The organism is Streptomyces chengmaiensis, assembly GCF_029846775.1.
Classification (GTDB): Bacteria; Actinomycetota; Actinomycetes; order Streptomycetales; family Streptomycetaceae; genus Streptomyces; species Streptomyces chengmaiensis.
In genome coordinates, this window is record NZ_JARWBG010000031.1 from 1 (window position 1) to 91,070 (window position 91,070).

Sequence of the window (91,070 nt, forward strand, 5' to 3'; positions counted from 1 at the left end):
GGCGCGCCGGCGCTGCCGGAGCGTCGGGGGTCTGGCCGGCCGAGCCCTCGCCCGCGGTGCGGGTGCGGCGCGGCGGCCGTTCGCCCGCGGCACGCGCGGCACGTGCAGGGCGCGCCGGGGCCGGGGGAAGCTGTCCCTTGAGGGGGCCCCACTCGTTCGGGTCGGGCACGCCAGGCGGCAGCATCTGACGGCGCTTCGGCCCCCCGTGCGCTGCGCCCGCCGCCGGCTCCCCCGGCTCCTTGGCCCCAGGCCATGCCTTCGCCACACGCGCCGCCAGCACGAAGTCCTTGCGCAGCGGATGTCCCTCAAAGCCTTCGGGGAGCAGCAGCGGCACCAGATGCGGATGGCCGGTGAACTCGACGCCGAACATCTCGTGCGTCTCCCGCTCGTGCCATTCCGCGCCCGCGTAGACGCCGACCGCCGTCGGCAGCTCGGGCGACTCGTGGGGCACGGTCGTCCGCACCAGGAGGCGGCGTACCGCCCCGCCCTCGACGGCGGCGACATGGGCGCAGATCCGGAAGCCGACGCCCGGCTCGTCGACGGCGCTCAGCCAGTCGAAGTAGGTGCAGCCCAGCTCGTCACGGGCGGTCCGGAGGGCGGAGATCCAGGAGCCGGCGGGGACATCGACGGTCAGCAGGTCGTAGGCGTGCTCGGCCGCAGCCTCCTCGCCGAAGATCTCGGCGGCGGCGTCGGGGAGCCGGTCGTAGCCATTCACCGCGTCTCCTCCTCCGAGGTCGCGGCTTCGGGGTCGGCGTCGGCGGACTGCGCCGGCGCGGGCGGCGCTACAAGGCCGCTGCGCAGCTCGCCCACCGAGGCCCGCCCGTCGGCGCCATGGCCGTACCGCTCGCCGAGCGACTCACGGGCGATCTTCTCCTGGAGCTTGAGGATGCCCTGGAGGAGCGCCTCGGGGCGGGGCGGGCAGCCGGGCACATACACGTCGACCGGGATGATCTGGTCGACGCCCTTGGTGACGGAGTACGAGTCCCAGTAGGGGCCGCCGCAGTTCGAGCAGGCGCCGAAGGAGATGACGTACTTCGGCTCGGGCATCTGCTCGTACAGCCGCTTCACGGCCGGGGCCATCTTGTCCGTCACCGTGCCGGAGACGACCATCAGGTCGGCCTGGCGCGGCCCGGGCGCGAAGGGGATCACGCCGAGGCGGATGAAGTCATGGCGGGCCATCGACGCCGCGATGAACTCGATGGCGCAGCAGGCGAGGCCGAAGTTGAACACCCACAGGCTGTAGCGGCGGCCCCAGTTGAGGACCACCTTCATCGGTTCCGGGGCCAGCCGGGCGAGCGCGCCGAGCCGTCCCCTGCCTGCGGCGGGGGCGCGCCCGGGGTCGGGCAGGTCGACGGGGGTAGGGGTCACGTCCATGTCAGGACCCCCTTCTTGTACGCGTAGAGCAGTCCCACGGCCAGGAAGCCGAGGAAGATGAACATCTCAACCAGCGTCGTCGCACCGTATCCGGCAGCGGCGAAGACGGTCGACCAGGGGAAGAGGAAGATCGAGTCGACAGCGAAGATCACATACAGAAACGAGTAGACGTAGTAGCGGACCTGGGTGTGGGCCCAGCCCTCCCCCACCGGGTCGACGCCGCACTCGTACGTCAGCAGCTTCTCCTGCGTGGGCACGACGGGCCGCAGCAGCCGCCCCGCGCCGAAGGCCACGGCGACGAACAGCACGCCGATGAGCACGAGCAGCCCGACGACCGAGTAGCTCTGGAAGTACTCCGCCGCGAGCACGGTCGACACGGTCGGTTCCGGCACGTCAGCCCCTCGCTTCCTGTCCTCGTTGGCACTCTGTTCGACGATCTGTACGCACGGGAGTCTAGGCCCTGCTAAAGAGACCGTAAGCAGGCGTCTCACGCATCGGTGGGGTTATCCCCACCCGCCCCCACCCCATGTACCCCATGGTGCGCCCCGGATACGGCCGTGGATGCTGTCGGGTATGACCGTGAACACCTCCGTTCCCGACCACGACCGGCTGCCGCCCGCCCGCCTCGCCTACGACGGCCGCACCTGGCGGGAAATCGCGCATCAGCTGGCGAATCTGCCGATGGCGCTCATCGGATTCGTCTACGTGGCGTTCATGATTTTCACCGGCGTCGGGCTGTCGGTGACGGTGGTCGGACTGCCGTGGCTGGCGCTCGGCCTCGCCGGGGCGCGGCTGGCCGGCAGAGCGGAGCGCGCCCGGGCGCGGGCGCTGCTGGAGGTGCGGGTCGACGAGCCGAGCGGTCTCGGCGCGCTGCCGCGCAAGGGCGGACTCCTCCCCTGGATGTGGCTGCGGCTGAAGGATCCGGTGGGCTGGCGGAGCGTCCTCTACTGCCTCGTCCGGCTGCCGTGGGGGGTGCTGACGTTCGGCGTCACGCTGACGGGGCTGTTCGTGCTGTGGCCGGTGCTGCCGTTCCTGGTGCGCGGGATGGCCAACCTCGACCGGGCGATGGTGCGCGGGCTGCTCGGCCCCTCCGACGAGCTGGAACGGCGGATCGCGNCGAACGCGACCTCCACGACGGCGCACAGGCCCGCCTCGTGGCCCTCGCCATGGACCTCGGCCTGGCCAAGGAGAAGCTCCTCGACGACCCGGACGCCGCAGCGGCGATGGTGGACGAGGCCCACGGCGAGGTGAAGCTGGCACTCCAGGAACTCCGCGACCTCGCCCGCGGCATCCACCCCGCCGTCCTGACCGACCGCGGCCTGGACGCCGCCCTGTCCGCGGTGGCGTCGCGGTGTACGGCCGCGGTGCGGGTGACGGTCGATCTGGAGCAGCGGCCGGCGGAGGCGATCGAAGGCATCGCCTACTTCACCGTCTCCGAGCTGCTGCAGAACGTCAGCAAGCACGCGCAGGCCTCCCGCGCCTCCGTCGACGTCTGGCGCGCCGGCGACCGCCTGATGCTCCAGATCCAGGACGACGGCCGGGGCGGGGCGCGGATCGACGGCGGCACGGGGATGGCGGGGCTCGCGGAGCGGCTGGACGCGGTCGACGGGCTGNAGGCCTCCCGCGCCTCCGTCGACGTCTGGCGCGCCGGCGACCGCCTGATGCTCCAGATCCAGGACGACGGCCGGGGCGGGGCGCGGATCGACGGCGGCACGGGGATGGCGGGGCTCGCGGAGCGGCTGGACGCGGTCGACGGGCTGTTCGTCCTGGACTCGCCGGAGGGCGGGCCGACGGTGGTGACGGCGGAGCTGCCGTGGCGCTCACGCGGGGCGGGTGGGTGACGCCGAGCCCCTGGGGCTCCGCCCCGGACCCCGGTCTCCAGGGGCTCCGCCCCTGGAAACCGGGCCTCGAACTCCCCGGCCTTCGTCCGGGGAGTGCCCCGAGAGGTACCCCCGGAGGCGCGTGGGGCACCCCCCCGGGGCCCCACGGAGGTGACCCAGGCGGGGCTTGATTCGGGCGACGCGCTGCCCGGGCTACGCTCCTCGATCTCCCTCAGCTGCCTCCTCGGGACTCCGTCCGGGGGCACCCGTAGAGGCCCCGCCTGGGGCACCCCCGTGGGGGTGCCCCAGGCGGGGCCGGAAATTCCAGCCCCGTCCGGGGCTGCCCAGGGGCGTCTTTCGGACGAAGTCCGGGGAGATTGAGGACACGGCCGAAGGCCGCACCGGGGGTCTGGGGGCGAGGCCCCCCGGTCACGGGAAGGGGGGTGGGGTGGGGAAAACCCCCGCCCAAGACGGAGAGCCCCCTCATGGTGTCCATGGCCTGAGCCCCGCAGGCTGGTGGACATGAGGAGAGCCGAGCCGACGACCCCGTATTCCACCGCCCCCGACGCGCCCCGCGCTCACGCGCTGCCGCCCGCCGTCCGCGCACCGCTGGAGGGGCGGACGTGGCGGGAGTTCGGGTATCTGCTGGTGGGCCTGCCGGTGAGTGTCGTGTTCTTCGTGTTCGCGGTGACGGCGGTGTCCCTGGGCGCCGGACTGCTGATCACGTTTCTCGGGGTCCCGATCCTCGCCGCGGGGCTCGCCGGATGCCGGGCGCTCGGGGCGGTGGAGCGGGCCCGGGCGCGGGCGCTGCTGCGGGCCGAGGTCGCAGATCCGGCACCGCTGCGGCCGGCCCGGAACAGCCTCATGGCATGGGTGGGCGCTGTCCTCAAGAGCGGAGCGTCCTGGCGGCATCTGCTCTACGCCCTGCTGCACTTCCCCTGGGCGGTGTTCGCGTTCTGCGTCTCCGTGACGTTCTGGCTCTACGGCTGGGCGGCGCTGGCATACCCGCTGTGGCAGTGGGTGTTCCCGCGCTATCTGGACCAGCCCGGCATCGCGCTCTACGGCGATTCGAGCGGGCGGCAGCTCTACGCCGACACTCCGTTCGAGATCGGCGCCGTCTCCGCCGTCGGGCTGCTGCTCGTCCTGGTCACCCCCTGGATCATCCGGGGGCTCACGACGGTGGACCGGCTCCTGGTGACCGGGCTGCTCGGCCCCTCGCGTCTGGACAGCCGGGTCGTCGAGCTGGAGTCGGACCGGGGAGTCGTCGTCGACACCGCCGCGGCCGACCTGCGGCGCATCGAACGCGACCTCCACGACGGCGCACAGGCCCGCCTCGTGGCCCTCGCCATGGACCTCGGCCTGGCCAAGGAGAAGCTCCTCGACGACCCGGACGCCGCAGCGGCGATGGNGAGCTGGAGTCGGACCGGGGAGTCGTCGTCGACACCGCCGCGGCCGACCTGCGGCGCATCGAACGCGACCTCCACGACGGCGCACAGGCCCGCCTCGTGGCCCTCGCCATGGACCTCGGCCTGGCCAAGGAGAAGCTCCTCGACGACCCGGACGCCGCAGCGGCGATGGTGGACGAGGCCCACGGCGAGGTGAAGCTGGCACTCCAGGAACTGCGCGACCTCGCCCGCGGCATCCACCCCGCCGTCCTGACCGACCGCGGCCTGGACGCCGCCCTGTCCGCGGTCGCCTCCCGCTGCACCGTGCCGGTGACCGTGGAAGTAGATCTGCCGGCCAGGCCCGTACCCGCGATCGAAGGCATCGCCTACTTCACCGTCTCCGAGCTGCTGCAGAACGTCAGCAAGCACGCGCAGGCCTCCCGCGCCTCCGTCGACGTCTGGCGCGCCGGCGACCGCCTGATGCTCCAGATCCAGGACGACGGCCAGGGCGGGGCCGCGGTGGGGCGGGGCGGGGAGAGCAGCGGGCTGGCGGGACTCGCGGAGCGGCTGGACGCGGTCGACGGGGTCCTGGTCGTGGACTCTCCCCCGGGCGGCCCGACCGCCGTCACCGCCGAGCTCCCGTGGCGCGGCCGGGCTGCCGGTCGCCCGCGCGGCTGACCGCGGCACCCGGCCGGGCCGGAGGGCCGACCAGTCCGCCCCCACATCAGCCGACCGGTCCGCACGCCGGCCCACCTGCCCGTCTGCCAGCCGACCCGGTCCGCCCACCTGCCCCTCTGCCTGCCGGCCCGGTCCGCCCACCTGCCGGCTGGCCGGCTTGTGCTTACGCCGACCGCCGACCCGTCGTCTGCACCCCCGGCACGTCCGTCGGCCGACGGACCGCCGACCGGTCCGCACGCCGACCCACCTGCCCGTCTGCCTGCCCCTACTGCCGGCCGGCCCAGTCCGCCCACCTGCCCCTCTGCCAGCCGGCCCGGTCCGCCCACCTGCCGGCCGGCCGGCTTGTGCTTACGCCGACCGCCGACCCGTCGTCTGCAGTCCCGGCACGTCCGTCGGCCGACGGACCGCCCGCCGGTCTGCACCCCGGCCCGCCCGCCCGGCCATGGGACGGCCCGCCCGCAGCGCACCGGCGAGCGGAACGTCCCCTACCGCCGCCCCGCCCCGCAAAGACGCCCGCTCCCGCCCCCGACCTGGGATGCTTGTCAGGCAGACACGGCAGACACGGCGGAGAAGCAGACACGCCGGGGAACAAGCACACAGCGAGTACACAGGGGGCAGCGCGTCGTGGAGGACCGGGACAGGGTGAGCGTGGTCATCGCCGAGGATTCCGTGCTGCTCCGGGAGGGGCTCACCCGGCTGCTGACCGACCGCGGGCATGACGTCGTCGCCGGCGTCGGCGACGCGGACGCGCTGATCAAGATCGTGGGCGACCTCGCCGCCCGGGACGCGCTGCCGGACGTCGTCGTGGCCGACGTGCGGATGCCGCCCACGCACACCGACGAGGGAGTCCGCGCCGCGGTGCGGCTACGCCGGGAGCACCCCGGCATCGGGGTGCTGGTGCTGTCCCAGTACGTCGAGGAGGAGTACGCCACCGAGCTGATCGCCGGCAACAGCCGCGGCGTCGGCTATCTCCTCAAGGACCGGGTCGCCGAGGTCCGCGAGTTCGTGGACGCCGTCGTACGGGTCGCGGGCGGCGGCACGGCCCTCGACCCCGAGGTGGTGGCCCAGCTGCTCGGCCGCAGCCGCAAACAGGACGTGCTGGCCGGTCTCACACCCCGCGAGCGCGAGGTCCTCGGTCTGATGGCCGAGGGCCGGACGAACTCCGCGGTCGCCAGGCAGCTCGTCGTCAGCGACGGCGCGGTGGAGAAGCACGTCAGCAATATCTTCCTCAAGCTCGGGCTCTCCCCGAGTGACGGGGATCACCGGCGTGTACTGGCCGTGCTGACCTACTTGAACTCCTAACCGGCTGACATCCTGTCAGGTGTTGAGTCAGTCACAAGCCAATTGGCAGTCCTACAACCGAAGAATGAGCAGGGAGCGTCTTTCCAGCAGGGCCGCAGCAACCCGGGGGAGGCGGGTCAACCGTGACAAACCAGGGCGACACGACGTCTCAAAAGGACGTCCATCATATGGGCGGTCCAAGGAAGGCCACCCTTGCCGACGTAGGGTTGGCCCCGGCACGGCCGATGGGCCGGCCGGGCCCGAGCAGCCGCCTCGAGGGAGGTCCAGTTCAGTGACCAGCCAGGTCAGTAGCCCAGTGGAGCAGACCGACGACCCGGAGAAGAGGGCCGACGACGCCCAAAAGGCGCGGTCCCGTCCGGATGGCGAGACGGTCATGGCCGGGCAGCCTTCGCCCGGTGAGGGTGGCGAGAAGGAGGTCCGCCGACTGGACCGGGTGATCATCCGGTTCGCCGGCGACTCCGGCGACGGCATGCAGCTCACCGGGGACAGGTTCACCTCGGAGACCGCTTCCTTCGGAAACGATCTCTCCACGCTGCCGAACTTCCCGGCCGAGATCCGCGCCCCCGCCGGCACGCTGCCCGGCGTGTCGTCGTTCCAGCTCCACTTCGCCGACCACGACATCCTCACCCCCGGCGACGCGCCGAACGTGCTCGTGGCGATGAACCCGGCCGCGCTCAAGGCGAACATCGGCGATGTGCCGCGCGGCGGCGAGGTGATCGTCAACACGGACGAGTTCGCCAAGCGGGCGATGGCGAAGGTCGGCTATGAGACCTCCCCCCTCGAGGACGGCTCGCTGGACGGCTACCAAGTGCATCCGGTGCCGCTGACGACGCTGACCATCGAGGCGCTGAAGGAGTTCGGGCTCTCCCGCAAGGAGGCCGAGCGGAGCAAGAACATGTTCGCGCTCGGGCTGCTGTCGTGGATGTACCACCGGCCGACGGAGGGCACGGAGTCCTTCCTGCGGTCGAAGTTCGCCAAGAAGCCGCAGATCGCGGAGGCGAACATCGCCGCGTTCCGCGCCGGCTGGAACTTCGGCGAGACGACCGAGGACTTCGCCGTCTCCTATGAGGTCGCCCCGGCGGGTTCGGCCTTCCCCACGGGCACATACCGCAACATCTCCGGGAACCTGGCCCTGTCCTACGGGCTGATCACCGCGTCCCGCCAGGCGGACCTGCCGCTCTTCCTCGGCTCGTACCCGATCACCCCGGCCTCCGACATCCTGCACGAGCTGAGCAAGCACAAGAACTTCGGCGTGCGCACCTTCCAGGCCGAGGACGAGATCGCCGGCATCGGCGCCGCACTCGGCGCGGCCTTCGGCGGTTCGCTGGCGGTGACGACCACCTCCGGGCCGGGAGTGGCGCTGAAGTCCGAGACGATCGGGCTCGCGGTCTCGCTGGAGCTGCCGCTGCTGATCGTGGACATCCAGCGCGGCGGCCCCTCGACCGGCCTGCCGACCAAGACGGAGCAGGCGGACCTGCTGCAGGCGATGTACGGGCGCAACGGCGAGGCCCCGGTCCCGGTGGTCGCGCCCCGCACCCCGGCCGACTGCTTCGACGCGGCGCTCGAGGCCGCCCGGATCGCCCTGGCCTACCGGACTCCGGTGTTCCTGCTCTCCGACGGCTACCTCGCCAACGGCTCCGAGCCCTGGCGCATCCCCGACCTCGACGAGCTGCCCGACCTGCGGGTTCAGTTCGCCACCGCCCCCAACCACACCACCGAGGACGGCAGCGAGGTCTTCTGGCCGTACAAGCGCGACCCGAAGACGCTGGCGCGCCCCTGGGCGGTGCCCGGCACTCCCGGCCTGGAGCACCGCATCGGCGGGATCGAGAAGCAGGACGGCACCGGCAACATCTCGTACGACCCCGCCAACCACGACTTCATGGTGCGCACCCGCCAGGCCAAGGTCGACGGCGTCGAGGTGCCCGACCTCGCCGTCGACGACCCGGACGGGGCGCAGACGCTGGTGCTCGGCTGGGGGTCCACATACGGCCCGATCACCGCGGCGGTGCGCAGGCTCCGCAAGGAGGGCCTGCCGATCGCGCAGGCCCATCTGCGCCATGTCAACCCGTTCCCGAGGAATCTCGGGGAGGTGCTCGGGCGCTACCGCAAGGTGGTCGTCCCCGAGATGAACCTCGGCCAGCTCGCCACCCTCATCCGGGCGAGGTATCTGGTCGACGCCCACAGCTACAACCAGGTCAACGGCATGCCGTTCAAGGCCGAGCAGCTCGCTTCGGCGCTCAAGGAGGCCATCAATGACTGAGACAGCGTCTTCTCTGCTGTCCCTGGTGCCCAAGGCCGAGGCCAGGCAGTCCATGAAGGACTTCAAGTCGGACCAGGAGGTCCGCTGGTGCCCCGGCTGCGGCGACTATGCGATCCTCGCCGCCGTACAGGGCTTCATGCCCGAACTCGGCCTGGCGAAGGAGAACATCGTCTTCGTCTCCGGAATCGGCTGCTCGTCCCGCTTCCCGTACTACATGAACACCTACGGGATGCACTCCATCCACGGCCGCGCCCCCTCGATCGCGACCGGACTCGCGGCCTCGCGCCGCGATCTGTCCGTCTGGGTCGTCACCGGTGACGGCGACGCGCTCTCCATCGGCGGCAACCATCTGATCCACGCGCTGCGGCGGAACGTCAACCTCAAGATCCTGCTGTTCAACAACCGGATCTACGGGCTGACGAAGGGGCAGTACAGCCCCACCTCCGAGCTGGGCAAGGTCACCAAGTCGACGCCGATGGGGTCGCTGGACGCCCCCTTCAACCCCGTCTCGCTGGCGCTCGGAGCCGAAGCCTCCTTCGTCGCCCGCACCGTCGACTCCGACCGCAAGCACCTCACCGAGGTGCTGCGCCAGGCGGCCGACCACCCGGGCACCGCGCTGGTGGAGATCTACCAGAACTGCAATATCTTCAACGACGGCGCGTTCGAGGTCCTCAAGGACAAGCAGCAGGCCCAGGAGGCGGTCATCCGCCTGGAGCACGGGCAGCCGATCCGCTTCGGCACGGACGGCGAGAAGGGCGTCGTCCGGGACCCGGAGACCGGCGATCTGGCCATCGTCGCCGTCACCCCGGAGAACGAGTCGCGCATCCTCGTCCATGACGCGCACGCCGCCAGCCCCACCACGGCCTTCGCGCTCTCCCGCCTCGCCGACCCCGACACGCTGCACCACACGCCCATCGGCGTGCTGCGCAGCGTGCAGCGGCCGGTGTACGACACGCTGATGGCCGATCAGCTCGACTCGGCCATCGAGCAGAACGGCAAGGGCGATCTGGCCGCACTGCTCGCCGGAGGCGACACCTGGACGGTCGTCGGCTGACGCCCGTGCGGAGGCCACGCCCAACAAGGAGAGCACGCCGAACAAGGGGTGCGGGACCCGGTCCCGCACCCCTTGGCGTCTTCCGCTGCAGGTCCGGCTTGGCGTCTTCCGCGGCAGGTCCGGCACCCGGACGGCGACCGCCGCACGAACGTCATGACCGTATGCCGATACGGGCATGACTTCTGCCCGTGCGACGCGTACCTTCATCCAGGGTTGGCGCACGCAGGGCGGGAGGTCCAGTGACATCGCAGAGTGAGCAGCGGGCGGGTCTGCTGTACGGGATCGGGGCCTATGGGATGTGGGGCCTGGTCCCGCTCTTCTGGCCGCTGCTGAAGCCGTCCGGGGCGCTGGAGATCCTCGCCCACCGCATGGTCTGGTCGCTTGTGTTCGTGGCCCTGGCGCTGCTGGCGCTGCGACGCTGGGGCTGGGCGCGCGAGCTGATACGCGCCCCGCGCAAGCTGGGGCTCCTCACCCTCGCCGCAACCGTGATCACGGTCAACTGGGGGGTGTACATCTGGGCGGTCAACTCCGGCCAGGTCGTCGAGGCGTCGCTCGGCTACTTCATCAACCCGTTGGTCACCATCGCCATGGGCGTGCTGCTGCTGAAGGAGCGGCTGCGTCCGGCGCAGTGGGCGGCCGTCGCCGTCGGCTTCGCGGCGGTGCTGGTGCTGGCGGTCGGATACGGCCGGCCGCCGTGGATCTCCCTGATCCTCGCGTTCTCCTTCGCCTTCTACGGACTGATCAAGAAGCGGGTGAACATCGGCGGGCTTGAATCGCTGGCCGCCGAGACGGCCGTCCAGTTCCTTCCGGCGCTCGGCTTTCTGCTCTGGCTCGGAGCGGACGGCTCGCTGTCGTTCGGCGCACACGGCGCGGTGCACGCCTCGCTGCTCGCCGCGACCGGCCTGGTGACGGCGCTGCCGCTGATCTGCTTCGGCGCAGCGGCGATCCGGGTGCCGCTCTCCACCCTGGGGCTGCTCCAGTATCTGGCTCCGGTCTTCCAGTTCCTGCTGGGCGTCTGGTACTTCCACGAGGCGATGCCGCCGGAGCGGTGGGCGGGCTTCGCCCTCGTCTGGCTGGCGCTCACGGTGCTGACCTGGGACGCCCTGCGCACGGCCCGTCGTAACCGCGCGGAGGCCGAGCGACTGGCGGCGGCGCACACCGAGCAGGCGGACACCGAGCATGCCCGCGTCGAGCCGAAGGGGGCGAAGGGGGCGAAGGAGGAAGGGCCTTACGCCCCGGCGTCGACGCCCAGCGCCTGAACCACCTCGGCCATGACGCGCTTGTAGTGCGCACGCCGCCGTTCCCGCTCGGCGGCGTCCGCCAGGTGCTCCTGGTGGAATCGGAGCACGCTCCGCCCGCCCGGGGCCGCGGAAACGGCGACCTGCACCGTGGTCGGGCCGCAGGTCAGCCGGATGCGGTCGCCGGGGCGGAAGCCGCGCACCTCGCCGCGGTACCCGTCCCGGGTCTCGTACGACTCCCCTTTCTCACACGGCAGCGCACCGCCGCGCAGCTCGCCGAGCCAGAGGGCGACGCCCGCGGGGCTCGCGATGAAGTCCCACACCTCGGACGGCGGCAGGGACAGGGTCCTGGAGACCCCGATCTCCCAGCCGGCGTCCCGGGTGAGCCCGACGGGTGCGGCGCTGCGTGTCGGCGTCCCTCGTGCCGGCGTCCCTCGCGTCATGACGCTGCTCCTTCCGTGCCCTCGATGCCGTCTGTGCCTGCCGTGCCGTCCACGTCTTCCGCGCTCTGCCCGGCTTCCCTGCGTTCGGGGTCTTCGGCCTGCCGGGCACGGTGTGCCCGGACCTTGCTGCGGTTGCCGCAGTTCTCCATCGCGCACCAGCGACGGCGGCCCGGCCGTGAGGTGTCGACGAAGAGCAGATAGCAGTCGTGCGCGCCGCACTGGCGGATGCGGTGCGCATACGGCCCGGTCAGCAACTCGATCGCATCACGCGCCACGGCGGACAGAAGCTGTGCGCCGCCGGCCCCCGGCGCCCAGCCGCGTACGCCCCCGGTCGTGATCAGCGGGACGGGCGGGGGGACGGCGGCCGCGGCGTTGACCCTCCCCAGATCGAGGGAGGCCGGCGGACTGCCCTGCACCCGCCCCTCGACCAGCCGCCACAGCGCATTGCGCAGGTCGCGCGCCGCCGTGACCTCCTCCGGCGACACGACCGGGGCCAGCCCGTCGGGCAGCCTGCTCTCCTCCGCCCAGCGCACCAGGTCGGCGGGTTCGTGCAGCGACTCGTACCGCGCATAGGCCCCGGGGCCGCCCGTGGGCAGCAGCTCAAGGCAGAGCGCCCCCGGGTCGAAGCGATAGGGACGGCCTTCCGGAGTGTTCAGGGTCAGCCCTCTTGCCACCTCACTCATGAAACCAGTATAACCGGTTACATGACCGCAGTGCACTGGAAACTCGTGATCGACACCGCCGACCCGCACGCCCAGGCCGACTTCTGGGCCGCGGCCCTCGACTATGCGCGGGAGGACCACAGCGTGCTCATCGAGCAGCTGCGCGGCTCGGGCCGCCTGCCCGAAGGGGCGACAGTCGCATCGCACGGCCGTCCGGCCTGGCGGGATTACGCCGCCGTCCGCCATCCGGACGATCCGTATGACGAGGTGACCGGCGTCGGCCTGGGCCGCAGGCTCCTCTTCCAACGCGTCCCGGAGCCCAGGCCGGAGACCAAGAACCGGCTCCACCTCGATCTGCATGTCGGCCAGGAGCGGCGAGAGGCCGAGGTCGCACGACTGGAGGGACTGGGGGCGCGGGTGCTGTACCGGATCGACGAGCCGATGGGGGCCTGGGCGACGATGGCCGATCCGGAAGGCAATGAATTCTGCGTGGAATGAACCTGCCGCGAACCCGTCCGCTATATGAACATTGCTGACCGGTTTCCGCCCTTGACGGTGAGTCAGTCCCTCCCTGACCATTCAGCACACGCTGCGCACCAATAGCCGGGCCATGAGTCGGCCATTGTCTGCGCGCGCTCTGCGCGTCTTTTGCTCCAGCGCCCTGGGACACCGCCGTCCTCGGGCGTCACGCACGTTCCGTCCTGTCCCCGTACGGAATATCGGAGCCCCCACATGAGTCTCTCCGTCCCCAGACGCACCGCCGCCGTTGCGGTTCTGGCCCTCGCCGGACTGCTGGGCGCCGCCGCGCCCGCGACGGCGGCCGCGCCGTCCGCGGCCGCCGTCGGTCCGCTTGCCGCCCCCGACATACCCGTGGCGAATGTCAAGGCGCATCTGACGCAGTTCCAGTCGATCGCCTCCGCCAACGGCGGCAACCGTGCGCACGGCCGCCCCGGTTACCGGGCGTCCCTCGACTACGCGAAAGCGAAACTGGACGCCGCCGGATACACCACGACCGTGCAGCAGTTCAGCTCCAACGGCGCGACCGGCTACAACCTGGTCGCCGACTGGCCGGGCGGCGACCCCGACGACGTCCTGATGGCGGGCGCGCACCTCGACTCGGTCTCCTCGGGCCCCGGCATCAACGACAACGGCTCCGGCTCCGCAGGCGTGCTGGAGACCGCGCTCGCCGTCTCCCGGGCCCAGCTGGAGCCGACGAAGCATCTGCGGTTCGCCTGGTGGGGCGCGGAGGAGCTGGGGCTGGTCGGCTCCCGGCACTATGTCAACACCATGCCGTCCGCGGAGCGTTCGAAGATCTCCGGCTATCTCAACTTCGACATGATCGGGTCCCCGAACCCCGGGTACTTCGTCTACGACGACGACCCCGTGCTCGAAGCCACGCTCAAGGACTACTTCGCCGGGATCGGCGTCCCCACCGAGATCGAGACCGAGGGCGACGGCCGCTCCGACCACGCCAACTTCAAGAACGCCGGCATCCCGGTCGGCGGGCTGTTCACCGGAGCCGGCCGCTACAAGTCCAGTGCCCAGGCGGCGAAGTGGGGCGGCACGGCGGGCCAGGCCTTCGACCGCTGCTACCACCGCTCCTGCGACACCACCTCGAACATCGACGACACCGCGCTGGACCGCAACAGCGACGCCATCGCGCACGCCGTGTGGACGCTCGGCGCCGAGCCGACCACCCCGCCCGACGGCGACGTCTACGAGAACACCGCCGACGTCTCCATCCCCGACTACGGAGCCGCCGTCACCTCCTCCGTCACCGTCACCGGCCGCGCCGGCAACGCGCCCTCCGCGCTCCGGGTGGGCGTGGACATCAAGCACACCTGGCGCGGGGATCTGGTCATCGATCTCGTGGCTCCGGACGGGAGCGCCTACCGGCTGAAGAACGCGAGCGGCGGCGACTCGGCGGACAACGTGATCGAGACGTACACGGTGAACGCCTCCGACGAGACCGCGAACGGCACCTGGCAGCTTCGCGTCCAGGACGTGGCCCGTTGGGACACCGGCTATGTCGACAGCTTCCGGCTGACCTTCTGAGCCCGTCCGGGGCCGTCCCGGTCCGGGGTGAGCCCCGGCGGGGGCCGCAGACCGCCACCCCCCACAGGAGACTGCATGCGCGTGCCCTGCGGCGCGCGCATGCAGTCGTCCGTCAGCCGCCGCAGACGGTCACTTCGCTTCGTCAGCCGCCTTCACCAGCGCGTCCTTGGTGACCGCGCCGACATAGACCGTCCCGTCGTCCGTCATCAGGGCGTTGACCAGCCGGGTGGAGAAGAAGGTGCCCGAGCCGAACTTGCCCTCGACCTTGTCGCCGAAGGAGTCCAGCAGCCCGCGGGCCTCGGCCGGCAGGTCCTCGCTGTCCTTCATCTCGGACAGCGGCGCACCGCCCGGGACCTCGACCCTGGCGATGGACGTCCAGCCCTCGCCGATGACGTTCAGGCCCTCGAAGTCCTCCAGGCCTTCCAGTTCCTCCAGTTCCTCCGCGTGCTTGCCGCCCTTGCCCGGCTCGGCGATCCCCGCGTGCTGCCGCTCAAGCTCGTCGGCCTCGGTCACCTTCGTCCCCTTCGGCGGGGTGAAGTCAAAGACGGAGCCGTCCGGCCTGGAGAAGTCGACCTTGGTGAATCCGGCGTCGATCGCGGCCTTGCCGCCGCTGCTCGGGATCAGCGTGAACTTCAGCGGCACGCCGTTCTGCGCGTCCACCGCTATCTTGACCGAGCCGATCGTCGAGCCCTGCTGCTTGGGCTTGATCACCAACTGGTAGGCGTCGCGCCCGGCGACGTGCGCTGTGCCGCCGACGGTCACCGAGGTGGTCTCGTCCGCCGCCTTGAGCACCTGGTCGGCCAGTTCCTTGGGTGTGGCGGGGAGGTCGTCCGGGAGGGGCTCCGCCGGCTCGTCCGCGCCCGCCCCGGACTTCTTCTCCGTGCCGTGCACGGCCTCCTCGGCGGCGCTGTCGTATGCCCAGAACTCCTCGCCGTCGTGGATCAGGCTGTACTCGCCCGCACCCTCGACGATCGTCAGCCGCTGCCGGTCGGGGCCGTCTGCGGCGACCCGCAGTGTGTGCGTGCCCGTGGCGAGCTCCATCAGCTTCGCGTCGGGCGAGGCGGCGGAGCCGGGGCCCGAGCCGTTCCCGCCCGCCGTGCCGGCCAGGCCGCCGAGGTCCGAGAGCCCGGCCAGCGCCGGGAGCCCCAGATCCGTGCGGATCTTCACGGTCCCGGAGAACTGCTCGGCGTCCGACGCGGCCATCTTCTCGATCAGCTCCTGAGCGCTGATCTTCGGCAGGTCCGGGTCACCGGCCGCCGCGAGCGCCGGGACGAGCCCGATGGTCGCCGCGGCGGCCCCGGCCACCGCGACCGGGACGAGATAGCGGGCGGCCTTGCGGCGTCCCGCAGTGAGGTCCTCGGCCTCTTCGGTGGTCTGTGCGCTGTCGTTCGGTGCCATGGTGTGCCCTCACCCGATTCGGTCTGAGTGGTCCAGCAGTGGTGTATTCATCTGACCAAATCGGTTCTGCGAAAGCGTCAGACCGCGGAAGCAAGTTGACGTACTGCTGCGGTATGACAGCGGACCCCGACATCTCCCCCATCCAGTAGGGGTCATGGCGCGCACAGCAGAAGACCCGCGCCCGAAGGACGCGGGTCGCACCTTGTGCCTTCCGCTCACATCAGCGGCTTCGGGGCGTCAGCCGGCGCGGTGCACCACCGCGTCGCAGAGCTCCGCGAGCGCCGCCTTGGCATACCCGTCGGGCAGCGGGGCGAGCATCGCCCGCGCCTCCTCCGCGTACCGCACGGTGTCCCGCCGAGCCTGCTCCAGCGCCGGGTGCGCGCGCAGCAGCCGGAGCGCCTCCGCGTGCCGGGCGTCGTCCGTGAGATCCCCTTCGAGCATCTCGACCAGCGCCAGGTCCTCTTCCCGTCCGTGCGCCGCGGCCTGGGCGCGCAGATGGAGCACCGGCAGGGTGGCGATCCCCTCGCGCAGATCGGTGCCGGGCGTCTTGCCCGACTCATGCGAGTCGCTGGCGATGTCCAGCACGTCGTCGGCGAGCTGGAAGGCCGCGCCGAGCCGCTCCCCGTACTGGGTCAGCACATCCACGACGCTCTCGTCCGCGCCCGACATCATCGCGCCGAAGCGGCCGGAGACGGCGATCAGCGAACCGGTCTTGCCGCCGATGACGTCCAGGTAGTGCCCGACCGGGTCGCGGCCGTCGCGCGGTCCGGCGGTCTCCAGGATCTGGCCCGTCACCAGCCGCTCGAAGGCCTCGGCCTGGATGCGCACGGCCTCCGGGCCGAGATCCGCCAGTATGTGTGAGGCGCGCGCGAAGAGAAAGTCACCCGTGAGGACGGCCACCGAGTTGCCCCAGCGGGCATTGGCGCTGGGCACTCCGCGGCGGACCTCGGCCTCGTCCATCACGTCGTCGTGGTAGAGCGTGGCGAGGTGGGTCAGCTCGACCACGACCGCCGAGGGCACCACGCCGGGCGCGTAGGGGTCGCCGAACTGGGCGGCGAGCATCACCAGCAGCGGGCGGAACCGCTTGCCCCCGGCGCGCACCAGATGCTGGGCGGCCTCCGTGATGAAGGGCACGTCGCTCTTGCAGGCATCGAGCAGCCCCGCCTCGACAGCCGCCAATCCGGTCTGGACATCGGCTTCAAGAGCCTGGTCCCGCACGCTCAGCCCGAACGGCCCGACGACGGTCACGAGGGGGTCTCCTGTCTGCCGATGATCACACGGATTGTCGATGTGTCACTGGATTCACTCAAGTCAGCGTATCCGGTCGCGTTTCGATCACCATGGGCGGCCGCCCGCCGCCGCCGGTATGTTCGGGAACAGGAGATACACCACCTATTCATCTCTTTCGAGCTCTTTCGAATTTTTGTCCGGAGCTTGTTCGACAGCCCCATCCGCAGGTCATGGCAGGGCGAAGGCAGGTCATACCATGCGCCGCATCCGCACCGACTTCCCCTACGAGACCCTCCACGAGGATGTCCGCATCCCGCTGCGGGACGGGGTGAGACTGTACGCGCGGGTGTGGCGGCCGCTGACCGACGAGCCCGTCCCCGCCCTGCTCGAGTACGTCCCCTACCGGCTCACCGACTGGACGGCGCCGCGCGACTGGCAGCGCCACCCCTGGTACGCGGGCCACGGCTACGCCTCCGTTCGCGTCGACGTACGCGGCCACGGCAACAGCGAGGGGACGCCCGGCGACGAGTACACGCCTGCCGAGACGTCCGACGGCATCGAGGTGATCGACTGGCTGGCCGGGCAGCCCTGGTGCAGCGGACGGGTCGGGATGTTCGGGATCTCCTGGGGCGGCTATACCGCCCTGCGGATCGCCGCGCTCACCCCCGAGCCGCTTGCGGCGGTGGTGGCCGTGTGCACCGGAGACGACCGGTACGACAACGATGTGCACTATCTGGGCGGCTCCCTGCTCGCCGAGGGCATGCACGCCCGCTCCGCCGCGCTGCTCGCCCTCGCCGCCCGGCCGCCGGACCCCGTGTACGCCGGGGACGGCTGGCGCGAACTGTGGCTGCGACGCCTCGACACGCTGGAACCGCTCATCCACACCTGGCTGGCCCACCAGACCCGTGACGCCTACTGGACCGAGAGCAGCGTCCGCGAGGACTGCGCCAAGATCGAAGCCGCGGTGCTCGCCGTCGGCGGCTGGCACGACCCCTGCCGGGACGCGGTGCTGAGGCTGGCGGAACTGCTGCCGCCCGACCGGGTGCGCGGCATCATCGGCCCCTGGTGCCACCAGTACCCCGACCGGGGCAGACCGCCGGGACCGTCGATCGGCTTCCTCCAGGAGACGCTCCGCTGGTGGGACCGCCACCTCAAGGGCGCGGACAACGACGTGCTGTCCGAGCCGCTGCTGCGCTGCTGGATCAGCCGCTCCCACCCGCCCGCGACGGTCTACCCCGAGCTGCCGGGCCGCTGGGTCGGCGAGCCCTCCTGGCCGTCCCCGCACCTCGCTCCCGTGACATACGGGCTGACGGGCGCGCCCGTGCCCGTACGCTCGCCGGAGCACACCGGCCTGGACGCCGGACGGCACCTCCCGCTCGGCAATGACGCGGATCTGCCGCCCGACCAGCGGGCCGAGGACGCGCGCTGCGCCTGCTTCGAGTTCCCGGTGGCCGAGGCGGACGGCCCGGTCGAGATCCTCGGCTGCCCGCGCGTGACCCTGCGGCTGCGGTTGGACGTCCCCTACGGGCAGGTGGCGGCCCGGCTCTGCGACGTCGCGCCCGACGGCGCGTCCACCCTGGTCACACGGGGCGTCCTCAATCTCGCCGCACGCCATGGCCACGACCGGGCCGACGCCTGGCCGCCCGGCGCGAGTGAGAGCGTCACCTTCGAGCTGAGCGCCATCGGCCACACCTTTCCGCCCGGCCATCGCATCCGGCTGGCCGTCTCCTCCGCGTACTGGCCCTGGATCTGGCCGCAGAGCCCCGGCGCGCACGAGGACCCCGGCTTCACCCTGGAACCTTCCGGGTCCCATCTGGAGCTGCCCGTACGCACCCCCACCGAGGACGCCATCGCCTTCGAGGAGCCGGAGCAGTCCGAGCCGCTGGGCGTCAGCTCGCCCGCCACGCTCGACGAGCAGCGGCCGGAGCGCCTGGTGATCCGGGATGTCGCCAAGGGGGAATGGCGGCTGGAGCTCGTCCCCCGCTACGGCGGCACCCGGATCCACCCCGACGGGCTCGAATACACCGAGGACACCCTGGACGCCTACACCATCCAGGAGGACGACCCGCTCTCGGCCCACGCGCGGTCCGACTGGACGATCCGGCTGCACCGCCCCGACCTGCCGTGGGACGTGCGCCTGGAATCCCGCTCCGAACTGGGCTGCGACGAAGCGGACTTCCTCCTCTCCAACGAGCTGGTCTGCCGCGACGGCAAGGAGATCGTCTTCCACCGGACCTGGGAGAAGCACATCCCGCGCCGGGAGAACTGATCGCAGAAGCCCCCTACGTGCCGCGCGGCCGCCCGACGTAACGTGACCCTCACACCCGTGGAAAGCGAGGCAAGCACCGATGCCCGAGCAGAGCCCGCTCGATCTCCCCGAGGGCGATCCCTTCGGCCCGCACAACCTCCCGTACGGCGTCTTCACCACGGCCGGCGAACCCGAGCACCGCAGGCTCGGCGTCCGCATCGGCGGCCACGCGCTCGACCTCGGGGCCGCGGCCCACGCCCTCGGCTCCCCGTACGCCGCCCTGCTGGCGCAGCCGAGCCTCAACCCTCTGCTGGCCGCCGGGCGGACCGTATGGCAGGACGTGCGGCGGGCGATCACCGCCTGGGTCACCGTGCCCGCGCACCGGCCGCAGATCGAGCCGCTGCTGCACCCGCTGGACTCGCTCACCGTGCACCTCCCCTACGAGGTCGCGGACTACGTCGACTTCTACGCCAGCGAAAACCACGCGGCCAACGTGGGCCGGATGTTCCGCCCGGACGGTGAGCCGCTCACCCCCAACTGGAAGCATCTGCCCATCGGTTACCACGGCCGCTCCGGAACGGTCGTCGTCTCCGGCACCGATGTGGTGCGGCCCTCCGGCCAGCGCAAGACCCCGGCCGACGCCGCGCCCGTCTTCGGCCCGTCCGTGAAGCTCGACATCGAGGCGGAGGTCGGCTTCCTGGTCGGAACGCCCTCCGAACCGGGCCGCCCGGTGGGGCTCGGAGACTTCAGGGACCATGTCTTCGGCCTGTTTCTGCTGAACGACTGGTCCGCCCGTGACATCCAGGCCTGGGAGTATGTGCCGCTCGGGCCGTTCCTCGGCAAGTCCTTCGCCACCTCCGTCTCCGCATGGGTCACCCCGCTTCTGGCGCTGGAGGAGGCCAGGGTCGCCCCGCCCGCCCGCGACGTCGAACTGCTGCCGTATCTGGACGACTCGGCGCAGGACGAGCCCGGCGGCTACGACCTGCGGATCACAGTCGCGCTCAACGGCCATGTGATCGCGGAGCCGCCGTTCGCCACGATGTACTGGACGGCCGCCCAGCAGCTCGCCCATATGACGGTCAACGGCGCGTCGCTGCGCACCGGCGACCTCTTCGGCTCCGGCACGGTCAGCGGCCCCGAGGTCCACCAGCGGGGCTCGCTGCTGGAACTGACCTGGAACGGCCGCGACGTCCTCGACCTTCCCGAAGGGAAGCGCACGTTCCTGGAAGACGGCGACGAGGTCACGATGACGGCATGGGCGCCGGGGCCGGACGGCACACGCGTGGGGCTGGGCGAGGTCACGGGGCGGGTGCGGCCGACGCGCTGAACCGCGGTCGGCCTTGACCCGGGGCCCCCACCCGAACTCCCGCGCCTCAATCGCCGGCGAGGCTCACAAGAGCCCGTCCGGCGATTGAGGACACGGCCTTCAGGCCGCAGGGCACGGCTACCGCACGAATCCGCTCGCCTGGCCCGCCAGGTCCAGGAAGTACTGCGGGGCCACCCCCAGCGCCAGCGTCACCGCGACGCCGACCGCGATCGTGGTCATCGTCAGCGGCGAGGGGACGGCGACCGTGGGGCCCTCCGGCTTGGGCTCGCTGAAGAACATCAGCACGATCACCCGGATGTAGAAGAACGCGGCGATGGCCGACGCGATCACGCCGATCACCACCAGCGCCCCCGCACCGCCCTCCGCCGCCGCCTTGAAGACGGCGAACTTGCCGGCGAAGCCGCTGGTCAGCGGAATGCCGGCGAAAGCGAGCAGAAACACCGCGAAGACCGCGGCGGCCAGCGGCGACCGCCGGCCCAGCCCCGCCCACTTGGACAGGTGCGTCGCCTCGCCGCCCGCGTCCCGCACCAGCGTCACCACGGCGAACGCGCCGATCGTCACAAAGGAGTACGCGGCCAGGTAGAAGAGGACGGACGAGATCCCATCGGGCGTCAGCGCGATCACACCGGCCAGGATGAAGCCCGCGTGTGCGATGGACGAGTAGGCCAGCAGCCGCTTGATGTCGGTCTGGGTGATCGCCACGATCGCGCCGCCGAGCATGGTCACGATCGCCACGCCCCACAGCACCGGCCGCCAGTCCCAGTTCAGGCCCGGCAGCACCACGTACAGCAGGCGGAGCAGAGCGCCGAACGCGGCGACCTTGGTGGCAGCGGCCATAAAGCCGGTCACCGGGGTCGGCGCACCCTGGTAGACGTCCGGGGTCCACATATGGAACGGCACGGCGCCCACCTTGAACAGCAGGCCCATCAGCAGCATCGCACCGCCGATCAGCAGCAGTGCGTCATTGCCCATGGTCTGGGCGAGCGCCGGGTCGATCGCGCGGACGCTGCCGTCGACGACCTCCGCGATCCGGGCGTACGACACCGAGCCCGCGTAGCCGTACAGCAGCGCGATCCCGAACAGCAGGAAGGCTGAGGAGAACGCGCCCAGCAGGAAGTACTTGACCGCGGCCTCCTGCGACATCAGCCGCTTGCGGCGGGCCAGTGCGCACAGCAGATAGAGCGGAAGGGAGAAGACCTCCAAGGCGATGAAGAGCGTCAGCAGGTCGTTGGCCGCCGGGAAGACCAGCATGCCGGTGACCGCGAACAGCATCAGCGGGTACACCTCGGTGGTGGTGAACCCGGCCCGCACCGCGGCCTGCTCGCCCTCGCCGCCGGGCACCGAACCGGCCTGCGCGACGAAGGAGTCGACATGCTTGCCGTGCGCCCGCGGGTCGAGCCGCCGCTCGGCGAAGGTGAACACCGCTGCCAGGGAGGCCAGCAGGATCGTGCCCTGCAGGAACAGCGCGGGCCCGTCCACCGCGATCGCGCCCATCGCCGCGATCTGCACCTTGGTCGTGCCGTGGCCGGTGGCCGCCAGGCCGACGACCGCCGCGAAGGCGGCGGCCAGCGCCGTGACCGAGAGGAACAGCTGCGAGTGGTAGCGGGCCTTGCGGGGGACGACCACCTCCACCAGCACCCCGAGGACCGCCGCGCCCACGACGATCAGCATGGGGGAGAGCTGGGAGTACTCGATATGCGGTGCCGGGATCGAGTCGACCGGCTGCTGTGCCGCCGTCGTCCACAGGCTGTGGACAGCTGAAGCGCTCACTTGGCTGCCTCCACATCGGGCCGGGGGTCCTGCTGCTGAACATCGGACATGGTGTGCTCCACGGCCGGATTGACGATCTCGGTGACCGGCTTCGGATAGACGCCCAGGAAGATCAGCAGCGCGATCAGCGGGGCGACCACCGCCAGCTCACGCACCCGGAGGTCAGGCATGGACCGCACCTCCTCCTTGACCGGGCCGGTCATGGTGCGCTGATAGAGCACCAGGACGTAGAGCGCCGCCAGCACGATGCCGAAGGTGGCGACGATCCCGGCGGCCGGATAGCGGGTGAACGTGCCGACCAGGACCAGGAACTCACTGACGAAGGGCGCGAGTCCGGGCAGTGACAGCGTCGCCAGGCCGCCCACCAGGAATGTGCCCGCGAGCACCGGCGCCACCTTCTGCACCCCGCCGTAGTCGGCGATGAGACGCGAGCCGCGCCGCGAGATCAGGAACCCGGCCACCAGCATCAGCGCGGCCGTCGAGATGCCGTGGTTGACCATGTAGAGCGTCGCGCCGGACTGGCCCTGGCTGGTCATCGCGAAGATGCCGAGGATGATGAAGCCGAAGTGGGAGATCGAGGCGTAGGCGATCAGCCGCTTGATGTCGCGCTGGCCGACCGCGAGCAGCGCGCCGTAGACGATGCTGATCAGCGACAGCACGATGATCACCGGGGTGGCCCACTTCGACGCCTCGGGGAAGAGCTGGAGGCAGAAGCGGAGCATCGCGAAGGTGCCGACCTTGTCGACGACCGCCGTGATCAGCACGGCGACGGGAGCGGTCGCCTCGCCCATCGCGTTGGGCAGCCAGGTGTGCAGCGGCCACAGCGGGGCCTTGATCGCGAAGGCGAAGAAGAAGCCGAGGAAGAGCAGCCGCTCCGTGTTGGTCGCCATCTCCAGCTCGCCGCTCGCCCGCGCCGCGGCGATCTCGCCCAGCGAGAAGCTCCCGGCGACGACATAGAGCCCGATGACGGCGGCCAGCATGATCAGCCCGCCGACCAGGTTGTAGAGCAGGAACTTCACGGCCGCGTACGACCGCTGGGTGGCGGCCGCCTCCTCGCCCTGCGCATGGGCGCGGTCTCCGAAGCCGCCGATGAGGAAGTACATCGGGATGAGCATGGCCTCGAAGAGGATGTAGAAGAGGAAGACGTCGGTGGCCTCGAAGGAGAGGATCACCATCGCCTCGACCATCAGGATCAGCGCGAAGAAGCCCTGGGTCGGCCGCCATCGATAGTGCTTCGTCTCGGCCGGCGCCTCTCCGCCGGAGTCGGGGGAGGGGTCGGCGTCGTGCCAGCCGGCTGCGATGACGAAGGGAACCAGCAGGGCGGTGAGCGCCAGCAGCGTCACCCCGATGCCGTCCACACCCAGCTCGTAGCGGACTCCGAAGTCGGCGATCCAGGCATGGGATTCGGTGAGCTGATAGCGCGCGCCGCCCGGCTCGAACCGTACGAGCACGGTCACGGCCAGCGCCAGCGTGCCGAGCGAGAAGAGCAGTGCGAGCCATTTGGCCGCGGTGCGGCGGGCGGCGGGGACGGCGGCGACAGCGACCGCCCCGACCGCGGGAAGCGCCGCCGTCGCCGTCAGCAGGGGAAAGGACATGGTCAGACCGCCCTCATCAGCAGGGTCGCGGCGATCAGCACCGCTGCACCTCCGAACATCGAGACCGCATAGGTGCGGGCGTAGCCGTTCTGCAGCTTGCGCAGCCGGCCGGAGAGGCCGCCGAAGCCGGCGGCCGTGCCGTTGACCACCCCGTCGACCAGGGTGTGGTCGACATAGACGAGCGAGCGGGTCAGATGCTCGCCCCCGCGGACCAGGACCACATGGTTGAAGTCGTCCTGGAGGAGGTCGCGGCGGGCGGCCCGGGTGAGCAGCGAGCCGCGCGGGGCGGTGACGGGCACCGGTCGGGTGCCGTACATCGCATACGCGAGGGCCGCGCCGACCAGCAGCACCGCGATGGTGGACGCGGTGATGACCGGCACGCTGATCACCGGGTGGGGGTGCTCGAATTCGGTGACGGGGGCGAGCCAGTTGACGAACCGGTCGCCGATGCTGAAGAACGCTCCGGCCCCGACCGAGCCGACCGCGAGCAGGATCATCGGGATCGTCATGGTGCGCGGCGCCTCGTGCGGATGCGGCTGTTCGCCCTCGGCGTCCGGCTGCCAGCGCTGCTTGCCGAAGAAGGTCATCAGCATCACGCGGGTCATATAGAAGGCGGTGATGCCGGCGCCCAGCAGCGCGATGCCCCCGAAGATCCAGGCCCGGGCGCCCTCCTGGGCGAAGGCCGCCTCAATGATCTTGTCCTTGGAGAAGAATCCGGAGAACGGCGGCACGCCGATGATGGCGAGATAGCCGAGCCCGAACGTCACAAAGGTGATCGGCAGATACTTCCTCAGGCCGCCGTACTTCCTCATGTCGACTTCGTCGTTCATGCCGTGCATGACCGATCCGGCGCCGAGGAACAGTCCGGCCTTGAAGAAGCCGTGCGTCACCAGGTGCATGATGGCGAAGGCGTAGCCGATCGGGCCGAGCCCGGCCGCCAGGACCATATAGCCGATCTGCGACATGGTGGATCCGGCCAGCGCCTTCTTGATGTCGTCCTTGGCGCAACCGATGATCGCACCGAAGAGGAGCGTGACCGCGCCGACGACCACGACCGCGAGCTGTGCGTCCGGCGCGGCGTTGAAGATCGCGCCGGAGCGGACGATCAGATAGACGCCGGCAGTCACCATGGTGGCCGCGTGGATCAGGGCGGAGACGGGCGTGGGGCCCTCCATCGCGTCCCCGAGCCAGGACTGCAGCGGCACCTGGGCGGACTTGCCGCAGGCGGCCAGCAGCAGCAGCAGTCCGATGGCCGTCAGCATGGCCTCGCTGGTCTCTCCGGTCGACTCCAGCACCGGAGTGAAGGCGAAGGTGCCGAAGGTGGTGAACATCAGCATCACCGCGATCGACAGGCCCATGTCGCCGACCCGGTTGACCAGGAACGCCTTCTTGGCGGCCGTCGCCGCGCTCGGCTTGTGCTGCCAGAAGCCGATGAGCAGATACGAGGCGAGGCCGACGCCCTCCCAGCCGACGTACAGCAGCAGATAGTTGTCGGCGAGGACCAGCAGCAGCATGGCCGCGAGGAAGAGGTTCAGATAGCCGAAGAAACGGCGGCGGCGCTCGTCGTGCTCCATGTATCCGACGGAGTACAGATGGATGAGCGAGCCGACACCGGTGATCAGCAGGACGAATGTCATCGACAGCTGGTCCAGCTGGAAGGCGACGTCCGCCTGGAAGCCCTCGACGGGAATCCAGCTGAACAGCTGCTGGTGCAGGGTCCGGTCGTCCGCGGCCTTGCCCAGCATGTCGGCGAAGAGCACCGTGCCGAAGAGGAAGGACACAAAGGCGAGCACGGTGGCGACCCAGTGCCCGGCGCCGTCGAGCCGCCGTCCGCCGCACAGCAGCAGCGCCGCTCCGAGCAGTGGCGCCGCGATCAGCAGCGCAATCAGATTGTCCACGGTCAGCGTCCCCTTACAGCTTCATCAGGCTGGCGTCGTCGACCGAGGCCGAGTGACGGGAGCGGAACAGCGACACGATGATCGCGAGACCGACCACGACCTCCGCGGCGGCGACGACCATCGTGAAGAAGGCGACGATCTGGCCGTCGAGGTTGCCGTGCATCCGGGAGAAGGTGACGAGCGACAGATTGCAGGCGTTGAGCATCAGCTCCACGCTCATGAACACCACGATCGCGTTCCGCCGGATCAGCACGCCCGCCGCGCCGATGGTGAACAGCAGCGCCGCGAGATAGAGATAGTTGACGGGGTTCACTTGACCGCCTCCTCGTCCCGGCCGAGCCGCTCCTCGGAGCGCTGCTCCAGTGCCTTGAGGTCGTTCAGCGCCTCGCTCGACACATCGCGGACCTGGTCCCGCTCCCGCAGGGTCTTGCTGACGGTCAGCTCGGACGGGGTGCCGTCGGGCAGCAGCCCGGCGATGTCCACCGCGTTGTGCCGGGCGTAGACGCCGGGTGCGGGCAGCGGGGGCAGCTGCTTGCCTTCCCTGACGCGCTGCTCGGCCAGTTCGCGCTGGGTCCTGGCCCGCTCCGTGCGCTCCCGGTGGGTCAGCACCATGGCTCCCACCGTGGCGGTGATCAGCAGTGCGCCGGTGATCTCGAAGGCGAACACATAGCGGGTGAAGAGCAGCCGGGCGAGCCCCTCGACATTGCCGCCGTGGGCGGTGTTGGCCGCGCCCAGGCCGTTGAACGTCGACAGCGAGGCATTGCCGATGCCGGCGATCAGCAGGATGCCGAAGCCGAGACCGCAGCCCGCAGCGAGCCAGCGCTGTCCCTTGAGGGTCTCCTTCAGAGAGTCCGCCGCGGTCACGCCGACGAGCATGACGACGAACAGGAACAGCATCATGATCGCGCCGGTGTAGACGATGATCTGTACGACGCCCAGGAAGTAGGCGCCGTTGGCGAGGTAGAACACCGCCAGCACGATCATGGTCCCGGCCAGGCAGAGCGCACTGTGCACGGCCTTCTTCATCAGGATGGTGCACAGCGCCCCGACGACGGCGACGGTGCCGAGGATCCAGAACTGGACGGCCTCGCCGGTGGAGGTCAGGGTGGCGGCGAGGGTGGTGTTCATGCGTCCGCCACCTCCTCCTGCCGCTTCTCCTTCTCGTCGTCCTCCTGGGACCCGGGCTGCTGCCGGACGGTGCCGGGTGCGGCCTCGGTCACCAGCCCCCGGTAGTAGTCCTGCTCGTCCATCCCGGGATAGATGGCGTGCGGGCTGTCGACCATGCCCTCCTCCAGACCGGCGAGGAGCTGGTCCTTGGTGAAGATGAGGTTGGCCCGGCTGCTGTCGGCCAGCTCGAACTCGTTGGTCATCGTCAGCGCGCGCGTCGGACAGGCCTCGATGCACAGCCCGCAGAAGATGCAGCGGGCGTAGTTGATCTGGTAGACGCGGCCGTAGCGCTCGCCCGGGGAGTAGCGCTCCTCGTCCGTGTTGTCCGCGCCTTCGACGTAGATGGCGTCGGCGGGGCAGGCCCAGGCGCACAGCTCGCAGCCGACGCACTTCTCCAGGCCGTCGGGATGGCGGTTGAGCTGGTGCCGGCCGTGGAAGCGCGGTGCTGTGACCTTCCGCTGTTCCGGGTACTGCTCGGTCAGCCGCTTCCTGAACATGGCCTTGAAGGTCACGCCGAAGCCGGCCACGGGATTGTGGAACGCGGACGCCTGCGCGGATGTGGATGTGGTCTCGTTCTCCTCAGACACCGTCAGCCTCCTTTCCGTCACTGTCCCCGGGGGTTCGGGGGTGTCCCCCGCCGCTGTCACTGCCGGGTCCACCACTGGCAATCAGCTCGCGCTCGCGGCGCGGCCTGCGGCGCGGCACGGGCGGCAGGGTCTGTCCGGGCAGCGGCGGCACGGGGAATCCGCCGGCCATCGGGTCAAACTCGGCGGGCTCCCGCTTGACCGCCGCCTCCTCCTCCGCCTTCTCCTGCCGGCCCCGGAAGAGGTCCGCGACGAAGGACAGCAGCAGGACGGCGAGGACCGCGCCGCCGACGTACAGCACGATCTGCTGGAAGTCGTAGTTCTCGTTCCGCAGTGCCCGCACGGTGGCGACCAGCATCAGCCAGACCACCGAGACGGGGATGAGCACCTTCCAGCCGAGCTTCATCAGCTGGTCGTAGCGGACCCGCGGGAGCGTGCCGCGCAGCCAGATGAAGAAGAACAGCAGCAGTTGCAGCTTGAGCGTGAACCAGAGCAGCGGCCACCAGCCGTGGTTCGCGCCCTCCCAGACGGCGGACACCGGGTACGGGACCCGCCAGCCGCCCAGGAAGAGGGTCACCGACACCGCCGCGACCGTGACCATGTTGATGTACTCGGCCAGCATGAACATCGCGAACTTGATGGAGCTGTACTCGGTGTTGAAGCCGCCGACCAGGTCGCCTTCGGACTCCGGCATGTCGAAGGGTGCGCGGTTGACCTCGCCGACCATCGTCACCACATAGATCAGGAACGACACCGGCAGCAGCACCACGTACCAGCGGTCCGCCTGCGCTTCCACAATCGCTGAGGTCGACATCGACCCGGAGTAGAGGAAGACGGAGGCGAAGGCCGCGCCCATCGCGATCTCGTACGAGATCATCTGCGCACAGGCCCGCAGTCCGCCGAGCAGCGGGTAGGTCGATCCGGAGGACCAGCCGGCCAACACGATGCCGTAGATGCCGACCGAGGCGACCGCGAGGATGTACAGCATCGCGATCGGCAGATCGGTGAGCTGCATCGTGGTGCGCTGGCCGAAGATCGAGACCTCGTTGCCCGCCGGTCCGAAGGGGATCACGGCGAATGCCATGAAGGCGGGGATCGCGGCCACGACCGGCGCGAGGACATAGACCGCCTTGTCGGCCCGCCGGACGACCAGGTCTTCCTTCAGCATCAGCTTGACGCCGTCGGCGAGCGACTGCAGCAGCCCCCAGGGGCCGTGCCGGTTGGGGCCGATGCGCCGCTGCATCCAGGCCACCACCTTGCGCTCCCACACGATGGAGAAGAGCACGGTGACCATCAGGAAGGCGAAGCAGAACACCGCCTTGACGACGATGAGCCACCAGGGGTCCCGCCCGAACATGGACAGGTCTTCAAGGGCCAGGTGCTCAAGAGCCAGAGCCGGGTTCGCCGTCATGCCTCCACCTCACTCTCAGCCGTCTCCGGCGCTCCCGGAGCCGCCGTGATGCGCACCAGTTCACCGGGGCGGGCGCCGGTGTCCGCCAGGACGCCGCCGCCCGCGGAGTTCAGCGGCAGCCACACCACCCGGTCGGGCATCTCGCTCACCTGAAGCGGCAGCCGCACCGCGCCCGCCGGTCCGGACACCTGGAGCATGTCGCCGTCCTTGACGCCGGTCTCGGCGGCGGTGGTCGCCGAGAGCCGGGCCACGGCCGCGTGCCGGGTGGCGGCCAGCGCCGGGTCGCCCTCCTGGAGAACGCCCTGGTCGAGCAGCATCCGATGGCCGCCCAGGACCGCTTCTCCGGGGCCGGGGTGCGGCAGCGACCGCGCCGGCGCCACGGATTCGCCGGCCCGCGGCCCGTCCCAGCGGCCGAGCCGGTCCATCTCCCGCCGCACGGACCGCAGGTCGGGCAGGGCGAGGTCGTGGTCGAGCGCGTCGGCGAGCATATGCAGCACACGTGCGTCCGCCGGGGCGGGCGTACGGGTCAGCTGGTCCGGCTTGAGAGCGGCCTCGAACATCCGCACCCGGCCTTCCCAGTTGAGGAAGGCGCCGGGCTTCTCTGCGACGGCCGCAACCGGAAGAACGACATCGGCATGTGCCGTGACGTCGCCGGGCCGCAGCTCAAGCGAGACGGTGAACGCCTGGGCGAGCGCCTCACGCGCGCGTGCCGGGTCGGGCAGGTCGGCCACCTCGACCCCGCCGACCAGCAGCGCTGCCAGCTCGCCGGTGGCGGCGGCCTCCACGATCTGGCCGGTGTCGCGGCCGTAGCGGTGCGGAAGCTCCCGTACGCGCCATACGGCCGCGGTCTCCTCACGAGCGCGCGGATCGGTGGCGGGGCGGCCGCCCGGCAGCAGCGAGGGGATCGCGCCCGCCTCGACCGCGCCGCGCTCGCCCGCCCGGCGCGGAATCCACACCAGCCGCGCCCCGGTGGCCGTCGCGGCGCGCACGGCGGCGGTCAGCGCGCCGGGCACGCCCGCGAGCCGCTCGCCGACGATCAGCACCGCGCCCTCGGTCCGCAGCGCCCGGGCGGCCGCCTCGCCGTCGCCGTCCAGGCCGACGCCCGCGGCGAGGGCGTCCAGCCACTCGGTCTCGGTGCCGGGCGCGGCGGGCAGCAGGGTCCCACCGGCCTTGACCAGGCCTCGCGTGGCGTGCGTGGCGAGCGCGAAGCTGCGCTGGCCGTGTTTCCGGTTCGCCTTGCGCAGCCGCAGGAAGACGCCGGGCGCCTCCTCCTCGGACTCGAACCCGGCCAGCAGCACGACCGGGGCCTTCTCCAGCGCCGTGTAGGTCACACCGGTGGAGTCCAGGTCGCGGCCGCGGCCGGCGATCCTGGCGGCAAGGAAGTCGGCCTCCTCGCTGCTGTGCACGCGCGCGCGGAAGTCGACGTCGTTGGTGTCGAGGACGACGCGCGCGAACTTGGCGTAGGCGTAGGCGTCTTCGACGGTCAGCCGGCCGCCCGCCAGCACCCCGGCCCGGCCGCGTGCGGCGGCCAGTCCTTCGGCGGCCGCGGCCAGCGCCTCCGGCCAGCCGGCGGGCTCCAGCTCACCGGTGTCCCGGTTGCGCACCAGCGGTCCGGTGAGCCGGTCGCGCTGCTGGGCGTAGCGGAAGGCGAACCGGCCCTTGTCGCACAGCCACTCCTCGTTGACCTCCGGATCGTCGGCGGCGAGCCGCCGCATGACCTTGCCGCGCCGGTGGTCGGTGCGGGTGGCGCAGCCGCCCGCACAGTGCTCGCACACGCTGGGCGAGGACACCAGGTCGAAGGGGCGGGAGCGGAAGCGGTACGCGGCCGAGGTGAGCGCGCCCACCGGGCAGATCTGGATGGTGTTGCCGGAGAAGTACGACTCGAAGGGGTCGCCCACGCCGGTGCCGACCTGCTGGAGCGCGCCCCGCTCCAGCATTTCGATCATCGGGTCGCCCGCGATCTGGTTGGAGAAGCGGGTGCAGCGTGCGCACAGGACGCAGCGCTCGCGGTCGAGCAGCACCTGAGGGGAGATCGGCACGGGCTTCTCGAAGGTGCGCTTCCTGCCCTCGAACCGGGATTCGGCGTCGCCGTGCGACATGGCCTGGTTCTGCAGCGGGCACTCGCCGCCCTTGTCGCAGACCGGGCAGTCCAGCGGATGGTTGATCAGCAGCAGTTCCATCACGCCGCGCTGGGCCTTCTCGGCGACCGGGGAGCTGAGCTGGGTCTTGACGACCATGCCGTCGGTGCAGGTGATGGTGCAGGACGCCATCGGCTTGCGCTGGCCCTCGACCTCGACGATGCACTGGCGGCAGGCGCCTGCCGGGTCGAGGAGCGGGTGGTCGCAGAAGCGGGGGATCTCGATGCCGAGCTGCTCGGCGGCCCGGATCACCAGCGTCCCCTTGGGCACGGAGATCTCGACGCCGTCGATGGTGAGGGCGACCAGGTCCTCGGCGGGCACGGCGCCCCCTCCCGCGCTGTTGGACGTGGTGACGGTCATGACCGCGCCTCCAGGTGCTTGTCGGCCCATGCCGTGGACTTCGCGGGGTCGAAGGGACAGCCGCCTTGGGTGATGTGCTGCTCGTACTCCTCGCGGAAGTACTTCAGCGAGGAGAAGATCGGCGAGGCTGCGCCGTCGCCGAGGGCGCAGAACGACTTGCCGTTGATGTTGTCGGCGATGTCGTTCAGCTTGTCGAGGTCGCTCATCACGCCCTTGCCCTCCTCGATGTCGCGCAGCAGCTGGACGAGCCAGTAGGTGCCCTCCCGGCAGGGGGTGCACTTGCCGCAGGACTCATGGGCGTAGAACTCGGTCCAGCGGGTGACGGCGCGCACCACGCAGGTGGTCTCGTCGAAGCACTGGAGCGCCTTGGTGCCGAGCATGGACCCGGCCGCGCCCACGGCCTCGTAGTCCAGTGGGACGTCGAGGTGTTCGTCGGTGAGCAGCGGGGTGGAGGAGCCTCCGGGGGTCCAGAACTTCAGCCGGTGGCCGGGGCGCATCCCGCCGCTCATGTCGAGGAGCTGGCGCAGCGTGATGCCGAGCGGTCCCTCGTACTGGCCGGGGCTGGCGACATGGCCGCTGAGCGAGTAGAGCGTGAAGCCGGGGGACTTCTCGCTGCCCATCGACCGGAACCACTCCTTGCCGCGGTTGACGATCGCGGGAACCGATGCGATGGACTCGACGTTGTTCACCACGGTGGGGCACGCGTACAGACCGGCGACCGCGGGGAAGGGGGGCCGCAGCCGGGGCTGGCCGCGCCGCCCTTCCAGGGAGTCCAGCAGCGCGGTCTCCTCGCCGCAGATGTACGCGCCCGCGCCCGCGTGCACGGTGATGTCGAGGTCGAGTCCGCTGCCGAGGATGTTCGCGCCGAGGTAGCCGGCCTCGTACGCCTCGCGGACCGCCAGGTGGAGCCGCCGCAGCACGGGGACCACTTCGCCGCGCAGATAGATGAAGGCGCGGCTGGAGCGGATCGCGTAGCAGGCGATGATCATTCCCTCGATGAGGGAGTGCGGATTGGCGAACAGCAGGGGGATGTCCTTGCAGGTGCCGGGCTCCGACTCGTCCGCGTTCACGACGAGGTAGTGCGGCTTGCCGTCGCCCTGCGGAATGAACTGCCACTTCATTCCGGTGGGGAAGCCGGCGCCGCCGCGGCCGCGGAGCCCGGAGTCCTTGATGTACGCGATGAGGTCGTCGGGCGCCATGGCGAGCGCCTTGCGCAGCCCTTCGTAGCCCTCGTGGCGCCGGTAGGTCTGAAGGGTCCAGGACTTCTCCTCGTCCCAGAAGGCGGAGAGCACGGGCGCGAGGAGCTTCTCCGGGCTTGCGCCTCCCCCGGCCTCCGGCTGGGACGCGCCCCCGTATTCGGTGGACACGGTCATCACTCCCCCTCCTCTGTCGTGGGACCGGCGGGGTGTGCCGGGTCGGAGTCGGAGGTCTGCTGCGGCTCGTCATGTGAGCTGGGGTGCTCGGTGGGCGAGGGCTCGTGCACCGGGGGCTCCTGCACGGTCTCGGCGCGCTGGGAGACCACCCGTGCCGCGGGCTTCTCCCCCTTGGCCAGGCGCAGCCCGGTGAGGGAGGCGGGCCCCGCGCCGCCGGTGGCCTCGACCGCGCCGGGGCGCTCGTCGGGGAAGCCGGCGAGGATGCGGGCGGTCTCCTTGAAGGTGCACAGCGGGGCGCCGCGGGTGGGCTGGACGGGGCGGCCCGCCCGCAGGTCGTCGACGAGCCGCCGGGCGCTCTGGGGCGTCTGGTTGTCGAAGAACTCCCAGTTGACCATCACCACCGGCGCGAAGTCGCAGGCGGCGTTGCACTCGATGTGCTCCAGAGTGACCCTGCCGTCCTCAGTGGTCTCGCCGTTGCCGACGCCGAGGTGCTCCTGGAGCTCGGCGAAGATGGCGTCGCCGCCCATGACCGCGCACAGGGTGTTGGTGCAGACGCCGACCTGGTAGTCGCCGGACGGCTTGCGCCGGTACATGGTGTAGAAGGTGGCGACGGCGGTGACCTCGGCGGTGGTCAGGTCCAGCATCTCCGCGCAGAACCGCATGCCGGTGCGGGAGACATGGCCTTCCTCGGACTGCACCAGGTGCAGCAGCGGCAGCAGCGCGGAGCGGCTGTGCGGATAGCGGGAGATGATCTCCTTGGCGTCGGCCTCCAGCCTGGCCCGTACGTCGGCCGGGTAGGCGGGGGCGGGCAGCTGGGGCATCCCCAGAGATACGTCCGTCATTACCGGTCGACGCCTCCCATCACGGGGTCGATGGACGCCACGGCCACGATGACGTCGGCGACCTGGCCGCCTTCGCACATCGCCGCCACGGCCTGGAGATTGGTGAAGGACGGGTCGCGGAAGTGCACCCGGTAGGGGCGGGTGCCGCCGTCGGAGACGACATGGGCGCCCAGCTCGCCGCGGGGTGACTCGACGGCCGCGTACGTCTGCCCGGGCGGGACCCGGAAGCCTTCGGTGACCAGCTTGAAGTGGTGGATCAGGGCCTCCATGGAGGTGCCCATGATCTTCTTGATGTGGTCCAGGGAGTTGCCGAGCCCGTCGGGGCCGAGCGCCAGCTGCGCGGGCCAGGCGATCTTCTTGTCGGCGACCATCACCGGGCCCGGCTCCAGCCGGTCCAGGCACTGTTCGACGATGCGCATCGACTGCCGCATCTCCTCCAGGCGGATCAGGAAGCGGCCGTAGGAGTCGCAGGTGTCGGCGGTCGGGATGTCGAAGTCGTAGGTCTCGTAGCCGCAGTAGGGGTTGGTCTTGCGCAGGTCGTGCGCGAGTCCGGTGGAGCGCAGTATCGGGCCGGTCACGCCGAGGGCCATACAGCCGGCGAGGTCGAGGTAGCCGATGCCCTGCATCCGGCCCTTGAAGACGGGGTTGCCGGTGGCGAGCTTGTCGTACTCCGGCAGGTTCTTCTTCATGGTCTTGAGGAACTCGCGCAGCTGGTCGATGGCGCCGGGCGGCAGGTCCTGGGCGAGTCCGCCGGGGCGGATGAAGGCGTGGTTCATCCGCAGCCCGGTGATCAGCTCGAAGACGTCGAGGATCATCTCCCGGTCGCGGAAGCCGTAGATCATGATCGTGGTGGCGCCGAGCTCCATGCCGCCGGTGGCGATGGCCACCAGATGCGAGGAGATCCGGTTGAGCTCCATCAGCAGCACCCGGATGACCTGGGCGCGCTCCGGGATCTGGTCCTCGATGCCGAGCAGCCGCTCCACACCCATGCAGTACGCCTGCTCGTTGAAGAACGGCGTCAGATAGTCCGCGCGCGTGACGAAGGTGGTGCCCTGCGTCCAGGTGCGGAATTCGAGGTTCTTCTCGATGCCGGTGTGGAGGTAGCCGATGCCGCAGCGGGCCTCGGTGACGGTCTCGCCGTCGATCTCCAGGATGAGGCGGAGGACGCCGTGGGTGGAGGGGTGCTGGGGTCCCATGTTGACGACGATGCGTTCGTCGTCGGCCTTGGCCGTGGACCGGACGAATTCGTCCCAGTCGCCGCCGCTGACCGTGTAGACGGGCCCCTCGGTGGTCTCGCGCGCCGAAGCAGATGGCGTTGTCATGAGTACGACCTCCGCTGGTCCGGAGCCGGGATCTGGGCGCCTTTGTACTCGACGGCGATGCCGCCGAGGGGGTAGTCCTTGCGCTGCGGGAAGCCCTGCCAGTCGTCCGGCATCATGATCCGGGTGAGGGCCGGATGTCCGTCGAAGACGAGCCCGAAGAAGTCGTAGGTCTCGCGCTCGTGCCAGTCGTTGGTCGGATAGACCGACACCAGGGACGGGATGTGGGGATCGGCGTCCGGGGCCGAGACCTCCAGGCGGAGCAGCCGGCCGTGTGTGAGCGAGCGCAGATGGTAGAGGGCGTGCAGCTCGCGGCCGGTGTCCTGCGGGTAGTGGACCCCGCTGACGCCGGTGCACAGCTCGAAGCGGAGCGCGGGGTCGTCGCGCAGGGTGCGGGCGACGAGCGCCAGATGCTCGCGGGCGATGTGGAAGGTGAGCTCGCCGCGGTCGACGACCGTCTTCTCGATGGCGTTCTCGGGGACGAGCCCCTGCTCCTCCAGCGCGCCTTCGAGCTCGTCGGCGACCTCGTCGAACTCACCGTATGCGGCTTCGCCGCCCGGGCCCCCGTACGGGCGGGTGGCCGGGCCCGGCAGCCGTACGGAGCGGACGAGTCCGCCGTAGCCGGAGGTGTCGCCGCCGTTGTCGGCGCCGAACATGCCGCGCTGGACGCGGATCTCCTCGCCGTGCTCGCCCCGCTGGCCCGGCAGGTTCTGCTGGCTGAGCTCCTTCTCGGGGTTCGGCTCGGTGGGCTCGCTCATCGCAGCAGCCCCTTCATCTCGATGGTGGGGAGCGCGGTGAGGGCCGCCTCCTCCGCCTCGCGGGCCGCTTCCTCCGCATTGACGCCGAGTTTGGACGTCCGGATCTTCTCGTGGAGCTTGAGGATCGAGTCCATCAGCATCTCCGGGCGGGGCGGGCAGCCTGGCAGATAGATGTCGACGGGGACAACATGATCAACGCCCTGCACAATCGCGTAATTGTTGAACATTCCACCCGATGAAGCGCAAACCCCCATGGAAATCACCCACTTGGGGTTGGCCATCTGGTCATAGACCTGCCGCAGGACAGGCGCCATCTTCTGGCTGACCCGCCCCGCGACGATCATCAGATCGGCCTGGCGCGGCGAGCCGCGGAAGACCTCCATGCCGAAGCGGGCCAGGTCGTACCGGCCGGCGCCGGTCGTCATCATCTCGATGGCGCAGCAGGCCAGCCCGAAGGTCGCCGGGAAGACGGATGACTTGCGCACCCAGCCCGCGGCCTGTTCGACGGTGGTCAGCAGAAAGCCGCTCGGCAGCTTCTCTTCGAGTCCCATTGGTGTGCTCCTGACGCCGCTTGAGTAGTCCTGGCCCTCTGGTCGCTCAGTCCCATTCCAGGCCGCCGCGCCGCCATACGTAGGCGTAGGCGACGAAGACGGTCAGAACGAAGAGCACCATCTCCACAAGCCCGAAAAGCCCCAGCGCGTCGAAGGTGACGGCCCAGGGGTAGAGGAAGACGATTTCGATGTCGAAGACGATGAAGAGCATCGCCGTCAGGTAGTACTTGATCGGGAAGCGGCCGCCGCCGGCCGGCGTGGGCGTGGGCTCGATGCCGCACTCGTACGCCTCGAGCTTCGCCCGGTTGTAGCGCTTGGGGCCGATGAGCGTGGCCATGACCACGGAGAAGATCGCAAACCCTGCCCCGAGGGCGCCGAGCACAAGGATGGGCGCGTAGACATTCACCCTCCTCGCTCCTTCCAGTCGTCCTTGACCGTTGGACCGCACCGGGCTTTCCCATCGCCGCCTCGCGAAGATCGTGCATATGTGAGGCAGTTCACAAGCCCGACTGCCACGCATCCTATGCCTGCCGGTCTGTGATCTGCGACACGGGGTACGGCAGGGAGTTTGTGATCTCTGACACCTGACGAACGATCATGAAGCCGGATGAGAAGTGATCTTCATACGCGAAGCATCCGAGTGGTTGCGATACGTGACATCCAAGCTCGTTTCCGCTGGTCGAAGCATGTTTGCCATATCAAATGATGGGAGCTACATGCAAATTCGCAACGGACCGTTCCGGGTGATATTGGACCCGTAGTCACTCACGCGGGGGCCTCATCGGAGCGAAGTGGACGGCCGCCGCCGGGTCGCGCACTCGTTCACACATTCACGAGCAATCGAGACGCCGCCAAGCGGTGACCTTTCTGTGACCTGCACCACTCGCCCCGAGGGTCGCCGAAAGCGGGCTTGGCCAACGGACCGCGGGAGTGGTAGGCCCCCGGCAATTCGGGCGTTTCACAGAAAGCCCGTGATCACAGCCGTGATCACGCATGCCCGTTTTGACCGTTACGGCGTCAATAAAGGCCCGCGGGAAGCGGATTCAAGGGTTCCGCGCGCAACTGTGGCGCAACACACGTTTCTTGAACGGAACCGTGCCGGCTTGATAGCGGTTGTTCTCATGTCCCAGACCGCTCACATACCCAGCCACCGGAAGCCCCGCCGCAGCGCCTCGAAGCTCTCGCTGCGCGCCGGAGTTGCCGGTGGCGTCCTCAGCACCTTTGCGGTGGCCGGTGCGGCCGGTCCGGCGAACGCCGACCCGGTGACCGAGACCATCGAGATGCCCACGATCACCGCCGACCTCTCGGTCGCCGCGGCGCAGGCCGCCGCGGCCACCCAGCAGGTCGCCGTCGACCTCGAACTCCAGGCGCAGCAGAACGAACTGCGCGCCCAGGAGGACGCCGCCGCGGAGAAGGCCGCAAAGGCCGCCAAGAAGGCCAAGGAAGAGGCGGACCGCAAGGCTGAGGCCACAGCGAAGGAGGAGGCCAGGAAGCGCGCCGAGGCCGAGGCCGAGGAGCGTGCCTCCCGCACCGCCGAGCGGACCTCCCTGTCCTCGTACAGCGCCTCCTCCGGCTCCTCCGCGAGCGCCGGCTCCTCCGGCAGCAGCTCGCAGCAGGCCACGGGCAGCGTGGCGACCGTCATCAGCTTCCTGAAGGCACAGCTCGGCGACGCCTACATCATGGGCGCCACCGGCCCCAACGCCTGGGACTGCTCCAGCCTGGTCCAGGCCGCGTTCCGCCAGGTCGGCGTCGAGCTGCCGCGCGTCTCGCAGGCCCAGTCGACCGCGGGCACCCAGGTGAGCCTGTCGAACCTCCAGGTCGGCGACATCCTCTACTGGGGCGCCGCGGGCTCCGCGTACCACACGGGCGTCTACATCGGGAACGGCCAGTACCTCGACGCCGCCAACCCCGGCAAGGGCGTGGTGATCCAGGACCTTTCGGGCTACCCGGCGACGGGCGCGGTCCGCGTGCTGTGACCGCGGCGCCCACGCCGTGAGGGCCGCCGCTCCCCCGTCCGGGAGCGGCGGCCCTCACGTTGCAGGCCTTCGTTTCAGACTTCGGTTCAGGCCTTCAGTTCAGGCCGTCGGTTCAAGCCGTCGGTTTCAGGCCTTCGGCGCCGCTTTCGACAGGCCGTTGATGATGCGGTCCATCGCATCGCCGCCCGTCGGGTCGGTCAGGTTCGCCAGCATCTTCAGCGTGAACTTCATCAGCACCGGATGCGTCAGTCCGCGCTGGGCGGCGATCTTCATGACCTTCGGATTGCCGATGAGCTTCACAAACGCCCGGCCGAGCGTGTAGTAGCCGCCGTAGGTGTCCTTGAGGACCTTGGGGTAGTGGAGCAGGGCGGCCTCGCGCTGGGCCGGGGTGCGCCGCGCGTGGGCCTGCACGATGACGTCCGCGGCGATCTGGCCGGACTCCATGGCGTACGCGATGCCCTCGCCGTTGAACGGGTTGACCAGGCCGCCCGCGTCGCCGACCAGCAGCAGGCCGCGGGTGTAGTGCGGCTGCCGGTTGAAGGCCATGGGCAGCGCCGCGCCGCGGATCGGGCCGGTCATGTTCTCGGGGACGTACCCCCAGTCCTCCGGCATGGAGGCGCACCATGTCTTGAGCACCTCGCGCCAGTCCAGCTCCCGGAAGGAGGCGGTGGTGTTCAGCACGCCGAGGCCGACGTTGGAGGTGCCGTCGCCCATGCCGAAGATCCAGCCATAGCCGGGCAGCAGCCGGTCCTCGCCGGGCCCGCGACGATCCCACAGCTCCAGCCAGGACTCCAGATAGTCGTCGTCGTGGCGGGGCGAGGTGAAGTAGGTGCGCACGGCCACCCCCATGGGGCGGTCCTCGCGGCGGTGCAGGCCCATCGCCAGCGAGATCCGGGAGGAGTTGCCGTCGGCGGCGACGACGAGCGGGGCGCGGAAGACCACGTCCCGCTTCTCCTCGCCCAGCTTGGCGTGCACGCCCGTGATGCGGCCGGTGCGGTCGTCGAGGACCGGGGCGCCGACGTTGCAGCGCTCGTACAGCCGCGCACCCGCCTTCTGCGCCTGCCGGGCGAGCTGCTCGTCGAAGTCGTCGCGCTTGCGGACGAGTCCGTAGTCCGGGTACGAGGCCAGATCCGGCCAGTCGAGCTGGAGCCGCACCCCTCCGCCGATGATCCGCAGGCCCTTGTTGCGCAGCCAGCCGGCTTCCTCGGAGATGTCGACGCCCATCGCCACCAGCTGCTTGACGGCGCGGGGCGTGAGGCCGTCGCCGCAGACCTTCTCGCGCGGGAAGGCGGTCTTCTCCAGCAGCAGGACGTCCAGCCCGGACTTGGCCAGGTGGTAGGCGGTTGTGGAGCCGGCCGGGCCTGCCCCGACGACGATCACATCGGCGGTGTGTTCGGAGAGGGGCTCGGTCACGGCGGGGGCTCCCGATTGCTCGTTATTGCGTACCGAAGGCACAGGACGTGTGCAGTCTATGGGGGCGCGCCGATCACCGGCCGACGGGCTTGAACCCCCGGTGCAGGGCCACGATCCCGCCGGTCAGATTGCGCCAGGCGACCTTCGACCAGCCGGCCCGCTGGAGCATGCGCGCCAGCTCGGCCTGCTCGGGCCACGACTGGATCGACTCGGCGAGATAGACGTACGCGTCGGGGCTGGACGACACGGCCCGCGCCACCGGCGGCAGCGCCCGCATCAGGTACTCCTCGTACACCGTCCGGAACGGCGCCCAGACAGGATGCGAGAACTCGCAGATCACCACCCGCCCGCCGGGCTTGGTCACTCGGAGCATCTCGCGCAGCGCCGCCCCGGTGTCCTGGACGTTGCGCAGTCCGAAGGAGATCGTCACCGCGTCGAAGACGTCGTCCCTGAACGGCAGTCTCATCGCGTCGCCCGCGGTCAGCGGCAGCCACGGGTGGCGCTTCTTGCCCTGGCGCAGCATCCCGAGCGAGAAGTCGCAGGGCACGACGTACGCTCCGCTCTCGGTGAACGGCATCGACGACGTCCCGGTCCCGGCCGCCAGATCCAGCACCTTCTGCGCGGGCCGCGCGTCCACCGCCCTGGCGACCTCCCGCCGCCAGCGCCGGTCCTGGCCGAGCGAGAGCACGTCGTTGGTGAGGTCGTAGTTGGCCGCCACGTCGTCGAACATGGAGGCGACTTCATGCGGCTGCTTGTCCAGCGAGGCTCGGGTCACGCGCCCCATTGTGCCGGTCGGGCGGACCCGGCGGCCGAGCGGGGCACTCGGGTCGCGGCCCCCGGAGCCCGGGCTCCGGCCACGTCCCGCGGACTCCGACGCCGCGCCTACTGCACCCCGGGCGTCAGCTCGATGCGCACATCGTCGGCCTCCCGCAGCCCATGGACATGGTCGGTCCTCGCCCGCCAGCCGATGGGCACGGTGCAGCAGCGCCCGTCGCGCGCCGCGATGAGCCGCAGACCCGAGTACCGGTGGCGGAAGTGCACGTCCTCGCCGAGGTCCTCGAAGCGGAGTTCCGCAGAGCGCGAGGTGAGGCCGAGCAGCCGGGAGACCGGCGGGGCGGCTCAGCGCCGCCGGTACACCAGCCGTCCCGCGAGCACGGTCGCGACGCAGGCGCCCGCGCCCTGTTCGACGAGCGCGGCCTCGTCGGGGACGTCGAAGGCCGCCAGGTCCGCGCGGGCCCCCTGCCGCAGGGGAGCGTGGACCGAAGCCGCGAGGCCGGCGGCCCCGGCGAGGGGGTCGAGGCGCGGGGCCCGGCCGGCGGGGGCCGTGAGCGCGGGGAGGACTGCCAGACCGGAGCGGGCGACCGCGGGCCGCGCCCACTGTGGGATGGGCCCCGCCAGGGCGGTGACGCCGTGCGCGAGCATGCGCTGGAGGCCCCGCCGTACGCTGCCCGCCCAGCGGGTCTCGTCCAGATGCAGCCGCTCCAGCGCCTCGCCGGTGATCGGCTCGACGCCGAGCCGGTCCGCCTCGCGCGGGTCCGGATGGTAGGCGCGGGTGAGCAGCTGTCCGGCGTGCGGCTGGCACAGGCCGGGGGTGAGGATGCCCGGCCAGCGGCGTACGCGTGCGGCGGGGTGCGCGGCGGCGAGTTCCCCGTACCGGCCGAGTGCGGCGATCCGGTCACCGTCGACGAGGACCGCGCCGTCGGCCGCGGGCGGCGCGCCGACCGGCAGCAGCAGCGGCGCCGTGTGCAGCGTCAGCAACGCCGCCTCAGCTGGACGCGAGGAGCTTCAGCTCCGGGTGGGCCGTGCCCCCTGCGATGGCCGTGGAGGAGATATGGGAGGCCACCCGCTCGTCGGCCGGGTCGTTCGCCGGGTCGTCGTGGACGACGAGGTGCTCGTACGTCGTCGCGCGCTGCGCCGGGACGCGGCCCGCCCGGCGGATCAGGTCGATGATCTCCTGGCGGTTCGAGCGGTGCTTCGCGCCCGCCGAGGAGACGACGTTCTCCTCCAGCATGATCGAGCCCAGGTCGTCCGCGCCGTAGTGCAGCGACAGTTGGCCGATCTCCTTGCCGGTGGTCAGCCAGGAACCCTGGATATGGGGGATGTTGTCCATGAAGAGCCGGGCGGTCGCGATCATCCGCAGATACTCGAAGATCGTGGCCTGGGTGCGGCCCTTCAGATGGTTGTTCTCCGGCTGGTACGTGTACGGGATGAAGGCCCTGAAGCCGCCCGTCCGGTCCTGAACGTCACGGATCATCCGCAGATGCTCGATCCGCTCGGCGTTGGTCTCGCCCGTTCCCATCAGCATGGTCGACGTGGACTCGACGCCCAGGCCGTGGGCGATCTCCATGATCTCCAGCCAGCGCTCGCCGCTCTCCTTGAGCGGGGCGATGGCCTTGCGGGGGCGCTCCGGGAGCAGCTCCGCGCCCGCGCCTGCGAAGGAGTCGAGTCCGGCGGCGTGGATGCGGGAGATCGCCTCCTCGACCGAGACGCCCGAGATGCGGGCCATGTGCTCGACCTCGGAGGCGCCCAGCGAGTGGATCACCAGCTGGGGGAACTCCTTCTTGATCGCTGCGAAGTGCTTCTCGTAGTACTCGACGCCGTAGTCCGGGTGGTGCCCGCCCTGGAACATGATCTGCGTGCCGCCCAGTTCCACGGTCTCCGCGCAGCGCCGCAGGATGTCGTCCAGATCGCGCGTCCAGCCCTTGGCGGTGTCCTTCGGCGGCGCGTAGAAGGCGCAGAACTTGCACGCCGTCACACAGACGTTGGTGTAGTTGATGTTCCGCTCGATGATGTACGTGGCGATGTGCTCGGCGCCCGCGTACCGCCTCCGCCGCACCTCGTCGGCCGCCGCGCCCAGCGCGTGCAGCGGCGCGCGGCGGTACAGCTCGAGGGCTTCCTCGGGGGTGATCCGCCCACCTGCGGCGGCGCGGTCGAGGATGGGCTGAAGGTCGGCCTTCTCGATCACCGGGCGTCCCTTTCGAAGGGTTCTGGACGGACCGGACCAGCCTACGCCAGCGGTTTCGCTCGGTTTTCGCCCCCTCAGCCGCTCGGCTCGCCGCTCTTGGCAAGGGTGCCGGACGGTTTGCCCGCGGCCTCCTCATCCGACCGGTAGCGCAGGGTGCCGTCGCCGCCGAGTGTGAACGTCAGCTCCGCGCGGCCTCCGGTGCACTTGCCCTCGCCCGCGCCCGGGCGGTCCGGGTCGGGGCGCTCCTCGATGCGGACCTCGCGGGCGGTCGCGGACACCAGCCTGCCGATGCCATGGCAGGTGATCTCCACGCCCAGCAGGGAGATGGAGTTGGTGGTGCGCAGGACGTCCTCACCCTTCGCGCCCGCCTGGAACTCCGCCGTCACCTGGCCGTGCGGCAGCCCGGTCCGTTCCACCGCGGGGCCGCTCCAGGTCCCGACGAACGCCTTGGGCAGCGTGCCGTACGCGCCGTCGGCGTCCTGCGTCGTCGACGGCTGCGGGCTTGGGGATGTGGCGGGCGGACGTGCCGCGACGTCGTCCTCGCCGTTCCGGCCGCCCGGGCCGCCGTCGGGCCACAGGCCCAGGAGATGCGTGCCGCCGAACGTGACGGCCGCCAACGCCCCCGCGACGGTCAGCGCCACTGTGCAGCTGACCCTTCGTCCGTGTGTGCGGCGTGCCGGCGGCCGGTCCCCTGCGGACGGCGGCATCGGCTCGGCCGGGGGACCGAACACACCGATCGCCGGCCTGGAGAAGTCGAGGGGGCCGGAGACAGGACCGGATATGGGATAGGAGGCCGGCCCGGAGGCGGGACCGGAGGCCGGTCCGGAGACAAGGCCGGACGCGGGACCGGAGGCCGGTCCGGAGACAAGGCCGGACGCGGGACCGCCGCCCGGCCCGGAGGCGGGACCGGAGCCCGGCCCGGAGGCGGGACCGGAGCCCGGCCCGGAGGCCTGCTCCGGCTCCGCCGCCTCCAGATTCAGCAGGCTGACTGCCGACCGGCTCACCTGCTCCACCAGCGGCCCCGGCAGCCACCCCTGCCCGAGCAGCGCGGCGACCCCTTCCGGCGCGAGGGTGCGTGCGACGTCCTGCGGAGCGGGCCGCGCGGACGGGTCCTTGGCCAGGCAGGCGGCGACAAGCTCCCGCAGCTCGCCCTGGAGCGCGCCCAGTTCCGGCTCCTCGTGCACCACCTTGTACAGCAGCGCGGCGGACGAGTCGCCGGGGAAGGGCGCCCGGCCGGTCGCCGCGTACGCCAGCACCGCACCCAGCGAGAAGACGTCCGCCGCGCCGCTGACGCCCTTGCCGAGGATCTGCTCGGGCGACATATAGCCGGGCGAGCCGACGGACACGCCGGTCGACGTCAGAGAGGCCGTCCCGTCCGTCGCCCGCGCGATCCCGAAGTCGATCAGCCGCGGGCCCTCCGGCGTGAGCAGCACGTTGGACGGCTTCACATCGCGGTGTACCAGGTCCAGTGCGTGCACGGCCCGGAGCGCCTCGGCGAGCCCCGCGCCCAGGGCCCGTACGGAGTGCCCCGGCAGCGGGCCGTGTTCGGGGACTGCGGAGGAGAGCGGAGGACCGGCCACATAGCCGGTGGCGATCCAGGGCACGGAGGCGTCCGGGTCGGCGTCGAGCACGGGGGCCGTCCAGCGGCCGCCGACGCGGCGCGCCGCGTCCGCCTCACGCCGGAAGCGAGCGCGGAACTCCTCGTCAAGCGCGAAGTGGGGGTGGACCACTTTCACGGCGACGGTACGGCCGCCCGCGCTGCGGCCGAGGTAGACCCGCCCCATGCCGCCCGCGCCGAGCCGGCCGAGCAGCCGGTACGGGCCGACGGTCGCCGGCTCCCCCGGTTCCAGCGGCTGTATCCGCACTTCGCGTCACTCCCCCGGATCTCCCGCAGACCTCACGCGGACCTCACGCGGATCCCCCGCGGCGCGTTGCCGCGGGGGCAAGCCTAGGCGGCCCGCGTGGGCCGCCTCACGGGGGTTGTCCCCGCACACAGCCAACCGAATGATGCGGCCCGGCGGCCACGGCTACCCGGCGAACTACTGGACGGGCACGGGCCTGAAGCTCCAGGAGAACGCCAGCCGGTGGTCGAGGGACGGCGGGAGTCTGCCGTTCATCGTGGTGATGCCGGTGCTCAACCCGGACTCCGACCACTACTGCGACGGCAGCGACATCCTGCGCGAACCGAAGACGGGCACATTGACGACCGAGGACGTGCCCCACTTCCTCAGGGCGATTTCCGCACCTTCGAATCCCGTGACGGCGGGGCGTTCATGCGGTCGCCCTCCGGCGGGTTCGTTCGGGCTGAAGTCGGTGCTGGAACATCCGGACGAATTCAAGGCGGTGATCGCCTCGGACCCCGACACCGTGCCCGACTCCCCGCTCTGGTCCGGACACGAGAAGGAACGCCAGGCGAACACCCCGGAAAAGTTCGCGAAAACTCTGTCCAGGCGGCCTGACACCAAGGAAAGCGAGGCGTTTCTGGCCCTTCCAGATCGACTCAGGCGGAGCCGAGCAGCTCGACCCGCACATCCGCGGGAAAGCCGGTCGTCGGGCCGGTCCGGCGGGCGAATTCCCTTACTCCGGCCAGCTGTTCGACGCCGAAACGGAAGTCGAGCGTGGTGAAGTAGCGTTCCAGCAGCTCCGCGTCGAAGGCCTCCCAGCGGGCGGCCTGCTCGGCGACCTTCCCGACCTCCTCCAGGGACAGATCGCGCGAGGCGAGAAAGGCCTCGTGCACCGACCGGACTACACCGGGCTCGCGCTCCAGATACTCCCTGCGTGTCGCCCACACCGCGAAGACGAACGGCAGGCCGGTCCACTCCTTCCACATCTGCCCCAGGTCGTGGACCTGGAGGCCGAGCCGCGGGGCATCGTGCAGCGAGGCGCGCAGTGCGGCGTCCCCGATCAGCACGGCCGCCTCCGCCTCCTGCATCATCACGCCCAGGTCGGGAGGGCAGGTGTAGTAGTCGGGGGCGACCCGGTACCGCTCCGCAAGCAGGAGCTGCGCCAGGCGTACGGACGTGCGCGAGGTGGAGCCGAGCGCCACTCGGGCGCCGTCCAGCTTCTCCAGCGGGAGCTGGGACACGATCACGCAGGACATGACGGGGCCGTCGCATCCCACCGCGAGATCGGGGAAGGCGATCAGCCGGTCCGCGTTGCGCAGGAATTCCACGAGGGTGATCGGGGCGATGTCGAGGTCGCCCTGCACCAGGCGCTCGCTGAGCTTCTCCGGGGTGTCCTTGGTCAGCTCGAGATCAAGCAGCGTTCCGGTCCGCGCCAGCCCCCAGTAGAGCGGCAGACAGTTCAGGAACTGGATGTGGCCGACACGCGGCCGGCTCCGCAGAGATTTGTCCACATCGTGAGGCTAGACCCAGGCCGCGCGGCCCGGCGTCGCCGGGTCCGCCGTCAGCGCGTCGACACCCTCTGTCAAACATCCGGGTGACGTGATCTTTCCCTCTACCGCAACGAACACCCTGCGTGCTAGGCTCAACGCAAGTTGCAGTTTGGTTTCCCTTGCAGTACAGAGCCTGCGGAGCATGTAACCCGCAGGCTTTTGTAGTTTTCAGACTTCTTGCAGGTTCTGGAGCAGGGCAACCCTTTGGCCCAAGGAGGGCTTATGGCTACCGGAACCGTCAAGTGGTTCAACGCTGAAAAGGGCTTCGGCTTCATCGCCCAGGACGGCGGCGGCCCGGATGTCTTCGTTCACTACTCCGCGATCAACGCCTCTGGCTTCCGCTCCCTCGAGGAGAACCAGCAGGTGAACTTCGACGTCACGCAGGGCCCGAAGGGCCCGCAGGCGGAGAACGTCACCCCGGTCTAAGCGACCCGGGCGGCTGTCGCGTCCTACTCAGCAGTACCCAAGGAGCCCTGTTCCGTACTCCCGTACGGAACAGGGCTCCTGCCCTTTCCTCGTCCAGCACGCAGAGGGGCGCGGACGTGCGGTGGCGCATGATCCGGGTCGGCGAGCACGTCAGCGGCATGATCACGGAGTCGGGGCGGGCGGGCGACTGGCTGGCTGGCTGGCTGGCTGGCTGGCTGGCCGAGCGTTTCGCGGGCAAGCGGGCGGCCGGCGGCGGCTGGCCGCACCGTCCCGGAAACAGCGGGGCGGCCCGGCACGCTCTGGCCGGGATTCGCCGCTTCCGGCGGCGGATCCCGGCCATCCGGCACGCCGGGCTCGTACGCTGGATGCATGACGGAGCGGAAGCCACCCGGTGTCAGCTTTGAGTCATGGGTCGACCGGCAGATCCGTGAGGCGACGGAGCGCGGCGACTTCAAGGACCTGCCCGGCATCGGCATGCCCCTGCCGGAGAGCGGCGCGGCCTACGACGACCTGTGGTGGGTCAAGGGCAAGATGCAGCGCGAGGGCCTGTCCGTGCTGCCGCCGACGCTCGCCCTCCGCAAGGAGGCGGAGGACGCGATGGCGTCCGCGGCCCGGGCGCCCTCGGAGACGGCGGTGCGCCGCATCGTGACCGAGGTCAACGAGAAGATCGCCCAGGCGATCCGCCGCCCGCCGGAGGGTCCCCCGCTGGGGCTCAGGCCGTACGACGTCGAGGAGGTCGTCGGGGAGTGGCGTCGGCGGCGCGCGGACGCCTGAGCGTCAGCGGGACGGAGACCACCGTCGGCCCTCCATGAGGTTGCCGAGGCCCATCCAGGCGAAGTTCATCAGGGTGCCCGCCGCCTCCTTGGCGGTGACGGCCCCGGTCTCGTTCGCCCAGCCCGCGAGGGACTCGGCCGCTCCCACCAGAGCCTGCGCCAGCCCGGCGACATCGCGGTCGGCCAGCTCCGGACCGCGGTGCGCCTCACGGGCGGCGGCCCCTATCAGCGTCGTCACAAAGGCCACCAGTTCGTCCCGCATCGCCGTGACGACCGCGGCGAACGGCTCGCCGTGCGTACGCGCCTGACGGTGCAGCACCGCCCAGCCGTCCGGATGCTGCGCGGTGTGCGTGAAGAACGCCGCAAGCCCCGTCCACAGCTGCCGGTCGGCGGGGAGCCCCGGCTCGACGCCGGCGCGCACGGCCTCGATCAGCGCCTGCGCCTCACGTCGGATGCAGGCGGTGAACAGCTCCTCCTTGGAGTTGAGATAGAGATAGACGAGGGGTTTTGAGACCCCCGCCAGCTCGGCGATCTCGTCCATCGAAGCCGCGCGGTAGCCGCGCTGTCCGAAGGTCCGCACCGCGGCGTCCATCATCTGGCGCTCGCGCACGGCACGCGGCATGCGTTTACCCTTCGCGCTCTTCACGGCACCCATGTTGAGAACATCCTCCCGCCCCACACACCACACCTGTTTCCCCTGCTCCCCCTACTGCGCGGTAAGCCTAAGGCCCGCCGGCGGCCCTGAACCGTCCCTCGCGACCGGGTGGCCGACGAGTAACTGAACCTTTCTCACGTTCCCTACGTATTGCGGCCATAGGAACGCTCAGCGACGCCCGGCGGCGTGCCGCGGGAGACACCGGACGTCGCCTCCGGGCCACGGCGGCGCCGGGCGTCGCGAGCTGACAGCCGAGGCCCTCCTGCCCGGGGGGGCAGGAGGGCCTCGAAGCGAGCCGGGGGATCGCCGGGCGACCGGCAGGGCCTCACCGGAACCCCGGGGAACCGGATGGCCGCCACGGCGTGCCCGGCACGCTCGACGGCCGGTCGCGGCACTTCTCCCGGAGCGCTCAGGCGGCGGCCACCGGGACGGCCGGCTTCTGCCCGGCGTCGCGGGCGTCGGCATCCGTGATCGGGGACGAAGTGGCCGAGTTGTACGCGTCGTGGTCGAGGATCTTCTCGCGGGCCGCGACGACGACCGGGACCAGCGCCTGGCCGGCGACGTTCGTGGCCGTGCGCATCATGTCCAGGACCGGGTCGATGGCCAGCAGCAGACCCACGCCCTCCAGCGGGAGGCCCAGCGTGGAGAGGGTCAGGGTGAGCATGACCGTCGCGCCGGTCAGGCCCGCCGTGGCGGCGGATCCGACGACCGATACGAAGACGATGAGCAGGTACTCCTGGATGCCGAGCTGGACCCCGAAGATCTCCGCGATGAAGATCGCGGCGATGGCCGGGTAGATCGCGGCGCAGCCGTCCATCTTGGTCGTCGCGCCGAACGGCACGGCGAAGGAGGCGTACTCCTTCGGGACGCCGAGGCGCTCGGTGACCCGCTGGGTGACCGGCATGGTGCCGACGGAGGAGCGGGAGACGAAGGCCAGCTGGATGGCGGGCCAGGCGCCGCGGAAGAACTGCAGCGGGCTGATCCTGGCGACCGTGGCGAGCAGCAGCGGGTAGACGCCGAACAGCACCAGCGCGCAGCCGATGTAGATGTCCGCGGTGAAGGTGGCGTACTGGCCGATCAGCTCCCAGCCGTAGTCGGCGATCGCATAGCCGATGAGGCCGACGGTTCCGAGCGGCGCCAGGCGGATGACCCACCACAGGGCCTTCTGCAGCAGCTCCAGCACGGACTCGCTGAGCGCGAGGACCGGCTTGGCGCGCTCGCCGAGCTTGAGGGCGGCGATGCCGGCGACGGCGCCCATGAAGACGATCTGCAGGACGTTCAGCTCGGTGAAGGGCGTGATGACGTCGGTCGGGATGATCCCGGTCAGGAAGTCGATCCAGCTGCCCTCGTGCTTGGGCGCGGCCCCGTCGCGGGGCGTGAGACCGGTGCCTGAGCCGGGGTTTGTGAGCAGGCCGATGGCCAGGCCGATGGCGACCGCGATCAGCGACGTGATCATGAACCAGAGCAGGGTGCGGGTGGCCAGCCGAGCGGCGTTGTTGACCTTCCGCAGATTGGTGATCGACACCAGGATCGCGAAGAAGACGAGCGGCGCGACGGCCAGCTTCAGCAGCTGGACGAAGATCGAGCCGATCTGGTCGAGGGTGTCCTTGAGCCAGGAGAGGTCCTGGCTGCGTGCGAGCCAGCCGAGCAGGACGCCCAGGGTGAGGCCGGCTGCGATCTGGGCCCAGAACGGGACCTTCGGCAGCCGGAGGCCGGAGGCGGGGGACGGGGAGGGGGACGCGGATGGGGTGTTCGCGGTGTTCGCGGACACGGGCACACTCCAGTGACGTATCAGAGCTTCGAGCCGTACGGACAGAAGGTGCGGCGCCCACGCGCGAGTGCGCGGCGCCGCTGCATGATGCCGGGTCAGACCGAGCGGCAACAGACCGCGGACATACAGCGGCAGAGATCGACATGCAGGCGCGCCACGAGCGGGCTGCCCGCGGCGTCGTGGCGGTGGCGCACTGCTGTCGTCATGCCGAACACGCTAACACTTGAACTTTGAGAACCTCAAAGCACTTCTTTGGGCTGATTCGAAGGAGAACAGGGCCCATGACAACGGAGTCCCAGGCAGAGAGCGGGTGCTCCCTTGCCTGGGACTCCGGAAGGCCTATGGGCGGATGTGAGGAACGTTACGCGCCGTCCTCCTGGGTGCGGTTCGCCTCCAGGCGCGCTTTCGCCCGGTCCACCTTCTGCACGATCTGCTCGGACATCGCCTCCCGCTGCTTGCGCAGCAGCACAAAACTGAGCGGCGCGGAGACGACGACCGCCAGCAGGACGACCCAGACGAAGTTGGAGTCGCCGAGCCCCTTGGGCAGGATGCCGAACTGGACGAGTCCGGCGACGACGACGAACGAGCCGACGAAGACGGCAAGACGCAGGAGCGTGTACCGGATCGCGGCGTTCGGCTTTGCTGCGGACACGGCGGGCCTTCTCTCTTCGTACAACAGGCGATGCCTGTCCAGTGAAGCACGCCCGCCGGCCCACCCGTCCCACAGGGTCCGGCCGCGCCCCCGCGCGGCCGGAGCCTCGTCCGGATCAGGCATGATCCGGACGGAACGGCCCAGTGCCGGGAGGGGCACTAGTGGCCGCTGTGCTCCTTGACCACCCGCCGGGCCTGTGCAAAGAGCATGCCCACGTTCAGGGACTTGCGGCAGACCACGACGGCCACGATGTCCTCGTTCTGGGTGTTGCGGATGAACAGGTGCGTGAGGTTGTCGCTGTTGACCAGGATCTCCTGGAAGTAGTGCTGCGCGGTGCTGACCCCCCGGCGCTCCTTGAAGAGGTCCTCGATCATCACCACGGTGCGCCCCTGGAAGAGGTCGAGCGTGGCCCCGGCCAGCAGATCGAGGACTTCGGTGGGGTGCGTGTCGACGGTGTCGACGGACAGCAGCATGCCGGTCGCCATATCGACCACTCCGGCCGCCAGGCAGTCGGGCACCTCGTTTCGCAAGTTCTTGACCAGCGCGGTCACTTGATCCGACATCGTACGGTGTCCGCGGTTTCCTGCCGTGCTCATCATGCTCCTCGTGTTCGGCCTGTCTTGTTCGCGACGCGTCTGCCGCGCCTGCGGCTCACCTGTCCGCCCTCGAAGCGCCCGGAAGGCTCAGCACCCCCTTGATGCGCTCCACTGCCTTGAGCGACTCCGCCTCCAGTCGGCCCAGGTTGAGTCCCTCGTCCCCGAGGACCACCATCAGCGCGGTGTCTCCCACGGCGTACATGGCCGCGCAGCCTGCGGTGCCGTGCGTGACGCTCTGCTGGAACGTGCCCCTGCCGCAGGTCGCGGTGGTGCGGCGAGCCAGTCCCAGGCCGGCGGCGGCGAGCGCGGCGAGTGCGTCGGGGTCGATGCCGTCCTCCGTGTCGGCGGCGATCAGCAGCCCGTCCACGGCGACGACGGCGGCGTCGGTGACGCCCGTCACCTGCTCCCTCAGCGTGCGCATTTCCGCTACCAGCCCGTCATGGTTCATCAGGGCACATCCCTTTCGGTCGGGGGTTCTCGAATCTCAGGCGTCGTGGGAGTCGGAGCCGCGCAGGAGCCCGCGCCTCCCTTGACGCAGCCAGGCGAAGTCCGTCCAGCCGGTCGGCCGGACGGCGGGAAGGATCTCGTTGATGCCGCTGGCGCCTGGGCTGCGGCGGGGCAGCGGCTCCCGCGACGGGGCGGCCGGCGCGGCAGACGGGGCGGCCGTCGGTGCACCCCGCGGCGGGGCCGCCCCCGGGCCCCGGGAGCCGCTCGCGGAACGCGGCTCGGGTCCGCCGCCGACGACCTCGATCAGCCCCTCGGCCAGCATGCGTGACATGTCCACCGTCACGGTGTAGACGCCGCGGCCGATGACGAACGCGATGTCCCGCGCGCTGCGCCGGCCGTTGGCGGACCGGAGGATCCGGAGGCGTTCCCGGCTCACCGGTCCACGCTCCCGCTCCATGTCCACCCCCGGCGCGGGGACGAAGCGTTCCCGGTCCGGGCCCACGGGGATGGGGAGCGCGGCGAGCGCATCGCGCCGCCACACCGCCTCTCGCAGCAGGTCACGCGGGTCGGCGTCGGGCAGCACCGCGTCGGGAAGGGCCGCGTCGGCGTCCAGTCGGCAGCCCCAGACCGGGCCGGCGGCCATCGCGAACACCGCGTCCCGGGCGGCCATCCGCGCCAGCACCTTGAGCTCGGCCGCGCCGAGGCAGCCGTGCGCGACGAGCGCGGGGACGGCGTCCCGAGGCGTCGTGCCCGTGCCCAGGACGGCCAGCCATGCGTCCTCGCGGATCCGGCCGGACCGCAGCAGCAGCGTGCACACGGCGGGGGAGCCCGGACTCTCGACCGCGATCACGGCGCCCCGTCTCATATGCATCGTCCCGCCGGGCGCTCCCGCCACATGCAGCGTGCCGGTGGCCCGGTCGGCGACACAGCGATCGAGCGAAACCGTGAGCAGGTCGCAGGCGTCCTGTTTCAGCGAATCGCTGCTGCTCGCCATCGCTCCCTCATCGCCGCGCCGCGTCGTGTCCTGTCGTGGAAGGCGCGCGCCTTCCACGGAAGTGCCCGACGCGCCGGTTCACGGGGATTTTTAGCAGGCGTGGATGCGACTTATACGCCCATCGGACAAGATGATCAGAGGCGAGAGTTTGAACGACTTTCGCTGTCAGAAGCGCCTTTTCAATGGACAGGACCTGTCACGTCCGTCCCCTGTCGGAACGGAGCCGTCGACTGACGCGGCCGCCGGCCGGAGAACGCGAAAAGCCCCCGGCCGATCGGCAGGCCGGGGGCTTCGCCCGTGGGCGGGGCGGGGGCGGACGGGTCAGACCCGCATCGGCTGGGGGGACTCCCGGCGGTCCGGGTCGGGCCCCGGGTACTCCCGGATCACCTCGTACCGCGTGTTCCGCTCCACCGGGCGGAAGCCCGCGTCGCGGATCAGGTCCAGCAGATCGTCCCGCGTCAGCTTGTTCGGCGTGCCGTAGTTGTCCGCGTCATGCGTGATCTTGTACTCGACCACGGAGCCGTCCATGTCGTCCGCACCGTGCTGCAGCGCGAGCTGGGCGGTCTGCACGCCGTGCATCACCCAGAAGACCTTTACATGCCGGATGTTGTCGAACAGCAGCCGGGAGACGGCGAACGTCTTCAGCGCCTCCGCGCCCGTCGCCATCGTGGTCCGCGCCTGGAGCGTGTTGCGGACCTTGCCGTCCTTCACATCGACGAAGTCATGCTGGTAGCGCAGCGGGATGAAGACCTGGAAGCCGCCGGTCTGGTCCTGGAGCTCCCGCAGCCGCAGGACGTGGTCGACCCGGTGCCGCGGCTCCTCGATGTGGCCGTACAGCATCGTGCACGGCGTCTTGAGGCCCTTCTCGTGCGCCAGGCGGTGGATGCGCGACCAGTCCTCCCAGTGGGTGCGGTGGTCGACGATGTGCTGCCGCACCTCCCAGTCGAAGATCTCGGCGCCGCCGCCGGTCAGCGACTCCAGACCCGCCTCGATCAGCTCGTCGAGGATCTCCGACGCCGAGAGCCCCGAGATGGTCTCGAAGTGGTGGATCTCGGTCGCCGTGAACGCCTTCAGCGAGACGTTCGGCAGCGCCTTCTTCAACTCGCTCAGGGAGCGCGGGTAGTAGCGCCACGGCAGATTGGGGTGGAGCCCGTTGACGATGTGCAGCTCGGTGAGGTTCTCGCTCTCCATCGTCTTGGCGAGGCGGACGGCCTCCTCGATGCGCATGGTGTAGGCGTCCTTCTCCCCCGGCTTGCGCTGGAAGGAGCAGTACGCACAGGACGCCGTGCACACGTTCGTCATGTTCAGATGGCGGTTGACGTTGAAGTGCACGACGTCGCCGTTCTTGCGGGTGCGCACCTCGTGGGCGAGTCCGCCGAGCCAGGCCAGGTCGTCCGACTCGTACAGCGCGATGCCGTCCTCGCGGGTCAGCCGCTCGCCGGAGCGGACCTTCTCCTCCAGCTCGCGCTTGAGTCCAGCGTCCATGCGCCCGCCTCCCATACGTCAACCAATCGGGCCCCACCCAGACTACGGCTAGGCCTCTTCGGGCAGGTCCCCGACCCGGTTCTCCCACTTCGTGGACAGCACGATCGTCGTACGCGTACGGGACACGCCGCGCGTCCCCGACAGCCGGCGGATCGTCTTCTCCAGGCCGTCGACGTCGCTCGCGCGCACCTTGAGCATGTACGAGTCGTCGCCCGCGATGAACCAGCAGTCCTCGATCTCGGCGAGGTCCTTCAGCCGGCGCGCCACGTCCTCGTGGTCGGCGGCGTCGGAGAGCGAGATGCCGATCAGCGCGGTGACGCCGAGGCCGAGCGAGGGCGCGTCGACCGTGGCGCGGTAGCCGGTGATGACGCCCGCGGCCTCGAGGCGGTTGATCCGGTCGGTGACGGAGGGCCCGGAGAGCCCCACCAGCCGGCCGAGCTCCGCGTATGAGGCCCTGCCGTTCTCCCTGAGGGCCTGGATGAGCTGCCTGTCCACGGCGTCCATAAGCCTGAGCCTTCCATTGTTCAGCAATACCGCGAGTTTACGTGTAGAATCTAAGGCATACAGGGTCGACGCCCTGTGAATCTTTCAGACGATCAACGACGATCCTTCAGGAGATGAAACCCACCGTGTACACGATCGAGATGGCCTACGCCCAGATGCGACAGCTTCAGGAGCTGGCCGACCGCTCGCGTGCCCACCAGCCCTCGGCCGCCCGGCGGACCGACAGGACCCGTACCCCGCGCCGTTCCAAGAAGCGCTAACCGGTACGAGAGCCGCCCAGCTCTCCCTCCCAACGGCGGTACAGCCGGTGCGGCACGCCTGCCGCGTCCAGCACCCGCCCCGCGACGAAGTCCACCAGATCCTGGATGTGCGTCGCCCCCGCATAGAACGCCGGAGAGGCGGGCAGCACCACGGCGCCCGCCTCGTCCAGCGCCACCAGAGCCTTCAGCGTCTGCCCGCTGAGCGGAGTCTCCCGCACCGCCACCACCAACGGCCGCCGCTCCTTCAGCGTCACGCTCGCCGCCCGCTGGAGCAGATCCTTCGAAAGCCCCAGCGCCACACCGGCCACACAGGCCGTCGACGCGGGCACGATCAGCATCCCCTTGACGGGATACGACCCCGAGGACGGCCCGGCGGCCAGATCCCCCGCGGCCCAGTGCCGTACGTCCGACACGTCGACGGCGTCGCCGCCGAACGCGTCGGGCTTGCCGTCGGCGCCGCGCGCCAGCCACTCGGCCAGATCCTCCCGCCAGCGCGCGTCCCGGAAGGAGATGCCCGTCTCGTCGAGCAGCGTCAGCCGCGCCGCCCGGCTCACCACCAGATCCACGCTCTCGCCCGCCGCGAGCAGACCCCGCAGCACGGCGGCCGCATAAGGGGTCCCCGACGCGCCCGAGACCCCGACGACCCAGGGGCGACGCTGTTCTTGTACCGGCTCCACGCCAATGAGCCTATCCGCCGGGACGGGCCCGGAACTGTGCAAGGTCTCCCGGACGTTTCGGGGGGAGGAAGCGCCGACACCGGGAGGGTCTGTCAATGGCGACCGCAGAACCGACCGGATGGAGCGCCGGCGCCCGCGCCCGGGCCGCGGCCAAGCTGATGCTGGGCTGGGTGGCGCTGCTGTGGACGCTGGAGGCCCTCGACCTGGCGACCGGCGGCGGACTTCACACGTACGGGATCACACCGCGCGAGCCCGGCGAACTGCGGGACATCATCCCCGCGGCCTTTCTGCACCACGGCTTCGAGCATGTCGCGGCCAACACCGTGCCACTGCTGATCCTGGGCTTTCTGGCCGCGCTCTCCGGCGTACGCCGCTTCCTCGCGGTGGTGGCGACCGTCATCGTGGTCTCCGGCTTCGGCATCTGGCTGACCTCCCCCGACAACAGCATCACTGCAGGCGCGTCCGGAGTCGTCTTCGGCCTCTTCGGCTATCTGCTGGTCCGCGGCTTCGTGAACCGCAAACCGCTGGAGGTCGTCGTCGGCGTGCTGGTCGCCGCGCTGTACGGCTCCCTCATCTGGGGAGTCCTCCCCACGGACGCGGGCATCAGCTGGCAGGGCCATCTGTTCGGGCTGCTGGGCGGTGCGGGGGCGGCGTTCCTCTTCCGCGACCCGCCGCGGGCTCCGGCCGCCGCGGGCCCGGGCCACGGCATATAGGGCGGCCCCCCTTCCGGGGAGCCGCCCTGGCCGGCGTGCGCGTGCGCCTGCCGCGTGCGGCTACGACCGGAGGACCAGACGACCGTCCGCGTACGGGAGGGTCCGGGCACGAGGGAGCTGAAGCAGGAAATCCCGCGTGCCGGGAATGCCGTCCTCCCGCGGCACCTTGGCCTTGAGGGACTGGCCAGCCAGCTCGACGTCGAGAACCCGCTGCGGGCCGTGATCGCGGACGCCCCTCAGCCGGACCGGGAAGGTGTTGGGGCCGGCCTCGGTGACCACCTTCACATACTCGGGCCGGATGCCCGCCTGGACGCCTTCGGCGTGTCCGGGCACGTCCCAGGCCATCGCCAGAGGGCGGCCGCCCAGCGTGCAGGCCCCCCGGCCATGCTCCACGGTCACGAAGTTCATGGCGGGCGAGCCGATGAAGTAGCCGACGTACGTCGAGGCGGGGGCCTCGAAGAGCTGCTCGGGCGTGCCTTGCTGCACGGCTCTGCCGTCCTTCATGACCAGCACCTCCTGCGCGATGCTCATCGCCTCGTACTGGTCGTGCGTCACATAGATCACCGTGGGCCGGAACTCCTCGGTGATCTCACGGATCTTGCGCCGCAGGGAGTGTTTGAGCTGCGGATCGATGACGGTCAGCGGCTCGTCCATCAGGACGCCCGCAACATCGTCGCGGACCAGGCCGCGGCCGAGCGAGATCAGCTGCTTGTCATCGGCGGTGAGCCCCCGTGCGGGCTGCCTGAGCCGGTCCGTCAGGTCGAGGGCCTCGGCGACCCGGCGGACGGTGGCGTCGATGCGGCTCCTGTCCCAGCGGCGGCACTCCAGCGGGAACGCCAGGTTCTGGTAGACCGTCATCGACCGGTAGACAACCGGGAACTGGAACACCTGCGCGATATTGCGGTCCCTGGTGGGGCGCCCCGTGACGTCGACGCCGTCGAAGAGCACCCGGCCGTGCGATGGTCTGACCAGTCCGGAAAGGATGTTCAGCAGCGTGGTCTTGCCGCAGCCCGAAGGTCCCACCAGCGCATAGGTCCGACCGGCCTCGAAGGTCAGCCGCAGCGGCTTGAGAGCCCACTCCTCCTGGTCGGCCGCCGGCACATAGCTGTGCCCGACGTCGACGATGTCCAGCTGAGCCATGTCAGTGCCCTTCCGTGCTCGCGGGTTCGCAGCTGGGCGGCCGCACCAGGACGCCTTGCGCGTCGAAGGCGAACAGCCGTTCCGGGCGCAGCCGCAGCCGCACCGGGTCCTTGATGCCGATGTTGTAGATGCCCTCGATCTGGACGACGAAGGGCGTCTCGCCGACCGCGACATGGACGAAGGTCTCGGACCCCGAGATCTCGACGAATGTCACCTCGCCTTCGACTCCGGCGGCGGCCAGGCCGACGTCCGTCGCCCGCAGCCCGAAGCGGTAGGCGCCGTCGGCCAGTCCGGCGAGGTGCGCGGACGCGTGTGTGGCCTGGAAGCCGGCCACGGTCACCTGCCCGCCCTCGATCCGGCCGGGGAAGAGGTTCATCGGCGGGTCGTTGACGATGGACGCCACAGTGGTCGTCGCCGGACGCTCGAAGACCTCCTGAGGGGTGCCGGTCTGGAGGATGCGGCCCTCGTCCATGACGGTCACCTCGTCGCCGAGCATCATCGCCTCGGCGGGCTCGGTGGTGGTGTAGATCACCACAGTGTCGCCCTGGTCGGAGAAGAGGGTCTTGAACTCCTCCCGCAGCTGCTCCCGCAGCTTGTAGTCCAGATTGGCCAGCGGCTCGTCCAGCAGCAGTACGCCGGCCCGCCTGGCGAGGGCGCGTGCCACGGCGACCCGCTGCTGCTGGCCGCCGGAGAGCTGCGCGGGTCTGCGCCGCTCGAAGCCGGTGAGGCTGACGGCGGCCAGGCTGTCCCGCACGCGGTCGCGTATCTCCTCCCGCGGCAGTCCCGCACGCTTCAGCGGGAAGGCAACATTGTCGAAGACATTGAGATGGGGGTAGTTGATGAACTGCTGGTAGACCATGGCGGTGTCGCGCTGCCAGACCGGTGTCCGCAGGAAGTCGACGCCGGATCGGGTCAGGGTGCCGGAGTCGACCTTCTGCAGGCCGGCCAGCACCCGCAGCAGGGTGGTCTTGCCGGCCATCGTCCGGCCGATGACGGCATGGAGGCGGCCCGGCCGGAAGGTCGCGCTGACGTCCCGGAGATGGTCGACGCCGTCGACGGTCAGGTTCAGCTCGGAGGCGCACAGGTTCATCGGATCGCTCCCGACAGGTTTCCTTTGGACAGGTAGCGCTCCACCCACAGCGCGAGGAGGACCAGCGGGGCGACGCCGAACAGCGCGGCCGCGGACAGGGTCCACCAGGGCGGGACGGACGAGTTGAGCGCGACGACCGCCTGCGGCAGGGTCTGGACCTCGGTGAACGTCAGCCGGAAGGCGAAGAAGAAGTCGTTCCAGCCGAACACCGCGCAGAACATGGCCGCCACCGTCAGCCCGGGCAGGGAGTTCGGCAGAATCGCCCGCGCGAACGCCTGGAAGGGGCCGCAGCCGTCGAGCATGGCCATCTCGTCGATCTCACGCGGGATGCCGTTGAAGAAGCCGACCATCACCCATACGGCGATCGGCAGCAGCAGCGCCACCGTCACGATGACCAGGCCCGTGATGCTGTCCAGCAGCCCGGCCCACTGCAGGAGGTAGAAGAAGGGGATCACCAGCACGACGGGGGGCATGATCCGCTGCGACACGAAGAAGAAGACGATGTCGCTGTTCTTGATGAAGCCGAGCCTGAACCGGTAGCGGGAGAGCCCGTAGGCGGCGAGCGACCCGAGCGCGAGGCTGACGGCCGAGGCGGCGACGGTGATCACCAGACTGTTGAGGAACGGGCCCATGACGTCGATGCCGCCGGCTCCGCCGAAGATGTTCCGCCAGCCCGCGGTGGTCGGCTCGTACTGCAGCCACGGCAGATAGGTGACGCCCCGCTGGACCGCGCCCACGTCCTTGAAGCTGGTCGTGGCGGCCCAGAGGAAGGGCCCGGCGACGAAACCGGCCCACAGCGCTATGAGGGTGTACTTGAATACGGCGAAGAGGCGCGGCCTCATGAGTCCTCCTTCAGCTTGAAGGCCCTGGTGAGCAGGGCGGCGACCACCGTGAGCGTGACGATCATGAGAACCAGGTAGGTCAGGGACAGCGCCCCGCTGTAACCGGTCTGCTGGTCCCTGAGCCCCTGGATGTAGAGGTAGTAGCCCGGGCTCTCCGTGGCGGATCCCGGCCCTCCCGAGGTGAGCACATAGACGCTGTCCGACAGCTTCGACGCCTCGATCATCCGGATGATGAGCGCCGCGACCGACACCGGCGCCATCAGCGGGAACGTCACCTTCCAGAAGGTGCGCCAGGTGGAGGCGCCGTCGATCGCCGCGGCCATGAACGGCTCCTTGGGCAGGCTCAGCAGGCCCGCCAGCAGCAGCAGGAACATAAAGGGCGTCCACTGCCAGACCTCGACGGTCATCAGCGCCACGAGCGCCGGCCCGGACTCGGTCAGCCAGGCCGCCTTGGGCAGCCCCACCAGCCCGAGCAGGTCGTTCACCGGCCCCAGCGACTCATGGAAGATGGTCTGCCAGATGGCGGCCATCACCACGGGGGTGGTCATCATGGGCACCAGGAACAGCACCCGCCACAGCCGGCGGCCTCGCGCCTCACGCCAGACCAGCAGGGCCATCGCGAACCCGATGACGTACTGGATGAGCACGGTGCCGCCCGCCAGCACGATCAGACGCAGGATCGAGGCCCAGAAACGGCCGTCGTCCAGCATCGCCGTGTAGTTGGCCCCGCCGATGAAGTCCATCTCGGGGCTGCTGACGTTCCAGCCGGAGAAGCTGACGCGGATGGTGAAAAGAAGCGGGAAGATGATGATCAGGACGAGCGTGAGCAGCCCGGGGAGCAGAAACATACTCTTGTGCCGACGCAGAGCGTCCATGGCTCTCCTTGCGGAAGTGGCAGGCGCCCCCGGGTGGGCCCCAGGCCGGGCAAGCCCACCCGGGGGACGTCCTGCGATCGGTCAGGAGTGGTCGCGGTCCTCGAGGGACACGACATTGCGATAGGCCGCGCGGACCTTTTCCTCGCCGATCTGGTCGGTGATCCTGGCCCATTCCCTGGCGACGTCGTCCAGCGCCTGCTGCGGGTCCTTCTGTCCCGCGATGGCGGCGGCGACGCCGCTGGCCAAGGCCGACATATAGCCGCTGACGCCGGGCACGCGCAGGTCGAAGAGACGGTTGTCGCTCTTCTCCATGTCCGCGAGCGTCCTGACGTAGGAGGCGGCGACCTCCTTGTCCCAGCCCTGCTTCTCCCAGAAGGCCGCGTCGAAGTGCGACTCGCGGTACGGGTTGACCCCGAAGCGCCCGATGGTCAGATCAAGGGCGGTGTTGGCTTCGTTGCTGAAGAAGCACAGGTAGTCGAAGGCCATCTGCTTGTTCGGCGCGGCCTTGGCCACCGCCGAGGTCCAGCCCCAGGTGAAGTAGGGCGCCTGGTTGGGCATCGTGTCCCACTTCCGCGTGGTGCGGTTGTAGACCTCGTCGGAGCCCGGCAGCGGCGCCGCCTCGACCTTGTTGCGGATCTCGTTGTCGGCCTGCTGCGCCTGGATGAACGCGTCGTCCCACGAGTAGGACATCAGCGCCTGGCCGCCGCCGAACGAGAAGATCTCGTCGCCCAGGCCGAAGTTGGCGCCGCCGGGCGCCCAGGTGGACTTGGCCTTCACCATGTCCTCGAGCGCGCGGACAAAGCCGGGTGTGTTGATCAGCGGCTTCATCGTCTCAAGGTCGAAGAACACACCGCCCTTGACGTCGGGGTGCTTGACGTACGGCGCCGCGCGGCTGATGAACGCCGAGAACGTCAGGTCGTCGCGCTTGGTCACCTCGGCGCTGCCGAAGTTGGGTTCGCCGTCCCCGTCGGCGTCCTTGCCGCTGAAGAACCCGGCGACCCGCTGGTACTCCTCCCAGGTCCTGGGGACGCGCAGTTCCTCGCCCGTGGCCTGCTCGTACGCGGCCCGCTGCTTCGGGTCCTCGAAGACGTCCGAGCGGACCTTGAGGTAGTGGCGGTCCCCGTCCACCGGGTACTGCACCACCTTCCCGTCCCAGGTCGCGACGTCCATATAGGCCCGGGTGACGTCTTTCATGCCCGGGGTGTCCAGGTACTCCTGCGGCACGGGTTCCAGATAGGGGGCCAGGTCGCCGATCCACAGGGACGGGTAGAACATCACGTCGTACGCCCGCTGGCCCGCCTGGAGGGGTGTGAGGATCTTCTGATGCAGCTCACCGAAGGGGACGTTGACCACCTCGACATTCGCCCCGGTGATCTCCTCGAACTGCTTGGCATGCAGATACGTGGGCTCGCCGATGACGGGAACAGCATGGCTGATGATCTTCAGGCTCTGGCCGGAGTAGTCCCTGCGGCTTATCGACTCATAGCTGCAGGGGCCGGGGACGTCCTTGACGGTGGTCTGCGGGTAGTCCTCGCCGTACTTGGCGTAGCTGACGTCCGAACCCGGCTTGAACAGCGGGGGCTTGTCGGGCTTGTTCTCGGCCTGCCCCTGGGATGTGCAGGCGGTGGCGGTGAGGGCGGCGACCGCGGTGGCGGCGATCAGGCCCCGGTATCCGTAGCGCATGGGTGATGGCTCCTTCGGCGTCAGGGGATCAAGATCGCTCGACCGCGGACCGCTCCGGCCTCAAGGTCCTCCAGCGCCTGCCGGAAGGACGTCAGGGGGTACTGCTGGGTGTGCAGGCTGACCTTGCCCCGGGCGGCCAGCACCATCAGCTCGGAGAGGTCGTTATAGGACCCGACGAGATTGCCGATGAAGTTGATCTCCGTGGAGATCACATCGATCGTCGGCACATCGATCCGGCCGCCGTAGCCGATCACGTAGTAGTTGCCGTTGCGGCGCAGGCAGGCCACACCGGTCTCGACCGCGCCGCCCTCGCCGACGAAGTCCAGGACGGCCTCCGCCCCGCGCCCCCCGGTGAGGTCCAGAATTCGCTCGGCCTCGGTCCCGTCCGCCAGGAACGTGTGGTCGGCGCCCAGACCGTCGGCGAGCGCGAGCGCCTCCGCGCTCCGGTCGATGACGATCATCTCGGCCGGGGAGAGGGCCCGGAGCACCTGGATGCCGATATGCCCGAGACCGCCCGCGCCGATGACCACGGCCCGGTCCCCCGGCCGCAGGGCGCGGGCCGCCTTCGCGGCGGCGTGGTACGCGGTGAGTCCCGCGTCGGCCAGCGCCGCCACCGAGGCCGGCTCCAGAGACGGGTCGAGCGGCACGACCGAGCGGGCGGTCGTCTTCACATACTCCGCATAGCCCCCGTCAGCGTCGATGCCGGGGAAGGCCGAGTCCATGCAGTGCACGTCGTCGCCTGCCCGGCACGCGCGGCACAGTCCGCAGGTGATCAGCGGGTGGAGGATGACCGGGTCGCCGACCCGGACGTTCGTGACGGCCTGTCCCACCGCCTCGACCCAGCCGGCGTTCTCATGGCCGATGGTGTAGGGGAGGGCGACCCCGCTCTTCTCCTTCCACTGCCCTTCGAGGATGTGCAGGTCGGTGCGGCAGACGCCGGCTCCTCCGACCCGCACGACCACATCCAGCGGACCGGTGGCCTCCGGATCCTTCACATCCACCAGCACGGGTGGCTTGTCGTACTCGATGACCTGTACGGCCTTCATGGCGGCTCCCTGCGAGTCGGCGGGGGGGGCAATCGTGCGGCGATTACACAGCCGGCCGAGCGCGGGGCGGTGTCTCAGAATCAGTTCACGGTTGTCTCAATATGAGACAACCCGTAGGCGAACCGTCATCAGGCTGTTCCAATGGCTCCACCCCGGGGGGAGTGTGATGTACGCCATGCGAAAGTGAGGTGCTGGGAGTGCACCGTCGTCCACCCGGCAGCTCGCTGACGGCCGTCCGGGACCTCTACCGGGAGGTCGCCCGGGGAGCGACAGCCCGGCCTCTCGTCGCGGCGTCCTGGCAGCGCTCGATCGAACACGACGTCAAGCCGGGCCGCCTGGAGGCCCCTTACACGGAGAACCTCAATCTGGACAGCCCGCTCACCCGGGCGGCGCTGCCCGTCCTGAACGCGCTGCACGAGCAGCTCGCCGACGATCCCGTGTCCACGATGATCACGGACCGCAACGGCGTGGTGCTGACCCGGAGGGTGTCCCACGATGGACTCACCACCCGGCTGAACTCGGTGCAGCTCGCCCCCGGCCATGTGTTCTCCGAGCGCTATGTGGGCACCAACGGCATCGGCACCGCGCTGGCCAGCGGCCACTCGGTCACCATCGCCGGCGCCGAGCACTACGCCGAGGCGCTGCGGGCCTTCCACTGCGCGGCCGTGCCGATCCTGCACCCCATACGGCGGACCCTGCTGGGCGCCTTCAACCTCACGACGACCCGCCAGGAGAGCGGCGGCATGCTCATGGCCCTGGCCCGCTCGGTGGCCGGCCAGATCGAGGCGGAGATCGCGGCGCTGGCCTCACGGCGGGAACGGGCCTTGTTCCAGGACTACATGGAGGCGTGCTCCTCGGTGCGCCCGGGCGCCGTCCTCGCCCTCAACCGCGATGTGGTCATGATGAACGAACAGCTCAGCGCGGCCGTGACCGGGCCGGACCTCTACACGCTCCTCGACTGTGCACGGGAGGTCGCGGACGACCTCCGGTTCGAGGGCACGCGCACCCTCGCCCTTCCCTCCGGCCGGGTCGCCGAGCTGCGGGTCAGCCGCAGCCGGCGCGAGGAAAGCGACGCGGGCGCCGTCTTCCGGGTGCGGCTGGCAGGGCGCCCCCAGCGGGAACCCGCACCCGCCGCGGGCGGCACACGGCCGGGCCTGGGGCTGGTGGGCACGTCCGAGCCGTGGCGGCGGTCGGTCGGCGACGCCGAGGCAGCGCTTCTCTCCGGGGCCTGGCTGCATCTGGCCGGCGAGGCCGGCGTCGGAAAGGGCACCCTCGTCAAGGCCCTGCACCGGCGACACGCGGCCGGGGCCCCGCTGGCGACGCTGGAGCCGCCGCCGTCGGAGGCGCCATCCGCCGTCGAGCCCTGGCTGCGTGACCTCGGCGACCTGCTGGACAGACCGTCTGATGTGATCGTCCTGCGTGATGTGCACCTGCTGAGCGACCGGCTGCGCCGACGGCTGAGAGATGCCCTGGCCAGTCGGGACCGGTCCGCCACCGGCCAACTGATCATGACGAGCCAGCCGTCGATGGTGGCTCCCGACGATCCGCTCGAAGACCTCTGCGATGTGTCCGTGGAAGTGCCGCCGCTGCGCCGCCGCCCCGGCGACATCGAGCAGCTCGTGCGATTCTTCCTGCTGAAGTACCGGCCGAGCGGGGAAAGCAGCTGCTCCTCCGAGGCCCTGGCGACACTGCAGGGCTGCCCCTGGCCGGGGAACGTCCGGCAGCTGGAGTCGGTGATCCGCGACCTCGCACGGCGGCCCTCCGGCCGGATCATCCGGGCGGAGCACCTGCCGCCCGAATGCCGGGTGTCCTCGCACAAGGCGCTGACGGCCATCGAAGCACTGGAACGCGACGCGATTCTGCGCGGTCTGCTGAACCGCAACTCCAACGTCCAACGCACCGCGCAGGACCTCGGCATCTCCCGCGCCACGATCTACCGCAAGATGCGCCGCTACGGCATCGTCCCCTCCAGCCTCGCCTGACGCCCCGGGGGCCCGCCCCGCCCGAGCCCCGCCCTCAGACCGTGAGCCCCCGCACCAGCAGATCCAGCAGCGCACAGCAGAACAGCGCAATCCCGATGAACCCGTTCACGGTGAAGAACGCCCGGTTCAGCCGCGAAAGATCATGCGGCCGCACGATCGTGTGCTCGTACACGAACGCGGTCGCCACCACCCCCAGCCCCAGCCAGAAGAACGCCCCCGCGTCCGTCGCCAGCGCATACCAGACGAACAGCAGCATCGTCACGGCATGGCTCCACCGCGCGCCCCACAGCGCCGCCGGCACTCCGAAGCGCGCCGGCACCGACATCATGCCCTCGGTGCGGTCCGCCTCCACATCCTGGCAGGCGAAGATCAGATCGAAGCCGCCGATCCAGATGCCGACGGCGAATCCCAGGATCACCGCCTCCCAGGACCATGCGCCGGTGACGGCCAGCCACGCCCCGATCGGGCCGATCGCCTGGGCCAGGCCCAGGATCGCGTGCGGGAAGTTGGTGAACCGCTTGCCGTACGGATACACCACCATCGGGATCACGGCGAGCGGGGCGAGAGCGAGGCAGAGCGGGTTCAGCGCGGCGGCCGCGCCGAGGAAGAGAACGACGGCGATCAGCGCACCGGTCCACGCGGAACGCACGGAGACCGCCCCGGTGACCAGTTCCCGGCCCGCCGTGCGCGGATTGCGGGCGTCGATCTCGCGGTCGATGATCCGGTTGCAGGCCATCGCGAAGGTGCGCAGCCCCACCATGGCGATGGTGACGAGGAGCAGCTTGCCCCAGTGGATGCTCCGGTCGAGCTGGAACATCGCGGTGAGGGAGGCGATATAGGCGAAGGGCAGCGCGAAGACCGAGTGCTCGATCATCACCAGGCGCAGAAACGCGCGGGTGCGACCGGGGCCGGGTACGGCTGCGGCGGAGGCGCTCACAGCCCGTACTCCTTCCAGCGCTTCGTCACCAGCGCCGCCGTGTCCGGGTCGGACTCGACCATGTCCGGCCAGCCCCCGTCCCGTACGTACCCCTCCTCCGGCAGTTTGCGGGTCGCGTCGATGCCCGCCTTGCCGCCCCAGAACTGCTGGTAGGAGGCGTGGTCCAGATGGTCGACCGGGCCCTCGACCACGGTCAGGTCGCGGGCGTAGTCCGTGTTGCCGAGAGCCCGCCAGGACACCTCGTGCAGGTCGTGGACGTCGCAGTCGGCGTCCACCACCACGATCAGCTTGGTCAGCGACATCATGTGCGCGCCCCAGATGGCGTGCATGACCTTCTGCGCATGCTTGGGGTACTTCTTGTCGATCGAGACGATCGCGCAGTTGTGGAAACCGCCGGACTCGGGGAGGTGGTAGTCCACGATGTCCGGCACGATGATCTTGAGCAGCGGGAGGAAGAACCGCTCGGTGGCCCGGCCCAGCGGGCCGTCCTCCGTCGGCGGGCGGCCCACGACGATCGACTGGAGCAGCGGTCGGCTGCGCATGGTCACACAGTCGATGGTGAGCGCGGGGAAGGGCTCCTGCGGGGTGTAGAAGCCGGTGTGGTCGCCGAAGGGGCCCTCGGGGAGCATCTCGCCGGGCTCGAGCCAGCCTTCGAGTACGACCTCCGCCTGCGCGGGGACCTGCAGTGGGACGGTCTTGCAGTCGACCATCTCGATGCGTTTGCCCTGGACGAAGCCCGCGAAGAGGTACTCGTCAATGTCGCCGGGCAGCGGCGCGGTGGACGCGTACGTCACGGCGGGCGGGCAGCCGAAGGCGATCGCGACCGGCAGCCGTTCGCCGCGCTTGGCTGCGACCTGGTAGTGGTTGCGGCTGTCCTTGTGGATCTGCCAGTGCATGCCGATCGTGCGCCGGTCATGGCGCTGGAGCCGGTACAGGCCGAGGTTCCGGACGCCGGTCTCGGGGTGCTTGGTGTGGGTGAGGCCCAGGTTGAAGAAGGAGCCGCCGTCCTCGGGCCAGGTGAACAGCGCGGGCAGCCGGTCCAGATCGACGTCGTCGCCGCGCAGGACGACCTCCTGCACGGGCGCGTCCTTCACCTTCTTCGGCGGCACGTGGACCATCGAGCCCAGCTTGCCGAAGGCCTCGCGGACCCCGACGAAACCGTGCGGGAGCTCGGGCTTGAGCAGCCCGCCGATCTTGTCGCTGATCTCCGAGTAGGACGTCAGACCGAGGGCCTTGAGGAGCCGACGGTCGGTGCCGAAGACGTTCATCGCGAGGGGCATCGCGGAGCCGCGGACGTTCTCGAAGAGCAGCGCGGGGCCGCCGGCCTTGTTGACCCTGTCGACGATCTCCCCGACCTCCAGGTACGGGTCGACTTCGGCCTTGATGCGCTTGAGGTCGCCCTCGCGCTCCAGCGCCCTGAGCAACGAACGGAGATCGTCGTAAGCCATGCGCCCCAGTATCGCTGAGGGGCATGCGGGGGATGCGCGCGGCCCGCGTGGAACGAAACGCCGTCGTACCGGGGGCCCGGGGGTCGCCCCCGGACCAACACAGCGCTGAGGGGCATGCGGGGGATGCGCGCGCCCCGCATGGAACGAAACGCCGTCATACCGGGGGCCCGGGGGTCGCCCCCGGACCAACACAGCGCTGAGCGGCATGCGGGGGATGCGCGCGCCCCGCATGGAACGAAACGCCGTCATACCGGGGGCCCGGGGGTCGCCCCCCGACCAACACAGCGCTGAGCGGCATGCGGGGGATGCGCGCGCCCCGCGTCGGAACAACCGGCCGGATACCCTGGCCGAGTCACCTGGGCCGCGCAGGCCCGCCGCCGCACTCTGGGGGACGCATCCACCATGCTCAGGGCCCTGATGTTCCTCGTGCCTCTGGCACTGACCATCTATGCGTTCATCGACTGCCTCAACACCCCTGAGGACGAGGCCAAGCATCTGCCCAAGATCGCCTGGGTCTTCATCATCCTGCTCTTCTGGATCGTCGGGCCGATCGTATGGCTGGTCGCGGGCAAGACGCGCGGTGCGTCGGCCGGCGGCCGCACCGCCTCCGAGCGGCGGCGCCGCGGCAACCGCGCCACATGGGTGGCGCCGGACGACAATCCCGAGTTCCTCCAGTCGCTGCGCGAGGAGAAGAAGGGGGAGAAGAAGAAGGAAGAGAACAAGAAGGACGAGTCGCTCCTCAAGGACTGGGAGGCGGACCTGCGCCGCCGTGAGGAGGAGCTGAAGCGGCGCGAGCAGGGCGAGGACCCCAAGCAGCCATGACCGCGTCCGTTCCGCGCATCCCCACGGTCGATCTGGGCCCCTGGCTCACCGGCGGCGCCGAGGCCCGTGCCCGTACCGCCGCCGCCGTGGACGCCGCCCTGCGCACCGCGGGGTTCCTGCTGGTCAGCGGACACGGCGTCGAACGGTCGCTGCGGGCGGAGATCCGCGAACTGGCCCGCGGCTTCTTCCGGCTTCCGGCCTCCGCCAAGGAGGCGTACGCCGTGCGGGTCGGCGGGCGCGGCTGGCTCGGCCCCGGCACGGAGGCCAACGGCTATGCGGAGGGCGCCGAGACCCCTCCCGATCTGAAGGAGTCGTTCTCCTTCGCCTCCGACGAGCCGACGGGCGACCCCGCGGTGGACGCCGAGTGGTTTCTGCCGAACGCCTGGCCGCGGGAGGTTCCCGGGCTGCGCCCGGCCGTGGAGCGGTATCTCACCGCGATGCGCACGCTCTCCGACCGGCTGCTGGGGCTGCTGGGCGTGGCGCTCGGCGAGGAGGAGGACTTCTTCACCCGCCACACCGCCCACCCCACCTGGGGTTTCAACATCAACTGGTATCCGGGGCGCGAGGTGGTCGGCGAGCCGCAGCCGGGACAGTTCCGGATCGGGCCGCACACGGACTTCGGCACGGTCACGGTCCTGGACCGCCAGTCGGGCAAGGGCGGGCTCCAGATCTTCACGGACGAGGGCGGCTGGGAGGACGCGCCGTACGACCCGGAGGCCGATGCGCTGACGGTCAACATCGGCGATCTGATGGCCCACTGGAGCGGCGGCCGCTGGCGTTCGGGGCGGCACCGGGTGCTTCCGCCGCCCGCGGACGCGCCGGCCGAGGAGCTGATGTCGCTGGTGTACTTCTACGAGTGCGATCCGGGCACCGTGATCCGCGGCGTCGACTCCCATGCGCATCTGCGCGCCCAGCTGGACGCGATCGCGCTCGACTGATCACGCTTGACTGATCACGCTTGACTGATCACGTTCGGCTGGCCCCTGGTGGCCGGTGGCTGCCCACTCGTCACCGCCCACTCGTCACCGCCCACTCGTCACCGCCCACTCGTCACCGCCCACTCGTCACCGCCCGCTGGTCGCGATCGGCTGGTCACGGTCGGCTGGTCACGGTCGGCTGGGTGACGGCCGCCGGGCGTACTCCTCCCGCAGCCGCTGCCAGCGGTCCGGGCTCCAGGCGGACCAGTCCGCGGGCCGCCCGTCGAGCGCATCGTCCAGCAGTTCGAAATGCCGGTGCCAGTCGGCGAGGCAGTCGAGCCGGAAGTCGTCGTCGCCGCGGAACTGGTTGGTGAAGCGCAGCACCGTCGCGAACGAGTCGGCGGGCGGCGGCTCCATATGGAACCGCACCCGTCCGTGCAGCTCGACCGTGTACTCCGCGACGGACTCCCGCTCCCAGGCGGTGACCTGCCCGGACACGACGGTACGACGGCCTTCCGCGCCGGCGCCCAGCCAGCGCAGGGTCACGCCTCCGCCGAGCCTCGGCTCCAGCAGATCGGCGACCGCCAGCCACTGGGGCAGGCCTTCGGGTGTGGCCACGGCGGCCCACACGTACACCACGGGATGCGGCAGGTGCAGCAGGAAGTGCAGCGCATGCTCGCCGTCGCGGGTCTCGCTGGTTCCGTAGGGAATCGCCTCACTGCCCATGGAACCAGCGTCACGCCGACGGAACGCGCCCGCTACCGCAGGCGACCGGTCAGACGCCCGCGTAGCCGTGGAGGCTGTTCACGAACAGATTGACGCCGTAGTAGTTGAACAGCCAGCACGCGAAGGCGATCAGCGCCAGACAGGCGGCCTTGCGGCCCTTCCAGCCGGCCGTGGCGCGGGCGTGGAGGTAGGCGGCGTAGGCGACCCAGGTGATGAAGGACCAGACTTCCTTGGCGTCCCAGCCCCAGTAGCGGCCCCAGGCGTCCCCGGCCCAGATCGCCCCGGCGATGATCGTGAAGGTCCACAGCGGGAAGACGGCCGCGTTGACGCGGTAGGCGAACTTGTCCAGGGAGGCGGCCGACGGCAGGCGCTCCAGGACGGAGCGGGCGAAGCCGCCGGGGTTGCCGCCGCGGGCGAGCTTCGCCTCGTACGAGTCGCGGAAGAGGTACAGCAGGGTGCCGACCGCGCCGAGGTAGAAGACCGCGCCGCAGAAGATGGCGGTGGAGACATGGATCCACAGCCAGTACGAGTGCAGCGCCGGGACCAGCTGGTCGCTCTCGGTGTAGAGCCAGGTGGTGGCGATGCCCAGGTCGGCGAGGACGGTCGCGACGAGCACCAGCCCCATCCAGCGGATGTTCTTCTTCGCGGCGAGGAAGCCCAGGTACGCGCCGACCGCCACCGTGGAGAAGGTGATGGAGAACTCGTACATGTTGCCCCAGGGGGCCCGCTGCACGGAGAGCGCGCGGGCGAGGACGCCCGCGGCCTGGATGAGGAAGGCGAGGACGGTCAGGGAGACGGCGATCCGCCCGTACAGATCGCCCTTCTCGGTGCCGCCGTGCGCGCCGGGGCCGTCCGGGACGTCCCGCTGCCCGGCGGCAGAGCGGGTGACGACCTTGGGCCGCTCCAGGACGGCGGTGCCGCCCGCCCTGGTCTGCACGACGGGGCCCGCGGCGCTCTTGGCGGCGTCGGCGTCCGTCGTCAGCGCGGCGGCGGTGCGGCCCACCTTGCTGCGGCTGCCGAAGACCCACTCGGCGATATGGGCGAGGAAGGCCAGGGTGTACACGGCCATCGCGGAGTAGATCAGCACATTGCTGATGCCGGCGAGGTTCTCGTTGGTCGCGGCGGCGAGAGTCACTTCTCAGCCCCTTCGGCAGATGTGTCCACAGGGTCTTCGGTGTCCTGGGAGTTCTCGGCGTTCCCGGCGTTCCCGGCGTTCCCGGTGTTCCCGGTGTTCTCGGCGTTCCCGGCGTTCCCGGTGTTCCCGGCGTTCTCGGTGTTCCCGGTGTTCTCGGTGTTCCCGGCGTCCGACGGGTCGGGCGCCGCGGTGGGCGCCTCGGCGTGCAGGGTCGCGGCGAGGTCGGCCAGTTCCTCCGGCAGTCTCGCCGACTCGCTGCGGCCGAGTGCCGCCATCTCGACGACGGTGACGCCGTCCTCGCCCGTCCGGGCACGCACCCACACCCGGCGGCGGTGGATGAACAGCGACGCGGCAAGCCCGGCGATCGCGGCGATCGCACCGCCGAGCGCCCAGCCGTTGCCCGGCTGCTGCGAGATCTGGAAGCTGGCCCACTCCCTCACCTCCTTCTCGAAGGTGATGGAGCCCGCGCCGTCCGGCAGCTCAAGGGTTTCGCCCGGCAGCAGCGACTTCTTCAGCACATTGCCGTCGGCGTCCTTGAACGGCGTCATCTTGCGGGTGTCGAGCTGGTACACGTTCTGCGGCAGTCCGGAGTCGACGCCCAGGCTGCCGTGGTACGCGCCGACGTTCAGCACGGGGAACTCCAGCCCCGGGAACTGGGAGAACATCTGGCCGCTGCCCTTGCCCCCGTACGTCGGCACGAAGAACGCGGCGAAGCCGAGCTGATCGCGCTTGCCGTCCTTGTCGCGGTAGCCGTCCATCACCTTGATCGCGCCGGTGGAGGACACCTTGTCGTCGATGGGAAGCAGCGGCACCGCCCCGTTGAAGACGACCTTGCCGCGGCCGTCCTTGACGGTGACGACGGGCGCATAGCCGTGGGACAGCAGATAGACCTTGGTGCCGTCGATGACGAGGGGCTTGTTCACCTCGATGGCGGCCTTGTGCTCCTTGCCGTCGCCTTGCGAGTAGGTGACGTCCGCCTTGAAGGTGCGGGGGGTGCCGCGCTGCGGGCCCGTCTTCTCGTACGTGCCGGTGAACTCGTCCAGGGAGATGCTGAACGGCACCAGCTCGTCGGTGGTGAACAGCGAACCGGATTTGAAGTCGTCGTAGTGGGTGAGGGTGTTGGAGAAGCCCGTCCCCTCCACCATCAGCTTGCCGCCCTCGGACTTGAGCAGCTGGCCGACGGCGAACGCCACCAGCATCACGATCAGAGCGATATGGAAGGCCAGGTTCCCGACCTCGCGCAGATAGCCCTTCTCGGCCGCGACGGCGTCGCCGACCGTGTGGGCACGGAAGCGGCGCTTGGCGAGCAGCGTCCGCGCGGTCTCGCGGACCTGTTCCGGCGTGGCGTCGGTGCGCCAGGCGGTGTACGCGGGCAGCCGGGTCAGCCGGCCCGGCGCGCCGGGCGGGCGGGAGCGCAGCTGGCCGGCGAACTGCCAGGACCGCGGCACGATGCAGCCGATGAGGGAGACGAACAGCAGGATGTAGATCGCCGAGAACCACACCGAGCTGTAGACGTCGAAGAGCTGAAGCCTGTCGTAGATCGGGGCGAGGGTCTCGTGCGCGGCCTTGAAGTCCTGGACCTTGAGGTCGTTCACGCTGTTCTGCGGGATGAGCGAGCCGGGGATCGCCCCCAGGGACAGCAGGAAGAGCAGGATCAGCGCGACCCGCATGGAGGTGAGCTGCCGCCAGAACCAGCGCAGCCAGCCGATGGCCCCGAGGACCGGGCCGCCGGCCGGCTCACCGATGCCCCGAGAGTCGCCGTCGTCGTCCTTCGGGGCGGTGGAGAGCCGGTCGGCGGCGTCGCCGAGGTCGGCCGCGCGCAGCGCGTCGCGCTCTTCGCCCGTCTCTGTCCTGCTCGTGGAACTCATGGGTCAGATCCCCACCGTGAAGCCGTTGGACCACACCTGCATCTGCTGGACCATCGTGTCCCACGCACCTGTGAGCAGCAGCAGTCCGGTCGCGATCATCATGCCGCCGCCGATGCGCATCACCCACGCATAGTGCCGCTTGACCCAGCCGAACGCGCCGAGGGCCTTGCGGAAGGCGACGGCGGCGAGCACGAACGGCAGTCCGAGACCGAGGCAGTACGCGGCCGACAGCAGCGCCCCGCGACCGGCGCTGCCCTGTTCGGCGGCGAGCGCGTTGACGGCGGTCAGCGTGGGACCGACGCACGGCGTCCAGCCGATGCCGAAGAGCGCGCCCAGCAACGGCGCCCCCACCAGCCCGGCGGCGGGCCTTTTGTGGAAGCGGAACTCCCGCTGGGTCATCCAGGGCATCAGCCCCATGAAGAAGACGCCCATCAGGACCATCAGCACACCGAGGACGGCAGTGAGGGTCTCGCGGTGCTCCTGGAGCGTCCAGCCGGCATAGCCGAAGAGCGCGCCGCCGGAGACGAAGACGGCGGTGAAGCCGAGGACGAAGAGGGAGGCGCCGGCGACCATCCGGCCGCGCCGGGCCTCGGCGAGGTCGGTTCCGGTGACCCCGGTGACGTACGAGAGATAGCCGGGTACGAGCGGCAGCACGCACGGGGAGAAGAAGGAGATCAAACCGGCGAGCAGGGCAATGGGCAGGGCCAGCAGGAGCGCCCCGCCGACGACCGTGTCAGTCATCGGCTACTTCTCCGCGATCAGCGGGTCGATCATCGAGCGGAGTTTCTTCTCGTCCACCCCGCCTGAGGCGCGGGCCGCGATCTTCCCTTCCCGGTCCAGCACGATCGTCGTGGGAATGGACTGCGGATTGAGGCTGCCCTTGGGGAAGCCGTTGAGGATCAGCTTGCCGTTCGGGTCGTAGAGGCTGGGGTACTCGATTCCCCAGTCCTTCTCGAAGTTGATCGCGGGGGCCTTCTCGGGGTCGCGGGTGTTGATTCCGACGAACTCGACGCCGTCCTTCTCGGTCTCCTTGGAGACCTTCGCGAGATGCTTGGCCTCGGCACGGCACGGTCCGCACCAGGAGCCCCAGACGTTCAGCACCACGACCTTGCCCTTGAGGTCGGCCACGTCGAGCCGCTCGCCGGTCAGCGTCTCACCGGCGAGCGTCTTGACGGGCTGCCGCTCCCCCTTGGCGACCGTGGCGACCCCGCCGCTTCCGCTGACGAAGTTGGAGTTGCCGCCCCCGCCGGACTTGCCGCCTTCCGCGCCGCAGGCGGTCAGGGCGAGCGCGCAGACGGCGGCCGCGGCGGCTGCCGGCAGGGCGGCGCGGGGGGCTCGGCTCAGGCTCATGTGAAAAGTTTCGCATGCGCCCTCGGGCGATCTTCCGCGCCCCCCTGCCACGTCCACTGCGTCCGGACAGCCCCTTGTCAAGAGGCCTTGAGGAAGGCGTTCCAGCCGCCCGCCGGGGACTGCCCGACCTCCAGAGTGCGCAGCTTGTCGAGCACCTTCGGATCCTGGACGTCGAGCCAGTCGCAGAACTGCCGGAAGGAGACCAGGCGTACGTCCTTCTCGCCCGCCATCCGCTTGAGCGACTCCTCGACCGCGTCCATGTAGATGCCGCCGTTCCAGTTTTCGAAGTGGTTCCCTATGAAGAACGGCGCGCGATTGCCCTCGTAGGCGCGCTTGAAGCCCTCGACATAGGCGCCGGTGGCCTGCTTCTTCCACTCCGGGTAGCGCGAGGGCATTCCCTTGGTCGTGTTCTTCGACTGGTTGGCGAGCATGTTGTAGTCCATGGACAGCACCTCGAAAGAGCGCCCCGGGAACGGAATCTGCTGCAACGGAAGGTCCCAGATGCCCGTTTTCTTCTCTGGCCACTTCTGGAAGCCGCCGGGCGAGCTGGCGTCATAACGCCAGCCCAGCTTCTTGGCGGTGGGCAGCAGCTTGTCCTGGCCGAGGAGACAGGGGGTGCGGCCGCCGACGAGCTCCTTGCGGTAGTCGAACGGCAGCGGGTCGAGGTCCTTCCACCCGGTGTTGGTGCGCCACTGTGTGACGAAGGACACGGCCTGGTCGATCTCGCTCTGCCAGTCCGCCGGCATCCAGTTGCCCACCGAGCCGGAGCCCGCGCAGAAGTGTCCGTTGAAATGCGTGCCTATCTCATGGCCGTCGAGCCACGCCTGGCGTATGTACTTCAGCGTGTCCTTGATGTGCTCGTCGGTGAGGTATCCGATGTCCGACGCGCCGATGCGGTTGTTCGGCGGGCGGTAGAGCGTCTGCTTCGACTCGGGGAGCAGATAGATCCCGGAGAGGAAGAAGGTCATCGCCGCGTCGTGGTTCCTGGCGAGTTCCAGGAAGCGCGCGAAGAGCCCGTCGCCGACCTCGCCCGCGCCATCCCAGGAGAAGATCACAAACTGCGGAGGGGTCTCGCCCGGCTCCAGCGGAACGGGCTTGTCGGGCTGGTTCGGCTGCTTCCCGGTGTCGGACGTGGAGCCGTCGCCGATGGGCCGGCCCCCCGTCCCGGAGGGCGACGGGCCGCCTGTGCCGCCGCCCTTTCCCGTGCCGCTCCTCCCGCCCCCGTCGGCCCCGGACCCGCACCCCGCGATCCCGATCGCCGCAGCGGCCCCAAGACCTGCCCCGAGCAGGCCCCTTCGAGTGATGTCGCGCATATCGCCATCCCCATCCGGCCCTCATGGAGAAGAGAGCCCATCCAAACCGGCAAAGGGAGAGATGCGGGATGGATACAGGCGGTTCCGGACACATGTGCCTAATTTCGAGCGCGAGACCGACGGACGCGGGTCTCCTGGGCCCAGGACGGCGGAGCCCGCGGGGTGCGGGGGCGGAGCCCCCGCACAGACCGCCTAGGCTCCGAACGCCTTCGACCTGCCCTTCACCGGCTTCGCCCCCGCCAGCAGATGCGCCGGCACCAGATCCCTCGCAGGCTCGCTGTAACCCACGGAAACGATCTTGTTGCCCTGGTAGGTGAAGCTGGTCAGCGAGGCGAGCGTGCACTGGCGGCGCCTCGGGTCGTGCCACAGCCGCCGCCGCTCCACGAAGCTCCGCACGATCCAGATCGGGAGCTGGTGGCTGACGCACACGGCCTCATGGCCCCGCGCCGCGTCCCGCGCCGCACTCAGCGCGCCCATCATCCGTACGACCTGCTCGATATACGGCTCCCCCCAGGACGGGCGGAACGGATTGGTCAGATGCTTCCAGTTGGCGGGCCGGCGCAGCGCGCCGTCCCCCACGCCGAAGGTCTTGCCCTCGAAGACGTTGCCCGCCTCGATCAGGCGGTCGTCGGTGTCGACGATCAGTCCGCGCGCCTTGGCGATGGGCGCCGCGGTCTCCTGCGCGCGTTCCAGCGGGGAGGCGACGACCTGGGTGATGTCGCGGGAGGCGAGATGGTCGGCGACGCGGTCGGCCATCTGCCGGCCGAGATCGGAGAGGTGGTAGCCGGGTCGGCGGCCGTACAGCACGCCGTCCGGATTGTGCACCTCGCCGTGGCGCATCAGATGCACCACGGTGATCTCGTCGCCGGACAACCCCTCGCCGGACAACCCGTCGGCCAGCCCGCTCCGCAGTCCGCCCGCCATACGACCGTCCGTCATACGACCGCCCGCCATACGACCGTCCGTCATGCGACCGCCTCCGCGGCGGCGCGGGCGGCGGCGGGCAGCGCGGCCGCGATCCGCTCGATCGCCCGGTCGTCGTGCGCGGTCGAGACAAACCAGGACTCGAAGGCCGAAGGCGGCAGATACACCCCGTTCGACAGCATCGAGTGGAAGAACGCATTGAAGCGGAAAGCTTCCTGCCCCTTGGCGTCCTCGTAGTCGCGCACCTCGCGGTCCGTGAAGAACACGGAGAACATGTTGCTCGCGGCCTGCAGCCGGTGCGCCACGCCCTCCTTGGCGAGCGCGCCCGTCACCAGGCCCTGGATCTCCTCCGAGACGGCGTCGACCTTCTCGTACGCGGCGTCGTCGAGGAGCTTCAGCTGCGCCAGGCCCGCGGCCGTGGCGATCGGGTTCCCGGAGAGTGTCCCCGCCTGGTAGACCGGCCCGGCCGGTGCGAGGTGCGCCATCACGTCGGCGCGCCCGCCGAACGCCGCGGCCGGGAAGCCGCCGCCCATCACCTTGCCGAAGGTCATCAGGTCGGGGGCGACGCCGTCGATGCCGTACCAGCCCGCCTTGGAGGTGCGGAAGCCGGTCATCACCTCGTCCGAGATGTACAGTGCGCCGTTCTTCTCGCAGGCGGCCTTGAGCCCGGCGTTGAAGCCGTCGCGGGGCGGGACGACGCCCATGTTGCCCGGCGACGCCTCGGTGATCACACAGGCGATCTCGCCGGGGTGCGCGTGGAAGGCGGCGTGCACGGCGTCCAGGTCGTTGTACGGCAGCACGATGGTGTCACCCGCCTGTGCGCCGGTGACACCCGGCGTGTCCGGCAGTCCGAAGGTGGCCACGCCGGAACCGGCGGCCGCGAGCAGCGCGTCCACATGACCGTGGTAGCACCCCGCGAACTTGATCACCTTGGCGCGGCCGGTGAATCCGCGGGCCAGCCGGATCGCGGACATCGTCGCCTCGGTGCCGCTGGACACCAGCCGCACCTGCTCAACCGGCGTCACCCGCGCGACGATCTCCTCGGCGAGCGCGACCTCACCCTCTCCCGGCGTCCCGAAGGACGTGCCGCGGGCCACGGCCGTCTGGACGGCTTCCGTGACGGCCGGATGGGCATGCCCGAGGATCATGGGTCCCCAGGAACAGACGAGGTCGACGTATTCACGGCCGTCCGCGTCGGTGAGGTACGGGCCGTCGCCGGACACCATGAACCGGGGCGTACCGCCCACGGCACGGAAGGCGCGGACGGGAGAGTTCACGCCGCCGGGCGTCACGAGGGACGCGCGGTCGAAGAGCGTCTGCGAAACTGGGGCGTCATAGGGAAAGCTCACGGAATCCATGGTGGCAGAGGCCGGGACGTTCTCCGAGGACGGGTGTTTCACCGCACGTTGTCGGGGGAGGTGTTTGTCACGATGATCGGGTTGCGCGGCGGGGGCTGCGAGTGGTCGGGTGGAGATATGCATCGCGGTGGCGGACTGGGCGAGGGGACCGACGATCTGGGTCCTGAGCCTGCCCGGCGGGGTAAGCACCGGCGGCACGGCGCGGAAGAGCCCGCAGGAAGCAGGAGCGGCCGAGTGGGGGTGACCTACAAGTACTTCGGGGCTCCCGACGGGGCCACCGCTGCCCGTGTGCCGATCTCGATGCGCCCTGAGGAGCTGGGCGGGGACGAGCTCGGCATGGGCGGGATGTTCACCAAGATCAAGCCCGAGACGATAGCCGCGATGGTGCTGACCGGCATCCAGGGCATGCCGCTGCACAAGGTGCCGCCGCTGGAGCTGGTGGTGCTGCACCCGGACTACGCGGTGGTCAAGCTTCCGATGACGACGGTCGACCCATTGCGTGACGTCGGCGAGGAATCGGTGGGCGCGGCGGCGTTCATCTGGTCGACGGTGCCGGACAGGGGTGGGCCGCGGGATGCGTTCGACGTCTATCAACTGCTCCATGAATGGCAAGATTTCAGCCATCGTCTGCACGAGGCGGGGCATCAGCCGTACTGCCTGGTCTGGCCCTAACTGCCTGGTCCGGCCTCAGCGGTCGGTTTCCCCCGTCCCTCCTTTTCCCGGGACCCGGGGCTCCGCCCGGCCCCCCGTACGGCCTTCGGCCGTGTACCCGAACGCCGGACTGGCTGGACTTCAGCCTCGCCGGCGTTCGAGTTGCGGCGTTTGAGGCGGAGCCCCCGGCTATGGGAGGGGAAACGGTCCCCCGCCCCTCACCGCCACCGCGGATCCCGCCCCGTCACCGCCAGCAGCCTCTCGAAGTCCGACGCGGACGCCGGGTCCGGCAGTTCGAAGGGGTCGGCGAACACGCCCCACGCCCGGGCGGTCGGCGCCAGCTCCTCGAAGCATGCGAGGACGTCGGCGACCGCCGCCGGGTCCGGGGTGAACCGCTGGCCCGTCGCACGGGCCAGGTCCCAGGCGTGGACGGTCAGATCGCCCAGCGCCATCCGGGCGAGCGTCAGGGCGGGGAAGCCCATGGAGCCCGCGGCGCCCTCCGTCGCCCCCGGCGCCGCCCATGCCTCGGCCAGGGCGGCGGTCTCCTTCTCGAAGCGCTCGCGCCAGTCGCCGTCCTCGCCGACGACGTCGGGAACTGCGGAGAAGTCCGTGTCCCTGCGGGCGGCCAGCGCCTGGAAGTTGATCACGACCTGGAAGAGATGGTTGAGCAGGGCCCGTACGTCGTACTCCGCACACGGCGTACGGTCGCCCAGCTGCTCGTCCCGGGTTCCCCGCACCACCGGCACGGCGTGCCGCGCGGCGGCCTGCAGCAGCTCCGCGACGGGTTTGTCGTTCGTCTCGTCGTTCGTCATGGCTCGACGCTAGGCGGGCCGCACCGCCGCGGTCTTGAACAAACGCGACATAGGATCGCGGCATGGCAGATCCGCTCGATCCGCCCGGCCCGCTCGATCCACCCGGTGCGCCCTGCCCGCTCGATCCGCCAGATCGGCCCGGTGCGCCCTGCCCGCCGGATGCATCCGGTGCGCCCGGTTCGTCCGGTCCGCGGCGCGACACCCGGGGCATCGTCGACGCGCAGGAGCTGTTCACCCGCGTACGCTTCCGCCGCCGCGCGCCCGCCCCCGCCCTGCGTCCGTACCTCGAGCACTACTGGCTCATCGACTGGGACCTGCCCGAGCCCTACGCCACCCATGTCGTGCCGCACCCCTCCGTGAACGTCGTCTTCCAGCAGTACGACGACCAGCCCGCCTGGGGCGAGACGGCAGGCATCGGACTCGGGCTGTTCACCCAGAAGCTCCAAGGACTCGGGCGCGTGGCGGGCGTCCAGTTCCGACCCGGCGGCTTCCGTCCCTTCGCGCCGGGCCGCCCCGTGTCCGACTGGACGGGGCGGCGGCTGCCCGTCGCCGACGTGCTGACGGGCGCGGACCCCGCCGAGGTGCTGCCCGGCGCCCCGCGGCAGGACACCGACGACGCCCGGGTCGCGGCCCTCGACGCGTTCCTGCTCTCCCTCGACCCCGCCCCCGACCCGCGGGCGCTGCATGCGATGGCCCTGGTCGAGCGGGTGCGCACGGACCGGAGCATCCGTCGTGTCGGCGAGCTCGCCGCCGTCGACGGCAGTTCGCCGCGCTCGCTGCAGCGGCTGTTCTCCGGGTACGTCGGGGTCGGCCCGAAGTGGGTGATCCTCCGCTACCGCATCCACGAGGCGCTGGAGCACGCCGAGTCCCAGGAGGGCGCCCGGCAGGAGAGCGCCCGGCAGGGGGCGGGCCCCGACTGGGCGGCGCTCGCCGCCGACCTGGGCTACAGCGACCAGGCCCATCTGGTGCGCGACTTCACGGCCACGGTCGGCGTCCCGCCCACCGCCTACAGTGCGGGGCATGGACACCAGACCCCCGGCGGTGCACATCGAGCCGTGGACGGAAGCTGACCTCGAACTGCTCCGCTCGGCGAACACACCCGAGCTGATGAACCACCTCGGCGGTCCGGAGACCGAGGAGCAGCTGCTCAGCAGACATCGGCGGTATGTCGAGCTGAGCGCGGACACCACCGGCAAGGGCCGGATGTTCTCCATCGTGGCCGAGGCCGACGGGGCAGCCGTCGGCACGGTCGGCTACTGGGAGCAGAACTGGCATGGACGGACCGTGTACGAGACGGGGTGGACGGTGCTGCCCGCCCACCAGGGGCGCGGTCTGGCCACGGCGGGGGCCCTCGCGGTCGTACGGACGGCCAGGGCCGCGCACCGGCACCGCTATCTGCACGCCTTCCCGTCCGTCGACAACGCCGCGTCGAACGGGGTGTGCCGCAACGCGGGCTTCTCGCTGATGGGCGAGTGCGCCTTCGAGTACCCGCCCGGCCATGTCGGCCGCTCCCACGACTGGCGGCTCGACCTGTGGGCCGAAGAGGATCTGCCGACCGACGAAGCCCCGTCGGCCGGCGAGGACGCCTGAGCCCTGGCCGCCGACCGGACGGCCGGACCGACACCGCGACCGGACGGACGGCCGGACCGGCACCGTGCCCCGGACCATCGGGCAGGACGCCGCCCCCGGACACGCCGCCCCCGGCCCATCGGGCAGGACGCCGCTCCCGGACGCCCCCGGGCCCGGACACCCCGGCCCGGCGCGTCGGCCCCGGTACCCGGGCACGTCCGAGCCCGGCGTCGGCGGAAACGACGTGGCCGCGCCGTGCCCCCGATGACATCCTGGGCTGCGTGAACGGACCGGTCATCACCCTTGCTGTCGCCCCCGAGCTGCGCCTCTTCGTCCCCGCCGGACACCGCGAGGACGGCCCCGCCGACCTGGTCACCGACGGCGCTTCGACGCTCGGCCATGTCGTCGAGTCGCTCGGGGTGCCGCTGACGGAGGTCGGCCGGCTCGTCGTCGACGGCCGGGACACGCCGGTCTCGCACATCCCGCGCGCCGGTGAGCACGTCGAGGTGCACGGGGTGGAGCGCCCCCAGCGCGTCCCCGGCGCCCCGCTGCGCTTCCTGCTCGACGTGCATCTGGGCACCCTGGCCCGGCGGCTGCGGCTGCTCGGCGTCGACACGGCGTACGAGAACGAGGACATCGGCGACGCCGCGCTCGCCTCGCTCTCGGCCCGCGAGCGCCGGGTGCTCCTCTCCCGCGACCGCGGTCTGCTGCGCCGCCGTGAGATCTGGGCCGGCGCGTACGTCTACAGCGACCGTCCCGACGCCCAACTGCACGACGTCCTCGACCGGTTCGTCCCGGCGCTGACCCCCTGGACGCGCTGCACGGCCTGCAACGGCCCGCTCGTGGACGCCGACAAGGACGACGTCCAGGAACAGCTCCAGCAGGGCACTCAGCGCACATACGACGTCTTCGCGCGGTGCACCTCCTGCGGCAGGGTGTACTGGCGCGGCGCGCACCACTCCCGGCTGGAGGCGATCGTCCGCAAAGCGGTGCGCCACATGGAGCAGAAGGAGTCCGCTCGGTCGACGATGTGACGCAGACAGGCCTGCGGTCGGCGAGGTCCCGACGCCGGTGGTCGACGACCGCGGGCTTCCGCCACGCGACGCGCCGCATGCCGTGCTCTCCGACCTCGACGATGTCCGCGCCCGGCAGGGCCGTCAGCAGCGGTCACCGGAGGACGCGACGGCGTCAGAAGGCGTAGGGATCGCCGGTCGCCGGGGCGAGTACCCGGTGCTCGTTGTTGGACGGGTTGCGGTCGCTCGCGCCGCCGTTCCACATCGTGTCGATCTCCATGACGACCTCGTCCGGCGCGCCCACGGTCCGCAGGTCGAGCCGCACCTGCCGGGCTGCCCCGCCGGCCCGCAGCTCGCCCAGGCCGCACATCACCACCCGGTCGCCTCCCCACAGGCACCGCCCCGGCAGCTTCTGCGCGCCCGCCAGGGGCTCGGAGAAGCGCAGCCGCACGGTCGCGCCGTCCAGGGAGGCGGGGCCGTGGCTCCGGCTGTGCAGGGACACCTCCAGCCGCCCGTCCAGCACGGTGACATGGCCGTGGTGCGCCACATCCGCCTCAGGGGCGATGCCGCCGCCCGCGCCCGCGCTCGCACCCGTACCGACCACCAGGACGGCCGCCCCGGCGACCGCCCACAGCCCTGTGCGCCTTCTGCTTTTCCACCACATGCCGTGAACATACCCATCTCGCCCATATCATCTGACGGCTCTTCACCCGACGGCGCGCAGGATTCCCCCGACCGACCCATCCGACGGGCATGACAGGCTGGGTTCATGTTCGCAGCCCGCTCCGTGTCCCTGTTCCTGCTCGCGGCCCTTCTGGAGATCGGCGGGGCCTGGCTCGTCTGGCAGGGCGTCAGGGAGCACCGGGGGTGGCTCTGGGCCGGCGCGGGCGTCATCGCACTCGGCGCGTACGGGTTCGTGGCCACGTTCCAGCCGGACGCCCACTTCGGCCGGGTGCTGGCCGCGTACGGCGGCGTGTTCGTGGCGGGCTCGCTGGCCTGGGGCATGGCGGCGGACGGATTCCGCCCGGACCGGTGGGATGTGGCGGGCGCGCTCGTCTGCCTGCTCGGCGTGGCGCTGATCATGTACGCGCCCCGCGCCCGCTGATCCGGACATGGCGCGGGCTCACCTATCCTTTGGCGCGTAGCGCCGTATCGATCACTTGCACGACAACGACACACAAGCGAGGAGTGCGACCTTGACCGCCGCCGACACCCCCGCCGACACCCTCGCCGACAGCCGCATCGCAGACAGCAGCGTCGCAGACGGCCGCGTCGCCGTCGTCACCGGAGCGAGCAGCGGCATCGGCGCGGCCACCGCGCGCGGCCTCGCCGCCGTCGGCTACCACGTCATGCTCGCCGCCCGCCGCAAGGACCGCGTCGAGGCGCTCGCCGCGGAGCTCACCGCGGCCGGTCACCGGGCCACGGCCTGCACCCTCGACGTCACCGACCGCCCGGCAGTGAACGCCTTCGCCGCCTCCCTGGACCGCTGCGACGTGCTGGTCAACAACGCGGGCGGCGCGCTCGGCGCGGACCCGGTCGCCACCGGCGACCCCGACGACTGGCGTCGGATGTTCGAGGTGAACGTCATCGGCACCCTCAACGTCACCCAGGCGCTGCTCCCCTCCCTCACCGCCTCCGGCGACGGCACGGTCGTCGTCCTGTCCTCCACGGCGGCCCTCGGTCCGTACGAGGGCGGCGGCGGCTATGTCGCGGCCAAGCACGGAGAGCACGTCCTCGCCGAGACCCTCCGCCTGGAGATCGTCGGCACGCCGGTGCGCGTGATCGAGATCGCCCCCGGCATGGTCAGGACGGAGGAGTTCGCCACCACCCGGTTCCGCGGCGACGAGGAGAAGGCGGCCCGCGTCTACGCGGGCGTCGCCGCTCCCCTGACCGCCGACGATGTGGCGGACACCATCACCTGGGCGGTCACCCGCCCCTCCCACGTCAACGTCGACCTCCTGGTGGTCCGGCCGCGCGCCCAGGCCTCCAACACGAAGGTCCACCGCGAGCCCTGAGGTCGCGTGCGGCCGCTCAGCCCTTCACGCCGCTCAGCCCTTCAGCCGCAGCTCAGCGCTTTGCCCACCTCGTAGATGGTTGGCCGGTCCTCAGGCGTAAAACTGAGCATGGCCTCGATCACGCCGCCCAGCTCCCCGGGCGCGGTCACGGGCCGACGCCTTCCGTCCGCGATCGCCTGCCGCTGCACGGGGCGCGGCGCGTCATCGGGATAGTCGACCGCCCGCCAACCGGTAGCCGAGATCAGCAGGGACGCACCGAGGGCGTAGACGTCAGCGGCCTGCGTCGGCTCGGCTTCCCCTGTGGCGAGCACGCTGCGCGAGATCTCTGGAGCCTCGTAGTGGACGAGACAGCCCCGGAACGGGAAGTCGAATCCCTCAGGGACTTGCCCTCCACGCGCCAGCGCGAGGTCGATCAGATGAGTGCGCTCGGGCCCGACGATGAAATGAGCCGGTTGCACATCCCCATGAGCCCAGCCCGCCGCATGCAGCTCAGCCAGAGCCTCCACGCAACCCAAGGCCACACCTGTGTGTGGTTCTACGGTCGAGCCCTCCGTACGGCATGGTTCCCAGAGCCGGTACAGGTCCGGTCCCTCGCGCCAGGGCTGGATGTTCCACGTCCCGCGCTCCCATTCCCCGTACGCGAAGTCATCGACACCGAGGCGGTGGAGGATCGCGCCTTCACGGGCCGGGGCGAGAGCCGTCCAGGGCTGGCCAGGCCACTCCGGCGTGGCCTCGATCGGATACCCGAGCTTGACCGCGTACCGGCCACGATCGCCTGCCACGTCCCAGACCGAGGACCCCCGTCGGTTGAGCACGAGGCGCTGAGACGTGGGCATGAGCGCGTCGAGCACCACGATCGGCAGTTCTGGAGCAAAGCCGGACACGTCTTTCTCTCCCTTCATGGGCGCAGCCGACCCCGAGCAGAGGTCGGCTGCACTCCGTCGCCGAGGACTACGCCTGACCGTAGGGCCGACCGCAGTCCGAGTCGCACTGCGCCAGGTTCTCTCCGTTCACGGTCCACAGGTCGTCAAAGACCATGAATCCCGCGGCCTTCATCGCGTGAGCCGAGGCGGCAACCATCTCCGGGTCACGCGCGCCGCCGCCGGGCTTCGGATTGTGGTGCAGGAAGCGGCCCGCGTACTTCTCGCAGAGCGCGGCGTACTCCTTCGTGTGCAGGATGAGCGCGTGGAGGCCGAGATCCACGTCATCGGACGGGACCATGGGAACGGTGGCGGTGGCTGCGGTGACCAGGAAGGCCACGGCCTGGTCCGCGATCCGCTCGGCACGCTCGGGCGTCTGCCCGTTGTGGACGACCACGAAGTGGGCGAGGCTTTCGAACCACTCCTCACCAGCCACCGCGCGGCCGGTCTTCTGATCGTTCGCCGTTGCCGTCATGCGTACATCTCCTTGTGTGAGGTGGTGTGGGGCACATACGCCCGCCTGAGGCCGCGAGCTCGGCTCATAGACGGGCCGGGAGCTGGCTTGGATGACCAACCCCGGACGGGGACGGGGGAGCCGTAGTCGACACCCGTCCAGGGCCAGTCGATCTACCGGCTGGTACTGAGGGCCATCCCAATCACCAATCCGCACGAACCGCTGATGCAGATGATGAACAGAACCCCGGCATACCGGCCGACAACGCGCATCACAGCCCGACCCGGCTATTGCCGTTCCTCACCGCCAGGCGCGCGCTCAGTTCCTCTCGCGCCCTTGGTGCCACCACGTCACCGGGCATGGCCTCCCACTCGATGCCACCGCCTATCGGTCGCATCTGCACTCGGCCACCGATCTCGCCCATGACGACACCGATGCGTCCGGTCCTCTGGTCCATTGCCAGTTCGCCGACTCCGGGTCTGGCCTGCTGATTGCTCGCCATGTGCATCAGGTTCGCGAACCGTGGGCTGCTACCAGAAGGTCCAGCGGATTACCCAACTTGGGTAAATTCACGGGAGGTAGAGAATCAGCGACGTTGCGTGGCCCTCATCCGTGGGAGCTTGTCCAATGCCCGAGCCAACCCGCCCGCAGGAGTTGCCTGCCGGGCTTCTCACCCATCCCGAGATGATCAGGGCATGCCGCGTCCGCGACTCCGCGGCGGTCTTCAAGCTGGTGAAGACCCGTGCGGGCATCTACCCTTCGATGATCGCGCGACGCTGCGACCTGACACCGAGCCGTGTCGGCGAAGTCATGGCAGGCCGACGTCAGTTACTGCATATGGATGTCATCGAGCGCATCGCCGACGGTTTGCGGATCCCAGGCCACATGCTAGGACTCGCGCGTCGGGAGTGGGAAACGCCCGTTGGGCTCCGGGGCACGTACAGGGAGCCGCTGCGCCCTGTCTCGCAAGCGCCGTCGACGCCGGCCTCCCTACCGGGTTCGGACGTGGACAGCATCCTTGCCCTCACCTCTCGGGCGAATCCGAACCCGTCCACGCTTCACGCGCTGCGCTCCTCGATCGAGGACTACTGGCGACGAGACGACCAGCACGGAGGTGAGGCACTGCGACCGGCCGTGGTGGGGCAGCTCCGCTACGTCGTCGAGCTTCTTAAGGAGAATCGCCCCGCCTCCTTCCAGCAGGGCCTGTACGGCGTAGCAGCCGAGCTCGCGCGCCTCACCGGCTGGACGCACTTCGACGCACGCCAGTACAACCAGGCCCGGACTTACTTCACAGAGGCGTTGCAGTTTGCCCGGGAGATCGACGACCGGGAATTCATGGCCAACGTGCTGGCCTGCATGAGCTTGCAGGCTACGTACCAGGACGGGCCCGGAGACGCATTGGCATTCGTCAACGCTGCCCAGGACGAGGCCCGCGCCGCAGACGGCACCACACCACGCGTGCTGTCGATGCTGTCACTACGGGAGGCGTTCGCACATGCCACGCTGGGCAGCCACACCGCCACCCACGCGGCTATCGCCGAGGCATACCGCCAGTTCGAGCGGATCAAGGTCAGCGACCCCGACCCCGCGTGGGTGACCTACTTCGGCGAGACCAAGCTCATCGTCGACACTGGCATCGCGCTCGGCCGGCTCGGCGAAGCAGCGACCGCCGAGCCTCTGATCGCCGACGCCTTGAGGCGGGAGAACAGCGCCAATCAGCGAGGGCGGGCATTCCACGCGTTCTGGCTCGCCCGGACACAACTCAGCCTCGGCAAGTTGGACCAGGCGTGCCAGACGGCGACGGACGCGTTGGAGCCCGCTTCCTCGGTCGCCTCAGAGCGTGTGGCCGGGCATCTGCGCGAGTTCTACGACGAGCTTGCCCCGTACCGGCGGGAACCCGTGGCAGTGGCCTTCGAGTCACGGCTACGGAATCTCGTCCCCATGCTGGTCAGCGGATCCCCTCGTCCATGAGGACGTACAGGAGGCCGACGAGCGAGCCGCTGCTCACGATCTCGCGGCGATCGATCATGCCCCGGATGTCAGTCAATGGAATCCACTCGATGCGGTCGGATTCGTTCTTCTCCGTGGGCGGGCCTGAGTAGGTGGCCCCGTCAGCACGGAACAGGTGGTGCTGCGAGTCCGTGATCCCGTTCGCTGGCTCCGCGTAGATCAGCGGCTTCATCGGCCCAGGATGCCAGCCGGTCTCCTCCAGGACCTCACGAGCGGCAGCGTCGGCGGGGCTCTCCCCGTCCTCGACGAGGCCCATAGGGAGCTCCCAAGCCCACGCGTCCGTGATGAAGCGGTGCCGCCACATCATGAGGATCTCTCGCTTGTCGTTGATCACCGCGGCCACGGCCAGGTGCCGGAGCTTGACGACGTGGTACTCCCACCGGCGCCCGTCCGGTTGCTCCACATCGGTCAACCACAAGTTGACCCACTGGTTCTCGTAGATCGGACGTTCCCCGTGGATCTTCCATTGCATCGCTGCTGCCCCTCTCGATCAGCCCAGCATCGCAGAGGGAGTCCCCTCGGTGGCCACGTTGGGATAAATTCGCGTCAGCTTGACGAATAAGGGAAGAGCATGCATGTGCTGACTGGGGGTCAGCCGTCAGAAGATCCGTCCGCAATCGGCAGGGACGACCAAGCCCCGGACACAGAGCCCGGGGCCTGTCGATCACGTGGAGTGCTGGAGTCAGCCCTTCACACAGATGACCTGCTTGAGCTTCGTCCCCATCTGCTTCGCGGCCCGCTCCTGACGGAACCTGACCGCTTCGGCGATGCCGTCGAACCGCGTCCAGAAGTCGTCCCACCCCTGGGCCCGGAAGCCGTACAGCCGGTCCGGATCCACCGGCTCGTCATGCATGCCGCGGCCCACCGGGATGGCCTGCTCGATGCGGGACCGGAGGCCGGAGAGGTCNCGGCCCGCTCCTGACGGAACCTGACCGCTTCGGCGATGCCGTCGAACCGCGTCCAGAAGTCGTCCCACCCCTGGGCCCGGAAGCCGTACAGCCGGTCCGGATCCACCGGCTCGTCATGCATGCCGCGGCCCACCGGGATGGCCTGCTCGATGCGGGACCGGAGGCCGGAGAGGTCGCCGGGCAGGTCGTTCGCGGTGAGGGAGGTCTTCACCGCGGACATGCCGCAGCCGATGTCGACCCCGACCGCGGCCGGGCAGACCGCGCCCTGCATCGCGATCACCGACCCGACCGTCGCGCCCTTGCCGTAGTGGACGTCGGGCATGACGGCGAGACCCTTGATCCACGGCAGTGTGGAGACGTTCCGCAGCTGCTCCATGGCGACGCCCTCGACCGTCGACGGGTCCGTCCACATCCGGATCGGCACCTTCGCACCGGGCACCTCTACATACGACATGCGTCCCCCTGAACTCCTGAATCACCTGAAAATCACCTGAAAAGCCGCCAAGCGCAAAATCCCTAGCGAGGGTCCGTAAAACGCTCGACGGACCGGCATCCGCGGCTGCGCGTGCGATACACATNCCACATCCGGATCGGCACCTTCGCACCGGGCACCTCTACATACGACATGCGTCCCCCTGAACTCCTGAATCACCTGAAAATCACCTGAAAAGCCGCCAAGCGCAAAATCCCTAGCGAGGGTCCGTAAAACGCTCGACGGACCGGCATCCGCGGCTGCGCGTGCGATACACATCGTGTCCATCCGCGCCCCGCGTCTGCTCCTCCAGGTCCCGTGTGCAGAAGCGGGCGCCTTGCCGCGTTCCGGCTCATCTTCCGGCCCGCGCCGCGCGAGGCGGAGTTGAACGACGCCTCATTGCCCAGGCCCCGGACGATGTACGAGCCGGTGCCCATCGAACCCGGGATGATGCCGTAGTCCCGCGCCTGCCAGAAGGAACGGTCATAGCGCGCGGTGGACGGAGTGCGAGCGCCCGGCTGCTACGCCCGTGTGGTGTGCGTGAAGCCGAGGGAGGTGAGTTCTTCGGCTTGGCACAGGTTGTCGGAAGGGCCGCCGACTTCGGTCTGGAGGAGTTGGTAGAAGGCACCGTGGGACTGGCCCCAGTGCATGGCTGCTCGCCACAGGGCACGGCCCAAGCCCTGCCCTCGGGTTTCGGGCAGTACGGCGAAGTACTGGGGAAGGAGTTGGGGGCGTCCGATGGCGTCGGGGCGTACTTCCATGGGCCGATCGCGCCCACGATGCGGACTTCGACGGCTGCCGCGAGGACGGGGCCGCACCGGCCAGCCTGCATCCGGGTGTGAAGGAAGGCCAGGCCGTCCACAGCCATGGCGGTGGCCCGGCCTCGGCGACCTGGGGGGATGCGAGCGAGCTCTCTCCCAGGCCGAGGAGGTCCAGCGCCTGCCGGAAGACAGCGCGAACGGCGGATGGCTCCGGTTCGACGGCACCCGTCTGGCTGAGGAGCGTGGAGCACGGTACGTACAGCTCGGCCGCCTCGATCTGGCGGAGCACGCACTGAAGCAGGCGTTGGACCAGACCTCGCTGGCTCCCGGGTACTCGTACCGCCGCAGAGGAGCCGTTCTCGTCGACCTGGCCATCGTCGGGGCGAAGCGCCGCGATCCGGAACAAGTGATCACGTATGCGCGGGAAGCCCTGGGCCTCGCCCGCGCATCATCGTCCGGGTACGTCGCCCGTAGACTCCGGAGCCTGTGCGACGAGTTCGGCCCCCTGCGCCGGGACCACCGCGTAGCGGAGTTGGGGGCGGAGATCTCTATGCTGAGGACGCCGTGACGAGAAGGGTTGCCATGTCGCAGACCGAAGGCGCACGACTGTTCCGCGAAGCCTGGATCGCGGGAGTGCACCAGCACTTCCCCGGCGAGCCGAAGGCTGGCTACGTGACCCCCTGGTCGGACACACCGCAGTGGGAACGCGAGGCCGCAGGCTCCGTGTACGAGCAGGTCCGCCAGTTCATCGATATCAGCGGCGGCACCACAGCCCGGCTGACCCGCGAGCAGAAGAGCCGCTTCGTCGCGACCTGTTGGACCGCCCAGATGTTCAAGCACTTCGAGAACCCGAAGCCGGGGTACGTTGCTGACTGGCCGGACCTTCCGTCCTGGCAGCAGGAGACCGACGCCGACATCTTCGAGGCCATTGAGAAGTCGCTCAGCTGACGTACCCGGGTGCTGCGGTCGCAGTGGACCAGGTGTGGACCGCCGTCGGTTACGCAAGGCCCCATCGGCAAGGAAAAGCAGGTCAGACGCGGTGAAGACGCTTATCGCAGCACTCCCTTGAAAAGCGACAGCGTCCCTCAGCCTGTGTGCCGAGGGACGCTGCGAATTCAGAAGATCCGTCTGCAATCGGAAGGGACGACGAAACCCCGGACGCGGAGTCCGGGGCGTGTCGTTCACGTGGAATGTTGGACGTCAGCCCTTCACACAGACGACCTGCTTGAGCTTGGCGACCACCTCGACCAGGTCCTTCTGCTGGTCGATGACCCTCTCGATGGGCTTGTAGGCGCCGGGGATCTCGTCCACGACGCCGGAGTCCTTACGGCACTCCACGCCTCGCGTCTGCTCCTCCAGGTCCCGCGTGGAGAAGCGGCGCTTGGCCGCGTTCCGGCTCATCTTCCGGCCCGCGCCGTGCGAGGCGGAGTTGAACGACGCCTCGTTGCCCAGGCCCCGGACGATGTACGAGCCGGTGCCCATCGAACCCGGGATGATGCCGTAGTCCCCGCTGCCCGCCCGGATCGCGCCCTTCCGGGTGACCAGCAGGTCCATGCCCTCGTATCGCTCCTCCGCCACGTAGTTGTGGTGGCAGGAGATCACCGGCTCAAAGGTGACCTTGGCCTTCTTGAACTGCTTGCGCAGCACGTTCTGCAGCAGCGCCATCATGACCGCGCGGTTGTGCTTGGCGTACTCCTGCGCCCAGAACAGGTCGTTCCGGTAGGCCGCCATCTCCGGGGTGTCCGCGACGAAGACCGCGAGGTCGCGGTCGACGAGACCCTGGTTGTGCGGCAGCTTGCGGGCCTCTCCGATGTGGTGATCGGCCAGCTCCTTGCCGATGTTCCGGGAGCCGGAGTGCAGCATGAGCCACACCGCCCCGGACTCGTCCAGACACACCTCCACGAAGTGGTTTCCGGAGCCGAGCGTCCCCATCTGCTTCACGGCCCGCTCCTGACGGAACCTGACCGCTTCGGCGATGCCGTCGAACCGCGTCCAGAAGTCGTCCCACCCCTGGGCCCGGAAGCCGTACAGCCGGTCCGGATCCACCGGCTCGTCATGCATGCCGCGGCCCACCGGGATGGCCTGCTC

Annotated in this window: 89 protein-coding genes and 6 pseudogenes; 30 read left to right on the forward strand and 65 right to left on the reverse strand. The window is 70.1% G+C overall.

From position 1 onward, the window contains the following. From QCN29_RS23555 to QCN29_RS23565, 3 genes are all read right to left on the reverse strand, one after another. The coding region (locus QCN29_RS23555; protein ID WP_279930622.1) for an NADH-quinone oxidoreductase subunit C at nucleotides 1-715 on the reverse strand (715 nt) is incomplete at its 3' end. Then, nucleotides 712-1,374, reverse strand: coding sequence for an NADH-quinone oxidoreductase subunit B (locus QCN29_RS23560; RefSeq protein WP_279930623.1), 663 nt, complete (start codon nucleotides 1,372-1,374; stop codon nucleotides 712-714). The genes QCN29_RS23560 and QCN29_RS23555, both read right to left, overlap by 4 nt. After that, complete coding sequence (locus QCN29_RS23565) at nucleotides 1,365-1,766, reverse strand: NADH-quinone oxidoreductase subunit A (protein WP_240135401.1); 402 nt, start codon at nucleotides 1,764-1,766, stop codon at nucleotides 1,365-1,367. Before QCN29_RS23565 ends, QCN29_RS23560 begins: the two co-directional genes overlap by 10 nt. A gap of 322 nt (nucleotides 1,767-2,088) precedes the next feature. Here QCN29_RS23565 and QCN29_RS37170 point away from each other — a divergent pair, with 322 nt between their 5' ends. The 8 genes and pseudogenes from QCN29_RS37170 to rarD all read left to right on the forward strand — a co-directional run bounded on the left by QCN29_RS37170 (nucleotide 2,089) and on the right by rarD (nucleotide 11,132). Next, nucleotides 2,089-2,625, forward strand: a complete 537-nt coding sequence (locus tag QCN29_RS37170) for a sensor domain-containing protein (protein ID WP_450169920.1) — start codon at nucleotides 2,089-2,091, stop codon at nucleotides 2,623-2,625. Continuing rightward, entirely contained in the window at nucleotides 2,541-3,215 is a 675-nt protein-coding gene (locus tag QCN29_RS37175; protein WP_398859817.1) for a hypothetical protein, read from the forward strand. The genes QCN29_RS37170 and QCN29_RS37175 overlap by 85 nt, the downstream gene beginning before the upstream one ends. 501 nt (nucleotides 3,216-3,716) lie before the next feature. Beyond that, a pseudogene (locus tag QCN29_RS23575) lies at nucleotides 3,717-4,595 on the forward strand (sensor domain-containing protein); the annotation flags it as partial. 8 nt (nucleotides 4,596-4,603) lie between these two features. Further along, a pseudogene (locus tag QCN29_RS23580) lies at nucleotides 4,604-5,257 on the forward strand (sensor histidine kinase); the annotation flags it as partial. Between the two features lie 642 nt (nucleotides 5,258-5,899). Then, a complete protein-coding gene (locus QCN29_RS23585; protein ID WP_240135500.1) occupies nucleotides 5,900-6,559 on the forward strand; it encodes a response regulator transcription factor in 660 nt (219 codons plus the stop codon). Between the two features lie 271 nt (nucleotides 6,560-6,830). Continuing rightward, nucleotides 6,831-8,819: a 2-oxoacid:acceptor oxidoreductase subunit alpha gene (locus tag QCN29_RS23590; protein WP_279930626.1), complete on the forward strand. Its 1,989-nt coding sequence runs from the start codon at nucleotides 6,831-6,833 to the stop codon at nucleotides 8,817-8,819. Further along, nucleotides 8,812-9,873 (forward strand): 2-oxoacid:ferredoxin oxidoreductase subunit beta, encoded by a 1,062-nt coding sequence (locus tag QCN29_RS23595; RefSeq protein WP_279930627.1) that lies wholly within the window; start codon nucleotides 8,812-8,814, stop codon nucleotides 9,871-9,873. The genes QCN29_RS23590 and QCN29_RS23595 overlap by 8 nt, the downstream gene beginning before the upstream one ends. A gap of 296 nt (nucleotides 9,874-10,169) precedes the next feature. After that, entirely contained in the window at nucleotides 10,170-11,132 is a 963-nt protein-coding gene (rarD, locus tag QCN29_RS23600; RefSeq protein WP_398859819.1) for an EamA family transporter RarD, read from the forward strand. Here rarD and QCN29_RS23605 read toward each other — a convergent pair. Both QCN29_RS23605 and QCN29_RS23610 read right to left on the reverse strand, forming a co-directional pair. Further along, complete coding sequence (locus tag QCN29_RS23605) at nucleotides 11,102-11,554, reverse strand: SRPBCC family protein (RefSeq protein WP_279930630.1); 453 nt, start codon at nucleotides 11,552-11,554, stop codon at nucleotides 11,102-11,104. The genes rarD and QCN29_RS23605 overlap by 31 nt on opposite strands. Further along, a complete protein-coding gene (locus QCN29_RS23610; RefSeq protein WP_279930631.1) occupies nucleotides 11,551-12,237 on the reverse strand; it encodes a CGNR zinc finger domain-containing protein in 687 nt (228 codons plus the stop codon). Before QCN29_RS23610 ends, QCN29_RS23605 begins: the two co-directional genes overlap by 4 nt. Nucleotides 12,238-12,258: 21 nt before the next feature. Between QCN29_RS23610 and QCN29_RS23615 the strand changes: the two genes are divergently transcribed. Continuing rightward, a complete protein-coding gene (locus tag QCN29_RS23615) occupies nucleotides 12,259-12,714 on the forward strand; it encodes a VOC family protein (protein WP_279930632.1) in 456 nt (151 codons plus the stop codon). Between the two features lie 234 nt (nucleotides 12,715-12,948). Continuing rightward, entirely contained in the window at nucleotides 12,949-14,271 is a 1,323-nt protein-coding gene (locus tag QCN29_RS23620) for a M28 family metallopeptidase (RefSeq protein ID WP_279930633.1), read from the forward strand. 129 nt (nucleotides 14,272-14,400) lie between these two features. Here QCN29_RS23620 and QCN29_RS23625 read toward each other — a convergent pair whose 3' ends face one another. Together QCN29_RS23625 and QCN29_RS23630 are read right to left on the reverse strand one after the other, a co-directional pair. Continuing rightward, a complete protein-coding gene (locus QCN29_RS23625) occupies nucleotides 14,401-15,669 on the reverse strand; it encodes a LolA family protein (protein WP_279930634.1) in 1,269 nt (422 codons plus the stop codon). 237 nt (nucleotides 15,670-15,906) lie between these two features. Further along, nucleotides 15,907-16,917: a polyprenyl synthetase family protein gene (locus tag QCN29_RS23630; protein WP_279930635.1), complete on the reverse strand. Its 1,011-nt coding sequence runs from the start codon at nucleotides 16,915-16,917 to the stop codon at nucleotides 15,907-15,909. Between the two features lie 238 nt (nucleotides 16,918-17,155). Here QCN29_RS23630 and QCN29_RS23635 point away from each other — a divergent pair, with 238 nt between their 5' ends. Continuing rightward, the gene (locus tag QCN29_RS23635; protein ID WP_279930637.1) at nucleotides 17,156-19,168 is read left to right on the forward strand and encodes a CocE/NonD family hydrolase; all 2,013 of its coding nucleotides are present in this window, start codon (nucleotides 17,156-17,158) and stop codon (nucleotides 19,166-19,168) included. 79 nt (nucleotides 19,169-19,247) lie between these two features. Further along, a complete protein-coding gene (gene fahA / locus QCN29_RS23640; protein ID WP_279930638.1) occupies nucleotides 19,248-20,474 on the forward strand; it encodes a fumarylacetoacetase in 1,227 nt (408 codons plus the stop codon). A 117-nt stretch (nucleotides 20,475-20,591) separates the two neighbouring features. On the opposite strand, the gene nuoN is transcribed toward fahA, so the two are convergent. From nuoN to QCN29_RS23710, 14 genes are read right to left on the reverse strand one after another with little or no spacing between them, the layout of a single operon-like run. After that, nucleotides 20,592-22,244 (reverse strand): NADH-quinone oxidoreductase subunit NuoN, encoded by a 1,653-nt coding sequence (gene nuoN, locus QCN29_RS23645; RefSeq protein WP_279930639.1) that lies wholly within the window; start codon nucleotides 22,242-22,244, stop codon nucleotides 20,592-20,594. Beyond that, nucleotides 22,241-23,839, reverse strand: a complete 1,599-nt coding sequence (locus tag QCN29_RS23650; protein WP_240135416.1) for an NADH-quinone oxidoreductase subunit M — start codon at nucleotides 23,837-23,839, stop codon at nucleotides 22,241-22,243. The genes nuoN and QCN29_RS23650 overlap by 4 nt, the downstream gene beginning before the upstream one ends. Nucleotides 23,840-23,841: 2 nt before the next feature. Beyond that, nucleotides 23,842-25,737, reverse strand: a complete 1,896-nt coding sequence (gene nuoL / locus QCN29_RS23655; protein WP_279930640.1) for an NADH-quinone oxidoreductase subunit L — start codon at nucleotides 25,735-25,737, stop codon at nucleotides 23,842-23,844. A gap of 13 nt (nucleotides 25,738-25,750) precedes the next feature. After that, nucleotides 25,751-26,050, reverse strand: a complete 300-nt coding sequence (gene nuoK, locus QCN29_RS23660; protein WP_240135418.1) for an NADH-quinone oxidoreductase subunit NuoK — start codon at nucleotides 26,048-26,050, stop codon at nucleotides 25,751-25,753. Next, nucleotides 26,047-26,865, reverse strand: coding sequence for an NADH-quinone oxidoreductase subunit J (locus tag QCN29_RS23665; RefSeq protein ID WP_279930641.1), 819 nt, complete (start codon nucleotides 26,863-26,865; stop codon nucleotides 26,047-26,049). Before QCN29_RS23665 ends, nuoK begins: the two co-directional genes overlap by 4 nt. Then, nucleotides 26,862-27,491, reverse strand: a complete 630-nt coding sequence (gene nuoI / locus QCN29_RS23670; protein WP_240135420.1) for an NADH-quinone oxidoreductase subunit NuoI — start codon at nucleotides 27,489-27,491, stop codon at nucleotides 26,862-26,864. Before nuoI ends, QCN29_RS23665 begins: the two co-directional genes overlap by 4 nt. Beyond that, nucleotides 27,484-28,899 carry an NADH-quinone oxidoreductase subunit NuoH gene (gene nuoH / locus QCN29_RS23675; RefSeq protein WP_279930643.1) on the reverse strand — a complete coding sequence of 472 codons (1,416 nt, stop codon included), beginning with the start codon at nucleotides 28,897-28,899 and terminating at the stop codon, nucleotides 27,484-27,486. The genes nuoI and nuoH overlap by 8 nt, the downstream gene beginning before the upstream one ends. Then, on the reverse strand, nucleotides 28,896-31,397 hold the full coding sequence (locus tag QCN29_RS23680; protein WP_279930644.1) for an NADH-quinone oxidoreductase subunit G: 2,502 nt from the start codon (nucleotides 31,395-31,397) through the stop codon (nucleotides 28,896-28,898). The genes nuoH and QCN29_RS23680 overlap by 4 nt, the downstream gene beginning before the upstream one ends. Beyond that, on the reverse strand, nucleotides 31,394-32,770 hold the full coding sequence (nuoF, locus tag QCN29_RS23685) for an NADH-quinone oxidoreductase subunit NuoF (protein WP_279930645.1): 1,377 nt from the start codon (nucleotides 32,768-32,770) through the stop codon (nucleotides 31,394-31,396). Before nuoF ends, QCN29_RS23680 begins: the two co-directional genes overlap by 4 nt. After that, nucleotides 32,770-33,612, reverse strand: coding sequence for an NADH-quinone oxidoreductase subunit NuoE (gene nuoE / locus QCN29_RS23690; RefSeq protein WP_279930646.1), 843 nt, complete (start codon nucleotides 33,610-33,612; stop codon nucleotides 32,770-32,772). Before nuoE ends, nuoF begins: the two co-directional genes overlap by 1 nt. After that, nucleotides 33,612-34,934, reverse strand: a complete 1,323-nt coding sequence (locus QCN29_RS23695) for an NADH-quinone oxidoreductase subunit D (RefSeq protein WP_279930647.1) — start codon at nucleotides 34,932-34,934, stop codon at nucleotides 33,612-33,614. Before QCN29_RS23695 ends, nuoE begins: the two co-directional genes overlap by 1 nt. Beyond that, nucleotides 34,931-35,689, reverse strand: a complete 759-nt coding sequence (locus tag QCN29_RS23700; RefSeq protein WP_279930649.1) for an NADH-quinone oxidoreductase subunit C — start codon at nucleotides 35,687-35,689, stop codon at nucleotides 34,931-34,933. Before QCN29_RS23700 ends, QCN29_RS23695 begins: the two co-directional genes overlap by 4 nt. Beyond that, entirely contained in the window at nucleotides 35,686-36,240 is a 555-nt protein-coding gene (locus tag QCN29_RS23705) for a NuoB/complex I 20 kDa subunit family protein (RefSeq protein WP_240135427.1), read from the reverse strand. Before QCN29_RS23705 ends, QCN29_RS23700 begins: the two co-directional genes overlap by 4 nt. Before the next feature lie 46 nt (nucleotides 36,241-36,286). Beyond that, complete coding sequence (locus QCN29_RS23710; protein WP_240135428.1) at nucleotides 36,287-36,646, reverse strand: NADH-quinone oxidoreductase subunit A; 360 nt, start codon at nucleotides 36,644-36,646, stop codon at nucleotides 36,287-36,289. A 715-nt stretch (nucleotides 36,647-37,361) separates the two neighbouring features. On the opposite strand from QCN29_RS23710, the gene QCN29_RS23715 reads away from it, so the two are divergent. Beyond that, on the forward strand, nucleotides 37,362-38,216 hold the full coding sequence (locus QCN29_RS23715; protein WP_279930650.1) for a C40 family peptidase: 855 nt from the start codon (nucleotides 37,362-37,364) through the stop codon (nucleotides 38,214-38,216). 126 nt (nucleotides 38,217-38,342) lie between these two features. On the opposite strand, the gene QCN29_RS23720 is transcribed toward QCN29_RS23715, so the two are convergent. The 7 genes from QCN29_RS23720 to QCN29_RS23755 all read right to left on the reverse strand — a co-directional run bounded on the left by QCN29_RS23720 (nucleotide 38,343) and on the right by QCN29_RS23755 (nucleotide 45,949). After that, a complete protein-coding gene (locus QCN29_RS23720; protein WP_279930651.1) occupies nucleotides 38,343-39,629 on the reverse strand; it encodes a geranylgeranyl reductase family protein in 1,287 nt (428 codons plus the stop codon). A gap of 73 nt (nucleotides 39,630-39,702) precedes the next feature. Beyond that, complete coding sequence (locus tag QCN29_RS23725; RefSeq protein WP_240135431.1) at nucleotides 39,703-40,404, reverse strand: demethylmenaquinone methyltransferase; 702 nt, start codon at nucleotides 40,402-40,404, stop codon at nucleotides 39,703-39,705. A 107-nt stretch (nucleotides 40,405-40,511) separates the two neighbouring features. Then, entirely contained in the window at nucleotides 40,512-40,670 is a 159-nt protein-coding gene (locus QCN29_RS23730) for a hypothetical protein (protein WP_279930652.1), read from the reverse strand. A gap of 78 nt (nucleotides 40,671-40,748) precedes the next feature. Then, nucleotides 40,749-41,387, reverse strand: a complete 639-nt coding sequence (locus tag QCN29_RS23735) for an amidohydrolase family protein (RefSeq protein WP_279930653.1) — start codon at nucleotides 41,385-41,387, stop codon at nucleotides 40,749-40,751. Nucleotides 41,388-41,394: 7 nt separating this feature from the next. After that, nucleotides 41,395-42,594, reverse strand: coding sequence for a cyclic dehypoxanthinyl futalosine synthase (gene mqnC, locus QCN29_RS23740; RefSeq protein WP_279930654.1), 1,200 nt, complete (start codon nucleotides 42,592-42,594; stop codon nucleotides 41,395-41,397). Between the two features lie 74 nt (nucleotides 42,595-42,668). Beyond that, a complete protein-coding gene (locus QCN29_RS23745) occupies nucleotides 42,669-44,453 on the reverse strand; it encodes a serine/threonine-protein kinase (protein ID WP_279930705.1) in 1,785 nt (594 codons plus the stop codon). 641 nt (nucleotides 44,454-45,094) lie between these two features. Then, nucleotides 45,095-45,949 carry a menaquinone biosynthetic enzyme MqnA/MqnD family protein gene (locus QCN29_RS23755; protein ID WP_240135435.1) on the reverse strand — a complete coding sequence of 285 codons (855 nt, stop codon included), beginning with the start codon at nucleotides 45,947-45,949 and terminating at the stop codon, nucleotides 45,095-45,097. Between the two features lie 261 nt (nucleotides 45,950-46,210). Here QCN29_RS23755 and QCN29_RS23760 point away from each other — a divergent pair, with 261 nt between their 5' ends. From QCN29_RS23760 to QCN29_RS23770, 3 genes are all read left to right on the forward strand, one after another. Further along, complete coding sequence (locus QCN29_RS23760) at nucleotides 46,211-46,414, forward strand: cold-shock protein (protein WP_003984261.1); 204 nt, start codon at nucleotides 46,211-46,213, stop codon at nucleotides 46,412-46,414. Between the two features lie 116 nt (nucleotides 46,415-46,530). After that, a complete protein-coding gene (locus QCN29_RS23765) occupies nucleotides 46,531-46,818 on the forward strand; it encodes a hypothetical protein (RefSeq protein WP_279930656.1) in 288 nt (95 codons plus the stop codon). Next, complete coding sequence (locus QCN29_RS23770; RefSeq protein ID WP_279930657.1) at nucleotides 46,784-47,188, forward strand: DnaJ family domain-containing protein; 405 nt, start codon at nucleotides 46,784-46,786, stop codon at nucleotides 47,186-47,188. The genes QCN29_RS23765 and QCN29_RS23770 overlap by 35 nt, the downstream gene beginning before the upstream one ends. 3 nt (nucleotides 47,189-47,191) lie before the next feature. Here the strand turns inward: QCN29_RS23770 and QCN29_RS23775 are convergent, their stop codons facing one another. From QCN29_RS23775 to QCN29_RS23810, 8 genes are all read right to left on the reverse strand, one after another. Beyond that, nucleotides 47,192-47,842, reverse strand: a complete 651-nt coding sequence (locus tag QCN29_RS23775; RefSeq protein WP_279930659.1) for a TetR/AcrR family transcriptional regulator — start codon at nucleotides 47,840-47,842, stop codon at nucleotides 47,192-47,194. 409 nt (nucleotides 47,843-48,251) lie between these two features. Next, nucleotides 48,252-49,613 carry a dicarboxylate/amino acid:cation symporter gene (locus QCN29_RS23780; RefSeq protein WP_279930660.1) on the reverse strand — a complete coding sequence of 454 codons (1,362 nt, stop codon included), beginning with the start codon at nucleotides 49,611-49,613 and terminating at the stop codon, nucleotides 48,252-48,254. Between the two features lie 361 nt (nucleotides 49,614-49,974). Then, the gene (locus QCN29_RS23785) at nucleotides 49,975-50,265 is read right to left on the reverse strand and encodes a DUF4229 domain-containing protein (protein WP_240135439.1); all 291 of its coding nucleotides are present in this window, start codon (nucleotides 50,263-50,265) and stop codon (nucleotides 49,975-49,977) included. A gap of 158 nt (nucleotides 50,266-50,423) precedes the next feature. Beyond that, complete coding sequence (locus tag QCN29_RS23790) at nucleotides 50,424-50,861, reverse strand: hypothetical protein (RefSeq protein ID WP_279930661.1); 438 nt, start codon at nucleotides 50,859-50,861, stop codon at nucleotides 50,424-50,426. Between the two features lie 55 nt (nucleotides 50,862-50,916). Beyond that, nucleotides 50,917-51,309, reverse strand: a complete 393-nt coding sequence (locus QCN29_RS23795) for a roadblock/LC7 domain-containing protein (protein WP_279930662.1) — start codon at nucleotides 51,307-51,309, stop codon at nucleotides 50,917-50,919. A gap of 36 nt (nucleotides 51,310-51,345) precedes the next feature. Beyond that, nucleotides 51,346-52,302 carry a MarR family transcriptional regulator gene (locus QCN29_RS23800; RefSeq protein ID WP_279930664.1) on the reverse strand — a complete coding sequence of 319 codons (957 nt, stop codon included), beginning with the start codon at nucleotides 52,300-52,302 and terminating at the stop codon, nucleotides 51,346-51,348. 321 nt (nucleotides 52,303-52,623) lie between these two features. Further along, nucleotides 52,624-53,787, reverse strand: a complete 1,164-nt coding sequence (mqnE, locus tag QCN29_RS23805; RefSeq protein WP_279930665.1) for an aminofutalosine synthase MqnE — start codon at nucleotides 53,785-53,787, stop codon at nucleotides 52,624-52,626. A gap of 48 nt (nucleotides 53,788-53,835) precedes the next feature. Next, the gene (locus QCN29_RS23810) at nucleotides 53,836-54,291 is read right to left on the reverse strand and encodes an Lrp/AsnC family transcriptional regulator (protein WP_240135444.1); all 456 of its coding nucleotides are present in this window, start codon (nucleotides 54,289-54,291) and stop codon (nucleotides 53,836-53,838) included. A gap of 113 nt (nucleotides 54,292-54,404) precedes the next feature. On the opposite strand from QCN29_RS23810, the gene QCN29_RS23815 reads away from it, so the two are divergent. Beyond that, a complete protein-coding gene (locus QCN29_RS23815; RefSeq protein ID WP_279930667.1) occupies nucleotides 54,405-54,551 on the forward strand; it encodes a hypothetical protein in 147 nt (48 codons plus the stop codon). Here QCN29_RS23815 and QCN29_RS23820 read toward each other — a convergent pair. Next, entirely contained in the window at nucleotides 54,548-55,228 is a 681-nt protein-coding gene (locus QCN29_RS23820) for a UbiX family flavin prenyltransferase (RefSeq protein WP_279930669.1), read from the reverse strand. The two genes, QCN29_RS23815 and QCN29_RS23820, sit on opposite strands and share 4 nt — an antisense overlap. Nucleotides 55,229-55,323: 95 nt before the next feature. On the opposite strand from QCN29_RS23820, the gene QCN29_RS23825 reads away from it, so the two are divergent. Further along, on the forward strand, nucleotides 55,324-55,941 hold the full coding sequence (locus QCN29_RS23825) for a rhomboid family intramembrane serine protease (RefSeq protein ID WP_279930670.1): 618 nt from the start codon (nucleotides 55,324-55,326) through the stop codon (nucleotides 55,939-55,941). 60 nt (nucleotides 55,942-56,001) lie between these two features. Here QCN29_RS23825 and QCN29_RS23830 read toward each other — a convergent pair whose 3' ends face one another. The 6 genes from QCN29_RS23830 to QCN29_RS23855 all read right to left on the reverse strand — a co-directional run bounded on the left by QCN29_RS23830 (nucleotide 56,002) and on the right by QCN29_RS23855 (nucleotide 62,617). Next, the gene (locus tag QCN29_RS23830) at nucleotides 56,002-57,081 is read right to left on the reverse strand and encodes an ABC transporter ATP-binding protein (protein WP_279930671.1); all 1,080 of its coding nucleotides are present in this window, start codon (nucleotides 57,079-57,081) and stop codon (nucleotides 56,002-56,004) included. Nucleotide 57,082: 1 nt separating this feature from the next. Further along, complete coding sequence (locus QCN29_RS23835; protein ID WP_279930672.1) at nucleotides 57,083-58,171, reverse strand: ABC transporter ATP-binding protein; 1,089 nt, start codon at nucleotides 58,169-58,171, stop codon at nucleotides 57,083-57,085. Beyond that, on the reverse strand, nucleotides 58,168-59,013 hold the full coding sequence (locus QCN29_RS23840) for a carbohydrate ABC transporter permease (protein ID WP_279930673.1): 846 nt from the start codon (nucleotides 59,011-59,013) through the stop codon (nucleotides 58,168-58,170). Before QCN29_RS23840 ends, QCN29_RS23835 begins: the two co-directional genes overlap by 4 nt. Then, the gene (locus tag QCN29_RS23845; RefSeq protein WP_279930674.1) at nucleotides 59,010-59,888 is read right to left on the reverse strand and encodes a carbohydrate ABC transporter permease; all 879 of its coding nucleotides are present in this window, start codon (nucleotides 59,886-59,888) and stop codon (nucleotides 59,010-59,012) included. The genes QCN29_RS23840 and QCN29_RS23845 overlap by 4 nt, the downstream gene beginning before the upstream one ends. Before the next feature lie 81 nt (nucleotides 59,889-59,969). Then, nucleotides 59,970-61,571, reverse strand: a complete 1,602-nt coding sequence (locus QCN29_RS23850) for an extracellular solute-binding protein (protein ID WP_279930676.1) — start codon at nucleotides 61,569-61,571, stop codon at nucleotides 59,970-59,972. A gap of 20 nt (nucleotides 61,572-61,591) precedes the next feature. Continuing rightward, a complete protein-coding gene (locus tag QCN29_RS23855) occupies nucleotides 61,592-62,617 on the reverse strand; it encodes an NAD(P)-dependent alcohol dehydrogenase (RefSeq protein ID WP_279930677.1) in 1,026 nt (341 codons plus the stop codon). Between the two features lie 197 nt (nucleotides 62,618-62,814). On the opposite strand from QCN29_RS23855, the gene QCN29_RS23860 reads away from it, so the two are divergent. After that, entirely contained in the window at nucleotides 62,815-64,599 is a 1,785-nt protein-coding gene (locus QCN29_RS23860) for a sigma-54-dependent Fis family transcriptional regulator (RefSeq protein WP_279930679.1), read from the forward strand. A 34-nt stretch (nucleotides 64,600-64,633) separates the two neighbouring features. Here QCN29_RS23860 and mqnP read toward each other — a convergent pair whose 3' ends face one another. Both mqnP and QCN29_RS23870 read right to left on the reverse strand, forming a co-directional pair. Further along, nucleotides 64,634-65,536 (reverse strand): menaquinone biosynthesis prenyltransferase MqnP, encoded by a 903-nt coding sequence (gene mqnP / locus QCN29_RS23865; protein WP_279930680.1) that lies wholly within the window; start codon nucleotides 65,534-65,536, stop codon nucleotides 64,634-64,636. Further along, nucleotides 65,533-66,984 carry a menaquinone biosynthesis decarboxylase gene (locus tag QCN29_RS23870; RefSeq protein ID WP_240135448.1) on the reverse strand — a complete coding sequence of 484 codons (1,452 nt, stop codon included), beginning with the start codon at nucleotides 66,982-66,984 and terminating at the stop codon, nucleotides 65,533-65,535. Before QCN29_RS23870 ends, mqnP begins: the two co-directional genes overlap by 4 nt. A gap of 402 nt (nucleotides 66,985-67,386) precedes the next feature. Here QCN29_RS23870 and QCN29_RS23875 point away from each other — a divergent pair, with 402 nt between their 5' ends. Both QCN29_RS23875 and QCN29_RS23880 read left to right on the forward strand, forming a co-directional pair. After that, entirely contained in the window at nucleotides 67,387-67,806 is a 420-nt protein-coding gene (locus tag QCN29_RS23875; protein WP_279930681.1) for a PLD nuclease N-terminal domain-containing protein, read from the forward strand. Then, entirely contained in the window at nucleotides 67,803-68,744 is a 942-nt protein-coding gene (locus QCN29_RS23880; RefSeq protein ID WP_279930683.1) for an isopenicillin N synthase family dioxygenase, read from the forward strand. The genes QCN29_RS23875 and QCN29_RS23880 overlap by 4 nt, the downstream gene beginning before the upstream one ends. A 168-nt stretch (nucleotides 68,745-68,912) precedes the next feature. Here QCN29_RS23880 and QCN29_RS23885 read toward each other — a convergent pair whose 3' ends face one another. The 8 genes from QCN29_RS23885 to hemL all read right to left on the reverse strand — a co-directional run bounded on the left by QCN29_RS23885 (nucleotide 68,913) and on the right by hemL (nucleotide 77,397). Continuing rightward, complete coding sequence (locus QCN29_RS23885; RefSeq protein ID WP_240135451.1) at nucleotides 68,913-69,449, reverse strand: SRPBCC domain-containing protein; 537 nt, start codon at nucleotides 69,447-69,449, stop codon at nucleotides 68,913-68,915. 49 nt (nucleotides 69,450-69,498) lie between these two features. Beyond that, a complete protein-coding gene (gene ccsB, locus QCN29_RS23890; RefSeq protein WP_279930684.1) occupies nucleotides 69,499-70,584 on the reverse strand; it encodes a c-type cytochrome biogenesis protein CcsB in 1,086 nt (361 codons plus the stop codon). Further along, entirely contained in the window at nucleotides 70,581-72,452 is a 1,872-nt protein-coding gene (resB, locus tag QCN29_RS23895; protein ID WP_279930685.1) for a cytochrome c biogenesis protein ResB, read from the reverse strand. Before resB ends, ccsB begins: the two co-directional genes overlap by 4 nt. Before the next feature lie 3 nt (nucleotides 72,453-72,455). Beyond that, nucleotides 72,456-73,193, reverse strand: a complete 738-nt coding sequence (locus tag QCN29_RS23900; RefSeq protein WP_279930686.1) for a cytochrome c biogenesis CcdA family protein — start codon at nucleotides 73,191-73,193, stop codon at nucleotides 72,456-72,458. 3 nt (nucleotides 73,194-73,196) lie between these two features. Next, nucleotides 73,197-73,802 carry a TlpA family protein disulfide reductase gene (locus QCN29_RS23905; protein ID WP_279930688.1) on the reverse strand — a complete coding sequence of 202 codons (606 nt, stop codon included), beginning with the start codon at nucleotides 73,800-73,802 and terminating at the stop codon, nucleotides 73,197-73,199. A 77-nt stretch (nucleotides 73,803-73,879) separates the two neighbouring features. After that, nucleotides 73,880-75,115, reverse strand: coding sequence for a polysaccharide deacetylase family protein (locus QCN29_RS23910; RefSeq protein ID WP_279930689.1), 1,236 nt, complete (start codon nucleotides 75,113-75,115; stop codon nucleotides 73,880-73,882). 192 nt (nucleotides 75,116-75,307) lie between these two features. Beyond that, nucleotides 75,308-75,955 (reverse strand): histidine phosphatase family protein, encoded by a 648-nt coding sequence (locus QCN29_RS23915; protein WP_279930706.1) that lies wholly within the window; start codon nucleotides 75,953-75,955, stop codon nucleotides 75,308-75,310. 125 nt (nucleotides 75,956-76,080) lie between these two features. Beyond that, nucleotides 76,081-77,397: a glutamate-1-semialdehyde 2,1-aminomutase gene (hemL, locus tag QCN29_RS23920; protein WP_279930690.1), complete on the reverse strand. Its 1,317-nt coding sequence runs from the start codon at nucleotides 77,395-77,397 to the stop codon at nucleotides 76,081-76,083. 117 nt (nucleotides 77,398-77,514) lie between these two features. On the opposite strand from hemL, the gene QCN29_RS23925 reads away from it, so the two are divergent. Beyond that, nucleotides 77,515-78,069: a hypothetical protein gene (locus tag QCN29_RS23925; protein ID WP_240135503.1), complete on the forward strand. Its 555-nt coding sequence runs from the start codon at nucleotides 77,515-77,517 to the stop codon at nucleotides 78,067-78,069. 197 nt (nucleotides 78,070-78,266) lie between these two features. On the opposite strand, the gene QCN29_RS23930 is transcribed toward QCN29_RS23925, so the two are convergent. Beyond that, on the reverse strand, nucleotides 78,267-78,860 hold the full coding sequence (locus QCN29_RS23930) for a TIGR03086 family metal-binding protein (protein WP_279930691.1): 594 nt from the start codon (nucleotides 78,858-78,860) through the stop codon (nucleotides 78,267-78,269). 62 nt (nucleotides 78,861-78,922) lie between these two features. On the opposite strand from QCN29_RS23930, the gene QCN29_RS23935 reads away from it, so the two are divergent. From QCN29_RS23935 to QCN29_RS23945, 3 genes are all read left to right on the forward strand, one after another. Beyond that, a complete protein-coding gene (locus QCN29_RS23935) occupies nucleotides 78,923-79,930 on the forward strand; it encodes a helix-turn-helix domain-containing protein (protein ID WP_279930692.1) in 1,008 nt (335 codons plus the stop codon). Further along, nucleotides 79,881-80,450 carry a GNAT family N-acetyltransferase gene (locus QCN29_RS23940; protein WP_279930694.1) on the forward strand — a complete coding sequence of 190 codons (570 nt, stop codon included), beginning with the start codon at nucleotides 79,881-79,883 and terminating at the stop codon, nucleotides 80,448-80,450. The genes QCN29_RS23935 and QCN29_RS23940 overlap by 50 nt, the downstream gene beginning before the upstream one ends. A 260-nt stretch (nucleotides 80,451-80,710) precedes the next feature. Beyond that, entirely contained in the window at nucleotides 80,711-81,463 is a 753-nt protein-coding gene (locus QCN29_RS23945) for a Mut7-C RNAse domain-containing protein (protein ID WP_279930695.1), read from the forward strand. On the opposite strand, the pseudogene QCN29_RS23950 reads toward QCN29_RS23945, so the two are convergent. Both QCN29_RS23950 and QCN29_RS23955 read right to left on the reverse strand, forming a co-directional pair. Next, a pseudogene (locus QCN29_RS23950) lies at nucleotides 81,451-81,596 on the reverse strand (ABC transporter); the annotation flags it as partial. The gene QCN29_RS23945 and the pseudogene QCN29_RS23950 sit on opposite strands and share 13 nt — an antisense overlap. 21 nt (nucleotides 81,597-81,617) lie before the next feature. Continuing rightward, nucleotides 81,618-82,106, reverse strand: coding sequence for a hypothetical protein (locus QCN29_RS23955; RefSeq protein WP_279930696.1), 489 nt, complete (start codon nucleotides 82,104-82,106; stop codon nucleotides 81,618-81,620). A gap of 105 nt (nucleotides 82,107-82,211) precedes the next feature. Here QCN29_RS23955 and QCN29_RS23960 point away from each other — a divergent pair, with 105 nt between their 5' ends. Together QCN29_RS23960 and QCN29_RS23965 are read left to right on the forward strand one after the other, a co-directional pair. Then, a complete protein-coding gene (locus QCN29_RS23960) occupies nucleotides 82,212-82,547 on the forward strand; it encodes a YnfA family protein (RefSeq protein ID WP_240135463.1) in 336 nt (111 codons plus the stop codon). A 136-nt stretch (nucleotides 82,548-82,683) separates the two neighbouring features. Beyond that, nucleotides 82,684-83,457: an SDR family oxidoreductase gene (locus tag QCN29_RS23965; protein WP_279930707.1), complete on the forward strand. Its 774-nt coding sequence runs from the start codon at nucleotides 82,684-82,686 to the stop codon at nucleotides 83,455-83,457. 41 nt (nucleotides 83,458-83,498) lie between these two features. Here QCN29_RS23965 and QCN29_RS23970 read toward each other — a convergent pair whose 3' ends face one another. The 3 genes from QCN29_RS23970 to QCN29_RS23980 all read right to left on the reverse strand — a co-directional run bounded on the left by QCN29_RS23970 (nucleotide 83,499) and on the right by QCN29_RS23980 (nucleotide 85,333). Then, a complete protein-coding gene (locus QCN29_RS23970; protein WP_398859811.1) occupies nucleotides 83,499-84,359 on the reverse strand; it encodes a protein kinase in 861 nt (286 codons plus the stop codon). Between the two features lie 49 nt (nucleotides 84,360-84,408). Next, nucleotides 84,409-84,852: a glycine-rich domain-containing protein gene (locus QCN29_RS23975; protein WP_279930697.1), complete on the reverse strand. Its 444-nt coding sequence runs from the start codon at nucleotides 84,850-84,852 to the stop codon at nucleotides 84,409-84,411. Between the two features lie 250 nt (nucleotides 84,853-85,102). Continuing rightward, nucleotides 85,103-85,333, reverse strand: coding sequence for a hypothetical protein (locus tag QCN29_RS23980; protein WP_279930699.1), 231 nt, complete (start codon nucleotides 85,331-85,333; stop codon nucleotides 85,103-85,105). 125 nt (nucleotides 85,334-85,458) lie between these two features. Here QCN29_RS23980 and QCN29_RS23985 point away from each other — a divergent pair, with 125 nt between their 5' ends. Beyond that, nucleotides 85,459-86,802 (forward strand): helix-turn-helix domain-containing protein, encoded by a 1,344-nt coding sequence (locus tag QCN29_RS23985; RefSeq protein ID WP_279930700.1) that lies wholly within the window; start codon nucleotides 85,459-85,461, stop codon nucleotides 86,800-86,802. Here QCN29_RS23985 and QCN29_RS23990 read toward each other — a convergent pair. The 5 genes and pseudogenes from QCN29_RS23990 to QCN29_RS24005 form a co-directional block, all read right to left on the reverse strand. Then, the gene (locus tag QCN29_RS23990) at nucleotides 86,780-87,313 is read right to left on the reverse strand and encodes an NUDIX hydrolase (protein WP_279930701.1); all 534 of its coding nucleotides are present in this window, start codon (nucleotides 87,311-87,313) and stop codon (nucleotides 86,780-86,782) included. The genes QCN29_RS23985 and QCN29_RS23990 overlap by 23 nt on opposite strands. A gap of 243 nt (nucleotides 87,314-87,556) precedes the next feature. Then, nucleotides 87,557-87,748, reverse strand: a pseudogene (locus tag QCN29_RS37180) (RtcB family protein); the annotation flags it as partial. Between the two features lie 2 nt (nucleotides 87,749-87,750). After that, a pseudogene (locus QCN29_RS23995) lies at nucleotides 87,751-88,203 on the reverse strand (RtcB family protein); the annotation flags it as partial. Nucleotides 88,204-88,507: 304 nt separating this feature from the next. Then, nucleotides 88,508-88,682, reverse strand: a pseudogene (locus tag QCN29_RS36905) (RtcB family protein); the annotation flags it as partial. Nucleotides 88,683-88,742: 60 nt separating this feature from the next. Next, nucleotides 88,743-88,982, reverse strand: a complete 240-nt coding sequence (locus QCN29_RS24005) for a GNAT family N-acetyltransferase (RefSeq protein WP_398859814.1) — start codon at nucleotides 88,980-88,982, stop codon at nucleotides 88,743-88,745. Nucleotides 88,983-89,286: 304 nt separating this feature from the next. Between QCN29_RS24005 and QCN29_RS36910 the strand changes: the two genes are divergently transcribed. Both QCN29_RS36910 and QCN29_RS24015 read left to right on the forward strand, forming a co-directional pair. Further along, nucleotides 89,287-89,550 (forward strand): tetratricopeptide repeat protein, encoded by a 264-nt coding sequence (locus QCN29_RS36910; RefSeq protein ID WP_308295424.1) that lies wholly within the window; start codon nucleotides 89,287-89,289, stop codon nucleotides 89,548-89,550. Nucleotides 89,551-89,564: 14 nt separating this feature from the next. Then, nucleotides 89,565-89,930, forward strand: coding sequence for a hypothetical protein (locus tag QCN29_RS24015; protein ID WP_279930703.1), 366 nt, complete (start codon nucleotides 89,565-89,567; stop codon nucleotides 89,928-89,930). Nucleotides 89,931-90,182: 252 nt separating this feature from the next. On the opposite strand, the gene QCN29_RS24020 is transcribed toward QCN29_RS24015, so the two are convergent. Further along, nucleotides 90,183-91,070 (reverse strand): RtcB family protein (locus QCN29_RS24020; RefSeq protein WP_279930704.1); only part of this gene is annotated, 888 nt, incomplete at its 5' end.

Excerpts from the sequence above, each read along its gene's own strand:
- QCN29_RS23560 (WP_279930623.1), bottom strand. The coding sequence starts at position 1,374 with ATGGACGTGACCCCTACCCCCGTCGACCTGCCCGACCCCGGGCGCGCC.
- QCN29_RS23595 (WP_279930627.1), top strand. The coding sequence starts at position 8,812 with ATGACTGAGACAGCGTCTTCTCTGCTGTCCCTGGTGCCCAAGGCCGAG.
- rarD (WP_398859819.1), top strand. The coding sequence starts at position 10,170 with ATGTGGGGCCTGGTCCCGCTCTTCTGGCCGCTGCTGAAGCCGTCCGGG.
- QCN29_RS23605 (WP_279930630.1), bottom strand. The coding sequence starts at position 11,554 with ATGACGCGAGGGACGCCGGCACGAGGGACGCCGACACGCAGCGCCGCA.
- QCN29_RS23610 (WP_279930631.1), bottom strand. The coding sequence starts at position 12,237 with ATGAGTGAGGTGGCAAGAGGGCTGACCCTGAACACTCCGGAAGGCCGT.
- QCN29_RS23615 (WP_279930632.1), top strand. The coding sequence starts at position 12,259 with ATGACCGCAGTGCACTGGAAACTCGTGATCGACACCGCCGACCCGCAC.
- QCN29_RS23620 (WP_279930633.1), top strand. The coding sequence starts at position 12,949 with ATGAGTCTCTCCGTCCCCAGACGCACCGCCGCCGTTGCGGTTCTGGCC.
- QCN29_RS23625 (WP_279930634.1), bottom strand. The coding sequence starts at position 15,669 with ATGGCACCGAACGACAGCGCACAGACCACCGAAGAGGCCGAGGACCTC.
- QCN29_RS23635 (WP_279930637.1), top strand. The coding sequence starts at position 17,156 with ATGCGCCGCATCCGCACCGACTTCCCCTACGAGACCCTCCACGAGGAT.
- fahA (WP_279930638.1), top strand. The coding sequence starts at position 19,248 with ATGCCCGAGCAGAGCCCGCTCGATCTCCCCGAGGGCGATCCCTTCGGC.
- QCN29_RS23650 (WP_240135416.1), bottom strand. The coding sequence starts at position 23,839 with ATGTCCTTTCCCCTGCTGACGGCGACGGCGGCGCTTCCCGCGGTCGGG.
- QCN29_RS23665 (WP_279930641.1), bottom strand. The coding sequence starts at position 26,865 with ATGAACACCACCCTCGCCGCCACCCTGACCTCCACCGGCGAGGCCGTC.
- nuoH (WP_279930643.1), bottom strand. The coding sequence starts at position 28,899 with ATGACGGCGAACCCGGCTCTGGCTCTTGAGCACCTGGCCCTTGAAGAC.
- QCN29_RS23680 (WP_279930644.1), bottom strand. The coding sequence starts at position 31,397 with ATGACCGTCACCACGTCCAACAGCGCGGGAGGGGGCGCCGTGCCCGCC.
- nuoF (WP_279930645.1), bottom strand. The coding sequence starts at position 32,770 with ATGACCGTGTCCACCGAATACGGGGGCGCGTCCCAGCCGGAGGCCGGG.
- nuoE (WP_279930646.1), bottom strand. The coding sequence starts at position 33,612 with ATGACGGACGTATCTCTGGGGATGCCCCAGCTGCCCGCCCCCGCCTAC.
- QCN29_RS23695 (WP_279930647.1), bottom strand. The coding sequence starts at position 34,934 with ATGACAACGCCATCTGCTTCGGCGCGCGAGACCACCGAGGGGCCCGTC.
- QCN29_RS23700 (WP_279930649.1), bottom strand. The coding sequence starts at position 35,689 with ATGAGCGAGCCCACCGAGCCGAACCCCGAGAAGGAGCTCAGCCAGCAG.
- QCN29_RS23705 (WP_240135427.1), bottom strand. The coding sequence starts at position 36,240 with ATGGGACTCGAAGAGAAGCTGCCGAGCGGCTTTCTGCTGACCACCGTC.
- QCN29_RS23715 (WP_279930650.1), top strand. The coding sequence starts at position 37,362 with ATGTCCCAGACCGCTCACATACCCAGCCACCGGAAGCCCCGCCGCAGC.
- QCN29_RS23760 (WP_003984261.1), top strand. The coding sequence starts at position 46,211 with ATGGCTACCGGAACCGTCAAGTGGTTCAACGCTGAAAAGGGCTTCGGC.
- QCN29_RS23770 (WP_279930657.1), top strand. The coding sequence starts at position 46,784 with ATGACGGAGCGGAAGCCACCCGGTGTCAGCTTTGAGTCATGGGTCGAC.
- QCN29_RS23775 (WP_279930659.1), bottom strand. The coding sequence starts at position 47,842 with ATGGGTGCCGTGAAGAGCGCGAAGGGTAAACGCATGCCGCGTGCCGTG.
- QCN29_RS23790 (WP_279930661.1), bottom strand. The coding sequence starts at position 50,861 with ATGAGCACGGCAGGAAACCGCGGACACCGTACGATGTCGGATCAAGTG.
- QCN29_RS23795 (WP_279930662.1), bottom strand. The coding sequence starts at position 51,309 with ATGAACCATGACGGGCTGGTAGCGGAAATGCGCACGCTGAGGGAGCAG.
- QCN29_RS23800 (WP_279930664.1), bottom strand. The coding sequence starts at position 52,302 with ATGGCGAGCAGCAGCGATTCGCTGAAACAGGACGCCTGCGACCTGCTC.
- mqnE (WP_279930665.1), bottom strand. The coding sequence starts at position 53,787 with ATGGACGCTGGACTCAAGCGCGAGCTGGAGGAGAAGGTCCGCTCCGGC.
- QCN29_RS23810 (WP_240135444.1), bottom strand. The coding sequence starts at position 54,291 with ATGGACGCCGTGGACAGGCAGCTCATCCAGGCCCTCAGGGAGAACGGC.
- QCN29_RS23815 (WP_279930667.1), top strand. The coding sequence starts at position 54,405 with ATGAAACCCACCGTGTACACGATCGAGATGGCCTACGCCCAGATGCGA.
- QCN29_RS23825 (WP_279930670.1), top strand. The coding sequence starts at position 55,324 with ATGGCGACCGCAGAACCGACCGGATGGAGCGCCGGCGCCCGCGCCCGG.
- QCN29_RS23830 (WP_279930671.1), bottom strand. The coding sequence starts at position 57,081 with ATGGCTCAGCTGGACATCGTCGACGTCGGGCACAGCTATGTGCCGGCG.
- QCN29_RS23835 (WP_279930672.1), bottom strand. The coding sequence starts at position 58,171 with ATGAACCTGTGCGCCTCCGAGCTGAACCTGACCGTCGACGGCGTCGAC.
- QCN29_RS23840 (WP_279930673.1), bottom strand. The coding sequence starts at position 59,013 with ATGAGGCCGCGCCTCTTCGCCGTATTCAAGTACACCCTCATAGCGCTG.
- QCN29_RS23845 (WP_279930674.1), bottom strand. The coding sequence starts at position 59,888 with ATGGACGCTCTGCGTCGGCACAAGAGTATGTTTCTGCTCCCCGGGCTG.
- QCN29_RS23850 (WP_279930676.1), bottom strand. The coding sequence starts at position 61,571 with ATGCGCTACGGATACCGGGGCCTGATCGCCGCCACCGCGGTCGCCGCC.
- QCN29_RS23855 (WP_279930677.1), bottom strand. The coding sequence starts at position 62,617 with ATGAAGGCCGTACAGGTCATCGAGTACGACAAGCCACCCGTGCTGGTG.
- QCN29_RS23870 (WP_240135448.1), bottom strand. The coding sequence starts at position 66,984 with ATGGCTTACGACGATCTCCGTTCGTTGCTCAGGGCGCTGGAGCGCGAG.
- QCN29_RS23875 (WP_279930681.1), top strand. The coding sequence starts at position 67,387 with ATGCTCAGGGCCCTGATGTTCCTCGTGCCTCTGGCACTGACCATCTAT.
- QCN29_RS23880 (WP_279930683.1), top strand. The coding sequence starts at position 67,803 with ATGACCGCGTCCGTTCCGCGCATCCCCACGGTCGATCTGGGCCCCTGG.
- QCN29_RS23885 (WP_240135451.1), bottom strand. The coding sequence starts at position 69,449 with ATGGGCAGTGAGGCGATTCCCTACGGAACCAGCGAGACCCGCGACGGC.
- resB (WP_279930685.1), bottom strand. The coding sequence starts at position 72,452 with ATGAGTTCCACGAGCAGGACAGAGACGGGCGAAGAGCGCGACGCGCTG.
- QCN29_RS23900 (WP_279930686.1), bottom strand. The coding sequence starts at position 73,193 with ATGACTGACACGGTCGTCGGCGGGGCGCTCCTGCTGGCCCTGCCCATT.
- QCN29_RS23905 (WP_279930688.1), bottom strand. The coding sequence starts at position 73,802 with ATGAGCCTGAGCCGAGCCCCCCGCGCCGCCCTGCCGGCAGCCGCCGCG.
- QCN29_RS23910 (WP_279930689.1), bottom strand. The coding sequence starts at position 75,115 with ATGCGCGACATCACTCGAAGGGGCCTGCTCGGGGCAGGTCTTGGGGCC.
- QCN29_RS23915 (WP_279930706.1), bottom strand. The coding sequence starts at position 75,955 with ATGCGCCACGGCGAGGTGCACAATCCGGACGGCGTGCTGTACGGCCGC.
- hemL (WP_279930690.1), bottom strand. The coding sequence starts at position 77,397 with ATGGATTCCGTGAGCTTTCCCTATGACGCCCCAGTTTCGCAGACGCTC.
- QCN29_RS23925 (WP_240135503.1), top strand. The coding sequence starts at position 77,515 with ATGCATCGCGGTGGCGGACTGGGCGAGGGGACCGACGATCTGGGTCCT.
- QCN29_RS23930 (WP_279930691.1), bottom strand. The coding sequence starts at position 78,860 with ATGACGAACGACGAGACGAACGACAAACCCGTCGCGGAGCTGCTGCAG.
- QCN29_RS23935 (WP_279930692.1), top strand. The coding sequence starts at position 78,923 with ATGGCAGATCCGCTCGATCCGCCCGGCCCGCTCGATCCACCCGGTGCG.
- QCN29_RS23940 (WP_279930694.1), top strand. The coding sequence starts at position 79,881 with ATGGACACCAGACCCCCGGCGGTGCACATCGAGCCGTGGACGGAAGCT.
- QCN29_RS23955 (WP_279930696.1), bottom strand. The coding sequence starts at position 82,106 with ATGTGGTGGAAAAGCAGAAGGCGCACAGGGCTGTGGGCGGTCGCCGGG.
- QCN29_RS23960 (WP_240135463.1), top strand. The coding sequence starts at position 82,212 with ATGTTCGCAGCCCGCTCCGTGTCCCTGTTCCTGCTCGCGGCCCTTCTG.
- QCN29_RS23970 (WP_398859811.1), bottom strand. The coding sequence starts at position 84,359 with ATGAAGGGAGAGAAAGACGTGTCCGGCTTTGCTCCAGAACTGCCGATC.
- QCN29_RS23975 (WP_279930697.1), bottom strand. The coding sequence starts at position 84,852 with ATGACGGCAACGGCGAACGATCAGAAGACCGGCCGCGCGGTGGCTGGT.
- QCN29_RS23980 (WP_279930699.1), bottom strand. The coding sequence starts at position 85,333 with ATGGCGAGCAATCAGCAGGCCAGACCCGGAGTCGGCGAACTGGCAATG.
- QCN29_RS23985 (WP_279930700.1), top strand. The coding sequence starts at position 85,459 with ATGCCCGAGCCAACCCGCCCGCAGGAGTTGCCTGCCGGGCTTCTCACC.
- QCN29_RS23990 (WP_279930701.1), bottom strand. The coding sequence starts at position 87,313 with ATGCAATGGAAGATCCACGGGGAACGTCCGATCTACGAGAACCAGTGG.
- QCN29_RS24005 (WP_398859814.1), bottom strand. The coding sequence starts at position 88,982 with ATGGAAGTACGCCCCGACGCCATCGGACGCCCCCAACTCCTTCCCCAG.
- QCN29_RS24015 (WP_279930703.1), top strand. The coding sequence starts at position 89,565 with ATGTCGCAGACCGAAGGCGCACGACTGTTCCGCGAAGCCTGGATCGCG.